General features: G+C 37.1%; 62 protein-coding genes, 3 tRNA genes and 6 pseudogenes. 23 read left to right on the top strand and 48 right to left on the bottom strand.

What is annotated here, in order from left to right:
- Positions 1–154 precede the first annotated feature (154 nt).
- Entirely contained in the window at positions 155–1,240 is a 1,086-nt protein-coding gene (locus tag ACFINO_RS06060; protein WP_375655246.1) for a hypothetical protein, read from the bottom strand.
- 381 nt (positions 1,241–1,621) lie between these two features.
- On the opposite strand from ACFINO_RS06060, the pseudogene ACFINO_RS06055 reads away from it, so the two are divergent.
- Together ACFINO_RS06055 and ACFINO_RS06050 are read left to right on the top strand one after the other, a co-directional pair.
- Positions 1,622–2,358 (top strand): annotated as a pseudogene (locus ACFINO_RS06055) (antA/AntB antirepressor family protein).
- Positions 2,355–2,633, top strand: coding sequence for a hypothetical protein (locus ACFINO_RS06050; protein ID WP_375655245.1), 279 nt, complete (start codon positions 2,355–2,357; stop codon positions 2,631–2,633). The pseudogene ACFINO_RS06055 and the gene ACFINO_RS06050 overlap by 4 nt, the downstream one beginning before the upstream one ends.
- A gap of 46 nt (positions 2,634–2,679) precedes the next feature.
- Here the strand turns inward: ACFINO_RS06050 and ACFINO_RS06045 are convergent, their stop codons facing one another.
- The 3 genes from ACFINO_RS06045 to ACFINO_RS06035 are packed head-to-tail and all read right to left on the bottom strand — an operon-like array spanning position 2,680 to position 3,448.
- A complete protein-coding gene (locus ACFINO_RS06045) occupies positions 2,680–2,826 on the bottom strand; it encodes a CopG family antitoxin (protein ID WP_375637094.1) in 147 nt (48 codons plus the stop codon).
- 42 nt (positions 2,827–2,868) lie between these two features.
- On the bottom strand, positions 2,869–3,186 hold the full coding sequence (locus tag ACFINO_RS06040; RefSeq protein ID WP_004856761.1) for a type II toxin-antitoxin system HicB family antitoxin: 318 nt from the start codon (positions 3,184–3,186) through the stop codon (positions 2,869–2,871).
- Complete coding sequence (locus ACFINO_RS06035) at positions 3,176–3,448, bottom strand: toxin HicA (RefSeq protein WP_375633831.1); 273 nt, start codon at positions 3,446–3,448, stop codon at positions 3,176–3,178. Before ACFINO_RS06035 ends, ACFINO_RS06040 begins: the two co-directional genes overlap by 11 nt.
- A gap of 41 nt (positions 3,449–3,489) precedes the next feature.
- Between ACFINO_RS06035 and ACFINO_RS06030 the strand changes: the two are divergent.
- The 3 genes and pseudogenes from ACFINO_RS06030 to ACFINO_RS06020 form a co-directional block, all read left to right on the top strand.
- Positions 3,490–3,867 (top strand): annotated as a pseudogene (locus ACFINO_RS06030) (glycoside hydrolase family protein); the annotation flags it as partial.
- Entirely contained in the window at positions 3,864–4,091 is a 228-nt protein-coding gene (locus ACFINO_RS06025) for a hypothetical protein (RefSeq protein WP_375635006.1), read from the top strand. The pseudogene ACFINO_RS06030 and the gene ACFINO_RS06025, both read left to right, overlap by 4 nt.
- A gap of 131 nt (positions 4,092–4,222) precedes the next feature.
- Positions 4,223–4,443 (top strand): annotated as a pseudogene (locus tag ACFINO_RS06020) (hypothetical protein).
- 166 nt (positions 4,444–4,609) lie between these two features.
- Here ACFINO_RS06020 and ACFINO_RS06015 read toward each other — a convergent pair.
- The 4 genes and pseudogenes from ACFINO_RS06015 to ACFINO_RS06000 all read right to left on the bottom strand — a co-directional run bounded on the left by ACFINO_RS06015 (position 4,610) and on the right by ACFINO_RS06000 (position 10,419).
- A pseudogene (locus ACFINO_RS06015) lies at positions 4,610–5,728 on the bottom strand (tyrosine-type recombinase/integrase).
- A gap of 541 nt (positions 5,729–6,269) precedes the next feature.
- Complete coding sequence (locus tag ACFINO_RS06010) at positions 6,270–7,217, bottom strand: outer membrane protein (RefSeq protein WP_375655244.1); 948 nt, start codon at positions 7,215–7,217, stop codon at positions 6,270–6,272.
- Between the two features lie 560 nt (positions 7,218–7,777).
- Entirely contained in the window at positions 7,778–8,050 is a 273-nt protein-coding gene (locus ACFINO_RS06005; RefSeq protein ID WP_375643196.1) for a hypothetical protein, read from the bottom strand.
- Positions 8,044–10,419, bottom strand: coding sequence for a mechanosensitive ion channel domain-containing protein (locus tag ACFINO_RS06000; RefSeq protein WP_375643192.1), 2,376 nt, complete (start codon positions 10,417–10,419; stop codon positions 8,044–8,046). Before ACFINO_RS06000 ends, ACFINO_RS06005 begins: the two co-directional genes overlap by 7 nt.
- Positions 10,420–10,599: 180 nt before the next feature.
- Between ACFINO_RS06000 and ACFINO_RS05995 the strand changes: the two genes are divergently transcribed.
- The 4 genes from ACFINO_RS05995 to ACFINO_RS05980 all read left to right on the top strand — a co-directional run bounded on the left by ACFINO_RS05995 (position 10,600) and on the right by ACFINO_RS05980 (position 16,402).
- Complete coding sequence (locus tag ACFINO_RS05995) at positions 10,600–10,977, top strand: hypothetical protein (protein WP_375618656.1); 378 nt, start codon at positions 10,600–10,602, stop codon at positions 10,975–10,977.
- 91 nt (positions 10,978–11,068) lie between these two features.
- The gene (secD, locus tag ACFINO_RS05990) at positions 11,069–13,582 is read left to right on the top strand and encodes a protein translocase subunit SecD (protein ID WP_375643189.1); all 2,514 of its coding nucleotides are present in this window, start codon (positions 11,069–11,071) and stop codon (positions 13,580–13,582) included.
- Positions 13,583–13,681: 99 nt separating this feature from the next.
- The gene (gene ybaL / locus ACFINO_RS05985; protein ID WP_375655243.1) at positions 13,682–15,433 is read left to right on the top strand and encodes a YbaL family putative K(+) efflux transporter; all 1,752 of its coding nucleotides are present in this window, start codon (positions 13,682–13,684) and stop codon (positions 15,431–15,433) included.
- Positions 15,434–15,448: 15 nt separating this feature from the next.
- On the top strand, positions 15,449–16,402 hold the full coding sequence (locus ACFINO_RS05980; protein WP_375613484.1) for a YbhN family protein: 954 nt from the start codon (positions 15,449–15,451) through the stop codon (positions 16,400–16,402).
- A gap of 1,124 nt (positions 16,403–17,526) precedes the next feature.
- Here ACFINO_RS05980 and ACFINO_RS05975 read toward each other — a convergent pair.
- Positions 17,527–17,602, bottom strand: a tRNA-Lys gene (locus ACFINO_RS05975).
- 436 nt (positions 17,603–18,038) lie between these two features.
- On the opposite strand from ACFINO_RS05975, the gene ACFINO_RS05970 reads away from it, so the two are divergent.
- Positions 18,039–19,607, top strand: coding sequence for a TerC family protein (locus ACFINO_RS05970; protein WP_375612149.1), 1,569 nt, complete (start codon positions 18,039–18,041; stop codon positions 19,605–19,607).
- Between the two features lie 654 nt (positions 19,608–20,261).
- Here ACFINO_RS05970 and ACFINO_RS05965 read toward each other — a convergent pair.
- The 4 genes and pseudogenes from ACFINO_RS05965 to ACFINO_RS05950 all read right to left on the bottom strand — a co-directional run bounded on the left by ACFINO_RS05965 (position 20,262) and on the right by ACFINO_RS05950 (position 24,044).
- The gene (locus tag ACFINO_RS05965; protein WP_375632822.1) at positions 20,262–20,360 is read right to left on the bottom strand and encodes a hypothetical protein; all 99 of its coding nucleotides are present in this window, start codon (positions 20,358–20,360) and stop codon (positions 20,262–20,264) included.
- A gap of 2,064 nt (positions 20,361–22,424) precedes the next feature.
- Positions 22,425–22,992 (bottom strand): annotated as a pseudogene (locus tag ACFINO_RS05960) (hypothetical protein).
- 230 nt (positions 22,993–23,222) lie between these two features.
- Positions 23,223–23,441, bottom strand: coding sequence for a YbfB/YjiJ family MFS transporter (locus tag ACFINO_RS05955; protein ID WP_375632810.1), 219 nt, complete (start codon positions 23,439–23,441; stop codon positions 23,223–23,225).
- Positions 23,442–23,967: 526 nt separating this feature from the next.
- Positions 23,968–24,044 (bottom strand) — tRNA-Arg (locus ACFINO_RS05950).
- A 263-nt stretch (positions 24,045–24,307) separates the two neighbouring features.
- On the opposite strand from ACFINO_RS05950, the gene ACFINO_RS05945 reads away from it, so the two are divergent.
- Together ACFINO_RS05945 and ACFINO_RS05940 are read left to right on the top strand one after the other, a co-directional pair.
- Complete coding sequence (locus ACFINO_RS05945; RefSeq protein ID WP_375632808.1) at positions 24,308–25,081, top strand: NAD kinase; 774 nt, start codon at positions 24,308–24,310, stop codon at positions 25,079–25,081.
- Between the two features lie 146 nt (positions 25,082–25,227).
- Positions 25,228–26,631, top strand: coding sequence for a DEAD/DEAH box helicase (locus tag ACFINO_RS05940; RefSeq protein WP_375632806.1), 1,404 nt, complete (start codon positions 25,228–25,230; stop codon positions 26,629–26,631).
- 60 nt (positions 26,632–26,691) lie between these two features.
- On the opposite strand, the gene gltX (ACFINO_RS05935) is transcribed toward ACFINO_RS05940, so the two are convergent.
- The 7 genes from gltX (ACFINO_RS05935) to ACFINO_RS05905 form a co-directional block, all read right to left on the bottom strand.
- Positions 26,692–28,065 carry a glutamate--tRNA ligase gene (gene gltX / locus ACFINO_RS05935; protein ID WP_375643181.1) on the bottom strand — a complete coding sequence of 458 codons (1,374 nt, stop codon included), beginning with the start codon at positions 28,063–28,065 and terminating at the stop codon, positions 26,692–26,694.
- Between the two features lie 10 nt (positions 28,066–28,075).
- The gene (locus tag ACFINO_RS05930; RefSeq protein ID WP_375655242.1) at positions 28,076–29,737 is read right to left on the bottom strand and encodes an NAD+ synthase; all 1,662 of its coding nucleotides are present in this window, start codon (positions 29,735–29,737) and stop codon (positions 28,076–28,078) included.
- Positions 29,738–29,857: 120 nt separating this feature from the next.
- Complete coding sequence (locus ACFINO_RS05925) at positions 29,858–31,237, bottom strand: class II 3-deoxy-7-phosphoheptulonate synthase (RefSeq protein WP_375618353.1); 1,380 nt, start codon at positions 31,235–31,237, stop codon at positions 29,858–29,860.
- Between the two features lie 68 nt (positions 31,238–31,305).
- Complete coding sequence (gene gor / locus ACFINO_RS05920) at positions 31,306–32,697, bottom strand: glutathione-disulfide reductase (protein ID WP_375643175.1); 1,392 nt, start codon at positions 32,695–32,697, stop codon at positions 31,306–31,308.
- 205 nt (positions 32,698–32,902) lie between these two features.
- Complete coding sequence (locus ACFINO_RS05915; RefSeq protein ID WP_375618355.1) at positions 32,903–33,472, bottom strand: DUF2059 domain-containing protein; 570 nt, start codon at positions 33,470–33,472, stop codon at positions 32,903–32,905.
- A gap of 78 nt (positions 33,473–33,550) precedes the next feature.
- Entirely contained in the window at positions 33,551–34,282 is a 732-nt protein-coding gene (gene rpiA, locus ACFINO_RS05910; RefSeq protein ID WP_375618356.1) for a ribose-5-phosphate isomerase RpiA, read from the bottom strand.
- Between the two features lie 482 nt (positions 34,283–34,764).
- Entirely contained in the window at positions 34,765–37,023 is a 2,259-nt protein-coding gene (locus tag ACFINO_RS05905; protein WP_375643172.1) for a ComEC/Rec2 family competence protein, read from the bottom strand.
- A 111-nt stretch (positions 37,024–37,134) separates the two neighbouring features.
- On the opposite strand from ACFINO_RS05905, the gene gltX (ACFINO_RS05900) reads away from it, so the two are divergent.
- The 7 genes from gltX (ACFINO_RS05900) to ACFINO_RS05870 all read left to right on the top strand — a co-directional run bounded on the left by gltX (ACFINO_RS05900) (position 37,135) and on the right by ACFINO_RS05870 (position 45,158).
- On the top strand, positions 37,135–38,565 hold the full coding sequence (gene gltX / locus ACFINO_RS05900) for a glutamate--tRNA ligase (RefSeq protein WP_375655241.1): 1,431 nt from the start codon (positions 37,135–37,137) through the stop codon (positions 38,563–38,565).
- Between the two features lie 261 nt (positions 38,566–38,826).
- A complete protein-coding gene (gene gltA / locus ACFINO_RS05895) occupies positions 38,827–40,122 on the top strand; it encodes a citrate synthase (protein ID WP_375618359.1) in 1,296 nt (431 codons plus the stop codon).
- 706 nt (positions 40,123–40,828) lie between these two features.
- A complete protein-coding gene (locus ACFINO_RS05890) occupies positions 40,829–41,581 on the top strand; it encodes a transporter substrate-binding domain-containing protein (protein ID WP_375618360.1) in 753 nt (250 codons plus the stop codon).
- 465 nt (positions 41,582–42,046) lie between these two features.
- Positions 42,047–42,799, top strand: a complete 753-nt coding sequence (locus ACFINO_RS05885) for a transporter substrate-binding domain-containing protein (protein WP_375612134.1) — start codon at positions 42,047–42,049, stop codon at positions 42,797–42,799.
- A gap of 79 nt (positions 42,800–42,878) precedes the next feature.
- Positions 42,879–43,601, top strand: coding sequence for an ABC transporter permease (locus ACFINO_RS05880; RefSeq protein WP_375632790.1), 723 nt, complete (start codon positions 42,879–42,881; stop codon positions 43,599–43,601).
- On the top strand, positions 43,598–44,305 hold the full coding sequence (locus ACFINO_RS05875; RefSeq protein WP_375655240.1) for an ABC transporter permease: 708 nt from the start codon (positions 43,598–43,600) through the stop codon (positions 44,303–44,305). The genes ACFINO_RS05880 and ACFINO_RS05875 overlap by 4 nt, the downstream gene beginning before the upstream one ends.
- A gap of 79 nt (positions 44,306–44,384) precedes the next feature.
- The gene (locus ACFINO_RS05870) at positions 44,385–45,158 is read left to right on the top strand and encodes an amino acid ABC transporter ATP-binding protein (protein ID WP_375655239.1); all 774 of its coding nucleotides are present in this window, start codon (positions 44,385–44,387) and stop codon (positions 45,156–45,158) included.
- Between the two features lie 20 nt (positions 45,159–45,178).
- On the opposite strand, the gene lpxB is transcribed toward ACFINO_RS05870, so the two are convergent.
- The 13 genes from lpxB to ACFINO_RS05805 all read right to left on the bottom strand — a co-directional run bounded on the left by lpxB (position 45,179) and on the right by ACFINO_RS05805 (position 59,272).
- Positions 45,179–46,375: a lipid-A-disaccharide synthase gene (gene lpxB, locus ACFINO_RS05865; protein ID WP_375655238.1), complete on the bottom strand. Its 1,197-nt coding sequence runs from the start codon at positions 46,373–46,375 to the stop codon at positions 45,179–45,181.
- Positions 46,368–47,240: an LpxI family protein gene (locus ACFINO_RS05860; protein ID WP_375632782.1), complete on the bottom strand. Its 873-nt coding sequence runs from the start codon at positions 47,238–47,240 to the stop codon at positions 46,368–46,370. Before ACFINO_RS05860 ends, lpxB begins: the two co-directional genes overlap by 8 nt.
- Before the next feature lie 2 nt (positions 47,241–47,242).
- A complete protein-coding gene (gene lpxA, locus ACFINO_RS05855; RefSeq protein ID WP_375609506.1) occupies positions 47,243–48,067 on the bottom strand; it encodes an acyl-ACP--UDP-N-acetylglucosamine O-acyltransferase in 825 nt (274 codons plus the stop codon).
- A 24-nt stretch (positions 48,068–48,091) separates the two neighbouring features.
- Positions 48,092–48,559 (bottom strand): 3-hydroxyacyl-ACP dehydratase FabZ, encoded by a 468-nt coding sequence (fabZ, locus tag ACFINO_RS05850; protein ID WP_375655237.1) that lies wholly within the window; start codon positions 48,557–48,559, stop codon positions 48,092–48,094.
- A gap of 1 nt (position 48,560) precedes the next feature.
- Positions 48,561–49,607, bottom strand: a complete 1,047-nt coding sequence (gene lpxD, locus ACFINO_RS05845; protein ID WP_375612127.1) for a UDP-3-O-(3-hydroxymyristoyl)glucosamine N-acyltransferase — start codon at positions 49,605–49,607, stop codon at positions 48,561–48,563.
- Positions 49,608–49,672: 65 nt separating this feature from the next.
- Positions 49,673–52,069, bottom strand: a complete 2,397-nt coding sequence (bamA, locus tag ACFINO_RS05840; RefSeq protein ID WP_375655236.1) for an outer membrane protein assembly factor BamA — start codon at positions 52,067–52,069, stop codon at positions 49,673–49,675.
- Positions 52,070–52,272: 203 nt separating this feature from the next.
- On the bottom strand, positions 52,273–53,421 hold the full coding sequence (locus ACFINO_RS05835; RefSeq protein WP_375632778.1) for an RIP metalloprotease: 1,149 nt from the start codon (positions 53,419–53,421) through the stop codon (positions 52,273–52,275).
- A gap of 15 nt (positions 53,422–53,436) precedes the next feature.
- Complete coding sequence (locus ACFINO_RS05830; protein ID WP_375613469.1) at positions 53,437–54,252, bottom strand: phosphatidate cytidylyltransferase; 816 nt, start codon at positions 54,250–54,252, stop codon at positions 53,437–53,439.
- Between the two features lie 732 nt (positions 54,253–54,984).
- Complete coding sequence (gene frr / locus ACFINO_RS05825) at positions 54,985–55,545, bottom strand: ribosome recycling factor (protein ID WP_375632774.1); 561 nt, start codon at positions 55,543–55,545, stop codon at positions 54,985–54,987.
- Between the two features lie 37 nt (positions 55,546–55,582).
- Complete coding sequence (pyrH, locus tag ACFINO_RS05820; RefSeq protein ID WP_273790666.1) at positions 55,583–56,302, bottom strand: UMP kinase; 720 nt, start codon at positions 56,300–56,302, stop codon at positions 55,583–55,585.
- A gap of 157 nt (positions 56,303–56,459) precedes the next feature.
- A complete protein-coding gene (gene tsf / locus ACFINO_RS05815) occupies positions 56,460–57,386 on the bottom strand; it encodes a translation elongation factor Ts (RefSeq protein ID WP_375655235.1) in 927 nt (308 codons plus the stop codon).
- A 102-nt stretch (positions 57,387–57,488) separates the two neighbouring features.
- Positions 57,489–58,268 (bottom strand): 30S ribosomal protein S2, encoded by a 780-nt coding sequence (gene rpsB, locus ACFINO_RS05810; RefSeq protein ID WP_273788135.1) that lies wholly within the window; start codon positions 58,266–58,268, stop codon positions 57,489–57,491.
- A gap of 167 nt (positions 58,269–58,435) precedes the next feature.
- On the bottom strand, positions 58,436–59,272 hold the full coding sequence (locus ACFINO_RS05805) for a cell envelope integrity EipB family protein (protein WP_375632770.1): 837 nt from the start codon (positions 59,270–59,272) through the stop codon (positions 58,436–58,438).
- Between the two features lie 145 nt (positions 59,273–59,417).
- On the opposite strand from ACFINO_RS05805, the gene ACFINO_RS05800 reads away from it, so the two are divergent.
- A complete protein-coding gene (locus tag ACFINO_RS05800) occupies positions 59,418–59,879 on the top strand; it encodes a RidA family protein (protein WP_375607219.1) in 462 nt (153 codons plus the stop codon).
- A 134-nt stretch (positions 59,880–60,013) separates the two neighbouring features.
- The gene (locus tag ACFINO_RS05795) at positions 60,014–60,436 is read left to right on the top strand and encodes an HIT family protein (RefSeq protein ID WP_375632769.1); all 423 of its coding nucleotides are present in this window, start codon (positions 60,014–60,016) and stop codon (positions 60,434–60,436) included.
- A 7-nt stretch (positions 60,437–60,443) separates the two neighbouring features.
- On the opposite strand, the gene clpA is transcribed toward ACFINO_RS05795, so the two are convergent.
- The gene (gene clpA / locus ACFINO_RS05790; protein WP_375632768.1) at positions 60,444–62,795 is read right to left on the bottom strand and encodes an ATP-dependent Clp protease ATP-binding subunit ClpA; all 2,352 of its coding nucleotides are present in this window, start codon (positions 62,793–62,795) and stop codon (positions 60,444–60,446) included.
- A gap of 6 nt (positions 62,796–62,801) precedes the next feature.
- Positions 62,802–63,173 carry an ATP-dependent Clp protease adapter ClpS gene (clpS, locus tag ACFINO_RS05785; protein ID WP_273790742.1) on the bottom strand — a complete coding sequence of 124 codons (372 nt, stop codon included), beginning with the start codon at positions 63,171–63,173 and terminating at the stop codon, positions 62,802–62,804.
- Positions 63,174–63,408: 235 nt separating this feature from the next.
- Between clpS and ACFINO_RS05780 the strand changes: the two genes are divergently transcribed.
- Together ACFINO_RS05780 and ACFINO_RS05775 are read left to right on the top strand one after the other, a co-directional pair.
- Positions 63,409–64,758, top strand: coding sequence for a D-alanyl-D-alanine carboxypeptidase (locus ACFINO_RS05780; protein ID WP_375632766.1), 1,350 nt, complete (start codon positions 63,409–63,411; stop codon positions 64,756–64,758).
- A 32-nt stretch (positions 64,759–64,790) separates the two neighbouring features.
- A complete protein-coding gene (locus tag ACFINO_RS05775; protein WP_375618379.1) occupies positions 64,791–65,069 on the top strand; it encodes a hypothetical protein in 279 nt (92 codons plus the stop codon).
- A 406-nt stretch (positions 65,070–65,475) separates the two neighbouring features.
- On the opposite strand, the gene ACFINO_RS05770 is transcribed toward ACFINO_RS05775, so the two are convergent.
- From ACFINO_RS05770 to ACFINO_RS05710, 13 genes and pseudogenes are all read right to left on the bottom strand, one after another.
- Positions 65,476–66,867, bottom strand: a complete 1,392-nt coding sequence (locus ACFINO_RS05770; protein ID WP_375632764.1) for an L-serine ammonia-lyase — start codon at positions 66,865–66,867, stop codon at positions 65,476–65,478.
- A gap of 340 nt (positions 66,868–67,207) precedes the next feature.
- Positions 67,208–67,897, bottom strand: coding sequence for a nitroreductase (locus ACFINO_RS05765; RefSeq protein ID WP_375618388.1), 690 nt, complete (start codon positions 67,895–67,897; stop codon positions 67,208–67,210).
- A gap of 205 nt (positions 67,898–68,102) precedes the next feature.
- A complete protein-coding gene (locus ACFINO_RS05760) occupies positions 68,103–68,306 on the bottom strand; it encodes a hypothetical protein (RefSeq protein WP_375618381.1) in 204 nt (67 codons plus the stop codon).
- A 715-nt stretch (positions 68,307–69,021) separates the two neighbouring features.
- Entirely contained in the window at positions 69,022–73,233 is a 4,212-nt protein-coding gene (gene rpoC, locus ACFINO_RS05755) for a DNA-directed RNA polymerase subunit beta' (protein WP_375632761.1), read from the bottom strand.
- A 171-nt stretch (positions 73,234–73,404) separates the two neighbouring features.
- Positions 73,405–77,553 (bottom strand): DNA-directed RNA polymerase subunit beta, encoded by a 4,149-nt coding sequence (gene rpoB, locus ACFINO_RS05750; protein ID WP_375632759.1) that lies wholly within the window; start codon positions 77,551–77,553, stop codon positions 73,405–73,407.
- Between the two features lie 290 nt (positions 77,554–77,843).
- Positions 77,844–78,215, bottom strand: a complete 372-nt coding sequence (gene rplL, locus ACFINO_RS05745; RefSeq protein WP_375655234.1) for a 50S ribosomal protein L7/L12 — start codon at positions 78,213–78,215, stop codon at positions 77,844–77,846.
- A 101-nt stretch (positions 78,216–78,316) separates the two neighbouring features.
- Positions 78,317–78,835 (bottom strand): 50S ribosomal protein L10, encoded by a 519-nt coding sequence (gene rplJ / locus ACFINO_RS05740; RefSeq protein ID WP_012755027.1) that lies wholly within the window; start codon positions 78,833–78,835, stop codon positions 78,317–78,319.
- A 355-nt stretch (positions 78,836–79,190) separates the two neighbouring features.
- Positions 79,191–79,895, bottom strand: a complete 705-nt coding sequence (gene rplA / locus ACFINO_RS05735) for a 50S ribosomal protein L1 (RefSeq protein ID WP_375613460.1) — start codon at positions 79,893–79,895, stop codon at positions 79,191–79,193.
- A 4-nt stretch (positions 79,896–79,899) separates the two neighbouring features.
- Positions 79,900–80,328: a 50S ribosomal protein L11 gene (gene rplK, locus ACFINO_RS05730; RefSeq protein WP_273723157.1), complete on the bottom strand. Its 429-nt coding sequence runs from the start codon at positions 80,326–80,328 to the stop codon at positions 79,900–79,902.
- Between the two features lie 150 nt (positions 80,329–80,478).
- The gene (gene nusG, locus ACFINO_RS05725; RefSeq protein WP_375632755.1) at positions 80,479–81,009 is read right to left on the bottom strand and encodes a transcription termination/antitermination protein NusG; all 531 of its coding nucleotides are present in this window, start codon (positions 81,007–81,009) and stop codon (positions 80,479–80,481) included.
- 20 nt (positions 81,010–81,029) lie between these two features.
- Positions 81,030–81,242, bottom strand: a complete 213-nt coding sequence (gene secE / locus ACFINO_RS05720; RefSeq protein WP_273790652.1) for a preprotein translocase subunit SecE — start codon at positions 81,240–81,242, stop codon at positions 81,030–81,032.
- 198 nt (positions 81,243–81,440) lie between these two features.
- Positions 81,441–81,516 (bottom strand) — tRNA-Trp (locus tag ACFINO_RS05715).
- A gap of 47 nt (positions 81,517–81,563) precedes the next feature.
- Positions 81,564–81,628, bottom strand: a pseudogene (locus tag ACFINO_RS05710) (elongation factor Tu); the annotation flags it as partial.

The raw sequence follows: 81,628 nt of genomic DNA, 5'->3' as shown, positions 1-81,628 counted from the left end.
AGTATTGTGGTCCTCTCTCCTGAAAACAACAAAGCCCCCTCTTCTCAAGAACACTTCGTGGTCACAGATGTCCAAGCTTCAGAATCCGGTATGTATAAGCTTATCTTGCGGGAGCTAAAACAATGAACGTATCTTTATCTTGTGTGTTTAAAAATCAATAAAACTGTCCCAGAACTCGAATTACTGCTGTAAACCTTGGACTTGAAAAAGCAGTGAATCGGTAATTCCGTGGTATGCCGGTACGGAGACTGATTTGGCATTCATGGTATGTTATAGCTACTGATGCAATTCGTGTCCAAGTGGTTCGTTCATTCTTTTCAGGACTTTCAAATACAATGGCTTGATCGGTTACCAAAAGACGTCCTCTAAGTGGGATCTTTTTATTAATATCAAAGAAAACGCGTTCTTGAACTCCCAACAATTTTTCATTGTGTGCTAAACGATATTCATATTCGCTTGCGTCAAGCTCTTGAAACATTTTACACGCTTCAGAAAAACTAGACACTTTAATATCCGGTAGCAACATTGCAACTTGTTCTTCAAAAAGTTTTACTTTTTTCTTTTCAGAGTAGTGAGCGATCACCAAAAGTAAAACAATAATAATGGCTACTAATAACCATGGTGAAATACTTATTATTGCTACTATGCCCCCAATCAATAGAGCACAAAGGAGAAAAATCTTGATCCCCTTTTCCCACCGTTCGTTTTCAATTGCTGGAAACGTTTTATTAACAACTGAGAAATCAGAAGAAGGATGTGCAGGAGGGAGCGACATTGAAGCCTGTTCTGGAACTTTCTCTTCAAAACGTTTTTTGCGTTTATCTTGCCAATAAGCGAAAATGGAAAACGCAAAAAACGCAAAGAAAATTAACCAAAACCATCCCCAAAAGCCTAATCCATCATCTTTGTCTGGTTTGTTAACTTGAGTGGGGGTAATTTGCTTATCAGTATCCTCAGCTGGTACCTGAGTCACGCTTTCGTTTTGAGTAGCAACATCTATTGACGAAGTCGAGGAGGAGGTAACAATCTCGTTATTGTCTGCAACTTGATCTGGTTCATTTTTGTGGAAAAAAAACGCACCTAATATTGCAGAGCCGAGAAATAATAAAACTCCAATACCAAGAGTTTTCAGTCCGTTTTTCCGCCATTTCTTTATACATATTAAAACGAGTCCGACAATCATCACTGGTAATGATAACAAGCACACTATCATTGCAATTGTATCAAGTATGTCGAGCATTATTTTCCCCTCCGCTATAAATAAAAAATAATGCTGGTGAATTTAGAGTGAATCGACAAATAAAGTAAAGACGTACCATATATTTTATAAAAAAGTGATATTAATGCTTGACATCATCATAAGGATATGAATAATCGAATCATGTGCCTAAGAAACACCTTAAAACAACTAGCGGATTGGTTGCCGAAATAACTCGTTTTCCGCAATTTAAAAGCTTTGACTCATTGTATGCTACATGCATATAATAATATTGTCGGGTGTGGTTATGCCATATAATACCCTTTCGGGGAAAGCATAACGACGGGCTAGTTGCCGTGTTTCTTAGCGCCCGGCACTCTTTTAGAGTGTCATTAAGAAACCTCTAACAACTAGGAGTTCATTATGAACACACTTATAGAAATATCAGAACAGGTTATTGATCAGGAAACTGTTCAAACTGTTAATGCGCGTGAATTGCACGCATTCTTAGAGGCAAAACGAGACTTTTCCAATTGGATTAAAGACCGTATTATCAAATACAATTTAGAAGAGGGAATAGATTATATTTTAACGCTCGCCAAAACTAGCGAACGTCAAAATGTAGTGTTAAAAGAATATTATCTTACACTAAATGTAGCTAAAAAGCTTTCTATGCTTGAGAACAATAAGAAAGGTAGAGAAGCTCGTTTATACTTTATCAAATGTGAACGGCTTTTGAAACAAGTAGCAACACCACAAGTTGACTACTCCAAACCCGAAGCATTGCTTGGTGTTTTAAATCACTTACAAAGTCAAATTGAGCAGAAAGATCATGTGATTGCTGAATTAGCACCAAAAGCAGAAGCTTTAGAAGGTTTAAAGCGTTCTGATGGTCTGTTTGGCTTATCGAAGCAGCAAAGATGTTGGAAGTACGACCTAAGGATTTAACCGATTACTTGCGACAAAATGATTGGGTCTATCGACGGGCTCCAGGGGCGCCTCTGTTACCTTATCAGGATAAAATCAAGAAAGGATTCATGGATTGTCCCGCTATCACCATTCAAAGACCGGATGGTACAGAAAAGGTGCTGCCTTCAACGAAAATCACACCAAAAGGATTGGCATGTTTGAGAGAACAAATCCATGGGGGTGTACAATGAAGATAGATACCAACTTCCTATGCGATTTGTGGATGGTATTGTTTCAGTTTTCTAATCATCAAAGCATTGGAGATGAGGATTGCACTGCCATAATTGAGATTATGGGCATGGTGGAAAAAGCTTTGATTTTAAAACTTCAAAATGAGGTTCCAAATATTACGAAGATTTTAGCAATTCTTACAGATTTTGGAGATTCAGAGTTACCGCATAGCATGGATTCTTTGTTACGCGCTTATGAACCAAATTTCGAGAGCCCCATTAAAAAGGTTGCTTAACTTAAAAACAAAACTCCCCTCCCTATCGTTAAAGGTGGGGAGGTAGTCAAGAGACTTCTTTAGGTAAGAACTCAAAATGAACGGGTTTAAAACTAGTTAAGTCATAATCTGTAAGATCTGCAGTATCAACAAAGTTTTCTGCTTCTTCATCCGTCTTAAAAACGGGCATTTGTTTTAATTTAGAGGTTTTCATAAAAATTAAATTTCTTTTGATGTGTATAGAATTTTAAAAAATTCAAAGTTTAGAAGAAATGTATCTGTTTAAACTCACACCATTTTCAGCGGCTTGTATTGCAAGTTTTCTATGGAGTTCTGGTGGTATTCTTAATTGAAACTTACCACTGTATTTACCATGTGACAAAGGCACAGGAACTTCTTCTCCATTATGTTGCATGTCCTCCACAACTTCTGAAACAAGGTCCATAATGCCTTTTAAAGCTTTCTCTGCTTGAGCATCTAACCATGAAAGGGATGGGAATTCTGCACACAATCCGACATATTCCTCATCTTCTTGCGACCACAAAACACGATATGTATAATGATTATTGTTCATGTTTCATCCTTTCTATCGCTTGTAAGATTTGTTTGACTTGATAAGCTTTTGCTTTGTTACTAGAATCTTTTTGAATATTCACACGAGGATCACCAAGCCACGGTGTTTTAAAAACAAAGTGGCTTGTACCATTGTTCCGTGGTTCTCCAAAGAAATAGACACATACAGCCAACAAATCTGAAAACTTAATGTTCTTTGGTGATGCTTTCATCAAGCTGATTATTTTTTCAACTTTATTACTCATAACCAATGATAGTATCATTATTAATCCTAGTCAATCATTTTTAGAAATAGCGTCAACTAACAAGAGCCTTTTGTAACTCGACACTGTTAAAAAATCTCAATCAAGGTGAATATGAAGCCGTCCCTGCCGAGCTACAGAAATGGACCAAAGCAGGCGGAAAACGTCTTGAAGGTCTCACACACCGGCGTGCGGCAGAAACAGGCTTATGGGCGAAAGGGGTTTTTGTTTCCTCCAATTATCAAACAGTAGAAACGCAAGCATCAACGGGGATTTTCAAAGCCGAAGCCCTTGCACCGATTATTGGCTCTTTTTCTGGACTTGGTGGTTTGTTAGCAGGAAATGAACCAATCCAATGGGCTTTGGCAACCATTATGGTTTTAGCCGCATGTGCTGGTATTTTCTTTGTTGCTAAACGCTTTCAGGAGCACCGCCTATGATCTTATGGATGAAAAAAAATCTGATGGTAACAGGTGCGGCTTTAGCCGCTTTTTTTATGATTTTAGCAAGAGCTTTTACTCTTGGGAAAAAAGCAGAGCAACAAAAGCAAACAGAAAAAGCTTTAAAAGCAGCCATAACACGGCTGGAGGTGGAAAGTGAAGTTAATCAAAAAAGTGATGCTGATGTGCGTGCTGCTCTCTCTGACTGGTTGCGCAACAAATAAATATGCTTCTTCTTGTGTTGGCTGGTTGCCAATTTATTTAGACAAGAAAGATCTGAACACCATCAGTTCAAACTTAGCAAGAGAGATCTTAAAGCAAAATAATCTAGGTGAACGCTTGTGTGGGTGGAAACATGGCTAGAAAAAAAACACAAGACGATATAGAGCTTACAGAAGCAGAAAAAGAAATACTTCAAGAAATCATCATGACCTACAAAAGCGTGAAAATGATGTCTCGCTTGATAAAATGGATGGCATTCATCCCTCTTTTATGGTTATCCTTTATTTTGCTCGTCTTATGGATGCAATAGACAATGTCTTTGCACATTTTAAACAGTGGCTAACCAAAAACTGAAAGCTTTACCCCCTCCCCGCTTTTAAAGCGAGGAAAGAGAGATTATATCGTAATCTATCCGCTAATCGCTTAAGTGTTTCTTAGACACCTGACGCGACAATAGACATAACAATTATCAAGCCTCTTCGGATATAAAAGACGCCCATTGTTCTAAGAGGGCACGGCGCTATTCTAAAAAATCCGTCCGCATGTAAGCCTTTGTCACTGAATTCCCAACTGAATACGCAAGAACAGATTCTGCAATTTCAAATGGTGCTGACGTTGTCTCTGCTATCCAGTCCCACAGAATCGATCTGAAACCATGAAGTCTATAATCAAAACCTTTGTCTTTCATGAATTTAGAAAGTGCTACATCAGATATAGGCTTTTCAAAACTCTCAGCAAATAAAAAACCATTTTTTCTATTTTTTGCTTTTTCAATAACAGCAAGCGCTTCAGCTGTAAGCGGCACATGAAAATCAGAAACCTTTCCAACAATTCTCTTCATATTTTCTTTTGAGATAATCCATATTGATCCATAAATCTCTTCTGATCGAATATGCCTGATTGGTATAAAACAAAAAACCGTCAAAATAAGAAGTTTTAAAGCTAGATGTGATACAAGCTCATCATTTTAAGATTGAAAAAACTTAGGCATTTCTTTCCATGGCATAGCTGGAATATTTTGGGTATTTTGAATAAACTTTTCTAATAAAGCTTTTACTTTTAATTGCATATCCACATCTATACCAAGTGCCGCCGCATGTTTTATAGCTATATTCAAGCGGGATAGAGCTTTACTTGCTGTTTCGTTTTTTGTCTTCCAAATGGGAGAAATGCATCCTTTTATATCAATTTGCGTCAGTTCAATGATTGGCGTATCACCAAGTTTAGGAAAAACATGTAACTCAAGAGGTGTTAACCAGCTTGCTGCTTTTCCTTCATTTTTCAATTCGTTTTTTTTCGCTTCAAAAGCACTAGAGGCAATTTCTCGTAAAGAAATCCCCCCTGCTCGACGCAAATTTTCTTTTTGTTTTCGGCGAATCGGGTCAATTCTTTGATCTAAAAGATCACGATAAGCTAAAGCTTTGAACAGTGCTTCTTTTAAAGATACATAGCGACAAGAGCCTAATCCCATTTCTCGTCGTCTTTTATTGAGGTCAAACCTAAAAAACCATCATCCTTGATCTGGTGTAGTTTTGATAAGCCATAAACCAGCTCTGTCAGCATATTTTCCTTTAGATAGATTTTTTACAGATAAGACAGACAGTCTATCACGTTCTTCGAACCACCTTTTTAAAAACACCTTTTGAATTACACTTGGAGCACTTTCATCTGGTACCAAGATTATATATAAAAGGCAATTTAATAAATAAAATAAAATAAAAACAATTAGTTATTAAATAGAAAAAAGATAAACTGTGCTATCAGGTGATATTCTAGAGAGTTCTAAGGGAAGAAAAAATTGTTGCACAAACGTGCACGCCGTCCGCACCACTCTATGTGAATTTTTTTTATTTTCTCATTACTTAGATAGTAAAAACTCTCTTTAAGTTTACTGTTTGCAACTCTATAACGGTATTATAAAGTGATAACTGTAATAATATGAAAGACGAAGCAATCCTTCTTTGCCAACAAATGTTTCAACCACACCTCGTGAACTAAAAATTTTTTATTCTTAACAATTAAGAATCTGAGTAACTCTTCCTTACCTCCTCATTCTCACTCAAAGTCAAAGCCCCCCTTTTTTCACCATAAAATAGTGTTTACAATGCATAAAATTAAAAAATAAAGGCCCTATCGAAGAAATAGGACCTCTTAAATTTAAGCTCCTTTATCCTACAAAATTAGAATTTGTAAGCTATTCCTGCGCGAAAATCATTCGTCTTATACTTAACTTCAATCTCGTCTTTAAATTTCCTTTTACCAAAATCTGAGTAACGATATTCCGCACGCACAACAAGATGATCTGTCATTGCAAAATCAACACCACCACCGAGAGTATAACCAATCATCGTTTTTGTTACATCCGATGTCCTATTAAATGGCTCACCTCCCGTAATTACTGTCGACAAAATATCTTGAAACTGTCCATAAGCAACACCACCAGCAATATAAGGCATCACATGCCCCGCAGAAAACCCAACACGCACCCGTGTAGCACCTGTCCATTTTTGTTTTAACGTATGATTAAACGTTAAACTGTCTTTCTCTTCTTTATCCTCTGCAGAAGAGCGAGAAAAGTCTCTACCCTGTCTTCTGACAAGTTTTGCCTTTTTTCGACTTTTTCCTTCTGTACCTAATTCCTCAGTATCAGTACCCGATCCTTCAGTGCCCGATCCTTCAGTGCCCGATCCACCAGTGTTAGGACCACCTGCACTCGTTTCATCAGCCTGAAATCTTGTTTTTGTATCCTTTTTTTCCGTTAAAAGCATATCCGTATCAATCCCCACAATAAAATTATTACCGAGATCAAAATTAACACCCGCATAAAAACCACCTATAAATCCAGAAAGCTCAGGCATATACTGCTTCTCGACAGGCACCCATGGTTTACTTTTACTCTCCTCATCGGGATAGAGAGGAATATCAACATCACGCGTTATTGCAGAAGTCTTACTTGAAAAGCCACCAACTTGCCCCCCGAAATAAAAACCTGCCCAAGAAAAAGGTGAAGAAGCAACAACTTCTGAGGCAACATGTAATGGCTCTTCGTGAGCCACCACATCTGCAGCCTGTACTATAGAAGGTGAAATCAAAGAAAAAACAGATGCTGTTATAAATTTTGTATTCATAAAATTATACCCCATTGCTAAATTTAAATATAATCAAAAATCACATTTAGAAAAACAAAGTTTTATAAAATCTTATGCTGTAAAATTGCATTTACTCCTTTATATTTACATTTAAATTTATCACTATAATAATATATCATTACACCAAAATTTAATATTATCAAATAAATTTTAAAATATTAGAATAATGAATACTTTAAATAATAAATATTTAATAAAAATACCTATTATATTTTTAAAAGGATGAAATATAAAACATTTTGTATCAAAAATACCGCAAAAAAAAAATCACAAAATAGTATATTTTATGCCTTTTTAATGAAAAAAATCTAAAAATGATGTAATTATTTTTAGAGAATTGATGTTCATTAACAATATTATAAATACCTCAATATTCTTACATCCAAAATGCATACTGTAGATTCTACATAGTATAAAAAAACATCCATTTTATACTAAAATCATACTTTTTTTTACCATTTTCTAAAGGATGAGATTATTAATACGACAATATCATTATCCTTCTAAATCTTGTCCCCAAACAAAAATTCTCAATCATTTTATTTAAAAATTGCTCTTCCCCTACTGATTTCTATAATATCATCTGCCTTTATTGCAAAACGGTCTTTATTAGGAAAAGTTATAAAACATCCCTTCATACAAATTGTAATTTTTTGATGAGTATTTAAAGAAATTTTTGAAGGTATACTTCCTTCAACAACAATAAGAGATTGTATCTTTAAATCATTATTCTTCACTGTTGCAGCAAAAGCTGTTATGGTAGAAATACTTAATAGAATAACTGTAATCAAAATATAAGTATATTTTAGCATTCTAAGATTCCTTCCTCAGCAAAACGCTTATATAGGCTAAATCGAAGAGCATTGGTTACATGAGAAGATAAGGTAATATTAGGCACATAAATAGCCAAATTAAAGGAAAAACTCTTACGATCAAATGCTGTAAAACTTACCTGTGGGATAGGATTTTTTAAAACGCCTTCTGTCGCAGAAGCAATCTCTAACAAAATTTCAGCAACATGCTCTGGAGCAACCTTAGATGATACAGTAACTGGTATATCAATTCGTCCTACTTTATTACGTCGTGTCCAATTACTAACGTTGTTATTAATAAGGCTTGAATTGGGAATAATAATCGTCTTACGCTGAATGGTCTCAAGTTCCGTTGCACGCACACTAATACGCTTAACAACCCCCCCTACTGATCCAGATTCTATATAGTCTCCTATTTTAAATGGTCTTCCAACTAAAATAATAAGTCCAGAGACAAAGTTTTGGACAATATTCTGTAAACCAAAACCTATACCAAGTGAAAGTCCTCCAGCAATAAGAGCGAAATTTCTAAGATCCAAACCTGCCATTGATAATCCGGTCAAAGCAGATACAACAACGCCTCCATAACTTATCACTGTTTTGATAGAATTACGTATACCAGAATCGAACTCTCCATGAACCAACACCACATTATCTAACCAACCAATAAATCGGTGAATAAGAAACCAGCAAACACAAAAAGAAATAATTCCTGTTACAAGAGAAATCAAAGAAAGACTAATATTTCCAATCTGAAAACCGGTCACCGATTGCCACAAAACTGCTTTTAAATCAGAATAGGAAAATCCAAACTGTACAGCAATTGGCATTGCACAAAATATAACAACAAATAAATTGAGAAAAACGCTCATAAAAACTCCCAATTGATTCATCGTTTTTTCTTCTAAATGAAACCTCTGCATCAAAAGATGACCAACCGTTGTTTTCATAAATTGGTCTTTAGTTCCAAGTGCTTGAGCGCTTTGTATTCCTAAATACATGAGAACTAAAAATGCTCCATCAATCATAATTTGCTGCGTAATAAAACGCGCAAGTCCAACATAACCTAAAAAATTCAATACAAAGAGCAGTAACCCCAAGCCAATAAGAGGAATGCGTATATAAAATGGCCAAAAGTATGGCTCTTTTTTTTCTTCTTGAACACGCCTACGTCTAAACCGCAAAGGTACAAATGATATTATAAATAGCAATATCGCTACAAGAAAAACAGCAATAAAACTTTTAGCAATTGTCAAAGATAGAGGCGCTGAAATGATTTGATAAATACTATCAAGAACAGCGTCAAATGCCAAAATACCCCCTAAAGACGTGAGTAAAATCACTAATTGATAAGCAGACGATGGTGCAATACTGAGAAGACGCACATGGGGCCTATTCGATGATAGAAGAACAACAGCTAATCGATTGATTAAAAATAATAAAATAATTTGACAACCTATCATATCAAAAACTGTTGTAAGTTTACCTGGATCTAAGTTAAAACTACGAAACAAAAACAACACAAGATAAACGCAAAGAATACATACAAGTGAAGGTAAGAGAACTGAAATAAAGGCGATCAATAAGCGTTGTAAATAAGATATTTCCTCATTAGACTTCGTAAAGTGGCAATACACATGAACAAGAACTTTTTGAGAAAAATACGAAAGTCCCAAAGTAATAAAAAGTGGAATTAAAAAGCAAAGAAATAGTTGTAAAAACTTGAAGTAAAATATAAAATTCCACCAAGAATTTAACAACACAAGAAAATCTGATGAAGCCTCTTTTGTTTTTTGGGCGAGATGTTTAACCATCGGCATCGAAAACTCAAGCCTATACGTAAGCGTGCGTTTAAAAAGCTCCCGAGATTGAGAAATAGAAAGTTCAGCTATTCTATTTGCCGCTAAGAAAATTGCTTCAAAACGAAGCATGATACTGTTAATTTTAGCTTTTTGCTCTATCAAGTAGGAATATTCCTTCACTGAGCTTTTCAGTTTTTTCACGTCACGATGGAGCTCCATTAATTGATCAAGAAGTGTATTAATCTCATTAAGAGGAGGACGCAAAACAAATGCTGCCTCAATAGCACGTTCACTGATATCTTGTGCACGTAACCGTAATTCTTCTAAAGCACGCTCATCTTCTGGCTTTCTGTCAAAATCTCTTTTTAAAGTTTCAGTATTTTCTTCAAGAGTCTCAATAATCAACTGTTGTTGCTGAATAATTTCATCAACTGAATAAGAAGCTATCGTTTGTTCGACAATTGTATTTTGTGCCCCCCTATTACCCCATGCACCAGAATTAAATACAAAGATAATCCCCAAAAGAAGGAAAAGTATGTGGATGTTTTTTCTACAAAATGAATACATATCTACCTTATGAGCACAAAAGGGATTTTATTTCTCTCTTTTAAATATGGTATAAAGTAGATATTTTCAACTTTTATAGAATAATCTTATAAAAGCTTTCCCTTATCCTATAATACTGATAATAAGATAAAAGAATGATAAATAAGCTGAACTCAATAAGATTAAAGAAGGCACTCTAGCATGTTTTTTTTGCACCTTTATTGCAAAAAAGAAGATTTTCTTCCTTTGACAACCTGGATTTTTCTATCCAGTTTAGGTGTATTCTTGACGAGCAACCTAGAAACGCGTGCTTATTTAATCAAACAATCACACACCAATAACGTCATTAAAACGAATAGATTTGATTTACATCATAAATGTGATCATGTGAATGTTACCACAACTGAAAACAAAAAACTTGTAACACTCCATACAGAATCTATTTTTATGAGGACCTTTCAAAAAATCCTAACATTGGATTTCTTTTTAATAAGGATTCCAGCTGTTGACACACGATTTCGTAACGTTAAAACACAATATTTCTCAAATAAACGCGCTCCTCCCAATGAACACACTTAATTCTCTTCCTTGAATATAAAAACGATCATCTTATTTTACTTGTGCTTTTAACTTTGAATAACTGTTAGATTGCCTATTTACGGAATATATCATGCGTACACCTGGTTGGTTAACTACCCTTTATTGTTTTATTCTTTTAAGCAGCATTTATGTTGCCTTACCCAATTTATTTTCACACGAACAAGTTAAAAACTCGAAATTCTTACCCGACACCCGTGTAGCACTTGGTCTTGACCTTCAAGGAGGCTCTTCTCTCCTGCTCGAGGTTGATAGCAAAACGTTAAAACGCGATCAGTTACATATAGTTTTAAGCAATGTGCGCAATGTATTGCGTGAAAAACAAATCCGCACCTCAAGTGTGCGTATCGTTGAAGATAGCGTTATTGCCCTTATTTCTGACCCATCGCAAACTGAAAAAGCACTCTCTGCTTTGAAAACATTAATAACCCCCATACACAGTAGCTTTGGCACAACAGAACATAACATCACGATCAGTGCTCAAAATGAAACTCTCCGCGTCACATTAACAGAAGCTGGTATAAAAGACCGTGTCAGCAATGCTATTGAACAAAGCTTAGAAATCATCCGTCGTCGTATAGATCAAGTTGGTGTTTCAGAACCAGCCATCCAAAAGGTTGGAAATGATCGTATTATGGTCCAATTGCCTGGACTACAAGATCCAAAACAACTGCGTGATCTTTTAGGAACAACCGCTAAGATGAGTTTTCATCTTGTTCCTTCTAATGTGGACCCCAATAATCCCCCTATAGGTGTTTCTATTCTCCCTGGATACACTGATGCAACACAACATTATGCAATTTATGATCAAATTTCTTTAGATGGAAATGTCCTGAAAGATGCCCGTGCAGGTTTTGACCCCCAAATACCAGGACGTTCCATTATTTCATTTACGCTAGATTCCGCTGGCGCAAAAATATTTGCTGATATAACACGACAAAATATTAACCGTCCTTTTGCCATTGTTCTGGATAATAAGGTTTTAACCGCTCCGACCATCAATAGCGTCATTCCCAATGGACAAGGTCAAATTACAGGAAACTTTGACCCCAAAGAAGCCTCAACTCTGGCTGCTCTGCTTCGTGCTGGTTCCCTCCCCGCACCACTCACGGTCATTGAAGAGAGAACTGTAGGTCCAAATCTTGGTGCTGATGCCATCCAAATGGGACTTTACACCGGCATAATTGGCTTTATTCTTGTTGCAATTTTTATTTTTCTTCTCTATCGTATTTGGGGATTAATTGCCAATATAGCGCTAGCTCTGCATACAATTTTAACATTTGCTGCACTGAGTCTTTTGGGAGCTACGCTTACGCTGCCTGGTATTGCTGGTATTATTTTAGGTATCGGTATTGCCGTTGATGCTAATATCCTTATCAATGAACGTATCCGTGAAGAAAGTCGAAAAGGTGTGGGTGCTTTTGCAGCCCTAGATCGTGGATTTAAACACGCTTTTGCAACCATTGTTGATGCAAATGTTACAGCAATTATAGCGACCGTCTTACTATTTTGGTTCGGGACCGGCCCCGTTCGTGGTTTTGCCGTAACAATGTTGCTTGGTATTATCATCTCCATGTTTACAAATATCACCATTGTACGCATCATCATGATTTGGATCGTTCGTAAATGGAAAATTAAAAAATTGCATATTCACTCTGCTTTCAACATCATGTCACAAAACACAACTTTCCACTTTATGAAAGCACGTTTCATTGGTATTGGCGTCTCAATTGTTTTATCAATGGCTTCAGTTTTTCTCTTTTTTAAGCCTGGATTGAATTTTGGTATTGATTTCATTGGCGGAAGCCAAATGAGTATTACCACGAAAGGACCAGCAGATCTAGCAACTCTGCGTTCCAAGCTTTCTACTCTTAATATTGGTGAAATTACCTTGCAAAATATTGATAACGAAAATACCGTATTAATTCGCATGCAGAAACAAAGCGGTGGCGAAGCACAACAAACCACCGCCATTGATAAGGTCAAAACAGCTGTACAAAATATCTATCCCGATACCACATTCGATCAAATAGAAATTGTTGGTCCCAAAATTTCAGGTGAGCTTGCCACAGCTGCTTTTACTGCTGTTATTCTTGCGGCTATTGCCATGTCTCTCTATATATGGTTACGCTTCGAGTGGTTCTTTGCCATTGGAGCAATTATCACTCTCATTCTAGACACCACAAAAATGATTGGCTTTTTTGCTTTATTTCAATTTGATTTTAATTTAACGGCTATCGCCGCACTCTTAACAATTGTTGGATATTCTATAAATGATAAAGTTGTCGTCTATGATAGGATGCGCGAAAATATGCGTCTTTATAAAAAAATGCCGTTGCGCGAACTGATTGATCTGTCCATTAATCAGGTTCTGGTACGTTGTTTTTTTACATCAGCCACAACAATTCTTGCGATGCTCCCCATGGCGATATGGGGTGGAAGTGCTGTTCATAATTTTGCATTACCCATGGTCTTTGGGATTATTATTGCAACATCATCCTCTATCTTTATTGCTGCTCCTATTTTACTCCTGCTAGGAAATTGGTGGCGTGAGCGAAATAATCGTGCAAATATCAAAGTGAAATAAAAATGCCCTTTAATGCGTATGGTACATCTCGCCTCTCTTCTCATAGAAATATAGTCGTTTTCATTCATTCGCTTTTTGATCAAGAATAGTAAATAATCCATGCTCCACGACACACCACTTATCACAACTATTGTTGCAGGCTTATGTTTAGCATTTCTCTTGGGAATGATTGCTAGCCGTTTACGTATTTCACCACTTGTAGGCTATTTGTTAGCTGGTGTTATTGTGGGACCCAATACAGGCGGATTTAAAATAGATTCCGTCATCATTAATCAACTTGCTGAAATTGGTATTATTTTGCTGATGTTTGGTGTTGGGCTCCACTTTTCATTAAAAGACCTTTTATCTGTCAAAGCTATTGCTGTCCCCGCTGCTATTGCACAAATGGCATTTTCTACTTTTCTAGGTTTGTGCCTTGGTCTGATTATGGGATGGGGCTTTAGTGGTAGTTTGATCTTCGGTCTTGCTTTATCCATAGCAAGTACCGTTATCCTGCTACGTGCTTTGCAAGAGCGTCATCTTATTGAAACAGAAAAAGGACGCATTGCCGTTGGATGGTTGATTATTGAGGATTTAGCAATGGTCCTTATACTTGTCCTCATCCCTTCCTTGGCAAGTGCCCTCAGCAATACCAAAAAAGAAGCGTTGGATCCTCTTGTTCAATGGTTGGATTTAAGTATTTGGGGTATTTTTGGTCTCACCATCCTAAAAGTAATTGTATTTATTGCACTTATGCTCGTCATTGGGCGACGCGTTATCCCATGGCTTTTAAAAATGAGCGCACAATCGGGATCACGTGAATTATTTCGTCTTAGCGTCTTTGCTATTGCATTAGGAGTAGCTTTCGGAGCCGCTCATTTATTTGGAGTTTCTCTTTCTCTTGGTGCTTTTTTTGCTGGTATGGTCATGAGCGAATCAGAATTAAGCCACCGTGCCGCGGAAGAATCTTTACCACTGCGCGATGCTTTTTCTGTTCTCTTTTTTGTTTCTGTAGGCATGTTATTTGACCCCGAGAAACTCTTAACTCATTTTTTCCCTCTCTTAGCAACCTTATTCATTATCGTAATCGGAAAATCTGCTGTTGCCTTTTTCATCGTTAAAGCTTTTCGCTATTCTAATGCAACAGCTTTGACTATTTCTGCAAGCCTTGCCCAAATCGGAGAATTTTCCTTTATCCTTGCTGGTTTAAGTTTAAGCTTAGGACTTTTAAACAATGACGCTCATGATTTAATTCTTGGAGGAGCAATTTTTTCTATTTTGCTCAATCCTCTTGTTTTCATTGCCTGTAATAAAATTAAAAAACGTCTAGAAAAAAATTCTGCATCTTCACAAAATACCCAAACAATTATTGATATTGATCCACAAGATCCTGACCAAGATTTTTTACCGATGACCTTAAAAAACAACCATATCGTAATTATTGGCTATGGTCGTATCGGTAAGTGTGTTGCATTATCTTTAATAAATAAAGGTGAACCTATAGTGATCGTAGAAGAATCAAAACGCCTCTCTGATAAAGCGATTGCAGATGGCTTTGAGGCTATTTGCGGCAATATCATTCAACAAGAAATAATGAACGCAGCAAATATAAATAATGCACATAAAGTTGTTATTACAATGCGAAGTACCATTGAAGTAGGAGAATGTATCGTGAATATCCGTGATATGAAGAAAGATATCCAGATAATCACACATGCATTATCCGACACAGAGACAACATATCTCATTGATTTAGGTGCTGATGTTGTAGTAACAGATGATGAAGAAATTGCCAATGGCATTATAGAGTATATAACAGAACGAAGATCTGTAAGGAATATGCTCAATCATGAAAATTTACAGAAAACATAAAATGGATACAGAATCGTGAAAATAAAGCAATTTATATGGCCATTGATTGGTATCTTAGCAATGCTGGTATCTATTCGAATTCTTTACATGAAGCTCTCTGCCATTTCATTTGGGGATGTATTGGAGCGCTTGAGCAATTTAAATGCACAGCATTGGTTATTAGCCTGTTTATGTTCTCTCCTAGCTTATGCTGCTCTTGCTGGATATGATCGAATTGCCTTGCAACATCTAGGCCATAAAATTTCTTGGATTTTTATCGCTATATGTTCATTTACAACCTACGCTCTTTCACACAATATCGGTGCTTCAGTTTTTTCTGGTGCCGTTGTACGCTATCGCGCCTATAAAATGAAAGGATTAAACGGAACAGAAATCGCAATATTAGTAGGTTTTTGCTCTTTTACTTTTGTAATCGGCACAATCTTACTTTTGGGAATCGTTTTGGTGCTGCAACCCGAAATTATCACCCTCATTCATAAAGAACTTCCTGAATGGCTCGGAACAACGGCTGGAGCAATTTTACTCAGCTGTATAGCACTTTATACGTTTGGCAGCTGGCTTCAGTTAAAACCCTTACGCTTGGGGAAGAAAATTCAACTTTCCTATCCACGACTGAAAATTGTTATTCAACAGCTTCTCATTAGCCCTCTAGAGCTTTTAGGAGCAGCAGGAATTATATATGCTGTTCTCCCACATAACGCAGATATTCATTTTATCTCTGTTCTTGGTGTTTTCCTAGCATCTTTTACGATAACTCTTCTCTCTAATGCTCCAGCAGGAGGAGTAGGAGTTCTTGAAGCTCTCTTCATAACAGGCATGCCCAATATAAATCCAACCGATGTTATTGCAGCACTTATTGTCTTTAGAATGTTTTATTTGATTATACCCCTCATCCTTTCATTATTTGTGGTCGTCATTTTTGAGGCGCAACAATATTGGAAAAGAGCCCCCAAAACACCACCTGAATAAATAAAAGGCTATCAATGACTTCTTTTTTATGTACCTATAAAAGAACAAAACACCATCGTGTTACCAATTTACATATCTTTTTTAAGAAACCTCTCTCAACGCTCTTCTCCATTACACAACAATACCCGTAAATGGTATAATAGTAAAGCTATTGTTGCACCAACATCTTTATACTTAATAAAAGAGCAAGCCTGCGCCATTATACTATTTTTCCAATGTTATGATAACTTTTAGCACTTAAGAACATTAATAAGAATTATTTTTATGCCTTTCTTCAATAGTCTTTATCCACACGTTAATCCCATTTATGATGCACAAATGAATGATTTTAATTAATTTATTATAAGAGGGATTGAAACAAAAGAAGTTTATGATAGTAAAGTTTTTTCAAACAAAGAATAATCAATTCTTTATAAATCAATATATTATAATGAATCTGAGTGGCTTTCTTAATATTTATATTTTTAGAGGTTTAGCTAACGGAAAGACAGCATAGCGTAAAACCACACAGCTTAATATTTTAAAACTTTAAGCCTCATTAAAGTTTATTGTCTTTCGTTTAACAGGTATTAGCTTTAAACAATTAAACTGATCTAATTTTATTACTTGTATATCCATATAACTACTTTGTATGTCCAGATAACTACTTTATTTTATCTTGATTTGCCCTCTTGGAATACTGATGATTATTACAGAAGTTTTTTGTTTAAGCGGGAGAGTTATCAAAAAATATCCACGCTGCTGACACAACTAAAGTGTAAAGTTTCTTCTGTCTTTAAACAATATGCTAAAAATCCAAAAAAATTTTAATCAATTTATATTAAAAGAAGTGAAAACTGTTGATTTTTATACCCCTTTAAATAACACAATTGTCGGTAAGAAGCTTCTCCTTACCAATTGCAACTTAAAAAAAAAGAAACAATACGCATTAAAAGATCTTTAAATGTCCTTTGGAAGTTCTTTGAGTCCCCTAAAAAGTACAAAAACCGATGACTAAGCTATATCAACAATCTTCACTTTTAAACAAACAGATATGGGGAAATCCTACTGCCCAATTTTATTTAGCAACTCATACCTTAAAAAAAATTACGCAATCAATAAGTTATTTACGGTATAAAATAAAATGGTGGGTGATGAGGGGATCGAACCCACGACCCGCTGATTAAGAGTCAGCTGCTCTACCGACTGAGCTAATCACCCATAAGCTTCTCAAAAGACGAGAATGAGCGTTTCTATAACGCTCCTAAGGATAGATGTCCAGATATTTTGTTGTTTGTTATATAAACTCATTGTCTGTAAGGTTAAAAATATGATATTCACCACTTGATCTTATATAAAAATAAACCCATTATAAGAAGCTTTATAAATAAATGTTCTGATTGTTATACAGAACCTATAGTTAGAGGATTATCGAGCATAATGCCCGAGCGAAAATTAGAGGAACCTTCTTGTGGTTGTAAGCGGGATGGGGCATCATTTTGTTTTATCAAAAATCACATGCATTCAAGCAATATTGTGCTGTTTTTTTCTTTGAATATAAGTTTTTTACATTCAATGTTCATGATCCAATATACGAACAAAAGCCTATGAATTTTTTTTGTCAATCGCGCGCTTTTAAGCTTCTAAAAGGTAAGGAATGATGGAATGGATCACTGATCCCCATGCGTGGTTTGGTTTGATCACGCTGGTTTTTCTCGAAATTGTTTTAGGAATAGATAACCTTATCTTTATTGCAATTTTAGCTGAAAAATTGCCACTGCATTTGCGTGACCGCGCACGCTTTATAGGTCTTACTTTAGCATTAATTATGCGGCTTTTTCTTCTTACCGTTATTGGATGGGTTATGAGACTCGATAGAGTAATTCTTTCACTTTCATCTTTTGTATTTAGTTGGCATAGCTTTATTTTAATCGGTGGTGGAGCCTTTTTGCTCGCAAAGGGAACGCTAGAATTACATGAAAGGTTAGAAGGAGTATCACATGAAAGAAAAACAGGCGTTGGTTATGCTGTTTTTTGGCAAGTAATCGTCCAAGTCGTGGTGCTGGATGCCGTTTTTTCACTAGACAGTATTATTACCGCAACAGGTATGATTGCAAAAGAGCAGGCAGCAGTTATGTATATCGCAGTCATAGCTGCTATGGGAGTAATGATGTGCGGATCTGGTGCTCTTATGCGTTTTATTAATCGTCATCCCACTATTGTAATCCTTTGTCTTGGTTTTTTGATGATGATTGGTTTTACTCTCATTGTTGAAGGATTTGGTTTTCATATTCCAAAAGGGTATTTGTATGCTGCTATTGGTTTTTCTGTTCTTATCGAAGCTTTTAATCAAATTGGACGTCGTAACCGTGAAAAAATGATTAAAACGAATGATCTACGCAGTAGAACAGCTGATGCTGTTTTGAGGCTCTTAGGAGGAGGAAGCAAAGATAGTCACCTTGCTGAGACTGTAGATGTTATTGCTGAACAGGCCGCAGCTTCTGAGTTGTTTAGACCAGAAGAAAAGGAGATGATTCGTGGTGTTCTCGATTTAGCTGATCGCCCTGTTCGCTCTATCATGTCGCCGCGTAATGAAATTGAGTGGTTAGATTTAAATGCTGATGAAAATGAAATGCGTGAAGAATTACAAAAGGTTAAACATAGCCGCTTAATTCTTGCGCGTGAAAAAGTGGATGAATTTGTTGGCGTTGCATTGACAAAAGATCTTCTTTTGAATTTGGCTGAGGGAAAAAAGATTAATTGGAAAAAAGCTATGCGAGAACCCCTCGTTGTTCATGAAAACACAAGTGTTTTACGATTGATGGAGCAATTACGTCATTCTTCGATTCAGCTTGCAATTATTGTTGATGAGCATGGATCTTTTGAAGGAATTGCAACACCAACCGATATTCTTGAAGCTATTGCAGGAGACTTTCCTGATGACGATGAAGAACTCATGATCGCAGAACAACTTGAAAATGGCAGTCTTCTTGTTGAGGGATATGCTGATATACGCCGTTTAAGTGGTTATCTTGGGCGTAACCTTGTGGATGAAGCAGATCGTTATACGACTCTGGCAGGCTTTATGCTTTGGCAGTTTGGTCATTTACCAAATGAGGGAGAAAGCTTTGAAACTGATGGTTTACACTTTAAAGTGATTGAAATGGAACGCAGAAACATATCTAAAATCCTTATTTCTCCACTTGTATCACCAGAAAAAAGCTAATTCTTTTTATAAGCAAAATGAATAAAAAGATTTTTTTATGATTAAAAATTGAAAAGAATAAGCAGCTGATAACTCAATTGCATTTCATTATTTTTATATTTTTTCTAAGCGTAAAATAATGACATACAAAAGTTATATTATCAATGAACTTTCCATTATAAAAAATTTTCATTGATGATTGACGAAAAGCTGGAAGAGAGAAAATGGTGCAAAATTATTTGTCAATGGTCATTAATCTCAAAACAATGAATATATACAACATATTGATTTATAATAATTATTTATTACAATATTACCTTCACATCAAGAAAGCCTCTTTCAAACATCAGATTTCCGCCAATGGATAAAACTCCACCATTGTTGAGTTCACTCAACTGATGATGGCATCTTTAAACCAGACTCTGGCTCCTATAATCTTTTTAGATCTTCTTGATATTTCTTAAGGAGCTATTCCTTAGCTTTTGTTTCGATAAATTTAGCTATTTTTTCCTTCCAAGAATGAAACTCCACCTCTCTGGAAAGCTCTTATTAAGAACTTTGTTTTTCTTCCAGATGGTTCATATTTTTTACTACTTTTGCAATGAAAGCGTAGCTGAGTTGCTTAGATTTGACTACTTCTTTGACTAAAGCCAATGCACGTTCAAAATGAATCTGTTAGGTATTTTCATCAAAGCCTAAATGATCCTCTGTACTGAAAATTTGGTAATAAGATTGTAAGGTTGCAACATCACCCAATAAAGCTAGTGCACCAATATGAAGTAAGCTATAATCTGCATCATCTACCTTGATAACCTTTATGTGCCCTCCAACTTCACTCTATCGCCAAGGTGGTACTCCATATCTGGAATAAAAGCATTTATGAAGATCAATTTTTTCTATCGCCTATTTCAAGACATAATCCCGCTTAATTCCAACCAATCCGCATATATTTCTTCTTCACAAACTCTCAACCCCTTTTTATAAAAATCAAGTTGTAGATCTTGTAAGTGCTGAGAATTGATAGGGATCAATTACCATATAGGCAGCAGCTAAAATACCAGTACTAATCGAAACTCCAACATCAACTTACGGATAACCTTTGATAATTGCGTCATTATAAAGAATTTGTACTTCACAATCTGGTAGTTGATAACATGCTGAATAATTATCTACCTCTTTAATTTTTTCAACAAACCAATCAAGATTTTTGAAGAACACTGTTGCACTCTCCATGATTAAAAAATTCTTTGCTCTACCTCAAAAGAGGTTGTATCCATATCAAAAGTCAAAAGCAAAGCAGATTTTTGCAAACAAAAGTGATAACGCCGTGTAAGAGAAGAATCTTATCAATAAGGTCTTTGGTGATTTCTTTTGCAACGTCTAAACGAGATGGAATCTTATTCCTAAAAAAATATAATAAAGTCAATAGTTTGTGTGCAATTATTTTATATGAATCCCATTTAAAATCTACACTTTTATACGTGATTTAATTAACCATTTTTCATAAACAATTACCATGTATGGATAGACCATAAAAAGCAAATCATGATGCAAATGTTATAACGCATGTAAACATTCAAATGAAGTAAACGCAGCTATCATTCATAACAGTTCATAAATTTTATGATACGTTTTTATCACACACAAATCGCATTATTAAAAACGTAGTCGTTTGAAATTATCGATAACATAAATTGCATGCGTTTAAAGAATGGTATGGGGTTTACTCTTTTTTTGAGCTAAACCTTAAAAGAAATAATCATTTGAAACTATCATAGAATAGGTTTTAATTCATTAAGGGCACATAAAAGGATTTAAAGACAAGTCGATTTTAAAGCGCCGCTTACTAAAAAGTTAGTCAATAATAAGCAGACATTATATAGATACTATCATCACAACAGGTAATGAAATTGATAATGTTATGTCGTAGAAATCAAAAGATTTTTAATGATATAACGCAGGCAAACAAGCAAAAAACGTTTTAAAAGTTATAGTTTAAAAATACGAAACCAAATGACGTCCCCTCAAATTTGAGGATACTTATTAAGACAAAGATAAGTAGATAAATTTCAAAAGGATTGCAATCATATTACAAAGGCATGGTGTTTTACTCAAATTTGAGTCAAAAGCGACAATATTAAAGACTGCTCTATTCTAAAGTTAACGAGCTCAAATTTGAGCTGGTTAATTTTGCCAGCCAAAATATGGATATGGACCGGCTTATTTGCAGAGAAGTTAAGTTTAAATGCAAAGTGAAAATACGCTTATGAGAACCTCACTAAATGAACGTTTAAAGACATAAAATGATATCTCTATAAAAACGTTTGAAACCTAGGTTTTATAACAGTTTAAAAGCCTTAGATTTTATAAAAAGCGGTTGTTTATTGTCTTCTGAAAAGCTGCTTTTAAAACCAATGCTTGTAAATTTAAACAACGGGTTTTGTTACAAATATTCACTTAATACGCATTTTCTCTTGATTGTCTTGATATGAACCTACCAAGCATTGAGACATTTTGATAATGTACTTTGTGTCAAATGACCACTTCAAAAATGCGAGCGTTATTCTTAATACGTTTTATAGCCATACAAAAGTGTTTATAGATTCTGTAATTCAAATGAGTGATTAAATATTATACCTGTCATTTACGTTCCTATTGATCAGTTTTAATCAATAGAATAGAGCGTTTGCAATATGATACGTTTTGTATATATGCATTCATTATTGATTTCTTTTGTATGATCTGTAGTACCTCTATTTAAAAGCAGCGTTATATCAATTGGCACGGCTTTCTTTTATGATGCGTTTATAACCATCAAAGAAGCACTCTCCACGTCTGTCATTTATTCTGTTCATCAATCTTGATAACATCATCACTTTCATAAACCTCACAATTTATGGGAACCGAATATAAATCGCTATGTCTTTTTATTCTTGCATTGCCATAAACAGAGCTATACCCATCAGTATGATACCCCATGCTAGCATTGCCGTAAACCTTTCCTAACAACCGCATGATCATAAACCGCGGCATTGCTATGAATACGTGCACTACCGGATAATTTTTCATTCCCATAAACCCACGCATAATGATAAACTCAACCGTTATAAAAAAGATGAGCATTGTCATAAACATGAGCACCAAAATACACATAGGTTTTATCACATATAAGGGTATTGCCATAGACATAGCCACCAATGGCAGTATTGCCATAGCCCCTTGTATTTTCATAAACACGACTAGATGTTACAACACGGCATTATCAGCAACCCAGCAATTGCCATTATGAGAGAGATTGCTCTTTCATTTTCAATAAAAGCATCTAGACCGCCTTTTTTACATCACCAAAATCTTTTAAAGCACGAATGCGATAATATATATATATATGACCAGTCACGAAATCCATTTAATTGATCTATTCATATTTTGGATGTTTTTTTTCTGATTAACAGGAGCGGTTTCATTTGCAATGGAAGAAATAACGGAGGTGTTTTTTGATATAGTTGTCATATTCAAGCTAATAATAACATATTCATTACCTAGGAGAATAGCAACTCCTACACCTGCCTAAAGCGAAGAAATAATCCGCCCATTATGGCTATGCTGCATGACCATCATAGAACCCAAAACCATCATTCACCAGCAACAAAACGGATCAAAAGGACTAAGTGTTAATGCCATGAAAATAATAAGTGCACTCATTACTATAGCTGCACAAGATAGTATGCGAGGAGCAAGAGATATAATCCCAATTCTGCCAAACGTAAAGAACATACTCCCAACTAAATAACCACCATAATTAGCGTTCGGTATATAAGAAAGTTGATTAAAGCTAAACAATCCCTCATCCAACATAACTGGCAATATTGGTGTATAGAGAAATTACCAGATAACCATATCAAATACAGCATTTTGAAACAATTCAAATCTTGACGGTTGTTTTTTCCCCCTTATTATTCCTTTAACTGGTGATATTCCTCATCCGCGTTCCATATCACCATAACAGCCTTTAACTCCAAAAATAGAATAAAAGCAAATTTAGCTATTTATTTTAATGCTCAAAACAATATATTTAGCGATCTACTGTCAACATCGCCAGATCAGTTGTACAATAACATATTGAATTAATATGTATTTTTATGTTATAAATGTTTATAGTTAAATTGAAAGCATATTTAGATAATCTTGCTTTTTTATCTTGATATTTAAAATGACTAACCGAAAAATTATATACGCAGCCATAAATTTTACTTCTCTTGAAATTATTTTCTTATTCGCTACAAAACTTAATAAACAACTCAAATGACCATTTTCATAAAAGAGGAAATTGGCTTCTTTTTAGGTAATATTGTTATTTAGGATAATATGAAGTTGAAGAATTTGGTGCACCCGACAGAATTCGAATCTGTGACCTCTGCCTTCGGAGGGCAGCGCTCTATCCAGCTGAGCTACGGGTGCTCCACACTAATTATTAAAATCAGTTATGGTCTTTTAACTAATCATACTCTTAGCTTCAATGCTAAATTATCATTCTAATAAAAAAATTACTTGTTTGTGATTTATCTAACGACGCATTCCTTTTACTTTTTAATGATACTTTACCTTGAAATAACTTCTCTTTATTCAATGCTCTTTTTATTATAAAAAGAGCATTTATTACAACTTCAAAACTCTCATAAATAAGTTACAACATAAATTATAAGTATCAGGATAATTTTTAAATGGCTACATTACCAAGTCGCTTTCATTTTATTTCCGCAGAAACTGAGGAGGCTATCAAAGCTACCCATAAATTAATTTCCGTTTATGGTCATTCTTCTCTGGAAGAAACTGATATTGTTGTTGCAATCGGTGGTGATGGGACAATGTTACAAACCGTACGAGATGTCATGAACACAGGCAAACCTATTTATGGCATGAATCAAGGTTCTGTAGGATTTCTTATGAATGAATTTCATGAAAAAAAATTGCCCAATCGTATTGCTGTCGCACATAAAAAAGAAATCCATCCCCTGCGCATGATTGCAAAATCTGAATGTCAAGATTCTATCGAGGCGCTTGCAATTAATGAAGTATCCCTCTTTCGGCAATCTTATCAAGCGGCAAAAATTCGCATCACCATTGATAACAACGTACGAATGGAACAATTAAGTTGTGATGGTGTCCTCGTCGCTACACCAGCTGGATCAACCGCCTATAATTTATCAGCACAAGGACCTATCTTACCTCTTATGGCTCCCCTTATGGCCCTCACTCCCGTTAGCCCTTTTCGCCCTCGGCGTTGGCATGGAGCTTTGCTTCCCAATACAGTAACAGTGCGCTTTGATATGCTTGAACCTGACAAACGCCCTGTAAACGCTGCTGCAGATAATATTGAAGTTAAATCTGTCCATTCAGTTACTATTTCAATGGCAACAGAAGTAACAGCTTCAATCCTTTTTGACTCAAATCATTCATGGGATGAGCGCATTTTATCAGAACAATTTCGCTATTAATGATTGTATTATGCGTTTTATATGTATATGATTGTTATAGTTAGTTTTTTTGTGAAAACATCTTAACACTTTTAAAGAGTGTAGAATATTGGTTATAATCATCATTTAGATAGCGCAGTTAAAATCACAGAGCAGTTGATAAAAAAATGATACCATCTTTAAACAGTTTTGATGATTTAGGTCTTTCCGCAAAGGTTATTAATGCGGTGAAATCAGCGGGGTATACATCTCCGACACCTATTCAAAGTGAAACAATTCCGCATGTCCTTCAAAGAAAAGACGTTTTAGGAATCGCCCAAACGGGAACAGGTAAAACCGCCTCTTTCGTATTGCCTATGCTCACTCTCCTTGAAAAAGGTCGTGCAAGAGCACGCATGCCCCGTACGCTTATCTTAGAACCAACAAGAGAAATTGCAGCTCAAGTTGAAGAAAATTTCGATAAATACGGCATAAATCATCGTTTAAATGTTGCTCTTTTGATTGGTGGCGTTTCTTTTGAACTCCAAGATCGCAAACTTGAACGGGGAGCTGATGTTCTTATAGCAACACCAGGGCGCCTTCTTGATCATTGCGAGCGCGGTAAACTGCTCCTGATGGGCGTTGAAATCCTTGTGATTGATGAAGCTGATCGCATGTTGGATATGGGCTTTATTCCTGATATTGAACGCATCTGTAAACTAACCCCTTTTACGCGTCAAACTTTGTTCTTTTCTGCAACAATGGCGCCAGAAATTACAAAGCTAACGAAACAATTTTTACATTCTCCTGTATCTGTTGAAGTTACAAAAGCTTCCTCAACAGCTACCACAATTACACAACGGCTTGTCAAATCTGGAAATAAATCATGGGATAAAAGAGCGGTTTTACGAGAGCTGATCCAAAATGAAGGTGCAGAGCTTCAAAATGCAATCATTTTCTGTAATCGAAAGAGAGATATCTCTGAACTTTTTAGATCGCTCATCAAACATAACTTTAATGTAGGGGCACTTCATGGAGATATGGACCAATATTCGCGCATGAACACCCTAGCTGATTTTAAAAATAATAAACTTACACTTCTTGTTGCTTCTGATGTTGCTGCCCGCGGTCTCGATATTCCAGCTGTAAGTCATGTATTTAACTATGATGTTCCGACACATGCTGAAGACTATATCCATCGAATTGGTCGTACAGGGCGTGCAAATCGCAGCGGAAAAGCCTTTACAATCGTTACAAAAGCTGATCAAAAATATATCAATGCCATCGAGGAAATGAGTAATGAAAAAATTGAATGGCTCAATGGAGATCTTTCAACTTTAATAGCCGATGCTCAAACAGAAGATATTGTTGTAAAGAAAAAATCTTCAAAATCATCAAAGAAAACTGCTCCAAAAGAGCCTGTTGCTCACACTAAAAAATCTGTAGAAGAGAATAAAACAGAATATATCAAAAATGCAAATAATAAGGAGAAGCCATCTGAGCAACAACGCTCACGAAAAAATAAGAATTACACGCCCCTTGGATTTGGTGATGATATTCCTGCATTCATGCTCATAAAGACGCGTAGATAGACTCGTCCTTTACTCTCTGTAAGCATAAAGTAAATAAAAGATGCCTTTTAAAAGTTTCTCTTATTTCTTAGAGATTCTTTCTATTACCTTTTCACGCCCTAAAAGCTGCAAAAGCTTTCCCATTTCAGGTCCATGATCCATGCCCGTAAGTGCTTGACGTAATGGCATAAATAAGAACTTTCCTTTCCGACCTGTTTTTTCTTTTAATGCTGTTGTCCAAATTTTCCAACTTTCCTCATTCAAAGCACCTTCAGGTAAGAAATCGAGTGATTGACGCACAAATACACGATCCTCTAGTGCCACTGTATCAAAATTCTGTTCATCATGAATGATTTTCCACCACAAAACAGCATCATTGACTTTATCAATATTGCGTCTTATCGCGTTCCAGAAATATTCCGCCTTATCTCCCTCAATAGAAAGTTTTTTAAGGCGCATTTTAACGTCCTCATAACTTAGTTCATGGACAAGATGACTATTCAAAGAAAGAAGATCAGCAATATCAAATTTTGCAACCGATTTTGATGTATCTTGTAAATTAAAATGCTCTAAAAGCGCTGCTTGATGGGGATAGGGATGTACATTTTGTGATGTCCCAATCAAAACGGCAAGGCATTGAACAGCTATAGATTCAAATCCTTTTTCCCGTAGAGAACGAATAGAAAGATCATTATTACGTTTTGAAAATCCTTTTCCTAAAACTGTCGCCAATAAATTGGTATGAGCAAAAACCGGTAATTCTGCATTAAGAGCTTTAAAAAGAGCAATTTGAGCGCCTGTATTTGTAATATGATCATCCCCACGAATAATATGCGTAATAGCCATATCTACATCATCAACAATAGACGGCAATGTATAAAGATAGCTTCCATCTTCACGAATAAGAACAGGATCTGAAAGAGAAGCCAAATCAATCGTCTGCTTTCCCTTTATTGCATCATTCCAGCAAACTTCTGTTCGCTTTGTTTGTAAAGGATCACTTTCAAAATTAGGAAGAAGAAAACGCCAATGGGGTTTACGACCTTGAGATTCAAAGTTTTTTTTCTCTTCTGCTGTCAATTTTAATGCTGCACGGTTATAAATAGGAGGCAATTTGCGTGAAAGCTGGATTTTACGACGCCGCTCTAATTCTTCTGCAGTCTCATAACAGGGATAAAGAAGCCCGCGTTGTTTGAGAATTTCTGCAACTTCATCATATCGATTAAATCGCTTAGATTGGTAATAAATTGAATCTGGTTGAATACCAAACCATTCAAGATCAACAGCAATAGCATCAATATATTCTTGTTTAGAACGTTCAACATCTGTATCATCATAGCGCAAAATAAATTCTCCTTTATGCGCTTGCGCATAAAGCCAATTGAAAAGCGCAATACGGATATTGCCAATATGAATATAACCTGTTGGAGAGGGAGCAAAACGAACTTTAACCATAACATAATACTCAATTTTTATCGCGAAAATGATTGACTATAGGATAGCGACGATCGCGTCCGAAATTCTTGTAACTGATTTTTACACCGGGTGCAGATTGTCGCCTTTTATATTCAGCACTATAAAGAAGCTGTTCAATTTTCTCAACAATTTCCCGTGAATACCCACGTTGAACAATATCACCAATACTCATGTCATTTTCTACAAGAGATTGCAAAATATCATCTAGAATAGGATAAGGTGGAAGTGAATCTTCATCTTTTTGATTTTCCCGCAGCTCTGCAGAAGGCGCTTTTTCTATAATATTGGATGGAATGACAATTCCTTCTGGTCCTCTCAAATTGTGCAAGTGATTTTTATTGCGCCACTCAGCTAATGCATAAACCTGCATTTTATAAATATCTTTAAGAGGATTAAACCCGCCATTCATATCCCCATACAATGTTGCATATCCCACAGCCATTTCTGACTTATTGCCTGTCGTTACCACCATTGAGCCGAATTTATTTGAAAGCGCCATTAAAAGTGTACCGCGTATACGACTTTGAAGATTTTCTTCTGTGACGTCAGAGGATAACCCTGAAAAAACAGGTGCCATTGTCTTTAAAAAAGCCTCAACAGGTTGTGCAATCGGTATGATTTCATAACAACATCCCAAAAGATCAGCACATTCTTTGGCATCTTTTAATGATTCTTGCGAAGTATAATGATAGGGCATCATAATGGTGCGAACCCTCTCAGCACCAAGAGCATCCACCGCCATTGCTGTACACAGGGCTGAATCAATTCCTCCTGAAAGACCAAGAATAACATCCTTAAAGCCGTTTTTATTAACGTAATCTTTCAACCCTAAAACACAAGCTTGATAATCGGCCACTAATCCATTGAGAAGACTTTCTTTAGGACCTGAAATACAGTGCCATCCCGTCGTTGTTTTTTGCCAATGGCTTAAAGCAATATGGCTATCAAAGTGTTTCATTTGAAATATCTTTTTGCCTTGTCCATTCAAGGCAAAAGACCCGCCATCAAAAACGAGCTCATCTTGACCACCAACTTGATTAGCATAAATAATTGGCACCCCAGATCGTAGGGCTTGCGTATGAACAACATCTATACGTTTTAAGGTTTTATTACGATAGTAGGGAGATCCGTTAAGGACAAGAATAATTTCCGCTCCTTTATTACCAAGCTCCGCACAAAGTGAAGAATCATTCCAAATATCTTCACAAATCACTATTCCTAGTCCTACCCCACGATAGATAAGAGGCTTAGGTCGTGGGCCTGAAGAAAATAAACGCTTTTCATCAAATTCAGCATAATTAGGTAAATCAAACTTCAAACTTTCGGCAATGACTCTCCCTTCATCAAGAAGCATGACACCGTTGTAAATATTGCCATTGCGTCTTAATGGAAGTCCAATGACAATTCCTGGTCCGCCTACGGTTATCTTTGCTAATTTCTCAACAGTCTCTTCACATGTTTTTGTAAAAGCAGGTTTTAGAACAAGATCTTCCGGCGGATAAGCGCTTATAAAAAGTTCTGTGAATAAAACAAGATCAGCCCCCTCTTCTTTGGCCTTTTGATGCGCCATGACAGCTAAAGAAAAATTCCCCTCAATATCACCGACAATAGGATTTAATTGAGCAATTGATACCCGAAAATCATTTTTCATAAGCCTTTGTATCATTTCATCAGTTTAGTAACCACAACTTTATTCTTCATCATCGGAAATATCATTTTTTAAAATTCTCTTCTGCCATAATGATCTAAAAAATATTAGGCAAATTTTTGCCTACCCCCCAGCAGCAATTGCTAACGAGTCAGTCACGCGATTTTTTTTAAGGAGTTCAGCAACAAGAAAAGCCAATTCTAACGCTTGATCTGCATTTAACCGTGGATCACATTGCGTATGATAACGATCAGATAAATCGTCCACAGAAATGGCATGCGCCCCTCCTGTACATTCAGTAACATCACGACCTGTCATCTCAATATGAATGCCTCCTGGATAAGTTCCCTCTCCACGATGCACTGCAAAAAAATTCTCTACTTCTTTTAAAACATAATCAAAGGGACGCGTCTTATAACCATTGGCAGTAATTGTATTGCCATGCATTGGATCACATGACCATATAACCGCACGCTTCTCGCGTTCAACGGCACGGATGAGTTTAGGCAGATAACTTTCAACTTTATCATAACCAAAGCGCGTAATGAGAGTAAGCCGCCCCAGCTCGTTTTCAGGATTTAAAATATCAATTAATTTTAAAAGCTCATCAGACTCAATGGAAGGACCACATTTTAATCCTATAGGATTCTTAATGCCGCGACAATATTCAACGTGAGCATGGTCAATCTGACGCGTACGGTCACCAATCCATAACATATGACCAGATGTTGCATACCAATTTCCTGAAGTTGAATCAATCCGAGTCAAAGCCTCTTCATAACCAAGCAACAGTGCTTCATGACTGGTATAAAAAGATGTTTCACGCAATGAAGAATGTGTTTTGGATGTAATCCCTATAGAACGCATAAAATCAATTGCTTCAGAAATACGCTCTGCCAATAATTCATAACGTTCTCCCTGCGGACTGTTAGAAACAAAACTCAACATCCATGTGTGAACATTTTCTAAATTAGCATAGCCGCCTTGTGAAAAAGCACGCAATAGATTAAGTGTTGCCGCAGATTGGCGATAAGCCATAGACATCCGTTGCGGATCTGGAATACGAGAACCTGCTTCAAATTCAATGCCATTAATAATATCCCCACGATAAGCAGGAAATTCAACTCCCTCTTTTCTTTCAATATCAGAAGAGCGAGGCTTTGCAAATTGACCAGCAATACGACCAATTTTAACAACTGGTTTAGAACTACCAAAGGTCAAAACAATCGCCATTTGCAAAAATACACGAAAAAAATCACGAATATTATCAGCTTCATGTTCTGCAAAGCTTTCGGCACAATCACCACCTTGCAATAAAAAAGCTTGTCCTTTTGCAACAGCTGCTAATTCATTTTTTAAATCACGTGCTTCACCGGCAAAAACTAAAGGAGGGTAACTTCTCAGTTTTCGTTCAACATCTTCTAACATAGACTTATCCGGATAAGTCGGAACTTGTTTAATTGGCCTTGTTCTCCAAGAGTCAGGTGCCCATTCTTTTATCATTACACTCTCTCTAAAGATTAATCTTACAGATTAGCATATCAAAAGCTTTTTACCGCAATATATGCTGTTTAACTTTCTATTTTCTTCCCATTTTCATATATATAACTTGGTTTATACATCGTTACCAATTCTTCTGCCATCGTTGGATGCACTGCCATCGTTTCATCAAAGATATCCTTCGTCAGCTTTCCTTTGAGAGCTATCCCAATAAGCTGTGCCATCTCACCAGCGTTTTCCCCTAAAATATGAGCGCCCACAACAATACGGCTTTCACCATCAACAATGAGTTTCATAAGCATTTTCTCTGAACTACCAGAAAGAACATTACGCATAGGACGAAAAACTGTACGATAAATTTCAAGACGCTTATAATGCTTTACCGCCTCCTCTTCTGAAAGACCAACCGTTCCAATCTCTGGCTGTGAAAAAACTGCTGTTGTAATTAAATCATAATCAGGTGTTGTTGGAATATTCTCAAATGCTGTCTTAACAAAACACATTGCATCATGAATCGCAACGGGTGTTAATTGAATATGACCTGTTACATCACCAACAGCCCAAATATGGGGGATATTTGTTGTCATTTTCTCATCAACAACAACTGCACCAAATTCATTCACCTTAACACCTGCCCGCTCAAGTCTTAAACCCATTGTATTTGGTACACGCCCCGTAGCCAACATAATCTGATCGGCTCTGATTATTTTCCCATTTGATAAAACAACTTCATAACAATTTTCTGCAGCCTGCACTTTAGAAATTGTTATGCCATAGAGAATAGAAATCCCTTTTTCAATCATTGCATCGCTGAGCAATTGCCGCAAATCATGATCAAAATTACGAAGGATTAAATCACCACGATGAAGGAGTGTTGTTTTTACACCTAATTCATGAAAAATATTAGCAAATTCAACACCAATATACCCTCCCCCAACAATCACTATTGATTTTGGGAGTTGATTAAGGTCAAAAATCTCATTAGAAGTAAGGCAAAATTCACCACCTTCTATGGACGTATTTGGTGCAAGTTTTGCCCCTGTTGCAATCAAAATTTTTTCTGCACTTACCCGCTCACCCGTGGCAGAAAGCTCTAATGTGTGATCATCTATAAAAGTAGCACGACTTTCATAAATATGCACATTGTTATTTTCTAATCCCTTACGATACAACCCTTCTAACCTTGATATTTCTTTATTTTTAGCTGCAACCAACTTTTCCCAGCTAAAAATTGGATCCGCATATTCCCACCCAAAACCAACACTTTTCTTAAATTCTTTTACATATTGTGATGCATAAACATAAAGTTTTTTGGGAACGCAACCACGAATAACACAAGTGCCCCCTATACGATATTCCTCTGCTATAGCGACCCGCTTGCCAAGACCTCCAGCAAGCCGTGCTGCACGCACTCCACCAGAACCACTTCCAATAACAAATAAATCAAAGTCAAAAGAGCCCACGAATTATTCCTTCTTATACATCTGCAAGAGTAGGCTAAGATCTTTTATTATCAAATGAAAGTCTTTTTTTCTTTTGAAGAAGCCTTTTTTATAAAGCAGTATTCTAAAAAGACTTATTCTCATTAAAATATTTAAAACGGCGGGAAAACCGCCGCTATTTTAAAAATCAGATAATTGCCCATTGGTTGTCATGATATCAATCAAGCTATTTTTTATTTCCTGAAGATTCTGATTTTATAGGCACATTTGTAGGCATCGTAGAATTATTAAAATTAAGTGTTTCAGACATCTCTTTTCTCACATTTTCTACAAGATCCTGCATAAAAGCAGTACGCCATATATCAAATGCTGAGTAAGAATCACGTGCGATATTGGGAACTTCTGTCAAAAACTTTTTACCGGTATCAGAATTATAAAATGTTGTTATTGCATCAAGTTCTTTTTGAGTAAAATATTTTGCATATACATGAGCAATCTCTTTTTCTAGATCAGAGCGCCTTTTAATTAAAGCAAGCGCCTGCTTATCAACAATATCAGAAATATCCGCTGCCAAGTTTGGATCATCCCTCATCAGTACAGTTTTAAGATCTTCTACCGCATTTGGTAAAAAACTATCAAACTGATCCGTTGCGTGAATGGCACTTATAGCTTTTCTAGCTGAATCTAAATGTTGATCGCTCACACCTTGTGCATAAGCCATTCCAATATTCACAACAAAAACGACAACTACACCCAAATATACGACAAAACGCTGAAAAGAAAATATTATTTTCATTTAATGATTACCCCGATCGCTAATTATAATTTTAATTCGTTATTCTACCTAAAATCTTTAAGACCCTTTTTTACTGTGCTAACATATCGTCATGAAACTGTCTTCTCTAAAATCAAAAGATTCTAAAATTTTTGTTTGACCATCAGCCATAGCGACAATTGCACGTGAAGCCAACCCCAAAAAAAGTCCATGCTCAACAACACCAGGAATAGCAAGAAGTGCATCCGATAATGGTTTTGGTTGCAAAATGCAGCCCCAAAATGCATCAAGAATAAAATGGCCACCATCTGTTTCAAAAGGATTTTTTCCATTCATTCGCAATGCAATTTTTCCAGAAAGCCCTAAATCATCAGCAACTTTTTCAATGGCTCTGCATGTTGTGTGGATACCAAATGGATTAACTTCAATTGGTAGTGCAAAAGCACCAAGTCTTTTTACCACCTTTGTTTCATCCGCAATGACAAGCATTGCACGAGATGCCGACGCTACAATTTTTTCATACAACAATGCTCCCCCTCCCCCTTTAATGAGCATCATCTCAGGACCAATTTCATCTGCTCCGTCAATATCAAGATCCAGCTCAGGTATTTGTTCTAAAGTGCTAACAGGCACTCCAAACTTATGACAGAGTTGTTCAGAATATTTTGAAGTAGCAACACCAGTCACCCGCAAACCATCCGCAACACGCTCACCTAGAAGACGAATAAATTCATTGACTGTCGAACCAGATCCGATTCCAAGCCGCATACCATCTTCAACAAACTCAAGCGCTTTAATAGCTGCCATTTTTTTTAACTGCTGAACATTCATAAATGACTTTGCCTTCTATCCGTATAAGCAGCATTTATCACCCCTATTACCACCGATAATAATGATAATAAAAGATAACCTCTTGACGCAATCTATTTAAATTGACCATCATCTTTTGCTTGAAGAGATGTTACTCGTTATAGAAATATATGATAAGAATAAAATAGAATAATCAACAATTATCTTTTTTATTTCTTTGAGAATATTTGTTAGCATTTTTCTCATTCAATAAGAATTTTTGATTTATTTTGTGCTATCAATAGGATGCACAAAGATGCACATATCAATTTTTTTGAAAAAATTAAAATGATCAGATATAAAAAATCATCTATTTCTAGAAAACTGTAGATTATTATCTCATTTCAATGACGTTGATAAACTTACCAATTTAAATACCGTAAAATATTATGAGAAAAGTCTTCTGTTATTTTTTGTTTTGTCATTATCCAAATGTGAAGCAAAATATGACTGATTATATGTTTTTATGAACGCTGTCTGTGCATATTCCATGGTCTATGAAACCCTAGCGAAGACCAAATAATATCTCCACCTTTGGTCATCATAACGCTTCCTCGTGATAACAATTGTTGAGGTATAAATATTATTTTTGCCTTCTTGTAACAAGTTGGATTATGCATCACAAATGTCTGAATGAGAATATCTGCCTCTACACATTGACCTGTTTCTCTCTGTAAAACAACCACTCTTAATCCATTTTCTAATAATGACGTACATACATGATAATCACAAATAAATTGTCCGTGCAACGAAGGACCATATTTTGTTGGTTTAATCGTTTCATTCACACGAAATGACTTTTTCCATATGGATGTCGTGAACTTAGAAATATGGTAACGATCAATATATAATTTTTTATCATGGATAACGCCCACAAGACGCATATTATCTGCTATAATCAGTTGTACAGGTGAATGCATTACACAAATAGAAATACCTGCCAAAATAAACAAACTAAAAAAGAGCCGGATGGGTGTTTTGCAAAAAGTCAGTCCAACCAAGCCTATACTCAATAAAACTAACGCTGATAACGGCATAAAACCAGGATTCAAATCAGGAGAAATAGCCTTGATAGCATGTGCAATCTTTATTACAAGATCAACTCCAAAACCCATAATTTGAAGAGGAAGCCATTCGAATCCTCCTAACATTGCAAGAACTGCGATTAATCCAAAGGGAATGACAAAAATTGAGATGACAGGCAAAGCAAAAGCATTACTGATAATGCTCAACGATGCCATATTAGAAAAATGATAAGCAGCATAAATTCCACTTGCACTCCCTGCAACAAAGGAAGAAGCACATGTTGAAAGCATCGATAAGAAAACAAAATTTATCACTCCTCCTCCAACATAAGAGGGAGTTGTTTTTCTTTTACGAAAAAATGACCTTCCACTCCACCAATCAAAAAAAGCGATCAAAGCAGCAGTCGCAGAAAAGGACATTTGAAAGCTAGGACCTAATATTTCATGGGGTGTCATCGCTAGAGTTATCAACCCTGCAATGGAAAAATTACGCATTGTTATAGCAGAGCGATTACACAATATAGCAACCAACATAACAGCAATCATCACAAAACTTCTTTGCGCTGATATTGCTAAGCCCGACAATAACAAATAAAAAGCTGTTATCATAAAAGCAACGATAGCAGCAAATTTTTTACTGGAATAATAGGAAGAAAAAACTGGAAAAAATGCTAAAAAACTACGGATACTCAAAAGAACTATGCCGCTTAACAACGCCATATGTAAACCTGATATTGATAAAATATGAGCTAATCCAGCTGTACGTAATGCTTCATTTGTCTCATTTGAAATACCAGCACGCTGCCCTGTTATGAGGGCAGCTGCAACACTTCCCTTTTCTCCTTCAAGGGCTATACGGATTCTTTGTGTCATCTTCGTGCGTAAATTTTCAATTTTCTGTAGAATGATAGCGAATATTCCATCAGGCTGCGAAACGGATATTTTTCTTGGTTTTCCTAAATAAACGCCTTGTGCTCCAATTCTTTTAAAATAATTATGAAAACTAAAATCGTAGCCTCCTGGACGCACCGGCCCAGAGAATGCACGAATCTTAACTTTTCCATGCAATCCATCACCAATCGCTAAGCCAGATGGCAAATATCTTGCCGATAAACGAACACGATGAAGACTATGGCGTAATACGGGATTTTCTGTATTCAAAATATCCAAAACTAAACGAAATCCTCCTTTGGCACCTGACTCAATAGAAACAATTCTTCCCGTCAATGTAGTGACAATGTCACTGCTTAGCATGGGTGTTGCAATACGCCACGTTTCTATTTTTGCCGCTAAAACACCCAATATAATACAAAACAGAAATCCCACGGGAATCCATATTTTTCGATAAAAACGTGCAACATAGAATATTCCCAGAAAAATACTGACCAACGCCCCCAATTGTCCCCAACTTGGTTCCCACTCTAAATGAAAATAGAAAATGATTCCTAGGGCAAAAAAGACTAAAATCAGCGAAAAAAGGATACCAAAAGAAACTTCTTTATTAATACAATCTTCTAACCATTTGCGAAAAAAAATGATTACTTCTTTTAAGAGTGTCAATAAAAAAAGTTTTTGTTGATTATAGCTACCATTCTTTGCATCATCATACCTAGAAAAAACACTCTGCCCTATCTGACATGGCTTTTTTCTTTCTGTAACAGATTTTTCGGATAAACCCTCTTTACTTTTATAAAACATCAGTCCCCCACTTTAACTCGCAATACGGCTATTGCACGCCCCATCACTTATGCTAACATGACTTTTCTATAAAATTCCATAAGTAATATCTTAGTTTAAAGGAAAATATTCGTGTCTGTTATTACTCGTTTTGCCCCTTCACCCACTGGCTTCCTTCACATTGGTGGTGCTCGTACTGCTCTTTTTAATTGGCTTTATGCAAAACATACCGGTGGAAAAATGCTTTTACGAATTGAAGATACAGACCGAGAGCGTTCAACAGAAGCAGCTGTAAAAGCCATTATAGATGGCTTGCACTGGATGGGTCTTAGTTATGATGGCGCCCCTATTTCGCAATTCGAACGTGCAGAACGTCACCGCCAAATCGCTGAACAGTTAGTCAAGAATGGCAAAGCATATTATTGTTATGCTTCACCTGAGGAGTTAGCTGAAATGCGTGAAAAAGCCCGTACAGAAAGGCGCCCACCCCGTTATGATGGACGTTGGCGGGACCGTGACAGTTCTGAAGCTCCTAAAGGTGTTAAGCCTGTTATTCGCATCAAAGCCCCTCAAGATGGAGAAACGATCATACATGACCGTGTTCAAGGTGATGTCCGTTTTCCTAATAAAGATCTCGATGACTTTATTATTTTACGTTCTGATGGTTCGCCTACCTATATGCATGCTGTTGTCGTTGATGATCATGATATGGGCATCACACATATTATACGTGGTGACGATCATCTTACCAACGCAGCCCGACAAACGATTATCTTTAAAGCAATGGGATGGGACATTCCTGTTATGGCCCATATTCCTCTTATCCATGGTGAAAACGGTGCAAAATTATCAAAGCGACATGGTGCGCTCGGTGTTGATGCCTACCGATCAATGGGATATCTTCCTGCTGCTTTGCGCAATTACCTTGTCCGTTTAGGTTGGAGTCATGGTGATGACGAACTGATGTCACTTAAAGATATGATTTCTTGGTTTGATATTGAGGATATTAACAAAGGTGCTGCTCGTTTTGATCTCAAAAAACTCATTTCCATCAACGGACACTATATGCGTATGAGTAATGATCAAGAACTTTTTGATGCCGTTCTTAATATTCTACCAGAAACCGATAGGGGAGCACAAATTATTGAAAGACTTGATGAAAAACGCCGTGTTCAATTTTTAAAAGCAATCCCGCATTTGAAAGAACGTTCAAAAACACTGTGCGAACTGATTGACAATGCCTCCTTCATTTTTACGCAACGACCTTTACAACTTGATGAAAAAGCTCAAATACTCTTAGATAAAAATGGACGAACCATTTTAAACGATCTTTATCTTGCTCTGAAAGCTTGCCCCTCTTGGGATACAAAAACTCTAGATGAAACACTTCGCTCTTGTGTACAAACACAGAATCTCAAATTTGGATCTATCGCCCAACCACTTCGCGCAGCTCTTACAGGATGTGCAACATCACCAGGTGTTTTGGATGTTCTTATTTTATTAGGACGCGATGAATCCCTTCATCGCATCAAGGACCAACTTATCACAACAATATGCCCATGATGGACACTGAGTATATTTCCTCAAATAAGGGTCTATACAGATATCTCAACGCGCCCTAAAAGAGTTTTTTATGTTATATCATTGAAATACATTTCTTATTGAGTAATAATGATCAATAAGGAAATATTTTTAGATTGCATGTACTCACTTTTAGAGGCAATCTACCCTTAAATAAGTAAGAAAAGCTTCAGTTATACATCCCCCACTCTGATGAAGCAGAGTCTTAATTTTTAGAAGTGAAGGATCTGAAAGGAATACCGAATGTCTGAGAATAACGCATATATTATTGTGAATGATAAAAAAGTAGAGCTTCCCTTGCGTAAAGGCACGAGTGGACCTGAAGTCATTGAAATTGCTTCTCTCTATAAAAAAACCGATATTTTTACTTATGATCCTGGTTTTACTTCAACAGCTTCTTGTGAATCAAAAATTACTTATATCGATGGTGATAAAGGCATATTGCTTTATCGTGGTTATCCTATTGATCAATTGGCTGAAAAAGGAGACTTTCTCGAAAGTTGTTATCTTTTACTTTATGGTGAACTCCCAACACAGCAAGAAAAAAATGAATTTGATCGATGTATTATGCAGCATACCATGGTCCACGAACAATTTGCACGCTTCTTCCATGGCTTCCGCCGTGATTCTCATCCTATGGCCGTCATGGTTGCCTGCCTTGGCGCTATGTCTGCGTTCTATCACGACTCTATTGATATTACAGATCCTCACCAGAGAATGATTGCTTCTGTTCGTCTTATCTCAAAAGTTCCAACGCTTGCTGCTATGGCCTATAAATACAGTATTGGACAAGCATTTGTTTATCCACGTAATGATCTTAGTTATGCTGCAAATTTCCTCCATATGTGCTTTGCTGTTCCTTGTGAAGAATATAAAACAAACCCTGTGCTTGCTCGGGCGATGGATCAAATCTTTACCCTTCATGCAGATCATGAACAAAATGCTTCTACATCTACGGTACGTCTTGCTGGATCCTCAGGTGCTAATCCGTTTGCCTGTATTGCAGCAGGTGTTGCATGCCTTTGGGGACCAGCACATGGTGGTGCCAATGAAGCATGCCTAAAAATGCTACAAGAAATAGGTTCTATTAAAAGAATTCCTGAATTTATTGCACGTGCAAAAGATAAAAATGATCCTTTCCGCCTTATGGGCTTTGGGCACCGTGTCTATAAAAATTATGATCCACGTGCAAAAATCATGCAAAAAACCTGCCATGAAGTTTTAAAAGAACTCAACATTCAAGATGACCCTCTTCTTGATATTGCAATAGAGCTTGAAAAAATTGCCTTAAGTGATGAATATTTTATTGAGAAAAAGCTTTATCCCAATGTTGATTTCTATTCCGGCATTACATTAAAAGCTCTAGGTTTTCCAACTGAAATGTTTACTGTCCTTTTTGCATTGGCGCGCAGTGTCGGGTGGGTGGCACAATGGAAAGAAATGATTGAAGACCCTGCACAAAAAATTGGTCGTCCTCGACAACTCTACACAGGCTATGCTATGCGTGACTATGTTCCTATAGATGAACGTGCAAATTAAAAAAAGAAATCAATAAAGCTTCAATTTACTGAAGCTTTATTGAGAGTAATCAAAAAACATCCTTTAAGAATTTTTATAAAACGTGATTTTAAAACTCTTTCTACAGAGATAACATCATCATAAAAATTTACTAAAAAATTCTAAGTTTTAGCTCTGTAAAGAAATTGAGAATACTCTTCTGCGAATTAGCCAAACATTTAGCAAAAAGAAATTGAAAATTTGACCTTATAATCCTCATTATCTTTAATGGAAATGTATTCCCTATTATTCCCCATGTTTAAAAGCCTTATTACATATTAAAATCGAGCAATGTCATAATTTTTCTTTCTATCTTCTTCAGATAAAATTGCAAAAAGCTTACATTAAGTGCTTCTCTAATTAGAAATAAAAACACTTTACATTTTGTTCTGTTAAAAGCTGAAATTTTCTTTGTATTTAAGTTAATAGTTTTTCTTTTAAAGATAAATTATTGATTTTTAAATAAAATTATTAAAAATCATCCTATAATCAATAAGAGGTGACCTTCTTTCCTGTATTTTTTATTCCGATACTTGATAAAAAGAATTTATTTTTTTGATAATGATATTCAGCATAATGATAGCAAAATGAACACAGATAAATTTTTTACATTGCTCCAAAAGAGCTTACAGATTATAAAAATTCATGATGGTTTCATATTTGCCAGCTTATCTAATAGGAGAACATAATGAAATTATTAGCAGGAGCTCTTATAATAAGCGCGACACTGTTTACCCTATCGGCCAATTCTCAAACGCTGAAAATTGCAAGCGATGCTTCTTATCCGCCATTTAGTTATATTGACTCAAATAACAAACTGCAAGGGTTTGATATTGATATATCTTATGCGCTTTGTAAAAAAATGAATGTTGAATGTACTATTGTCACACAAGACTTTGAAGGGATGATTCCCGGTCTTCTTGCCAAAAAATATGATGCTATCGTTTCTTCCCTTTCTCCTACAAAAGAGCGCTTACAAAAAATTGATTTTACAGATCCTTACTACAACACAGCACTCGCTGTTATCGTTACCAAAAATTCGGAAATTAAAGAAATCTCAACGCAAGCCTTTAGAGGTAAAAACCTTGGTGTACAATCAAATACAACACAAGCTGCATATGCGGAAGATCATTATGCCTCTGAAGGAGTTAATATCAAACTTTATCCTACAGCAACAGAAGTTAATCGTGATCTTTTAAGCCATCGGCTTGATATCATCATCTTTGATAAATTAAAAGCATTAAATTGGCTTGAAAATGAAGGAAAAGACTGCTGTCTCCTCTTGGGAACTCTAAAAGAAACAAATTTTCCTATTGCAATTGCACTCCGTCAAAATAATAATGATCTTAAAAACAGTTTTAATAAAGCAATAGAAGAAATCCGCGCCGATGGAACCTATGAGAAAATTATGAGAAAATATTTTACTTTCGATATCAATTAGATAGTACTATGAATTAAAACTCAATCTGTATATTTAAGGAGTATTTTTTAAATCTTTATTGGACATGCAGGTATAATTAGAAATTCGGCATTTTTATAAGAAAATTTACATTTATCAAAATAACTTTAATTGCTCCTTGAGAGCTAAACATTTTGTAGAATCTAATGACAACAATAAGGTTGTATTTTTATCGTATTAAAATCTAATTTTTTTTATGTTCAAATTTAATAGCCTTATTTTCAAGAAAAATCCTCAGTTTTTACTCATAAAATGATTCAAATCAAAAATTTCGTGAAAATTAAGCTATCATACAAGCAATAAGATATTTATTCTTTTTTTATCAATAATGCCCAACATAATGATCTAAAATAAACATCAATAAATTTTTGAATTGCTCCCAAAAAGCTTACGGATTATAAAAACATAATGATTTCATATTGCCCGCTTATCCAATAGGAGAACATCATGAAACTATTAGCAGGAGCTCTTATAATAAGCGCCGCACTATTCACCCAATTGGCTGATGCGAAAACATTAAAAATTGCGAGTGAAGGCACCTATCCTCCCTTCAGTTATATTGACTCAAATAATAAATTGCAGGGACTTGATATTGATATATCTTATGCACTCTGTAAAAAAATGAATGTTGAGTGTACTATTGTTACACAAGACTTCGAGGGAATGATCCCTGGACTTATTGCAAAAAAATATGATGCTATCATTGCTTCCCTCTCTCTCACACAAGAGCGTTTACAAAAAATTGACTTTACAGATCCTTACTACGATACAGCACTGGCTGTTATTGTTACCAAAGCTTCGGGAATTAAAGAAATCTCGACAAAAGACTTTAGAGGTAAAAATCTTGGTGTGCAATCAAATACAACACAAGCTTTCTATGCAGAAGATCATTTTGCCTCTGAAGAGGTGAAAATAAAACTCTATCCTTCCACAATAGAAGTGAATCGTGATCTTTTAAATCATCGACTTGATGTGATTATTGTTGATAAATTACAAGCATTAAATTGGCTTAAAAATGAAGGAAAAGATTGTTGTCTCCTCTTGGGAACTCTAGAAGAAACAAGATTTCCTGTTGCAATTGCAGTCCGTCAAAATAATAATGATCTTAAAAATAAGTTCAATGAAGCAATAAAAGAAATCCGTTTGGATGGAACTTATGAAAAAATTATGAGAAAATATTTTACAAGTGATGTTTATTAAATATCAATATGATATTTAAATAAAACCCGTTGGTTATTGCTAAAAAATATTATCTAACTCTTTCATGAGGAATACAAGAATGATTGAAAATTTAGCATTGCTATCATTTAGCAATGGTGGATGGGGAGCAGTTATACTTTCCAGTGCAGGAATGACTTTGTCATTGGCATTATGTTGTGGACTTCTAGGATTTCCTCTAGGACTTCTCAATGCAGTGATGATTCGATCCAATATTAAGATGGCCAAAGCTATGGCACGCCTCTTTTCAACGATATTTCGTGGGCTACCAGAGCTTTTAACTTTGTTTTTAGTTTACTACGGATTACAAAGCCTTATTCAAAATTTATTTGACTATTTTAGTTTTGAAATCATGTTCAGTATCAATGCTTTTGTTGCTGGTGTTCTTGCCCTTAGTATGGTTCTTGCAGCTTTTTCTTGTGAAGTTTGGCTTGGAGCATTTAATATTTTTGATAAAGGTCAATATGAAGCAGCTAAAGCTTTAGGACTTTCACGGTCAACCACATTTTTTCGTATTGTCTTCCCTCAGCTCATCCGAAATGCCTTGCCAGGACTTTCTAATAATTGGCTTACTTTACTGAAAGATACATCCCTTGTTTCTACCATCGCGCTTGTTGACCTCATGCGACAAACGAATCTAGCTGTCGCTGCTACCAATAAACCCATGCTATTTTATTTTGTAGCATGCTTACTCTATTTGTTATTTTCAGCGGTTTTTACTGCAATCTTACGCTATTTGGAAACATACACTCAAATAGGCTATAAAAAGGTGCTAGGTCAATGATTCCTGAGTGGCTTTATTTTCTTTTTAATCCTGATCTTTTAAGTCATTATGGACCAAAATTTATTAATGGCTTTATTGTTACTGTTGAACTTGTTTCTATTTCTTGTTCTCTAGGACTTTTTCTTGGTATGCTTATCGCTTTTGCACGTCTATCAGAGAATACATTTTTACAATATTTTGCAAATGCTTATGTCTATTTTTTCCGTGGCTCTCCTTTATTAGCTCAACTCTTTCTTTTTTATTATGGGCTTGGTTCAATGAACAGTTTTTGGCAACAAGTGGGGCTATGGTGGTTTTTTCAAAACGCGTGGTATTGTTGTCTTTTTATTTTTACACTCAATTCTGCTGCCTATCAATCTGAGATCTTTAAAGGAAGTTTTCTATCCGTAACAACTGGACAACGCGAAGCATCAAAAGCTTTAGGTTTAAGCAACTCTGTCACATTTTTTAGAGTTATTCTTCCACAAGCAATGATTGTAGCATTACGTCCCCTAGGGAATGAGTTGATTTTAATGATTAAATCCAGTGCTGTTGCCTCACTTATTACTGTTTATGATTTAATGGGGGTTGCTAAACTCGCTTATTCACGGACTTTCGATTTTCAAGCTTACGTTTGGGCTGCTCTTATCTATCTCTTTATCGTTGAACTCATTCATCGTTTTATTGTTTTTATCGAGCAGCGCCTCACTCGATATTTACGATAAATAAAATGATCATAAAAAACTTTACCAAACCAAAATGTTGAATTAATCAAGTTCTTCATCAATGAAAGAATAAAATAAGATGAATTTGAAAAATAATAAATCGATCTCTCCCAGTAAAAAAACAGTGATCTCTATTCGAAATCTAAATAAATGGTATGGAAACTTTCAGGTCCTACATGATATCAACTTTAATGTTCAAGCTGGTGAACATATCGTTATTTGTGGACCATCCGGATCAGGAAAATCAACGTTAATTCGTTGTATTAATCAATTAGAACAAGCACAAAAAGGTTCAATCTGTATCCATAACGTTGATATCCATACTGCACCTATACAACAGCAAAAAAATGTTCTTCGTAAGATAGGAATGGTCTTTCAGAACTTTAATTTATTTCCCCACATGAGCGTTATACAAAATTGTATTTTAGCACCTATGACAGTTCAGGGACTTTCCAAACAACAAGCAAAAGAACGGGCAATTCGTTACTTAACACATGTTGGTATTGAAAAACACTGTGAAAAATATCCTTTACAACTTTCTGGTGGGCAACAACAACGTGTTGCGATTGCCCGTGCACTTTGTATGGAACCTGAAGTCATGCTTTTTGATGAACCAACCTCTGCTCTTGATCCAGAAAGTGTGGGAGAAGTTTTGGAAGTGATGGCTCGTTTGGCCGATACAGGGATCACAATGCTTTGTGTTACCCATGAAATGGGCTTCGCACGTAAAGTCTCAGAAAGAATACTCTTTCTAGAAAATGGAAAAATTGTTGAAGATGCAGCCTCTGAAGAATTTTTTACCAATCCTAAAAGCCAACGTGCTTGTAATTTTCTTGCTAAAATTAAATATTAATCATTAAAATATTGCTTTATTTATACAATTTTATTCCTGCTTTTTAAAATAGTGATAATTGTTTGTGCGCCAACAACCCCCGATGGTACTTCAGTTTTCATTTTCTGTTCTACCATCTCAAAGGAATCAAGTTGTGCCTGTCGCAATAAAGGATTAGCCAAAAGTTGTTCTACCTGTCTTGCTAACATGCCAGGACGGATTAATTCATTCAAATATTCCGAAACAATAGGCTTATCAGCAATAATATTTGGAAGAGCAGCACTCCATAACATCATTTTAGGAAAAATAAATAATTTAGAAAAGAAATCAAGTTTATAGCAAAGAACCATAGGAACTTTTGCTAAGGCTAATTCAAGTGAAACAGTTCCATGTGCAGCAAGAGCAACATCTGCTTGTGCAAAAGCACGCCATTTTTCATCTTCACCAACTACAATTTCTATCTTGCTTTTCCAGCCCTGCACAAAGTCCAGGATTCTATCTACCAAATGAGGTAAGGTTGGTAAAATAATACGTAAATGAGGAATACGTTGTACAAGAATCTCTACTGTTTCTCGAAAAATAGGCATTAAGGAACGAATTTCTGAATTGCGTGATCCTGGCAAAATAACTAATGTAGGCGATAATGTTTGTGTATCGATCAAATTTCTTTGTTCTAATTGGCTTTTTTTTTCTGACTGAATTCTCAAAAGGGGAGGATATGTCAAAAGACGATGTCCAACATAAGTCGTGGCAGGGCCTCCCAAATCTTGCATAATCTTTTCTTCAAAAGGAAAAACCGCTAAAACATGATCAACAAATCCACACATAGCTTTTGCACGCTCTGGCCTCCATGCCCAAACGGTTGGTGCAATATATTTAATGATAGGAATAGAAGGCGCTAAAGCACGTACCTTTTTTGCAATACGATGCGTGAAATCAGGACTATCAATAATAATTAAACAATCAGGTTGTTCTTGTGCAATAAATTTGGATAAATTGCGAATATGTAGCAACAACAATGGTAGTTTTTTCAACACCTCCTTTAAACCTATTAAAGCAATATCATGGGAATCAAAAAAGCTTTTTAAGCCTAATGCCTTTAAATGGCTCCCCCCAACACCAATCAAATGAATATTGCATCCTATCTGTTGTAATAAACAAGAAATTAGATCGGCCCCAAGTAAATCACCAGATTCCTCACCTGAAACCACTGCAATCTTTAAGAAACAATTATTCATGACCAAACTTTTCAAATGTCTCTATAAATAAAGAATATTTGTTGGCTTTTTCTATTGTTGTTTTCACCGATAATATTAGACTTCTATTTGCCTCCACCGCAACACCAGATAAACCACTCTTTGCAATATTCATTATTGTCGCGGGCCCAATTGATGGCAAATCAACGCGATTATCCTGTTGTGGTTTTGCGCATTTTACAAGAATGCCACCTTTAAGGGGAATTTGCCCTCTTTCTCGCATTTCACAAATACGCCACAACATATTATCAGTTCCCTCAGCGCCCTCTAGAGCAACCACCCTTCCTTGAACAACGACAACGGCTTGCCCGATATCTAATTGACCTAAAAGCTTTGCTGCTTCTACTGCTAAAAAAATATCTTTTTTCTCTTTTGGAGTAGCGCGCCGTACTGTTAAATTAAATTCTATGGGAGCTAAAAGATCTGGGACTATTTCGTGAGCACCGATAACACAAAAACCGTGTGCTTCAATAACCCGTATAAAAGCTTTTAATAACGCATCGTCTCCCCTCTTCAAAGCTCCGATTAAATTAGGAAGAGCTAAAAATGTTGTCCAGTCCAGTCGCAATTGTTTAAGAAGTGGACGCTTTTTCACACCACCTGCCAAAACAACATTATATACACCAGCCTCTTTTAAAATTTTAACGAGTCGTGCTAACTCTACAATTGATAGCTCGCAATGCTCATAGCGATAAAGAACAGAATCTGCCTCACCATGCAAAAGCACAAGAAAAGGATTTTCTCCATTCTTCTCAAGAGTCTGTGCAACAGTAATCGGTAGAACACCATTTCCTGCTATAATAGCAGTACGGCCGGAAAGAAAACTTCTAGCTCCCCAAATAGGCATTTTTAATCCTTATGTTCTTTTATTCTAACACCTTCAAATTTTGGTGTACAATAAAAACGCTTTCCTTCTTCTTTAATAAAATTAACAACTTCAGAAACAGACTGAGAAGAAGAATAGAAAGAAGCAACATCACTGACACGCTCTTTAAATGGTTTGCTATGATCAAAAAGCATAGCAACCGCATGACGGAGTGCATGAATATCTTGACGCTCAAGTCCTGCACGCTTCATACCAATAATATTGAGTCCAGCAAGTTTTGCCTGCACACCAACAGCTGTTCCATAAGGTATCAGATCACCAACCAGTGCAGATACGCCGCCGATAAATGCATGATGTCCAACACGAACAAATTGATGAACAGCAGCACCACCACCAATAATCACATAATCACCAATAGTAACATGACCAGCAATCATTGCGTTATTGGCAAATGTTACATGATTGCCTACATAACAATCGTGAGCGATATGCGCATAACAAAAAAATTGGCAATTATCACCAACAACTGTCATTCCTACACTCGAATCGGAGCCCCTATGCATTGTTACACCTTCACGAATCGTACAATTCTTACCAATAAAAAGAGTTGTAGCCCCTCCTTTATGTTTATTATTTTGCGGATCTGCCCCCAAAACGGCATGAGAAAATACTTTACTCTTGGCTCCTAACGTTGTCTTTCCCATTATTACAACATGACTTGTCAAACTACATTCATCACCAATAACAGCCTCTGAACTAATATGGCAAAATGGTCCAACGCGTACATTCTCACCAAGCTGCGCTCCCTTCTCCACAAGAGCAGTTGGATGGATTTTCGTACCGGACATTTTTAAATTCCCATCAAATATCGTTTATTCTTCTTCGACAATCATCGCAGCAATTTCTGCTTCAGCGACACGGACATCTTCTACTTTTGCAACACATGAAAAACGTCTCATACCAGATCTTTTTTTCAAAAGCTGAACATGAATCTTGAGCTGATCACCAGGCATAACCGGCTTACGAAATTTCGCATTATCAACCGTCATAAGGTAAACTAAATTTGTTTGCTTATTGCCTAAATTTAAAAGTGCTATTGCTCCTGCCGTTTGTGCCATAGCTTCTAAAATCAAAACTCCAGGCATAACAGGCTTTGAGGGAAAATGTCCCGTAAAATGAGGCTCGTTAATCGTTATATTTTTAATACCAATCGCTTCTTGTTCACCATTAATATCAATTATACGATCAATTAATAAAAATGGATAACGGTGCGGTAATATTGATAATAGTTTTTCAATATCGACAGCCTCTAAGTTTTTAGTTTTTTCACTGCTGATCATATCAGCGTTTCTCCTTTTTAACTTTTCCCATACTGCGCAACGCCGCTACTTCACGAAACCATTGTTTAAATGGTCGCGCTGGACTACCTCCCCATTTTTCGCCATCCGGAATGTCATTCATAACACCACTACGAGCAGCAATCTGAACAGATTTACCTATTATGATGTGATCAGCTACTCCCACACTTCCGCCAAGCTGAGACATATCCCCTATAGATGTACTTCCCGCAATGCCACATTGAGCGGCAATAAGACAATAGCGGCCAATTTTTACATTGTGGGCAATTTGTACAAGATTATCAATCTTGCTTCCTTCACCAATAACAGTATCTTGAAATGTCCCACGATCAATTGTCGTGTTCGCACCAACTTCTACACCATCCTCAATAATAACGCGACCAAGCTGTGGAATTTTCTCGATTCCAGAAACGCCCCCAACATAACCAAAACCATCTTGCCCAATGCAAACACCAGGATAAAGCTGAACCTTATCACCTATTATAGAACACTGAACTGTTACCTTAGGAGCAATATAGCAGTCACATCCAATACGGCAATTTTCACCGATAACAGCTGTGGATGAAATAAGAGTTCCTGCTCCAATCTCAACATTTTTACCAATAACAGCTCCCGCTTCAATACACACATCATGTGCCAACTTAGCCGTTGGATGAATATGCGCATGCGATGAAATCCCCTTCTGCCCCAACCAAGGCATTGGCTTGACAGAATCTGGAAACAAAATACGACCAATCTGAGCAAAGTCACGCTGTGGTGTGGATGTCACCAATATTGCCATAGTCTCGGGAACTTTAAAAACAATCTCATTCGTACACAAAACAGCAACAGCAGAACTGTCCAGTAAAGCATCAGAAAACTTCCGATGCTCTACAAAAACAAGCGAACCTTCCACAGCACTTTCAAGTGAAGAAAGAGTATTGATAACTTTATGAGAAAACTCTGGATTAAGAAGCTTTGCACCCGTCAACTCAGCAGCATTTGCAACTGTCAATCGTCGGGACGGCGTAAAAAAAAATGTATCCGCCATCAAAACACTTTCTCTCCCAGCTTAAGCTATTCTCTTCAAGTTTTTCCTTCTTAAAATCGCTCAAATCAGAACTTCGTAGAAATACCAAAGTTCAATTGTTGCAAACGATCACCTTCCTGCTTCGTTATTGGCCAAGCATAATCAAAACGCAAAGGACCAAACGGAGAATCCCACATCAAACTCACACCTGCAGATGAACGCCAAGCACTTTTTGTATTGGTAACAGACGGTTCACCCTTAAAAACGGCTTTATAATTATTGCCATAAAGCGTGGCAATATCCGCAAATAAAGCACCGCGCAACCCAAATCCTTCAGGCACGACAGGGATAGGGAACTGTACTTCAGCAGTCGCATTCATATATGTCGTTCCCCCCAAGAAATAAACCTCACCCTTACTGGAAACCTGACGCGGACCTATTCCATTATATTTGAACCCTCGAATCATATCAGAATTTACTTTAAACATATCGAAAATACGAACACCATCTCGGCCCATTCCGTGGATATAACCACCCCCAAAGGAAAGCAAACCAACGATATCCTTCTGGTCAGAAAGAGTCTTGTACATCATCGCCTTACCCGTGGTCTTCAAGAACTTTGCACTCCCACCAAGCCCTGCATATTCCTGAAGCAGATGCACGTACCACCCATCATGAGGGGATCTCATATCATCAATCGTATTATAGGTGAAACCATAACTAATTGATGAACGTTTCCAAGGGCTGTGTTTTGCAGCTTGAACAATCGCACCAGAATATTTCCCATATAATTCTATTATGTCACTCTCTTTGTCAAAATCATACTCTCCGCCAAAATCATATTCTTCCTGCACATAAGAATAAGCTACATTAGCAGATAATTGATTATTAATAGGTAACGAAAACCGCAGCGACCCACCTGTCTGCCGTACATCATAGGCTTTATCAGCACGATAAGTACTACGAAAAACATCAACGCCAGCAGATAAACGATACCCTAAGAAATAAGGATCAACAAATGATAAATTATAATTACGAGATTTTTCTTGCCCCGCACCTAATCCTAAACGAACATATTGACCACGTCCCCCAAGATTACGTTCAGTAACAGAAACTTCAAGTGACATACCAGGACTTGTGCCCCCTGTTGTATACCCTCCAGAAAGAGAGAGATCTCCTGTTGAAGCTTCAACGACATCTATTACCAAAACAACTTGGTCAGATTGATCTGTAGGAACCATTGAAATATTAACGGCTTTGAAGAAACCTAAACTTTCTAGACGACGTTTTGCCCGCTGTAATAAAGTTTGATTGTAAGCATCTCCTTCGTTTAAATCAATCTCACGGCGAATGACGTAATCACGCGTTTTCTCATTGCCACGTATATCAATACGTTGAATATAAGCACGTGTACCCTGTTCAATATTATATAAAATTGAAATTGTATGATTTGCTAAATTACGATTTCCCCGCGGTTCAACTTTAGCAAAAGCATATCCCGAATCAGCAACTTTGTTATTAATAGTTGCAACAGACTGTTCAATATCTTCTGCACTATAAACATTACCTGGCTGGGTTTTAAGTATCCTTTTCACAGATTGAACGTCAATTCCATCAACATCACTTTCAACCTGAATATCGCTAATTTTATAGAGTGCACCCTCATCAAGAACGAAAGAAATTTTATACGTATTGCTTGCTGCATCAAAAGTTGCTTTAGAAGAGACTACACGAAAATCTGCATAACCACGGTTATAATAAAAGCGACGTAAAGCTTCTTCATCAACAGCGAGGCGCTCTTCACTGTAAACATCACCTCCCAACAACTTCGAAAAAATTCCTGAAGTTTTTGTTGAAATCACATCACGCAAACGGCGACTTCCAAAGACACTATTGCCCTTAAAAGTGATATCACCAATCTTTGTTTTTTTCCCTTCAACGACATTAAATACCACATTAACCCGCCCTTTTCCAAGGTTAATCGTTTGAACGTTAACAGTGATATTATTACGACCAAGAGTTTTATAAGCCTCACGAATTGTATTTATATCAGCAGAAAGCTTCGCAGAATTAAAAGGCTCATTCGGTTTTAAAGAAATAAACCGCTTAAGATCTGGGTCTTTAAAAGATTTATTTCCTTGAAACAATATTTGATTGACAACCTCATATTCTTTTACGAATACAACCAATTTATCACCCACCGGATTTATTTTAACATCATAAAATAAACCCAATTCGAAAAGGTTCTTCACAGCACTATCAACATCACCACTGGAAACACCTTGCCCAACCTTAATCCCCATATTGTCTCGAATCGCCTGAGAACTTACAAACTTATTCCCACGAACCTCAATAGAGCGGACTACAGACGCTTGTATTTCTCCGACCGCAGCAATTGACATAAAAACCGTTGCTGGGGCAATCATCCCCATCTTTAACACCAATACAGATGCTGCATTTAAAAACTTTGAATTCGTAGTCATTGGCTTTTTTACCTTACTCTCGTTCCTTAGACATGATGCCTTAAAAAGCTAACTGCCATAACAACCTTTTTACAGCGAGACTTTTCATTCCTTAATTACTCATTATAATGTACAATGCCACAACATTTTGTAGACATGGTAAACAACCTTCAATTTGTTTTTGCTATTATTACTTAATTTATAAAGCGTTTTCCATAATTTAATTAGCTAAACCAACAAAAATAATCATTAAAAAAGACAAAGATCATAAAAAGGAAAAGAATGGAAAAACCTAAACGAAAAACGATTCCCTGAATTTTAGCAGATATTTTCCTCCCAGTAATGACCTCAATGACATGCAATAAAAGATGCCCACCGTCAAGCGGTAGAATCGGAAAAAGGTTAATAAGCCCAACACTTATTGAAAGAAAAGCTGCTAAATTCAATAAAGAGATAAAACCTGTCTCGCTCACTTTCCAAGCAATTTTAACGGTTTTAGAAGGTCCACTTAGCCGACAACGATCCTCTTTGCCTCCTATTAAACGACTCATAAAAAGAACGGTTTGAGTGGCGATAAACACAGTACGGTCTGACGCTTTTCTTACAGCTGTTACAAAACCATAGCGAATATGTTTTATATAAGTTGGATCTAAACGTGCAGGATTATTTAAATCAACAGGAACACCTACACCTATCATAGCACTTCGTGTTCGATTACCAAATCCATCATCTCGCTCAACGACTTTCGGGGTAATCATCGTTGTAAAGAATCGCCCCATGCGTTCTATTTTAAACTCTATGGGTTCTCTTCCGTGAAAAGCTACATAATTCATCAAATCTTCAAAGCTTTCAACCCGTCGCCCATCCATTTCAACAAAACGATCACCTAATTCCAAACCGGATTGAAGAGCAGGGCTATCTTTTACCAAAGAACCAACAACGGGCTCAATGGCTACACGACCATAGATAAAGAAAAAAAATGTTAGAATAACAACAGTAAAAAGGGCATTGAAGAAAGGACCGGCAAAAACAGTTGCTGCTTTTTTCCAAGCATGCGCACTAGCAAATGAACCATCAACAATCAGAGATGATTGGGATGATTCCGTATCGATTTTTTCCTCATCCCCAACAAATTTTACATAACCTCCTAAGGGGATAAGTGCTAAACGCCACTTCGTGCCATGCTTATCTGTATAACTCGCTATTTCTGGTCCAAATCCAAGCGAAAAAATTAACGCCTTAATACCACACCACCGACCAATGAGATAGTGCCCAAATTCGTGCACAAAAATGATAATCATAATGATGAAAAGAATACTCAAACTTCTTAAAAGAAAATCACCCATAGTGACGATATGATTTAAAAGTTCCAAACTATCTTCTCCCAATTAGATCATACTAAAAAGATTAAAAGGCGCATCCATATCAGACATAAATGAACCAATTAAATAAAGAAGAAAAGCTGCCCCTACCAATCCATCTATACGATCCATAAAACCACCATGTCCAGGCAATAAAGAACTAGAATCTTTAACAGAAAACCGTCTTTTGAGCCATGATTGCCCTAAATCACTCAATTGTGAAACAATTGACAAAACAAGTGTAAGGAGTGGCACAAAAAAACTGGCTAAATTTATATCAAAAAATCCAAAAGCAACCCATATACCACCGAAAACTCCGACAAATGTACCACCAAGTGCTCCTGACCATGTTTTATTAGGAGAAAATTGTGGTGCTAATTTAGGGCCCCCTAATGCACGTCCGATAAAATAACCACCAATATCTGTTCCCCACACTATCGTAAATAAGAAAATAACAACTTGGAACCCCAACATTTCATGATCCCGTAGAAAGCATAAAGCAACAACAGGAAAAGATGCATATAAAAAACCACAAAAAACCCAACCACTCTTTTTTATAGATATAATAGCTAATACTGTAGCTAAAACGATTAAAACACAAAAAATCAATGAAGCAGATACACTCAACACTAAAAAAAAGCCAAAGATTAAATAAAAGATACTTGCTAATATTTTTTGTAAAATACACCATTTCTCTTTAGTAATACTCATCCACTCATAAAGAACAAAACCGCCAATACACCATACAAATAAAAAAAAGAAGTTTCCTCCCAACCATGTTAGATACAACGCAATAATGCCAAAAACAAAAGCTGTCAGAATACGATAAACCAAATTAGACAAAACAACATCCAAACAATAAAAATAGAAAATACAAGCTCTAAAATTAACGCAAGAAAAACTCCCCTACGCAGTATTTTTATCTCATACCTGTATAATTTCTCTTATAATTTATCATAAATAATTCAGTCTACTAAGATAGCGCTTATGAAACTAATAATCAATGAAACCAGCTTCAAAAATCTCCGTCAAAATTATAAAATATTTTTTTAATATTTTCTCAAATATAAAATGAAAAAGCAGTTACCTCTGCCCCATACAAATTAACTAATATAGGTTTCGTATAAAAACACTTTTCTATCAACTATTCGTCATTAAAAAACGAATTACGCCACATAACATCTGCTTGATCAATTATACTCACATGTTTTATAATGAGAAATAAGAGAAAGGTTAGGCTTGTTTTTTGCATTATATTCTTTCCCCAACCTTCATCTTAGAATATTTGAATAATTTCTAATAATGCTTTCATTATGCATTTTAACAAAGACGTGCTCAACTAAAAAACCGCACCATGCTGTTAAATAGTGTCTCCCAGCAAAGGGCATGATTTATCACGCAGACTAAAAAATAAAAACATCTGCCCTTTCAAATCAGTCTCTCCCATATCAAAATGATAGAATACCTTCCTGCATCACACCTTGCTACCACAGAGCACACCACGCCCTACAATTATCCCTAGAAACAATTTACAGGCTGGGAGTATAACATCCTTTTTCTAGCGACAAAATCGTCTTAAACGTGCATAATCTCAGATTCTTTTACGACTAAAATTTTATCAATATCAGCAATAGTTTCATCTGTGAGTTTTTGAACTTTTTCAGACAAACTATGGGCTTCATCTTGTCCAATTTCACCATCTTTTTCTAACTTTTTCAAATTGTCCAGACCATCCCGACGAACATGACGTGTAGCAACACGCGCTTGCTCTGCATAGTGATGCGCAATTTTTACAAGTTCTTTACGGCGCTCTTCATTCAACTCAGGCAAAGGAATACGTAAATTCGTACCATCAGTTATGGGATTTAAACCAAGACCAGAATCGCGAATAGCGCGCTCTACAGCTCCGACCATCGTTTTATCCCATACAGAAACAGAAAGCATGCGAGGTTCAGGAACAGAAATATTAGCAACCTGATTTATATGAACAACAGAACCATAAGATTCAACGGTCAACGGTTCTAATAAACTGGCCGATGCACGTCCAGTCCGCAAACCACCTAACTCATGTTTAAAAGCCGTAATGGCACCATCCATGCGACGTTTCAGATCATCCATAATTGATGTAACATTCATATTTCTGTCTCCTTCAATTGTCCTTTGAAGCTTACCCTTATTCCGATACTATTGTAAAGCGTCCTGTTCCATTCAAGACCTTAGCCAAACCGCCTTTTTCATGAATGGAGTACACAATAATCGGTACATTGTTCTCACGTGCTAAAGTGACCGCCGTTGAATCCATAACAGATAATCCCCATTGCAAAACTTCAACATGTGTTAATTGGTCAAAACGCTTAGCCGTAGGGTCTATTTTTGGATCTGCTGAATAAATACCATCAACTTGTGTTCCTTTAAGAAGGACATCCGCACCAATTTCTGCTGCACGTAAAGTAGCAGCAGAATCAGTGGTAAAAAATGGATTTCCTGTACCACCTGCAAAAATAACAACTTTTCCCTGATTCATATAAGCTATTGCTTTACGTTGCGAGAAACTTTCACAAATTTGTGGCATAGCAATCGCAGAGAGTACAACAGTTTCAACCCCTAATTTTGTCAAAGATGTTCGCAATGCTAAAGAGTTAATAGCAGTTGCAAGCATTCCCATATGATCACCTGTCACTCGGTCCCCACCATGCGAAGCAACAGCAACGCCACGAAAAATATTTCCCCCACCGATAACAACCGCAACTTCTATCCCCATTGTGCGCACTTCTGCAATATCAGCGGCAATACGGTCTACAACAGAAACATCAATGCCAAAATTCTGCCCTCCCATAAGAGCTTCACCAGAAGCCTTTAAAAGAATACGTTTATACGGAAGTGCTAATGCCATTAATAATCTCCCCAAAAGCCCATTTACTTTTTGCTTTTGACATCACGAAGGGCACCACTTTTTTCACGTGACGCCCTCTCAACAATTACATTTTTCCCCTCAGAGATTCTACAACCAATGATATGACTTTAAATCTCTGATCAAGAGTTTGCAATAACTAGCCTTTTACAGCAGCAGCAGCAACCTCTGCTGCAAAATCAGACTCCTCTTTTTCCACACCTTCACCTAATGCAAAACGAATAAAGCCTGTAATTTTTGCTGGAGCACCTATTGATTTCTCAGCATCCTTTAAAGCAGCCTCAACAGTTATATCAGGATTCATAACAAAAGCTTGAGAAAGCAAAACAACCTCTTCAAAAAACTTACGCATACGCCCTTCTACCATTTTTTCAATGATATTTTCAGGTTTTCCAGACTGACGTGCTTGATCTGAAAAAATTGCTTTTTCACGTTCAACAGCAGAAGCATCAACATCTTGTGCTGTAAGTGCTAATGGATTGGTTGCCGCAATATGCATCGCGACCTGCCGACCAAAAGCAAGAGCAGCCTCTTTATTTCCTGTTGTTTCAATCGCAACCAAAACACCAAGTTTTCCAAGCCCATCAGCCACACTATTGTGTATATAAGTCGCAACAACACCATTCTCAACGGACAATTTAGCGGAACGACGAAATGTTATATTTTCGCCAATTGTACCAATTGCATCTTTAATTGTAAGCTCTACAGTCTTCTCAGAACCTGGATAAAGAGAAACAGAAACAGATTCAACATCCCCTGACGTATCTAAGGCAGCAGTTGCTACTTTACGCACGATGTCTTGGAATCCATCATTGCGTGCAACAAAATCTGTTTCAGAATTAATCTCAACCAAAACTGCATGTGAATCTTTTGATACGACTCCGATTAATCCCTCAGCTGCTGTACGACCAGCCTTTTTATCTGCTTTAGCTATTCCTTTTTTACGAAGCCAATCAACAGCAGCTTCCATATCACCATTGGTCTCTGCTAGGGCGGCTTTACAGTCCATCATACCAGCGCCAGATAGTTCTCGAAGTTCTTTTACTTGTGCAGCAGTAATGCTCATATTTGCCTCTTTATTTTGTAACAGTGAAAGCGTGCAAAATCCCTCTGCACGCCTATAACTTCTTCTTTAGACAATAAAAGTACCTTAATTAGGCATTTTATATTATTCAGAAACTTCTGAAACTGCATTTTCTTCCAAAATAGGCTCCACAGGTGCATCAACTTGAGCTCCTAAATCGATACCCATTGCTCCTTGCTGGCGTGCAATACCATCAAGAGCAGCACGGGCAAAAAGATCGCAATAAAGAGAAATTGCACGTGAAGCATCGTCATTACCTGGTATTGGATGTGTTACGTCATCGGGATCACAATTGGTATCAATAATAGCAATCACTGGAATACCTAAACGTTTTGCTTCTTGGAGTGCAATATTTTCTTTATTCGTATCGATAACAAAGATAAGATCTGGAACAGAACCCATATCTTTAATACCACCAAGCGCACGATTAAGCTTTTCACGATCACGTTCAAGATTTAAACGTTCCTTTTTAGTAAAGCCTTGCGCTTCAGCAGCAAGAATTTTATCAAGCTTCCGCAAACGATGGATCGAATTGGAAATCGTTTTCCAGTTTGTGAGCATGCCGCCAAGCCAACGTGCATTAACGTAATACTGAGCGGAACGATTCGCCGCATCTGCGATAATGTCAGATGCTTGCCGTTTCGTACCAACAAAGAGAATACGACCACCACGCGCTACAGTATCTGAAACAAGTTTAAGTGCTTGGTGTAAAAGTGGAACGGTCTGAGCAAGGTCAATAATATGGATATTATTACGCTGACCATAAATATAGGGAGTCATTTTGGGATTCCAGCGATGAGTCTGGTGACCAAAATGCACACCAGCTTCTAAAAGCTGGTGCATAGTAAAATCGGGTAGTGCCATAAATCTTATCCTTTCCGGTTCAACCTCCGCGGAAAAAGCAGGAAGACCTGCTACCGGCGGATGCTTGCTAGAAGTTTCTCACAGATCATTTGCAAACACCCAGACTCCGCGTGTGGAATAGCGCAAACATACTAATATTTGATTCTTTTTCAAGTTATTTTCTTTAATCATTTAATATTTGCATTTTCACATTGATTAAGATCTTTTCCAAGTTCCAAGAATTCGAGACTGTTCAATTTTGCACGCACTGAAAAAGTTCCATAATCTATATGAAGATCACGCATGACACCATTCTCATGTAAGAGAAAACTGCTACGATAAACCGGCAAACCATCTTTATTTTCTCCATCATCAAAATAAGAAATTGTAACAGGCCAATATTCTTCTTCATCCAATTTTCTTACTTTTTCCGTTTCGCTATCAGATAAAAGCGTCTTCTTTTCCCCTATGACGATACTTTCTTTTATAACTTTATCTGCTTTATTTGTCCCATCAAATACAGTAACATTGTAAAAATGATCTCCTGCTTTTGCATGGCGGATAATATTTTTTAGTTGCATCATTGGAAATTCAGCCATTGCAAGCTTATACTCTTTTTCCTTTGGCTTTTTTAAGGTAACTGTAATACCATCTTGCGTACGCTCCGCAACTCCCTCGGCACGATGCACAACCTCTTCTCCCTCTTGATCTGTAATATTAAAACGAAATGTACGGCTGTCTCCTGTTTCATAACTCGTCGTCTGTTGATCCGTCAAACGTACTGGCATATCTTCAATGTAAACACGGCTAATGAAACGAAAACGTGTGCTATAGCCTTGGCATGCCGAACCAGCAAGCTCGTAAACCATTCGTCCTGACATCGCAGAAATTGTCATTTCATGAGAAACACTATCGAGATGAAAATCATAAATTGCTCGATGAGGCACAATAAAAATGGGCTCTTCAGCTCTCGCAGTACATAAAAAAACAATATATAAAACTATTATAAATAATGATCTAATCATTCCCAACTTCCGAACTTTATCCCCGTTGCATAACATCATACAATAAGGCAAAAAAGGCTAATTTCTCAATTAACCACACATTTTCTTAAATCAAAAAATAGATTATGCAATGAATATATTATAAAGCAGCTATGGAGTTAAAATTATGACCAATATGATTGAAAAAAACTTAGAAAAATTCGGGATCACTCTTCCTGAAGTAATCTCCCCCCTTGCCAATTACATCACCACTTCACAAAGTGGCAATCAACTCTTTATTTCTGGGCAACTTCCTCTTATTAATGGAAAACCAATAGCCATCGGTAAAGTTGGTGCAACTGTGAATACCGAACAAGCCCAAAAAGCATCTGAAGCTTGCGCTCTCAATATTCTCGCGCAACTCAAGGCAACTCTGGGTGACTTAAATAAAATAAAACGTGTGGTAAAAATTACTGTTTTTGTGGCTGTAGATTCTCATTTTACCGATATTCCTTTTGTTGCCAATGGAGCTTCTAATTTATTCGTCAATATCCTTGGTGAAATTGGAAAACACGCCCGTTCTGCTATTGGTGTTGCCTCTCTTCCTATGGATGTTCCTGTAGAAGTTGAAGCCATCATAGAAATCTAAACCTTCATTAAGACAGTGCATTATCCTAAATATAACTGAAGTCAAAATACTTCTTTGTCTTACACTCTGATAAACCTTGCATTTTTTCGTTTTTAAATTAGAATCTTAAACTTACGATAAAAGGAAATATTTGTATGAAACAAGCTTATGACAATAACAATATTTTTGCTAAATTGATTCGCAATGAAATCCCTTCTGTTCGTGTCTACGAAGATGATGATGTTATTGGATTTATGGATATCATGCCACAGGCACAAGGTCATACGCTGGTCATTCCTAAAAAAGGCTCTAGAAACTTACTTGATGCAGATCCTGAAACATTATTTCCTGTTATTAAAGCTGTTCAAAAAATTGCAAATGCTGTCAAAAAAGCCTTTCAAGCAGATGGCATAACTGTCATGCAATTTAATGAAGCAGCTAGTCAACAAACCGTCTATCACCTTCATTTTCATATTATACCACGTATGGAGGGAATAGAGCTTACCCCTCATAATGATATGGTAACGCCTCCAGAAATACTTGAAGAGAATGCAAAAAAAATCCGTGCAGCTTTATAACACACTCTTAAGTTGTTGTGCTTTTTTTCCTACACGTTTTTTTTGTAAAGTTTTCCATTTTACTTTTCTTTGAACTTACAGATATATCGGAAGATGAAATTTCTAACTGTAAGCTTTCTTTTTTACCATTTGATTTTTGTGTCAATACGCGAACGGTACCGCCATTGCGTAACTTTCCAAATAAAATTTCATCAGCTAATGGCTTTTTAATATATTCTTGTATAACACGCCCTAATGGGCGTGCTCCCATCTGAGAATCATATCCTTTATTAGAAAGCCATAAAGTTGCAGAAGGGCTTAATTCAAAACAAATTCCCCGATCAGCTAATTGTGCTTCAAGCTGAAAAATAAATTTTTGCACTATCTGATTGATGATTAAATGAGATAAAGGTGCAAACGGAATAATTGCATCTAACCGATTACGAAATTCTGGTGTAAATAACCGATTGATTGCTTCTATATCCTCACCATCACGATGTACTTTCCCAAATCCAATAGCTGATTTTGCCATATCTGAAGCACCAGCATTGGTTGTCATAATCAAAATAACATTGCGGAAATCAATTTTCTTACCATTATGGTCTGTTAATCTACCATAATCCATTACCTGCAATAAAATATTAAATAACTCTGGGTGCGCTTTCTCAATCTCATCTAGCAATAGAACTGCGTGAGGTTTCTGATCAACGGCATCTGTAAGGAGACCTCCTTGATCAAACCCTATATAACCTGGAGGTGCTCCGATTAAACGTGCTATCGTATGCCGTTCCATATATTCTGACATATCAAAACGCAATAATTCAATGCCTAAAGATGATGCAAGCTGTTTTGCAACTTCAGTTTTTCCTACACCTGTTGGTCCTGAAAATAAATAACTTCCTATTGGTTTATCCGGTTCGCGTAAACCTGCTCGCGCCAATTTTATGGATGAAACTAAGACGGAAATTGCCTGATCTTGACCATAAACAACATGTTTGAGTTCTCTTTCAAGCTTACTCAGTATCTTCTGATCATTCCGGGAAACTGTTTTTGGTGGAATTCTTGCAATTGTAGCAACAGTCGCTTCAATTTCTTTAACACCTATACTCTTCTTGCGTTGTTTTTGTGGCAAAAGCTTTTGCGCTGCGCCACTTTCATCAATAATATCAATTGCTTTGTCAGGTAACCTACGGTCAATTATATAACGTGAAGATAATTCTACAGATGCCTTCATCGCCTGATCTGTATATTTAATCTGATGAAAATCTTCAAAGTAAGGCTTCATCCCCTGCAAAATTTTAATCGCATCTGTAACAGAAGGTTCATTAATATCAATCTTCTGAAAACGACGCTCTAAAGCACGATCTTGTTCAAAGAATTTGCGATATTCTCTGTAAGTCGTCGAACCAATACATCGCATAGTTCCAGAAGATAACACAGGTTTCAAAAGATTTGCTGCATCCATATTTCCCCCTAATGTTGCTCCTGCTCCAATTAAGGTATGGATTTCATCAATAAATAAAATAGCATCTGGATACAGCTCAAACTCTTTAATAACTTGCTTTAAGCGTTCTTCAAAATCACCGCGATAACGTGTACCTGCAACAAGTCCCCCCATATCAAGAGAAAATATTGTTGCATTTGATAAAACTTCAGGCACTTGCCCATCAACAATGCGCTTTGCCAATCCCTCAATTATAGCTGTTTTCCCTACTCCAGGATCACCAACCAAAAGCGGATTGTTTTTTGACCTTCGACATAAAATCTGAATCATGCGTGAAATTTCTATTTCACGGCCAATTAATAAATCAATTTTTCCATTACGTGCTTTACAATTGAGATCAACACAATAATTCGTTAAAGCACTTGTTCCTCTTTCACCATTATCCGAAATCTGCTGATCTAATTGCTCTTCAAGTCCTTCAAGTAACATGGATAACCCATCATCACGCGTGACACCCTGTGAAATAAAACGTACAGCATCATAGCGTGTCATTCCCATCTCTTGAAGAAAATATGCTGCATGGCTTTCACGTTCAGAAAAAATTGCAACAAGAACATTTGCCCCCGATACTTCATCTTTTCCAGCTGATTGTGCATGAATCACCGCACGTTGGATAACACGCTGGAAAAAAGCTGTAGGCTTTGTATCCTCATCAGCTCTAATCTGTTCATCTAACTCTGAGCGAAGATAATTGGTTAAGCGCTCTCGCAATTCCTCCACATCTACTTGGCAAGCCTGAATAACGGAATTTGCATCGGCATCATCTAACAGCGCAAGTAGAAGATGCTCTAATGTTGCATATTCATGCCGTGCTTGAGTAGCAATTGTTAATGCACGATGCAAAACCTCTTCAAGACTAGGTGTAAAAGATGGCATAGCTCCTCACTTCCATTCCATTACACATTGTAACGGATGTTCATTTTGACGCGCACATTCCCTCACTTGTAATATTTTCATTTCAGCGACTTCATAAGTATAAGTCCCACATTCTCCTATCCCATTGTGATGAACATTTAACATTATCCGCGTTGCCTCTTCGAAACTTTTTTTAAAAAAGTTCTTCAAAACGAAAACAACAAAATCCATAGGTGTGTAATCATCATTAAGCAAAAAAACTCGACATAATTTAGGTTTTTCGAGTTTTTCTCTAGCCTTAGGCATTATAACCGCACCATGCCTACCTTCATCCCAATTCTTGCCCTTTTCATTATGCATAATATGAGCTATAGAGTTTATTATGAGCGTCTGTCCCATTATCGTTTTCCATGCAACACATTTTTTATTAATTTTAAATTCTTTCATAACTATTGCAATACCTGTTTGTATTAGAAAAAAATCTCCCTCTATGGTTAGACTTCAATCACTCACTCATAAAATAACTTCTGTAAACAAATTAGTAATACCATTCGCCTAAACTGCATCAACAAATTACAGAAAAGGAAGCTTTATAGAAGTTTTTCAGGATAAATGGAGAAATAGGATACTGCAAGTGTATATTAATTATCAAAAAATTATGCGCTACTGTAAAACAATAGCAATTTCTTTTGTTATGTTAGCTTTTTCTTACTGTTGGGCATCAGCCACACCTCAAGGCGCCTATCCTGATAAGTATGCGGCTATTGTTATAGATGCTACTACGGGAAAAACTCTATTTCAAGCCAATGCAACACTGAAACGTTATCCTGCTTCTTTAACAAAAATGATGACATTGTACTTACTCTTTGAAGCTATGCAGATGCGTCGTGTGACACCAAATACACCAATTCCTGTTTCTCATTATGCAGCAATGCGTCCACCAACAAAAATTGGATTTAAAGCAGGCCAAACAATTTCTGCAGAATCAGCAGCTAAAGCACTCATTACAAGATCCGCAAATGATGTTGCTGCTGCCATTGCAGAATATCTTGGAGGTAGTGAAAAAAAATTCGCTCAAATGATGACAATAAAAGCTCGTAAACTTGGCATGAAACATACACATTTTGCAAATGCTTCAGGACTTCCGGATGTGCACAATTATTCTACAGCACGAGATATAGCGACTTTGTCATTAGCTTTACGTAAACATTTTCCCAAACAATATAAATTGTTCAAAACAAAAAGTTTTAATTTCCGTGGACATAAAATTAACAGCCACAATAAACTTGTTAAAATAATGAAAGGTGTCGATGGAATTAAAACAGGCTACACACAAATGTCAGGTTCTAATTTAGCAACTTCGATGCGTCTTGAGGGGCGCTCTGTTGTCGCTGTTGTTATGGGAGGTAAATCATCTACTGCGCGTGACGAGCATATGGCTAGCCTATTGAAACAATATTTGCCCAAAGCAAGCCAAATGAAAAGTGGTGAACGTTTAATGGCTTCTGTACGCTATCACTTACCGACTGGCGCCAATACTCCTATACCGACCATTAAAGCTGATTCAAGTAATTTTGACGATGAAATTTCGACTATGTTGACAGCATTTGCAGAACAACCTAAAAACTCCAATATCGCAATAACGGCTGTAAATAAGGTAATTATACCAATACCGAATCCTCAAAAAACTATACCGGCTGAGACTCATAAAATTGTAACAGTCTCTTTGTCCGAAAATGCCGGATGGGCTATCCAAATTGGTTCTCTTCCTAGTGAAGAACAAGCAAAAACTCTACTTTTAAAAGCAAAAAATATAGCTTTTTCTATTTTAAAACACGCATCTTCACACATGCAACTGTTTGAAAAAAATGGGCGGCGTTATTACCGAGCGCGCTTTACAGGGTTTCAATCAAAAAAAGCTGCATTTGATGCTTGCTCTACATTAAAGAAAGCAAATTTTAACTGCTATACTGTAGCCTACTAAAAAATTTTGAATTCTGCGTTAAGGATAGTATTATGACAGATAATGCTTTTGCTTCATTCCATAAAAAAGAAATTTTATTGAAGCAATCATCCCTCCTTTCATTGCGTTCTCTTCACGATGCTGCCGCAAAACTTACTGGTTTAAAATATAATTCGACTGCATTAGATACACAATCTCTTGTTCACCTTCTCATTTGCCAAACAATACGCAACCGTCGTCTCATAATGCCTCCTGTACGCATTCATTTACGCGTTGCGAGCCAAACTGGTAATGTGCCTATTAAAATCCGTTTAGGAGCAACAAATATTTAATTTCTCTAAAAAATTATTTTATTATTAACCATTATCTACAGCCTTAGAAAACCCTTTGATAAACATACTTTTTTCTTAAATTGTTGAATTTTTCTGACAGCTTTTCCAACTATCCAATATCTCCAAGCTTTCAATAAAAACATTGTTAAGGACATAAAAATACCCAATATTTTTCCACTTTTGGATTTAATATAAAAAATTATCCTTGATATCTTTCTGGAAAAAATGAATAGCTTCATTAGATGAAAGCTTATCATTTGATGGGATTATTGTAAAAGTTCAATAAAGAAAGTCCCTCTTAATAACGCTCCCCATACAACATAAACGCTGAAAAAACATAAGCTTTATCAGAAAATACGATCTCTCTCCCAAAAGTCCAGTTATGGATTGAAAAATGTTCCAGCTCTTAACAAGATATCACATTGACTGCAAGACCACCTTTACTTGTCTCTTTATAGCGTTCACTCATATCATGACCAGTCTGGCGCATTGTTTCTATACAAGCATCAAGAGAAACAAAATGATCTCCATTACCATATAATGCAAGAGAAGAAGCCGTTACCGCCTTAACAGCTCCCATTGCATTACGCTCAATACAAGGAACTTGTACAAGACCTGCAACAGGATCACATGTCATTCCCAAGTGATGTTCAAGCGCAATTTCTGCCGCATTTTCAATTTGAGCTGGTGTTCCACCTAACGCTGCGGTCAACCCTGCTGCGGCCATTGAAGATGCCGTTCCAACTTCACCTTGACACCCAACTTCTGCACCAGAAATAGAGGCATTATGTTTGATAACACCGCCTATAGCTGCTGCCGTTAATAGAAAATTATGTATTCCCTCTCGATCTGAATCATCATTAAATTGAAGATAATAACGCAAAACGGCTGGGACGACACCGGCTGCTCCATTTGTTGGTGCTGTAACAACACGACCACCTGCTGCATTTTCCTCATTGACGGCTATAGCATATACCGAAAGCCAATCATTTGCCCAAAGTGGATAATTGTAATTTTTCTTTTGTTTTTCCAAAAGCGTTTCATGCAGCTTTTTAGCGCGCCTTAGAACACGCAATCCACCAGGCAACTCACCTTCTTGTGAAAGACCTCTATCAATGCAATTTGTCATCGCTGAAAAAATTTCATCAAGCCCTACATCAAGAGAAGAACGCTCTATCTTTGTTTCTTCATTTAAGCGCTTCATTTCAGCAATTGAAAGTCCTGATTTTTCTGCCATTGATAACATTGTACAAGCAGAATCGAATGGATATGGTACCTCAAATGCTTCTGGTTGTATATTATCATTCATATGGCTTAATTCATCCTCAGTCACAACAAAGCCACCACCGATAGAATAATAAATCTGCCGCAACAGAACATTCCCATCAGTATCAAGTCCTTCAAAGGCTAGTCCATTTGTATGTCCAGGGAGGATTTGCTTTCGTTCAAAAATAAGATCACGTTGCACATCAAACTGATAAGCGGGATGACCTACTGGTTGCACTTTTTTTTCACGTATAACTTTTTCTAACAGAAACCCCATGCTATCAGGATCAACAGTAGAAGCTTTTTCTCCTAAAAGTCCTAATATGATAGCTCTATCTGTTGCATGACCAATACCCGTGAAAGCTAAAGAACCATAAAGATAAACACGTATACGAGAAACTTGAACATCAGACGACTGAGAAAAATCTCCTATCTTTTGCAAAAACATATTAGCAGCTGTCATTGGTCCCATCGTATGTGAGCTAGAAGGACCAATCCCAATTTTAAAAAGTTCAAAAACAGATAGAAACACGTATCACCTTAAACTATAGTACAGCTTGAGCATATATGCTTTTTCATAACGTTTCTTCCGTTTAAAATCAAATTGCGAGATAAACTAAAAAAATGACAACAATAAACACGAATGTCGCTCGTCTTGCTACCACCCAACACTTTCTTTCTATAGTGTTTTCCATTAGCCAACCTTTAAAACGGACAATGCCCCTAGAGTCACAACTCCTAATGTTTCAAGCGTAGTAAAATAAGTGTTAATATGCAATATTAAAATTCAATAAGGATGAGAAATCTTATCGGAAATATTTTTCATAATGCACTAAGTTCTTCAAAACGTATGCTTAATTTTATAAAATATTTTATGGATATGTTTCAATGAAACGTACAAATTTTTCTAACGATTCTCGTTCTGTCTCAAAATTGTTTTCTGGAGCACTCATATCGCGATAACCAAGTGCCATACCACAGATAATATGGCGATCAGAAGGAATAGATAAAAGCGTACGAATCTGTTTATGATAATCAGCAAAAGCAGCTTGAGGACAGGTATCTAATCCAAATCCACGTGCAGCTAACATAATGGTCTGCATAAACATACCCAAATCAAGCCAACTCCCCATTTCCATGTCGTGATCCATTGTAAATAAGAGCCCTACAGGTGCATCAAAAAATAAAAAATTTCGCGCCTTTTGATGAAGTACTTTTTCTTCATCATCTTTTTGAATTCCAAGACTCTGATAAAGATCCAAACCAACTTTTCGACGCCTTGAAATATAAGGCTCACGCCACTGACGTGGATAATAACTATATTCACGCTCTCCTTTTACACCTGAAAGCACAAGTTGTGAAAGCTCTTGCCCTACTTTCTGTAATACACTTCCTGTAAGCACAATTACTTGCCATGGCTGAATATTTGTTCCAGATGGTGCACGTGCTGCAAGTTTTAAGATTTCTTTGATTGTTTCCAAACTAACTGGCTGATCAGTAAAAGCGCGAATTGACTTTCGTGACAAAATAGATTGAAAAACACTCATAGGAGAAACTGTCATTGTTTTTACTTTCTTTATGAAAAATAGTTTTTTCTTATCAAGGATAATATACTGCGAAAATACCTTTGCAGCTTTTTCAAACACTCTATTTCTTTAAATGACTTACACATTTCACGCAGTGGTAAATATTCCCCTTAGAGATAGTATAATCTATCTCTTTTAAGAGAAAGAAATTTGTCTAAAAGAAGACAAAATAAATTTATAATCAATGACTAACCCCCAACTCCGCTAAGCTCTCAAAAAAACTCTCTTCAATTCGTTCTAAATCCTGTAGAAGATCATCAACATCATGCTGCATCTGCTTTAAATCAGTTCGTTTTTTATGAATTCCTGCAATTAATTTCTTAAGCTTTTTCTCATCATCAGGTGGTTTTCCAACCATTGTCAACATATCAGATATTTCAGACAACGAAAATTTTACTCTGTTAGCATACAGGATTTGTTTTAACTTATGACGATCCGTTTATGTATAAAGCCGTGTACTTCCACACCGAAAAGGGATAAGAAGTCCCTCTTCTTCATAGCAAAATTCGAGCTATTATTGAAAATTCACGTGTTAATTTTCCAATTGAATAATATTCGTACATTTTATTATTCTGTCTGCATAGATCACATTGTTATAAGAAATATGTCTATTTTTTATAAAACTTAGTGAGCACCTTAATCTCTACTTTTCTGCATTCTAATTTAGAAGAAAATACATTCACAAACATTGTATAGTAGAGAATCAATTATTTTTAGATTACAGAAAGACTATTGATCTTTCATTATAAGTCCTTTTAAATCTTTATAGAAGATATCAATCAAAAATTTTCCTAAAGTTTAAAATCAATCATTATTTGATTTGTAGATAATCAACTCTTTTCCTTGAATATGATTTTTGAGTTTCACATACTTGGGAAAAACTTTCTATACTGCCTTCAGAAATAAGAAAACTTTAAAATGAAGTAACAAAAAAGATAAGCATCATTACAAAACAATAAGCTACTAAAGATGTTTAAAATAACTATCGCCTTATAATTTTTGATATTTTTCAAGAAAATATACAACTTCTGCATTTCGAAATAAAAAACGTCTGAACTTTCTATTCAGACGTTTTTATATTATGTGGTGTTGTATTTAAATTATTCAGCAACGGCTCCGGTTGTCATATTTGTCAACATAGCCTTAGCCACTTCGTTATTACTAGACTTACGCTGCTCATCTACAATCAAATCATCACGAACTGCAGCAATACGACGAATTTGAGAAATTGTACCACCCGTACCTGCTGGAATAAGACGACCGACAATAACGTTCTCTTTAAGTCCTTGCAAAGTATCAATTTTACCAGAAACTGCTGCTTCAGTAAGAACACGTGTTGTTTCCTGAAACGATGCCGCCGAAATGAAAGAAGGCGTTTGAAGAGAAGCTTTTGTAATTCCAAGAAGAATGGGATTACCAGATGCAGGTTTCTTCCCTTCTGCAATCAAATTATCATTGATTTCATCAAGTTCAATACGATCAACATTATCACCTGGAATATAACCAGAATCTCCAGATTCTGTAATTTCAACTTTTTGCAACATTTGACGAACAATCACTTCAATGTGCTTATCATTAATAAGAACTCCCTGCAAACGATAAACCTCCTGAATCTCATTAACAAGATAAGATGCCAAAGCTTCAACCCCCTTAATCGCCAAGATGTCATGAGGTGCTGGATTACCATCAAGGATATAATCTCCCTTTTCAATTTGATCGCCTTCTTGGAAATGGAACAACTTACCTTTTGGAATCAAGTATTCTACTGCCTCAAGAGTTTCATCATTTGGTTCAATAATGATACGACGTTTATTCTTATAACCACGGCCGAATCGAATCGTGCCACTAACTTCAGCAATAATCGCATGATCCTTTGGACGACGCGCTTCAAAAAGCTCAGCCACACGAGGAAGACCACCCGTAATATCTTTCGTCTTGGCACTTTCCATTGGCAAACGAGCAATAACATCACCAGCCTTAACATGAGCACCAAGCTCAACAGAAAGAATAGTTTCCACTGACATCATATAACGGGCTTCACCTCCCTTATACAATTTAGCAATGGATTCACCTTCTTTATCCGTGTGAATAATAATAGCTGGTTTAAGATCCGCACCACGTGGATTAGCGCGCCAATCAATCACCAAACGCTTCGTAATACCCGTAGATTCATCAGCTGTTTCAGTGACAGATAAACCATCAATCATATCTTCAAAACCCACATAGCCTTCAACTTCCGTTAAAATTGGACGTGTATAAGGATCCCATTCTGCTATACGTTGTCCACGTTTAACCACATCACCATCATCAACAAAAATATGAGCACCATAGCTAACACGATGTACAACGCGCTCTTTTCCTAACTCATCCTTGATAAGGATAGCCATATTACGCCCCATAACAACCAAATGGCCTTCAGAGTTACGAACCACATTACGATTACGAATCTCCACCTTACCTTCATAAGATGCCTCTAAATACGATGAATCAACAACCTGCGCAGTTCCTCCTAAGTGGAAAGTACGCATAGTAAGCTGTGTTCCCGGCTCACCAATGGATTGAGCAGCAATAACACCAACGGCTTCTCCCTGATTAACAGGTGTTCCACGCGCCAAATCACGACCATAGCATTTTGCACAAACACCAAGACGTGTTTCACATGTTAATGCAGAACGAATTTGAACAGATTGAATTCCAGCTGCTTCAATCTTCGCGACATCAGCTTCCTCAATCATTGCTCCACCTTCAAGGATAACCTCTCCAGAGACAGGATGTAGAATATCAACAAGCGCTGTACGACCAAGAATTCTTTGCCCAAGGGAGGCAACAATTTGTCCTGCATCAACAATCGGCTGCATGGTAAGCCCTTTTGCGGTACCACAATCAACTGCTGAAATAATAGCATCCTGTGCAACATCAACAAGACGCCGTGTTAAATAACCAGAGTTCGCCGTCTTTAACGCAGTATCAGCAAGTCCTTTACGTGCACCATGCGTGGAATTGAAGTATTCATTAACAGTTAGACCTTCTTTAAAATTGGAAATAATGGGTGTTTCAATAATTTCACCCGATGGTTTTGCCATTAATCCACGCATACCGGCCAATTGTCTCATCTGGTTAGCAGAACCACGAGCACCAGAGTGCGACATCATATAGATAGAATTCATCGGCCGTTGACGACCTGTTTTAGGATCAAAATCGACGGCTTGAATACGTTTCATCATTTCATCTGCAACGCGATCTGTACATTTACCCCAAGCATCTACAACCTTATTGTATTTTTCACCTTGTGTAATCAAACCATCATTATATTGCTGTTCGTACTCCTTAGCCAAAGCTTCTGTTTCTGCGACTAAACGCGACTTACTATCAGGAATAACCATATCGTCCTTACCGAATGAAATTCCTGCACGACAAGCATAAGAAAAGCCAAGCTGCATAATACGGTCACAAAAAATAACCGTCTCTTTTTGTCCACAGTGCCGATAAACATGATCAATCATTTTAGAAATGTTCTTTTTCGTCATCTCTTGATTGACAATATCAAATGAGATATCCGCACTTCTTGGCAAAAGCTCACCGATAATCAAACGACCAGGTGTCGTATCATAAAGTTTAGAGACTTCTTTTCCATCCTTCCCCATATTCTTAACACGGCCTTTAATCTTCGTATGAAGCGTTATAACCTTATTTTCCAAGGCATAATGAAGCTCACCTATATCAGAAAAGGCCATTCCTTCACCTGGTTCTTTTTCAGAAACAATTGAAAGATAATAAAGACCAAGAACCATATCCTGTGAGGGAACAATAATGGGAGCACCATTGGCCGGATGAAGAATATTATTGGTGGACATCATCAAAACACGGGCTTCAAGCTGTGCTTCAAGAGAAAGCGGCACGTGAACCGCCATCTGATCACCATCAAAATCTGCATTAAAAGCAGTACACACCAGTGGATGAAGTTGAATAGCTTTGCCTTCAATTAAGATAGGTTCAAAAGCCTGAATCCCCAAACGGTGCAATGTTGGCGCACGGTTGAGTAAAACAGGGTGTTCACGAATAACCTCATCCAAGATATCCCAAACTTCTGGATGTTCTTTTTCAACAAGCTTCTTTGCCTGCTTTACCGTTGATGAATAGCCTTTTGCATCAAGCCGCGCATAAATAAAAGGCTTAAATAATTCAAGAGCCATTTTTTTGGGAAGACCACATTGATGCAATTTTAATTCAGGACCCGTCACGATAACAGAACGCCCCGAGTAATCAACACGCTTCCCAAGTAAGTTCTGACGAAAACGTCCTTGCTTGCCCTTCAACATATCTGATAAAGACTTAAGAGGACGTTTATTGGCTCCAGTAATCACACGCCCACGCCGTCCATTATCAAACAATGCATCAACAGCTTCTTGTACCATACGCTTTTCATTGCGTACGATAATTCCAGGAGCACGCAATTCAATCAGCCGTTTCAAGCGGTTATTACGATTAATAACACGCCGATAAAGATCATTCAGATCTGATGTCGCAAAACGCCCACCATCAAGCGGAACCAATGGACGCAAATCCGGTGGAATAACCGGAATTGTTTTCATAATCATCCACTCTGGCTTATTTCCAGATTCAAGAAAATTTTCAACGATTTTAAGTCGTTTAATCAATTTTTTCTGCTTTAACTCTGAAGTTGTTTCAGCTAATTCAAGACGCAAATCATTAGCGATTTTATCTAACTCCATACTAGCTAAAAGCTCGTAAATAGCTTCAGCGCCAATCATAGCTGTAAACTGATCTTCTCCAAATTCATCAATAGCAAGCATATATTCTTCTTCAGAAAGAAGCTGATGGAGCTTAAGAGACGTCAATCCTGGTTCGGTTACAATATAATTCTCAAAATAAAGAACCCGTTCAATATCTTTTAAAGTTAAATCTAAAAGTGTAGAAATACGACCTGGTAATGATTTAAGAAACCATATATGCGCAACGGGTGCCGCAAGTTCAATATGCCCCATACGCTCACGACGTACGCGGGAAAGAGTAACCTCTACACCACATTTTTCACAAATAATGCCCTTATACTTCATGCGTTTATATTTGCCACATAGACATTCATAGTCCTTAATAGGGCCAAATATACGTGCACAAAAAAGACCATCACGCTCTGGTTTAAAAGTCCGATAATTAATCGTCTCAGGCTTCTTAATCTCACCATACGACCAGGACAAAATTTTCTCAGGACTCGCAATAGAAATACGAATAGAGTCAAATGTCTGCGCTGGCGCTTGAGGATTGAAAAGATTCATGACCTCGTGGTTCATGCTGTTCTCCTTCAAAGATTCTTAGAACCTGTTGTAATATCTCATCTATTTTATAACAGATCTTCTTTAAAAGACATTTACTTTTAAAAATGACCTGTATAGCCTTAATAAGGTTATTGAGCCTCTTAAAGTAATAAGAGCGCTCCTTTTTCTAGTGCGCTCCTTGAATTATTATTCTGCCGTATCAGACAATGCCCGCTGTGCAATAAGTTCACGCGCATCATCAAGCTCCACATTAAGAGCAAGTGAGCGCATTTCTTTTACCAACACATTAAAGCTTTCGGGTATACCTGCCTCAAATGTATCATCACCACGCACAATTGCCTCATAGACTTTTGTTCGACCAGCCACATCATCTGATTTTACTGTTAGCATCTCCTGCAAAGTGTATGCAGCACCATAAGCTTCAAGTGCCCAAACCTCCATTTCACCAAAACGCTGACCACCAAATTGTGCCTTACCTCCTAATGGCTGCTGCGTAACAAGTGAATAGGGACCAATAGAACGTGCATGAATCTTATCATCAACAAGGTGATGTAATTTCAACATGTAAATATATCCCACCGTTACTGGACGATCAAAAGGCTCCCCAGTACGACCATCATAAAGCGTAACCTGCCCTGAACTATCTAAGCCTGCGTCTTCCAGCATCATGTTAATATCAGACTCATGTGCTCCATCAAAAACAGGCGTTGCAATTGAAACCCCTTTCTTCATCTGCAATGCCAATTTGTAAAGGCTTTCATTATCATACTGACGAACTGGTTCATTATGATTATCATCAGGCATAAGATTTTCAATACGCTGACGCAACGGCAATATATCCCCAGTCTCTTGATATAACTCTAACAAAGCACCAATCTTCTTGCCCATCCCCGCACATGCCCAACCAAGATGCGTTTCAAGAATTTGTCCAACATTCATACGACTAGGCACACCAAGCGGATTCAAGACGATATCAGCATGGGTCCCATCTTCAAGAAATGGCATATCTTCTACGGGAAGAATACGTGAAACAACACCCTTATTCCCGTGACGTCCCGCCATCTTGTCACCTGGTTGGATTTTGCGCTTCACAGCCACAAAAACCTTCACCATTTTCATGACACCAGGAGGCATTTCATCACCTCTTTGGACCTTTTCAACCTTATCCATAAAGCGACGTTGTAATGCTTCTTTTGATTCATCATATTGCTTGCGCAAAGCTTCAATTTCATTTTGAAGCTTTTCATCCTCAACAGCAAATTGCCACCACTGGGATCGTGGATAATGCCCCATTACTGTACTATCAAGCTTTTTGCTGCCCGAAAAGCCTTTCGGACCTTCTACAGCAACTTTACCTGTCAACATATCGGTGAGGCGCGCATAAACATTGCGATCAAGAATAGACTGTTCATCATCACGGTCTTTTGCTAAACGCTCAATTTCTTCACGCTCAATTGCCATCGCACGTTCATCTTTTTCCACGCCATGGCGATTAAAAACGCGAACTTCAACAACAGTACCAAAAGTCCCAGGAGGCATACGCATAGAAGTATCACGAACATCGGATGCCTTTTCCCCAAAAATTGCACGCAGAAGCTTTTCTTCCGGCGTCATGGGACTTTCACCTTTCGGAGTAATCTTTCCAACTAAAATATCACCTGGTTGAACTTCAGCACCAATATAAATAATGCCAGCTTCATCAAGATTTCTTAACGCTTCTTCCGCAACATTAGGAATATCGCGCGTAATTTCCTCAGGTCCAAGTTTTGTATCGCGTGCCGCAACTTCAAATTCCTCAATATGAATTGAAGTAAACACATCATCAGCAACAATGCGCTCGGATAACAAAATAGAATCTTCATAATTGTATCCATTCCAAGGCATAAAGGCTACGAGAACATTCCGCCCAAGAGCCAAATCACCAAGATCCGTGGATGGACCATCTGCAATGATATCACCTTTCTCTACCCTATCACCGACATGTACAAGAGGACGCTGATTAATACAAGTGGACTGATTAGAACGCTGAAATTTCTGTAAGCGGTAAATATCAACGCCTGATTTTGAAGGATCTAAATCTTCTGTTGCACGGATAACAATACGGGTAGCATCGACTTGATCAACAACACCACTACGTTTTGCACTTACAGCAGCTCCTGAATCGCGCGCAACAATAGATTCCATTCCCGTCCCAACAAATGGCGCTTCAGCGCGTACAAGAGGAACTGCTTGACGCTGCATGTTCGATCCCATAAGCGCACGATTCGCATCATCATTTTCCAAAAAAGGAATAAGCGCTGCTGCAACTGAAACCAACTGTTTTGGTGAAACATCCATCAAATCAACATGATCACGCGGCGCCATTAAAACTTCACCAGCATGACGGCAAACAACAAACTCTTCTATAAAACGACCTTCGTTATCTAATGAAGAATTAGCCTGAGCGACATAATGCTTTGCTTCTTCCATCGCTGAAAGATAAATAACTTCTTTTGTGACTTTCCCATCAATAATTTTTCGATATGGGCTTTCAATAAAGCCATATTTGTTAACTCGCGCAAATGTTGCTAAGGAGTTAATCAGACCAATATTGGGGCCTTCTGGTGTTTCAATCGGACAAATACGACCATAATGCGTAGGATGTACGTCACGGACTTCAAAACCCGCACGTTCACGAGTCAAACCACCTGGACCAAGAGCAGAAAGACGGCGCTTATGGGTAATTTCTGACAATGGATTGGTTTGATCCATAAACTGCGACAATTGTGAAGACCCAAAAAATTCACGGACCGCTGCTGCCGCAGGCTTTGCATTGATTAAATCCTGTGGCATAACTGTATCAATTTCAACCGATGACATACGCTCTTTTATCGCACGCTCCATACGAAGAAGACCAATGCGATATTGATTTTCCATCAACTCCCCAACGGAACGAACCCGACGGTTGCCAAGATTATCAATATCATCAATTTCACCACGTCCATCACGCAATTCAACCAACATCTTAACAACAGCAAGAATATCCTCTTGGCGTAAAATACGAACTGTGTCTGGACAATCAAGATCCATACGTAAATTCATCTTAACACGCCCGACAGCTGAAAGATCATAACGCTCTGGATCAAAAAACAATGAATGGAACATTGCTTCTGCTGTATCGATTGTTGGAGGTTCACCTGGACGCATCACCCGGTAAATATCAAATAACGCATCCTGCCGACTTTCATTTTTATCCACCTTCAAAGTATTGCGGATGTAAGCGCCAATATTCATGTGATCAATATCAAGAATATTGACTTGATCAGCACTAACATCGAGCAGAATTTTTAATACTTTTTCGTCAATTTCATCACCAGCTTCAAGGTAGATTTCACCTGTTTCGTAATTGACGATATCTTCGGCTAGATAACAACCTAATAAATCATCTTCACTAACTTTAACCGCTTTAAGTCCTTTTTCTACCAAAGACTTCGCAGTACGAACTGTTAATTTTTTACCAGCCTCCGCAACGACTTCACCACTATCTGCATCTATAAGGTCAGAAATGAGCTTCATTCCTTTAAAGCGATCCACAGAATAAGGAACTCGCCATCCTTCTCCATCACGCTCATAAGTCACTTTATCATAAAACGTCGATAAAATATCCGACGCATCCATACCTAATGCCATCAAAAGACTAGTAACAGGAATCTTGCGCCGTCGATCAATACGCGCATAAATGATGTCCTTAGCATCAAACTCAATATCAAGCCAAGAACCTCGATACGGAATAACACGAGCAGCAAAAAGAAGCTTTCCTGATGAATGGGACTTTCCTTTATCATGGTCAAAAAAGACACCAGGAGAACGATGCATCTGAGAAACAATAACACGCTCCGTACCATTAACAATAAAGGTACCATTCGTCGTCATTAAAGGCATATCGCCCATATAAACGCCTTGCTCTTTAATGTCTTTGATATCTTTGGAGCCAGTATCCTCATCAACATCAAAAACAATCAAACGCAATATGACCTTTAATGGGGCAGCATAAGTTAAATCACGTTGACGGCACTCTTCAACATCAAATTTTGGTAAATCAAATTCATAACCTACAAACTCAAGCATAGCTGTACCGGAAAAATCTGAAATAGGAAAAACCGATTTAAAAACAGCTTGCAAACCTTCATCTGGTCGTCCACCTTTCGGTTCCTCAACCATGAGAAATTGATCGTATGAGGCTTTTTGAACCTCAATAAGATTCGGCATTTCTGCTACTTCAGGAATCTTACCAAAAAATTTCCGTACGCGCTTACGACCATTGAATTGAGACATCATTGCGTGAGTCTGAGCCATCGTCGCTCCTTGATCTTTACTCTTCAAGGTAGACCAACCTTGAAAGCCTTATACCATTAACCTGCATATGCAGATCAGTTCACTTGACACTCAATAATGAGCATCATTAACTTTCCCCACCAACATAAGCCATTTATCTCTTTGACTCTATGATGAAGGGGTAAGTAATCCAAACCTATCCCATTCCTGTTACGAAACCATTGGGAAAAGGTTTTTTACTCATTATTTTCCCTCTTTGTATTAAGAGAAAGAAAATCGGCGAACATAAATGCCCGCCGATAAAATTAAATTTACTTAAGTTCCACCTTAGCACCGGCAGCTTCAAGTTGAGATTTAATTTTTTCTGCTTCTTCTTTAGAAGCAGCCTCTTTAATAGGCTTAGGTGCACCTTCAACCAGATCTTTAGCTTCTTTAAGACCAAGTCCAGTAAGAGCACGAACTTCCTTAATAACATTAATTTTTTGTGCGCCACCTTCAACAAGAATAACATCAAATTCTGTTTTTTCTTCAGCAGTTGGAGCAGCAGCACCAGCAACAGCAGCGACAGCTACAGGAGCAGCAGCCGAAACTCCCCACTTTTCTTCAAGTAACTTAGAAAGCTCAGCGGCTTCCAAAAGGGTTAGATTAGAAAGGTCTTCTACGATCTTCTCTAGATCAGCCATTTTTAAATTCCTTCAATTAAAAGATTTTAACCATTATTAAATCTTATTCAAAAAAACAGAAAAGCATTAAAGCTCTTCCATAAACGTGAATACAAACAGCCTTAAGCCGCCTTATCCTCCTGAGCATATGCTCCAATGACACGTGCAACCTGACCAGCAGGGGCATTAACAACCTGTGCAATACGGGTCGCAGGGGTAGAAATCATACCCACAAGTTTTGCACGCAACTCGTTTAATGAAGGCAATGAAGCCAATGACTTCACAGCATCTACAGTTAAACTTGTTGCACCCATTGAACCGCCAAGTATGACAAATTTGTCATTGCTTTTCGCAAAATCAACAGCAACTTTCGGTGCTGTGATTGGATCTTCTGAATAAGCAATAAGTGTTTGTCCAGTAAACAAACCCACTATCGATTCAGATTCCGTGCCCTGAAGAGCGATTTTAGCAAGACGGTTTTTGGCGACCTTAACGGCACCGCCAGCTTCACCCATTTTCGAACGCAAATCATTCATCTGTGAAACTGTCAGACCGGAATAATGTGCAACAACAACAGAACCAGACTTCCGAAAAGCCTCGTTAAGCCATGTAACAAATTCGCGTTTTTCCGCTCTATTCACTGTCTCTCTCCATTTAACAGATTTGCTTAAAACAAACCTGTTGGTTACCTTTGATAACATAAAACACTTCATGTCACCGATGAGGATCCTGTCCCCTTTTTCACGCACAGCGTTCAAAGGCAACCTTGGCTCAAACCCTTTAAGTCTTTTAACTCTCAGTTTTTACCCCAGTCTCATGCAGGTTTTTTTTGATTAAGATACTTAAAAGCATCACCTACAATCTCGGACAGGATATTCCGGAATTTCTCCCGGTACAACCTAAGCCCTATAAAGCTTAGATAGCGAGCTGATCAAAATCAGCATTTTAAATACAATTTTGATATTCCCATACCCCAAAACAAAATTATAAATCAGCTTATACTAGCTCTGAACGAACCGTTGCTGGATCAACTTTAACACCAATTCCCATAGTCGACGAAACAGCAACGCGCTTAATATATTCACCTTTTGCACCTTGCGGTTTGGCTTTAATAACTGCACTTGCAAAGGCTTTTATATTTTCTACGATTTTTTCAACACCAAAAGAAGCCTTACCAATACCAGCATGCACAATACCAGCTTTTTCCACACGAAACTCAACAGCACCACCTTTAGAAGCTTTGACAGCACCGGCGACATCAAGTGTTACAGTACCAACTTTCGGATTCGGCATCAAACTCCGTGGACCAAGAATCTTACCAAGACGACCAACAAGAGGCATCATGTCTGGCGTTGCAATACAACGATCAAAATCTATAGTCCCTCTATTAACGCTTTCAAATAAATCTTCGGCACCCACAATATCAGCTCCTGCCGCCTTAGCTTCCTCAGCCTTATCCCCACGAGCAAAAACGGCAACACGAATATTTCTCCCTGTTCCATTAGGCAAATGAGCAACGCCTCGAACCATTTGATCAGCATGACGAGGATCAACACCCAAGTTCATTGAAATTTCGATTGTTTCATCAAACTTAGCAACAGCACGCTCCTTAACCATTGAAACGGCATCTTTTAAAGCGTAAAGTTCATTAAAATCAATATCTTTTCGGATATTTTTTATTCTTTTTGCTACTTTTGCCATAATATTAGCCCACCACTTCCAAGCCCATCGAGCGAGCAGAACCTTCAACCATACGCATTGCTGCCTCAATGTCATTCGCATTAAGATCTTTCATCTTTGATTCCGCAATCGAACGAATTTTATCGCGAGAAATGCTTCCTACAGACACTTTACCAGGCTCTTTTGAGCCAGATTTCAGGTTTGCTTCCTTCTTTAAAAAGAATGATACAGGAGGCGTCTTGAGAGAAAATGTGAAAGATTTATCTTGGTAATACGTAATAACAACTGGAATCGGTGCCCCCTTTTCCATTTCTTGTGTCGCTGCATTAAACGCCTTACAAAATTCCATGATATTAATACCACGCTGCCCAAGAGCTGGACCAATCGGTGGAGATGGAGTAGCAGCTCCTGCAGGGACCTGCAACTTAAGCTGACCTATACTTTTTTTTGCCATAACAATCTGCCTTTAATTTTACTGGTATACTGACAATTCATCTTGCCCGTTACCCGCTTGCAGTCACGTGGTTCGGATCATTAAGCCGACAAAAGCTATAAATCACCTCCCACTCCTTCCTTAAAGTAATTAAAACTACTCTAAGTTTAATCAGAGCTTTTCAACCTGACTAAATTCCAAATCAACAGGCGTAGGACGCCCAAAAATAAGCACTTCAACCTTAAGACGAGAGCGCTCTTCTTCAACCTCTTGAACAATTCCATTAAATGAAACAAAAGGACCATCAGCAACGCGAACTTGCTCTCCAACCTCAAACAATACAGAGGACTTTGGAGACTCAACCCTTTCCTGAACTTGTTTGAGAATTTGCTCAACCTCTCGATCAGAAATGGGAACAGGACGCGCATCTGATCCTAAAAAACCTGTCACTTTAGGCGTATTCTTAATAAGATGATAAACTTCATCTGTTAACTCAGCACGAACAAGAACATAACCAGGAAAAAATTTTCGCTCAGTATCAACTTTGCGTCCACGACGAACCTCTACAACACGCTCTGTTGGAACAAAAATCTTTTCAAAAAGATGATCAAGTCCCTTTTGCTTTGCCTCCTTATCAATAGCTTCCGCTACTTTCTTTTCAAAGTTTGAATATGCCTGAACAATATACCAACGAGCTGCCACAGTCACACTTCCTTACATTCTCAACTAAAAAGATATTTCAGAAGATCAATAACCCGCCAAACACCAAAATGCATAACCTGATCCACAATAAAAAAGAAAGCTGAAGCCAATGCAGTTACCAACAAAACCATAATAGTAGAAATAACCGTCTCACGACGTGTAGGCCATTTCACTTTAATTGTTTCTGCATAAACCTGCTTCAAAAAGGTAATCGGATTGGTTTTAGATGCCATCGTCACACTATACTCTCTCTAGTCCTATTGTGTTTTATAGAATAAAATAAACAGGAAAAAAATGCAAAAGCCAACTTTCAGACTTATGCAATTTCCTTACTTTCTATTCAATACCGTTTCACACACAAAAAAACAAGCCCCATATCAAAAAAAGCGAAAAAGGCAGCAAAATCCACTCCCTTATATGTACCCCCCCTTTGGCAGGGGCAGCAGGACTTGAACCCGCGACCTGCGGTTTTGGAGACCGCCGCTCTACCAACTGAGCTATACCCCTAACTCTCAAAACTAAAACACTTTTAACACCCCTTTAACAAGCATTATTTATTCAATGATCTTAGAGACGATACCGGCACCAACAGTACGACCACCTTCACGAATAGCAAAAC

The organism is Bartonella sp. AA83SXKL, assembly GCF_042196965.1.
Classification (GTDB): Bacteria; Pseudomonadota; Alphaproteobacteria; order Rhizobiales; family Rhizobiaceae; genus Bartonella.
This window is presented reverse-complemented; position numbering and strand designations above follow the sequence as displayed.

Bases quoted from the DNA above. Each gene is read 5' to 3' on its own strand.
- secE (WP_273790652.1), bottom strand. From the start codon at position 81,242: ATGGCATCTAAAACCAATCCGATTACCTTTTTGAAGCAGGTTTATGCA.
- ACFINO_RS05925 (WP_375618353.1), bottom strand. From the start codon at position 31,237: ATGATAAAAGAATGGGCACCTGACTCTTGGAGAACAAGGCCAATTAAA.
- ACFINO_RS06000 (WP_375643192.1), bottom strand. From the start codon at position 10,419: ATGTATTCATTTTGTAGAAAAAACATCCACATACTTTTCCTTCTTTTG.
- ACFINO_RS05880 (WP_375632790.1), top strand. From the start codon at position 42,879: ATGATTGAAAATTTAGCATTGCTATCATTTAGCAATGGTGGATGGGGA.
- rpiA (WP_375618356.1), bottom strand. From the start codon at position 34,282: ATGAATGTTCAGCAGTTAAAAAAAATGGCAGCTATTAAAGCGCTTGAG.
- bamA (WP_375655236.1), bottom strand. From the start codon at position 52,069: ATGACTACGAATTCAAAGTTTTTAAATGCAGCATCTGTATTGGTGTTA.
- lpxA (WP_375609506.1), bottom strand. From the start codon at position 48,067: ATGTCCGGTACGAAAATCCATCCAACTGCTCTTGTGGAGAAGGGAGCG.
- ACFINO_RS05870 (WP_375655239.1), top strand. From the start codon at position 44,385: ATGAATTTGAAAAATAATAAATCGATCTCTCCCAGTAAAAAAACAGTG.
- rpsB (WP_273788135.1), bottom strand. From the start codon at position 58,268: ATGGCACTACCCGATTTTACTATGCACCAGCTTTTAGAAGCTGGTGTG.
- ACFINO_RS05795 (WP_375632769.1), top strand. From the start codon at position 60,014: ATGAAACAAGCTTATGACAATAACAATATTTTTGCTAAATTGATTCGC.
- ACFINO_RS06035 (WP_375633831.1), bottom strand. From the start codon at position 3,448: ATGATACTATCATTGGTTATGAGTAATAAAGTTGAAAAAATAATCAGC.
- ACFINO_RS05885 (WP_375612134.1), top strand. From the start codon at position 42,047: ATGAAACTATTAGCAGGAGCTCTTATAATAAGCGCCGCACTATTCACC.
- lpxD (WP_375612127.1), bottom strand. From the start codon at position 49,607: ATGGCGGATACATTTTTTTTTACGCCGTCCCGACGATTGACAGTTGCA.
- rplA (WP_375613460.1), bottom strand. From the start codon at position 79,895: ATGGCAAAAGTAGCAAAAAGAATAAAAAATATCCGAAAAGATATTGAT.
- ACFINO_RS05875 (WP_375655240.1), top strand. From the start codon at position 43,598: ATGATTCCTGAGTGGCTTTATTTTCTTTTTAATCCTGATCTTTTAAGT.
- ACFINO_RS05890 (WP_375618360.1), top strand. From the start codon at position 40,829: ATGAAATTATTAGCAGGAGCTCTTATAATAAGCGCGACACTGTTTACC.
- clpS (WP_273790742.1), bottom strand. From the start codon at position 63,173: ATGGGACAGACGCTCATAATAAACTCTATAGCTCATATTATGCATAAT.
- rpoC (WP_375632761.1), bottom strand. From the start codon at position 73,233: ATGAACCACGAGGTCATGAATCTTTTCAATCCTCAAGCGCCAGCGCAG.
- tsf (WP_375655235.1), bottom strand. From the start codon at position 57,386: ATGAGCATTACTGCTGCACAAGTAAAAGAACTTCGAGAACTATCTGGC.
- gltA (WP_375618359.1), top strand. From the start codon at position 38,827: ATGTCTGAGAATAACGCATATATTATTGTGAATGATAAAAAAGTAGAG.
- lpxB (WP_375655238.1), bottom strand. From the start codon at position 46,375: ATGAATAATTGTTTCTTAAAGATTGCAGTGGTTTCAGGTGAGGAATCT.
- ACFINO_RS06045 (WP_375637094.1), bottom strand. From the start codon at position 2,826: ATGAAAACCTCTAAATTAAAACAAATGCCCGTTTTTAAGACGGATGAA.
- pyrH (WP_273790666.1), bottom strand. From the start codon at position 56,302: ATGGCATTAGCACTTCCGTATAAACGTATTCTTTTAAAGGCTTCTGGT.
- ACFINO_RS05905 (WP_375643172.1), bottom strand. From the start codon at position 37,023: ATGTTTTATAAAAGTAAAGAGGGTTTATCCGAAAAATCTGTTACAGAA.
- clpA (WP_375632768.1), bottom strand. From the start codon at position 62,795: ATGCCATCTTTTACACCTAGTCTTGAAGAGGTTTTGCATCGTGCATTA.
- ACFINO_RS06010 (WP_375655244.1), bottom strand. From the start codon at position 7,217: ATGAATACAAAATTTATAACAGCATCTGTTTTTTCTTTGATTTCACCT.
- ACFINO_RS05765 (WP_375618388.1), bottom strand. From the start codon at position 67,897: ATGACAGTTTCTCCTATGAGTGTTTTTCAATCTATTTTGTCACGAAAG.
- fabZ (WP_375655237.1), bottom strand. From the start codon at position 48,559: ATGATCAGCAGTGAAAAAACTAAAAACTTAGAGGCTGTCGATATTGAA.
- ACFINO_RS05945 (WP_375632808.1), top strand. From the start codon at position 24,308: ATGGCTACATTACCAAGTCGCTTTCATTTTATTTCCGCAGAAACTGAG.
- rplK (WP_273723157.1), bottom strand. From the start codon at position 80,328: ATGGCAAAAAAAAGTATAGGTCAGCTTAAGTTGCAGGTCCCTGCAGGA.
- ACFINO_RS05800 (WP_375607219.1), top strand. From the start codon at position 59,418: ATGACCAATATGATTGAAAAAAACTTAGAAAAATTCGGGATCACTCTT.
- ACFINO_RS06005 (WP_375643196.1), bottom strand. From the start codon at position 8,050: ATGCTAAAATATACTTATATTTTGATTACAGTTATTCTATTAAGTATT.
- ACFINO_RS05775 (WP_375618379.1), top strand. From the start codon at position 64,791: ATGACAGATAATGCTTTTGCTTCATTCCATAAAAAAGAAATTTTATTG.
- ACFINO_RS06060 (WP_375655246.1), bottom strand. From the start codon at position 1,240: ATGCTCGACATACTTGATACAATTGCAATGATAGTGTGCTTGTTATCA.
- ACFINO_RS06025 (WP_375635006.1), top strand. From the start codon at position 3,864: ATGATCTTATGGATGAAAAAAAATCTGATGGTAACAGGTGCGGCTTTA.
- frr (WP_375632774.1), bottom strand. From the start codon at position 55,545: ATGAATGTTACATCAATTATGGATGATCTGAAACGTCGCATGGATGGT.
- ACFINO_RS05915 (WP_375618355.1), bottom strand. From the start codon at position 33,472: ATGAAAATAATATTTTCTTTTCAGCGTTTTGTCGTATATTTGGGTGTA.
- ACFINO_RS05995 (WP_375618656.1), top strand. From the start codon at position 10,600: ATGTTTTTTTTGCACCTTTATTGCAAAAAAGAAGATTTTCTTCCTTTG.
- ACFINO_RS05930 (WP_375655242.1), bottom strand. From the start codon at position 29,737: ATGAAAAATGATTTTCGGGTATCAATTGCTCAATTAAATCCTATTGTC.
- rplL (WP_375655234.1), bottom strand. From the start codon at position 78,215: ATGGCTGATCTAGAGAAGATCGTAGAAGACCTTTCTAATCTAACCCTT.
- ACFINO_RS05970 (WP_375612149.1), top strand. From the start codon at position 18,039: ATGATGGAATGGATCACTGATCCCCATGCGTGGTTTGGTTTGATCACG.
- ACFINO_RS05940 (WP_375632806.1), top strand. From the start codon at position 25,228: ATGATACCATCTTTAAACAGTTTTGATGATTTAGGTCTTTCCGCAAAG.
- ACFINO_RS05805 (WP_375632770.1), bottom strand. From the start codon at position 59,272: ATGATTAGATCATTATTTATAATAGTTTTATATATTGTTTTTTTATGT.
- ybaL (WP_375655243.1), top strand. From the start codon at position 13,682: ATGCTCCACGACACACCACTTATCACAACTATTGTTGCAGGCTTATGT.
- ACFINO_RS05955 (WP_375632810.1), bottom strand. From the start codon at position 23,441: ATGTTGGATGAGGGATTGTTTAGCTTTAATCAACTTTCTTATATACCG.
- gltX (WP_375643181.1), bottom strand. From the start codon at position 28,065: ATGGTTAAAGTTCGTTTTGCTCCCTCTCCAACAGGTTATATTCATATT.
- ACFINO_RS06040 (WP_004856761.1), bottom strand. From the start codon at position 3,186: ATGAACAATAATCATTATACATATCGTGTTTTGTGGTCGCAAGAAGAT.
- ACFINO_RS06050 (WP_375655245.1), top strand. From the start codon at position 2,355: ATGAAGATAGATACCAACTTCCTATGCGATTTGTGGATGGTATTGTTT.
- rpoB (WP_375632759.1), bottom strand. From the start codon at position 77,553: ATGGCTCAGACTCACGCAATGATGTCTCAATTCAATGGTCGTAAGCGC.
- ACFINO_RS05860 (WP_375632782.1), bottom strand. From the start codon at position 47,240: ATGCCTATTTGGGGAGCTAGAAGTTTTCTTTCCGGCCGTACTGCTATT.
- secD (WP_375643189.1), top strand. From the start codon at position 11,069: ATGCGTACACCTGGTTGGTTAACTACCCTTTATTGTTTTATTCTTTTA.